This window comes from Massilia sp. 05N420 (genome assembly GCF_056397205.1).
The window spans coordinates 1-111,668 of sequence record NZ_JBFTMX010000013.1; the positions used below are offsets into that span (position 1 = coordinate 1).

General features: G+C 67.1%; 107 protein-coding genes and 1 tRNA gene (1 of these 108 running past the window's edge). 52 read left to right on the top strand and 56 right to left on the bottom strand.

Annotation, left to right across the window (positions count from 1 at the left end; all coding sequences use genetic code 11):
* Positions 1–4: 4 nt before the first annotated feature.
* The 6 genes from AC1DIX_RS09665 (at position 5) to AC1DIX_RS09690 (ending at position 7,112) form a co-directional block, all read left to right on the top strand.
* Positions 5–817, top strand: a complete 813-nt coding sequence (locus AC1DIX_RS09665) for an alpha/beta fold hydrolase (RefSeq protein WP_477324060.1) — start codon at positions 5–7, stop codon at positions 815–817.
* A gap of 101 nt (positions 818–918) precedes the next feature.
* Positions 919–1,545, top strand: coding sequence for a response regulator (locus AC1DIX_RS09670; RefSeq protein ID WP_477323890.1), 627 nt, complete (start codon positions 919–921; stop codon positions 1,543–1,545).
* Between the two features lie 13 nt (positions 1,546–1,558).
* Positions 1,559–3,415 (top strand): amidohydrolase, encoded by a 1,857-nt coding sequence (locus AC1DIX_RS09675; RefSeq protein ID WP_477323892.1) that lies wholly within the window; start codon positions 1,559–1,561, stop codon positions 3,413–3,415.
* 73 nt (positions 3,416–3,488) lie between these two features.
* Positions 3,489–5,504 (top strand): ATP-binding protein, encoded by a 2,016-nt coding sequence (locus AC1DIX_RS09680; RefSeq protein WP_477323894.1) that lies wholly within the window; start codon positions 3,489–3,491, stop codon positions 5,502–5,504.
* Between the two features lie 12 nt (positions 5,505–5,516).
* Positions 5,517–6,152: a response regulator transcription factor gene (locus AC1DIX_RS09685; protein ID WP_441933676.1), complete on the top strand. Its 636-nt coding sequence runs from the start codon at positions 5,517–5,519 to the stop codon at positions 6,150–6,152.
* Positions 6,153–6,272: 120 nt separating this feature from the next.
* Positions 6,273–7,112 (top strand): alpha/beta fold hydrolase, encoded by an 840-nt coding sequence (locus tag AC1DIX_RS09690; protein WP_477323896.1) that lies wholly within the window; start codon positions 6,273–6,275, stop codon positions 7,110–7,112.
* Between the two features lie 15 nt (positions 7,113–7,127).
* Here AC1DIX_RS09690 and AC1DIX_RS09695 read toward each other — a convergent pair whose 3' ends face one another.
* The 4 genes from AC1DIX_RS09695 to AC1DIX_RS09710 form a co-directional block, all read right to left on the bottom strand.
* A complete protein-coding gene (locus AC1DIX_RS09695) occupies positions 7,128–7,568 on the bottom strand; it encodes a DoxX family protein (RefSeq protein ID WP_441933680.1) in 441 nt (146 codons plus the stop codon).
* Positions 7,569–7,675: 107 nt separating this feature from the next.
* Entirely contained in the window at positions 7,676–8,857 is a 1,182-nt protein-coding gene (locus tag AC1DIX_RS09700) for a CynX/NimT family MFS transporter (protein WP_441933888.1), read from the bottom strand.
* 5 nt (positions 8,858–8,862) lie between these two features.
* A complete protein-coding gene (locus AC1DIX_RS09705; protein ID WP_477323898.1) occupies positions 8,863–10,257 on the bottom strand; it encodes an MFS transporter in 1,395 nt (464 codons plus the stop codon).
* 79 nt (positions 10,258–10,336) lie between these two features.
* Entirely contained in the window at positions 10,337–11,503 is a 1,167-nt protein-coding gene (locus AC1DIX_RS09710; protein ID WP_477323900.1) for a 4-hydroxybenzoate 3-monooxygenase, read from the bottom strand.
* A gap of 128 nt (positions 11,504–11,631) precedes the next feature.
* On the opposite strand from AC1DIX_RS09710, the gene AC1DIX_RS09715 reads away from it, so the two are divergent.
* A complete protein-coding gene (locus AC1DIX_RS09715) occupies positions 11,632–12,537 on the top strand; it encodes a helix-turn-helix domain-containing protein (RefSeq protein ID WP_477323902.1) in 906 nt (301 codons plus the stop codon).
* 135 nt (positions 12,538–12,672) lie between these two features.
* Here AC1DIX_RS09715 and AC1DIX_RS09720 read toward each other — a convergent pair whose 3' ends face one another.
* Entirely contained in the window at positions 12,673–13,446 is a 774-nt protein-coding gene (locus AC1DIX_RS09720; protein WP_441933688.1) for an IclR family transcriptional regulator domain-containing protein, read from the bottom strand.
* Positions 13,447–13,585: 139 nt separating this feature from the next.
* Here AC1DIX_RS09720 and pcaH point away from each other — a divergent pair, with 139 nt between their 5' ends.
* Genes pcaH through pcaCD form a run of 4 tightly spaced genes read left to right on the top strand, consistent with a single transcriptional unit; the run spans position 13,586 to position 17,526 of the window.
* On the top strand, positions 13,586–14,278 hold the full coding sequence (gene pcaH / locus AC1DIX_RS09725) for a protocatechuate 3,4-dioxygenase subunit beta (RefSeq protein WP_477323905.1): 693 nt from the start codon (positions 13,586–13,588) through the stop codon (positions 14,276–14,278).
* An 11-nt stretch (positions 14,279–14,289) separates the two neighbouring features.
* Positions 14,290–14,823 carry a peptidase associated/transthyretin-like domain-containing protein gene (locus tag AC1DIX_RS09730; RefSeq protein ID WP_477323907.1) on the top strand — a complete coding sequence of 178 codons (534 nt, stop codon included), beginning with the start codon at positions 14,290–14,292 and terminating at the stop codon, positions 14,821–14,823.
* Positions 14,824–14,859: 36 nt separating this feature from the next.
* Positions 14,860–16,254, top strand: coding sequence for a 3-carboxy-cis,cis-muconate cycloisomerase (pcaB, locus tag AC1DIX_RS09735; RefSeq protein ID WP_477323909.1), 1,395 nt, complete (start codon positions 14,860–14,862; stop codon positions 16,252–16,254).
* A gap of 9 nt (positions 16,255–16,263) precedes the next feature.
* A complete protein-coding gene (pcaCD, locus tag AC1DIX_RS09740; RefSeq protein WP_477323911.1) occupies positions 16,264–17,526 on the top strand; it encodes a bifunctional 4-carboxymuconolactone decarboxylase/3-oxoadipate enol-lactonase PcaCD in 1,263 nt (420 codons plus the stop codon).
* A 39-nt stretch (positions 17,527–17,565) separates the two neighbouring features.
* Here the strand turns inward: pcaCD and AC1DIX_RS09745 are convergent, their stop codons facing one another.
* Together AC1DIX_RS09745 and AC1DIX_RS09750 are read right to left on the bottom strand one after the other, a co-directional pair.
* The gene (locus AC1DIX_RS09745) at positions 17,566–18,522 is read right to left on the bottom strand and encodes a PDR/VanB family oxidoreductase (RefSeq protein ID WP_477323913.1); all 957 of its coding nucleotides are present in this window, start codon (positions 18,520–18,522) and stop codon (positions 17,566–17,568) included.
* Positions 18,519–19,574 (bottom strand): aromatic ring-hydroxylating dioxygenase subunit alpha, encoded by a 1,056-nt coding sequence (locus tag AC1DIX_RS09750; protein ID WP_477323915.1) that lies wholly within the window; start codon positions 19,572–19,574, stop codon positions 18,519–18,521. The genes AC1DIX_RS09745 and AC1DIX_RS09750 overlap by 4 nt, the downstream gene beginning before the upstream one ends.
* Positions 19,575–19,702: 128 nt before the next feature.
* On the opposite strand from AC1DIX_RS09750, the gene AC1DIX_RS09755 reads away from it, so the two are divergent.
* Complete coding sequence (locus tag AC1DIX_RS09755) at positions 19,703–20,215, top strand: MarR family winged helix-turn-helix transcriptional regulator (RefSeq protein WP_477323917.1); 513 nt, start codon at positions 19,703–19,705, stop codon at positions 20,213–20,215.
* A gap of 48 nt (positions 20,216–20,263) precedes the next feature.
* Here the strand turns inward: AC1DIX_RS09755 and AC1DIX_RS09760 are convergent, their stop codons facing one another.
* The 8 genes from AC1DIX_RS09760 to AC1DIX_RS09795 all read right to left on the bottom strand — a co-directional run bounded on the left by AC1DIX_RS09760 (position 20,264) and on the right by AC1DIX_RS09795 (position 27,478).
* Complete coding sequence (locus AC1DIX_RS09760; protein ID WP_477324062.1) at positions 20,264–21,439, bottom strand: ABC transporter substrate-binding protein; 1,176 nt, start codon at positions 21,437–21,439, stop codon at positions 20,264–20,266.
* Between the two features lie 50 nt (positions 21,440–21,489).
* Positions 21,490–22,191, bottom strand: coding sequence for an ABC transporter ATP-binding protein (locus AC1DIX_RS09765; RefSeq protein ID WP_477250412.1), 702 nt, complete (start codon positions 22,189–22,191; stop codon positions 21,490–21,492).
* Positions 22,184–22,945 (bottom strand): ABC transporter ATP-binding protein, encoded by a 762-nt coding sequence (locus AC1DIX_RS09770; protein ID WP_477323919.1) that lies wholly within the window; start codon positions 22,943–22,945, stop codon positions 22,184–22,186. Before AC1DIX_RS09770 ends, AC1DIX_RS09765 begins: the two co-directional genes overlap by 8 nt.
* Positions 22,946–22,950: 5 nt before the next feature.
* A complete protein-coding gene (locus AC1DIX_RS09775; protein ID WP_477323921.1) occupies positions 22,951–24,021 on the bottom strand; it encodes a branched-chain amino acid ABC transporter permease in 1,071 nt (356 codons plus the stop codon).
* Positions 24,018–24,884 (bottom strand): branched-chain amino acid ABC transporter permease, encoded by an 867-nt coding sequence (locus AC1DIX_RS09780; protein WP_441933707.1) that lies wholly within the window; start codon positions 24,882–24,884, stop codon positions 24,018–24,020. Before AC1DIX_RS09780 ends, AC1DIX_RS09775 begins: the two co-directional genes overlap by 4 nt.
* A 70-nt stretch (positions 24,885–24,954) precedes the next feature.
* Entirely contained in the window at positions 24,955–26,157 is a 1,203-nt protein-coding gene (gene pcaF, locus AC1DIX_RS09785; RefSeq protein ID WP_477323923.1) for a 3-oxoadipyl-CoA thiolase, read from the bottom strand.
* Between the two features lie 11 nt (positions 26,158–26,168).
* On the bottom strand, positions 26,169–26,810 hold the full coding sequence (locus AC1DIX_RS09790) for a CoA transferase subunit B (protein WP_477324064.1): 642 nt from the start codon (positions 26,808–26,810) through the stop codon (positions 26,169–26,171).
* Between the two features lie 2 nt (positions 26,811–26,812).
* Entirely contained in the window at positions 26,813–27,478 is a 666-nt protein-coding gene (locus AC1DIX_RS09795; protein WP_441933711.1) for a 3-oxoacid CoA-transferase subunit A, read from the bottom strand.
* A gap of 196 nt (positions 27,479–27,674) precedes the next feature.
* Between AC1DIX_RS09795 and AC1DIX_RS09800 the strand changes: the two genes are divergently transcribed.
* Positions 27,675–28,532, top strand: coding sequence for an IclR family transcriptional regulator domain-containing protein (locus tag AC1DIX_RS09800; protein ID WP_477323925.1), 858 nt, complete (start codon positions 27,675–27,677; stop codon positions 28,530–28,532).
* On the opposite strand, the gene AC1DIX_RS09805 is transcribed toward AC1DIX_RS09800, so the two are convergent.
* Positions 28,533–29,621 carry a porin gene (locus AC1DIX_RS09805; protein ID WP_441933715.1) on the bottom strand — a complete coding sequence of 363 codons (1,089 nt, stop codon included), beginning with the start codon at positions 29,619–29,621 and terminating at the stop codon, positions 28,533–28,535.
* A 142-nt stretch (positions 29,622–29,763) separates the two neighbouring features.
* Here AC1DIX_RS09805 and AC1DIX_RS09810 point away from each other — a divergent pair, with 142 nt between their 5' ends.
* Positions 29,764–30,942: an ABC transporter substrate-binding protein gene (locus AC1DIX_RS09810; RefSeq protein WP_477323928.1), complete on the top strand. Its 1,179-nt coding sequence runs from the start codon at positions 29,764–29,766 to the stop codon at positions 30,940–30,942.
* Between the two features lie 25 nt (positions 30,943–30,967).
* Here AC1DIX_RS09810 and AC1DIX_RS09815 read toward each other — a convergent pair whose 3' ends face one another.
* A complete protein-coding gene (locus tag AC1DIX_RS09815) occupies positions 30,968–31,429 on the bottom strand; it encodes a MarR family winged helix-turn-helix transcriptional regulator (RefSeq protein WP_441933896.1) in 462 nt (153 codons plus the stop codon).
* Between the two features lie 96 nt (positions 31,430–31,525).
* Here AC1DIX_RS09815 and AC1DIX_RS09820 point away from each other — a divergent pair, with 96 nt between their 5' ends.
* From AC1DIX_RS09820 to AC1DIX_RS09850, 7 genes are all read left to right on the top strand, one after another.
* Positions 31,526–32,359: a p-hydroxycinnamoyl CoA hydratase/lyase gene (locus AC1DIX_RS09820; protein ID WP_441933719.1), complete on the top strand. Its 834-nt coding sequence runs from the start codon at positions 31,526–31,528 to the stop codon at positions 32,357–32,359.
* A 62-nt stretch (positions 32,360–32,421) separates the two neighbouring features.
* A complete protein-coding gene (locus tag AC1DIX_RS09825; protein WP_477323930.1) occupies positions 32,422–33,867 on the top strand; it encodes an aldehyde dehydrogenase in 1,446 nt (481 codons plus the stop codon).
* Between the two features lie 10 nt (positions 33,868–33,877).
* Entirely contained in the window at positions 33,878–35,791 is a 1,914-nt protein-coding gene (locus tag AC1DIX_RS09830; RefSeq protein WP_477323932.1) for a feruloyl-CoA synthase, read from the top strand.
* Between the two features lie 56 nt (positions 35,792–35,847).
* A complete protein-coding gene (locus AC1DIX_RS09835) occupies positions 35,848–37,020 on the top strand; it encodes an ABC transporter substrate-binding protein (RefSeq protein WP_477323934.1) in 1,173 nt (390 codons plus the stop codon).
* Between the two features lie 119 nt (positions 37,021–37,139).
* Positions 37,140–38,876 (top strand): tannase/feruloyl esterase family alpha/beta hydrolase, encoded by a 1,737-nt coding sequence (locus AC1DIX_RS09840; protein WP_477324066.1) that lies wholly within the window; start codon positions 37,140–37,142, stop codon positions 38,874–38,876.
* Between the two features lie 253 nt (positions 38,877–39,129).
* Positions 39,130–39,330, top strand: a complete 201-nt coding sequence (locus tag AC1DIX_RS09845) for a DUF4148 domain-containing protein (RefSeq protein WP_441933726.1) — start codon at positions 39,130–39,132, stop codon at positions 39,328–39,330.
* 72 nt (positions 39,331–39,402) lie between these two features.
* Positions 39,403–39,900: a MarR family winged helix-turn-helix transcriptional regulator gene (locus tag AC1DIX_RS09850; RefSeq protein WP_477250427.1), complete on the top strand. Its 498-nt coding sequence runs from the start codon at positions 39,403–39,405 to the stop codon at positions 39,898–39,900.
* A gap of 12 nt (positions 39,901–39,912) precedes the next feature.
* On the opposite strand, the gene AC1DIX_RS09855 is transcribed toward AC1DIX_RS09850, so the two are convergent.
* Together AC1DIX_RS09855 and AC1DIX_RS09860 are read right to left on the bottom strand one after the other, a co-directional pair.
* Positions 39,913–40,926, bottom strand: a complete 1,014-nt coding sequence (locus AC1DIX_RS09855; RefSeq protein WP_477323936.1) for a Rieske 2Fe-2S domain-containing protein — start codon at positions 40,924–40,926, stop codon at positions 39,913–39,915.
* Positions 40,927–40,954: 28 nt separating this feature from the next.
* The gene (locus AC1DIX_RS09860; RefSeq protein WP_477323938.1) at positions 40,955–42,124 is read right to left on the bottom strand and encodes an ABC transporter substrate-binding protein; all 1,170 of its coding nucleotides are present in this window, start codon (positions 42,122–42,124) and stop codon (positions 40,955–40,957) included.
* Positions 42,125–42,218: 94 nt separating this feature from the next.
* On the opposite strand from AC1DIX_RS09860, the gene AC1DIX_RS09865 reads away from it, so the two are divergent.
* The gene (locus AC1DIX_RS09865; RefSeq protein ID WP_477250433.1) at positions 42,219–43,139 is read left to right on the top strand and encodes a LysR family transcriptional regulator; all 921 of its coding nucleotides are present in this window, start codon (positions 42,219–42,221) and stop codon (positions 43,137–43,139) included.
* On the opposite strand, the gene AC1DIX_RS09870 is transcribed toward AC1DIX_RS09865, so the two are convergent.
* Positions 43,136–44,032 (bottom strand): LysR substrate-binding domain-containing protein, encoded by an 897-nt coding sequence (locus AC1DIX_RS09870; RefSeq protein ID WP_477323940.1) that lies wholly within the window; start codon positions 44,030–44,032, stop codon positions 43,136–43,138. The genes AC1DIX_RS09865 and AC1DIX_RS09870 overlap by 4 nt on opposite strands.
* A 97-nt stretch (positions 44,033–44,129) precedes the next feature.
* Here AC1DIX_RS09870 and AC1DIX_RS09875 point away from each other — a divergent pair, with 97 nt between their 5' ends.
* Positions 44,130–45,332, top strand: coding sequence for an MFS transporter (locus tag AC1DIX_RS09875; RefSeq protein ID WP_477323942.1), 1,203 nt, complete (start codon positions 44,130–44,132; stop codon positions 45,330–45,332).
* On the opposite strand, the gene AC1DIX_RS09880 is transcribed toward AC1DIX_RS09875, so the two are convergent.
* Complete coding sequence (locus tag AC1DIX_RS09880) at positions 45,329–46,396, bottom strand: NAD(P)/FAD-dependent oxidoreductase (RefSeq protein WP_477323944.1); 1,068 nt, start codon at positions 46,394–46,396, stop codon at positions 45,329–45,331. The two genes, AC1DIX_RS09875 and AC1DIX_RS09880, sit on opposite strands and share 4 nt — an antisense overlap.
* An 82-nt stretch (positions 46,397–46,478) precedes the next feature.
* On the opposite strand from AC1DIX_RS09880, the gene soxR reads away from it, so the two are divergent.
* Together soxR and AC1DIX_RS09890 are read left to right on the top strand one after the other, a co-directional pair.
* Positions 46,479–46,937: a redox-sensitive transcriptional activator SoxR gene (gene soxR / locus AC1DIX_RS09885; protein WP_441933742.1), complete on the top strand. Its 459-nt coding sequence runs from the start codon at positions 46,479–46,481 to the stop codon at positions 46,935–46,937.
* A gap of 166 nt (positions 46,938–47,103) precedes the next feature.
* The gene (locus AC1DIX_RS09890) at positions 47,104–48,981 is read left to right on the top strand and encodes a glycoside hydrolase family 35 protein (protein ID WP_477323946.1); all 1,878 of its coding nucleotides are present in this window, start codon (positions 47,104–47,106) and stop codon (positions 48,979–48,981) included.
* Here the strand turns inward: AC1DIX_RS09890 and AC1DIX_RS09895 are convergent.
* The 10 genes from AC1DIX_RS09895 to AC1DIX_RS09940 form a co-directional block, all read right to left on the bottom strand.
* Positions 48,905–49,690, bottom strand: coding sequence for an SDR family oxidoreductase (locus AC1DIX_RS09895; RefSeq protein WP_477323948.1), 786 nt, complete (start codon positions 49,688–49,690; stop codon positions 48,905–48,907). The two genes, AC1DIX_RS09890 and AC1DIX_RS09895, sit on opposite strands and share 77 nt — an antisense overlap.
* An 81-nt stretch (positions 49,691–49,771) precedes the next feature.
* Complete coding sequence (locus AC1DIX_RS09900) at positions 49,772–50,881, bottom strand: porin (RefSeq protein WP_477323950.1); 1,110 nt, start codon at positions 50,879–50,881, stop codon at positions 49,772–49,774.
* 76 nt (positions 50,882–50,957) lie between these two features.
* The gene (maiA, locus tag AC1DIX_RS09905; protein WP_477323952.1) at positions 50,958–51,596 is read right to left on the bottom strand and encodes a maleylacetoacetate isomerase; all 639 of its coding nucleotides are present in this window, start codon (positions 51,594–51,596) and stop codon (positions 50,958–50,960) included.
* Between the two features lie 23 nt (positions 51,597–51,619).
* A complete protein-coding gene (locus AC1DIX_RS09910; RefSeq protein ID WP_477323954.1) occupies positions 51,620–53,011 on the bottom strand; it encodes an MFS transporter in 1,392 nt (463 codons plus the stop codon).
* 63 nt (positions 53,012–53,074) lie between these two features.
* Positions 53,075–53,389: a non-heme iron oxygenase ferredoxin subunit gene (locus tag AC1DIX_RS09915; protein WP_477323956.1), complete on the bottom strand. Its 315-nt coding sequence runs from the start codon at positions 53,387–53,389 to the stop codon at positions 53,075–53,077.
* 19 nt (positions 53,390–53,408) lie between these two features.
* Entirely contained in the window at positions 53,409–53,891 is a 483-nt protein-coding gene (locus tag AC1DIX_RS09920) for an aromatic-ring-hydroxylating dioxygenase subunit beta (RefSeq protein ID WP_477323958.1), read from the bottom strand.
* A gap of 3 nt (positions 53,892–53,894) precedes the next feature.
* Positions 53,895–55,130 (bottom strand): aromatic ring-hydroxylating dioxygenase subunit alpha, encoded by a 1,236-nt coding sequence (locus AC1DIX_RS09925; protein ID WP_477323960.1) that lies wholly within the window; start codon positions 55,128–55,130, stop codon positions 53,895–53,897.
* A 13-nt stretch (positions 55,131–55,143) separates the two neighbouring features.
* Positions 55,144–55,842 (bottom strand): fumarylacetoacetate hydrolase family protein, encoded by a 699-nt coding sequence (locus tag AC1DIX_RS09930; RefSeq protein WP_477323962.1) that lies wholly within the window; start codon positions 55,840–55,842, stop codon positions 55,144–55,146.
* A gap of 19 nt (positions 55,843–55,861) precedes the next feature.
* A complete protein-coding gene (gene gtdA, locus AC1DIX_RS09935; protein ID WP_477323964.1) occupies positions 55,862–56,908 on the bottom strand; it encodes a gentisate 1,2-dioxygenase in 1,047 nt (348 codons plus the stop codon).
* 15 nt (positions 56,909–56,923) lie between these two features.
* Positions 56,924–57,889, bottom strand: coding sequence for a 2Fe-2S iron-sulfur cluster-binding protein (locus AC1DIX_RS09940; RefSeq protein ID WP_477323966.1), 966 nt, complete (start codon positions 57,887–57,889; stop codon positions 56,924–56,926).
* A gap of 108 nt (positions 57,890–57,997) precedes the next feature.
* Between AC1DIX_RS09940 and AC1DIX_RS09945 the strand changes: the two genes are divergently transcribed.
* The 3 genes from AC1DIX_RS09945 to AC1DIX_RS09955 all read left to right on the top strand — a co-directional run bounded on the left by AC1DIX_RS09945 (position 57,998) and on the right by AC1DIX_RS09955 (position 61,351).
* Entirely contained in the window at positions 57,998–58,921 is a 924-nt protein-coding gene (locus tag AC1DIX_RS09945; protein ID WP_477323968.1) for a LysR family transcriptional regulator, read from the top strand.
* Positions 58,922–58,998: 77 nt separating this feature from the next.
* On the top strand, positions 58,999–59,805 hold the full coding sequence (locus AC1DIX_RS09950; protein ID WP_477323970.1) for an alpha/beta fold hydrolase: 807 nt from the start codon (positions 58,999–59,001) through the stop codon (positions 59,803–59,805).
* A gap of 4 nt (positions 59,806–59,809) precedes the next feature.
* Positions 59,810–61,351, top strand: coding sequence for a hybrid sensor histidine kinase/response regulator (locus AC1DIX_RS09955; protein ID WP_477323972.1), 1,542 nt, complete (start codon positions 59,810–59,812; stop codon positions 61,349–61,351).
* Here the strand turns inward: AC1DIX_RS09955 and AC1DIX_RS09960 are convergent.
* The 7 genes from AC1DIX_RS09960 to AC1DIX_RS09990 all read right to left on the bottom strand — a co-directional run bounded on the left by AC1DIX_RS09960 (position 61,335) and on the right by AC1DIX_RS09990 (position 69,499).
* The gene (locus tag AC1DIX_RS09960; RefSeq protein ID WP_477323974.1) at positions 61,335–61,772 is read right to left on the bottom strand and encodes a MaoC family dehydratase; all 438 of its coding nucleotides are present in this window, start codon (positions 61,770–61,772) and stop codon (positions 61,335–61,337) included. The genes AC1DIX_RS09955 and AC1DIX_RS09960 overlap by 17 nt on opposite strands.
* Entirely contained in the window at positions 61,769–62,572 is an 804-nt protein-coding gene (locus tag AC1DIX_RS09965; protein WP_477323976.1) for an enoyl-CoA hydratase/isomerase family protein, read from the bottom strand. The genes AC1DIX_RS09960 and AC1DIX_RS09965 overlap by 4 nt, the downstream gene beginning before the upstream one ends.
* Positions 62,569–64,086, bottom strand: coding sequence for a 3-hydroxyacyl-CoA dehydrogenase (locus AC1DIX_RS09970; RefSeq protein ID WP_477323978.1), 1,518 nt, complete (start codon positions 64,084–64,086; stop codon positions 62,569–62,571). Before AC1DIX_RS09970 ends, AC1DIX_RS09965 begins: the two co-directional genes overlap by 4 nt.
* Positions 64,070–65,308: a benzoyl-CoA 2,3-epoxidase subunit BoxA gene (boxA, locus tag AC1DIX_RS09975; RefSeq protein WP_477323980.1), complete on the bottom strand. Its 1,239-nt coding sequence runs from the start codon at positions 65,306–65,308 to the stop codon at positions 64,070–64,072. Before boxA ends, AC1DIX_RS09970 begins: the two co-directional genes overlap by 17 nt.
* A gap of 18 nt (positions 65,309–65,326) precedes the next feature.
* A complete protein-coding gene (gene boxB / locus AC1DIX_RS09980; protein WP_477323982.1) occupies positions 65,327–66,754 on the bottom strand; it encodes a benzoyl-CoA 2,3-epoxidase subunit BoxB in 1,428 nt (475 codons plus the stop codon).
* A 31-nt stretch (positions 66,755–66,785) separates the two neighbouring features.
* Complete coding sequence (boxC, locus tag AC1DIX_RS09985) at positions 66,786–68,444, bottom strand: 2,3-epoxybenzoyl-CoA dihydrolase (RefSeq protein WP_477323984.1); 1,659 nt, start codon at positions 68,442–68,444, stop codon at positions 66,786–66,788.
* Between the two features lie 152 nt (positions 68,445–68,596).
* The gene (locus AC1DIX_RS09990; protein ID WP_477323986.1) at positions 68,597–69,499 is read right to left on the bottom strand and encodes a helix-turn-helix transcriptional regulator; all 903 of its coding nucleotides are present in this window, start codon (positions 69,497–69,499) and stop codon (positions 68,597–68,599) included.
* 196 nt (positions 69,500–69,695) lie between these two features.
* On the opposite strand from AC1DIX_RS09990, the gene AC1DIX_RS09995 reads away from it, so the two are divergent.
* The 9 genes from AC1DIX_RS09995 to AC1DIX_RS10035 are packed head-to-tail and all read left to right on the top strand — an operon-like array spanning position 69,696 to position 78,773.
* A complete protein-coding gene (locus AC1DIX_RS09995; RefSeq protein ID WP_477323988.1) occupies positions 69,696–70,175 on the top strand; it encodes a DUF4863 family protein in 480 nt (159 codons plus the stop codon).
* 24 nt (positions 70,176–70,199) lie between these two features.
* Positions 70,200–71,774 (top strand): 3,4-dehydroadipyl-CoA semialdehyde dehydrogenase, encoded by a 1,575-nt coding sequence (locus AC1DIX_RS10000; RefSeq protein ID WP_477323990.1) that lies wholly within the window; start codon positions 70,200–70,202, stop codon positions 71,772–71,774.
* 54 nt (positions 71,775–71,828) lie between these two features.
* A complete protein-coding gene (locus AC1DIX_RS10005) occupies positions 71,829–73,388 on the top strand; it encodes a benzoate-CoA ligase family protein (RefSeq protein ID WP_477323992.1) in 1,560 nt (519 codons plus the stop codon).
* 7 nt (positions 73,389–73,395) lie between these two features.
* Positions 73,396–74,172 carry an alpha/beta fold hydrolase gene (locus AC1DIX_RS10010; protein ID WP_477323994.1) on the top strand — a complete coding sequence of 259 codons (777 nt, stop codon included), beginning with the start codon at positions 73,396–73,398 and terminating at the stop codon, positions 74,170–74,172.
* Between the two features lie 28 nt (positions 74,173–74,200).
* Positions 74,201–75,376 (top strand): ABC transporter substrate-binding protein, encoded by a 1,176-nt coding sequence (locus AC1DIX_RS10015; protein WP_477323996.1) that lies wholly within the window; start codon positions 74,201–74,203, stop codon positions 75,374–75,376.
* On the top strand, positions 75,376–76,248 hold the full coding sequence (locus tag AC1DIX_RS10020) for a branched-chain amino acid ABC transporter permease (RefSeq protein ID WP_477323998.1): 873 nt from the start codon (positions 75,376–75,378) through the stop codon (positions 76,246–76,248). The genes AC1DIX_RS10015 and AC1DIX_RS10020 overlap by 1 nt, the downstream gene beginning before the upstream one ends.
* Before the next feature lies 1 nt (position 76,249).
* Complete coding sequence (locus AC1DIX_RS10025; protein ID WP_477324000.1) at positions 76,250–77,272, top strand: branched-chain amino acid ABC transporter permease; 1,023 nt, start codon at positions 76,250–76,252, stop codon at positions 77,270–77,272.
* Positions 77,269–78,039, top strand: a complete 771-nt coding sequence (locus tag AC1DIX_RS10030) for an ABC transporter ATP-binding protein (RefSeq protein ID WP_477324002.1) — start codon at positions 77,269–77,271, stop codon at positions 78,037–78,039. The genes AC1DIX_RS10025 and AC1DIX_RS10030 overlap by 4 nt, the downstream gene beginning before the upstream one ends.
* Before the next feature lie 32 nt (positions 78,040–78,071).
* Positions 78,072–78,773 (top strand): ABC transporter ATP-binding protein, encoded by a 702-nt coding sequence (locus AC1DIX_RS10035; RefSeq protein WP_477324004.1) that lies wholly within the window; start codon positions 78,072–78,074, stop codon positions 78,771–78,773.
* A 55-nt stretch (positions 78,774–78,828) separates the two neighbouring features.
* Here AC1DIX_RS10035 and tcuC read toward each other — a convergent pair whose 3' ends face one another.
* The 3 genes from tcuC to AC1DIX_RS10050 all read right to left on the bottom strand — a co-directional run bounded on the left by tcuC (position 78,829) and on the right by AC1DIX_RS10050 (position 82,101).
* A complete protein-coding gene (tcuC, locus tag AC1DIX_RS10040) occupies positions 78,829–80,046 on the bottom strand; it encodes a tricarballylate/proton symporter TcuC (RefSeq protein WP_477324068.1) in 1,218 nt (405 codons plus the stop codon).
* A gap of 139 nt (positions 80,047–80,185) precedes the next feature.
* Positions 80,186–80,983, bottom strand: coding sequence for a substrate-binding domain-containing protein (locus AC1DIX_RS10045; RefSeq protein WP_477324006.1), 798 nt, complete (start codon positions 80,981–80,983; stop codon positions 80,186–80,188).
* Between the two features lie 26 nt (positions 80,984–81,009).
* A complete protein-coding gene (locus tag AC1DIX_RS10050) occupies positions 81,010–82,101 on the bottom strand; it encodes a porin (protein WP_477324008.1) in 1,092 nt (363 codons plus the stop codon).
* 116 nt (positions 82,102–82,217) lie between these two features.
* Between AC1DIX_RS10050 and AC1DIX_RS10055 the strand changes: the two genes are divergently transcribed.
* Positions 82,218–83,129 (top strand): LysR family transcriptional regulator, encoded by a 912-nt coding sequence (locus AC1DIX_RS10055; RefSeq protein ID WP_477324010.1) that lies wholly within the window; start codon positions 82,218–82,220, stop codon positions 83,127–83,129.
* A 1-nt stretch (position 83,130) separates the two neighbouring features.
* On the opposite strand, the gene AC1DIX_RS10060 is transcribed toward AC1DIX_RS10055, so the two are convergent.
* The 3 genes from AC1DIX_RS10060 to AC1DIX_RS10070 form a co-directional block, all read right to left on the bottom strand.
* Positions 83,131–84,777, bottom strand: coding sequence for a hypothetical protein (locus AC1DIX_RS10060; RefSeq protein WP_477324012.1), 1,647 nt, complete (start codon positions 84,775–84,777; stop codon positions 83,131–83,133).
* A gap of 171 nt (positions 84,778–84,948) precedes the next feature.
* Positions 84,949–85,350: a hypothetical protein gene (locus AC1DIX_RS10065; protein ID WP_477324014.1), complete on the bottom strand. Its 402-nt coding sequence runs from the start codon at positions 85,348–85,350 to the stop codon at positions 84,949–84,951.
* The gene (locus tag AC1DIX_RS10070) at positions 85,347–88,643 is read right to left on the bottom strand and encodes an nSTAND1 domain-containing NTPase (RefSeq protein ID WP_477324016.1); all 3,297 of its coding nucleotides are present in this window, start codon (positions 88,641–88,643) and stop codon (positions 85,347–85,349) included. Before AC1DIX_RS10070 ends, AC1DIX_RS10065 begins: the two co-directional genes overlap by 4 nt.
* Positions 88,644–88,825: 182 nt before the next feature.
* Between AC1DIX_RS10070 and nhaA the strand changes: the two genes are divergently transcribed.
* Positions 88,826–90,007 (top strand): Na+/H+ antiporter NhaA, encoded by a 1,182-nt coding sequence (gene nhaA / locus AC1DIX_RS10075; protein WP_477324018.1) that lies wholly within the window; start codon positions 88,826–88,828, stop codon positions 90,005–90,007.
* On the opposite strand, the gene AC1DIX_RS10080 is transcribed toward nhaA, so the two are convergent.
* Positions 89,946–91,535 (bottom strand): methyl-accepting chemotaxis protein, encoded by a 1,590-nt coding sequence (locus AC1DIX_RS10080; RefSeq protein WP_477324020.1) that lies wholly within the window; start codon positions 91,533–91,535, stop codon positions 89,946–89,948. The genes nhaA and AC1DIX_RS10080 overlap by 62 nt on opposite strands.
* Positions 91,536–91,725: 190 nt before the next feature.
* On the opposite strand from AC1DIX_RS10080, the gene sbcB reads away from it, so the two are divergent.
* Positions 91,726–93,321, top strand: a complete 1,596-nt coding sequence (gene sbcB / locus AC1DIX_RS10085; RefSeq protein WP_477324022.1) for an exodeoxyribonuclease I — start codon at positions 91,726–91,728, stop codon at positions 93,319–93,321.
* A gap of 23 nt (positions 93,322–93,344) precedes the next feature.
* On the opposite strand, the gene AC1DIX_RS10090 is transcribed toward sbcB, so the two are convergent.
* Together AC1DIX_RS10090 and AC1DIX_RS10095 are read right to left on the bottom strand one after the other, a co-directional pair.
* Complete coding sequence (locus AC1DIX_RS10090) at positions 93,345–94,139, bottom strand: hypothetical protein (protein WP_477324024.1); 795 nt, start codon at positions 94,137–94,139, stop codon at positions 93,345–93,347.
* A gap of 196 nt (positions 94,140–94,335) precedes the next feature.
* Positions 94,336–94,872, bottom strand: coding sequence for a DUF5335 domain-containing protein (locus AC1DIX_RS10095; RefSeq protein WP_477324026.1), 537 nt, complete (start codon positions 94,870–94,872; stop codon positions 94,336–94,338).
* Here AC1DIX_RS10095 and AC1DIX_RS10100 point away from each other — a divergent pair.
* The 5 genes from AC1DIX_RS10100 to AC1DIX_RS10120 all read left to right on the top strand — a co-directional run bounded on the left by AC1DIX_RS10100 (position 94,862) and on the right by AC1DIX_RS10120 (position 97,776).
* Positions 94,862–95,239 (top strand): (2Fe-2S)-binding protein, encoded by a 378-nt coding sequence (locus AC1DIX_RS10100; protein ID WP_477324028.1) that lies wholly within the window; start codon positions 94,862–94,864, stop codon positions 95,237–95,239. The genes AC1DIX_RS10095 and AC1DIX_RS10100 overlap by 11 nt on opposite strands.
* A gap of 12 nt (positions 95,240–95,251) precedes the next feature.
* Positions 95,252–95,605, top strand: coding sequence for an FAD binding domain-containing protein (locus tag AC1DIX_RS10105; protein WP_477324030.1), 354 nt, complete (start codon positions 95,252–95,254; stop codon positions 95,603–95,605).
* Positions 95,606–95,636: 31 nt separating this feature from the next.
* On the top strand, positions 95,637–95,888 hold the full coding sequence (locus tag AC1DIX_RS10110; protein WP_477324032.1) for a hypothetical protein: 252 nt from the start codon (positions 95,637–95,639) through the stop codon (positions 95,886–95,888).
* 49 nt (positions 95,889–95,937) lie between these two features.
* Positions 95,938–97,092 (top strand): low temperature requirement protein A, encoded by a 1,155-nt coding sequence (locus tag AC1DIX_RS10115; RefSeq protein ID WP_477324034.1) that lies wholly within the window; start codon positions 95,938–95,940, stop codon positions 97,090–97,092.
* Between the two features lie 381 nt (positions 97,093–97,473).
* Positions 97,474–97,776, top strand: a complete 303-nt coding sequence (locus AC1DIX_RS10120; protein WP_477324036.1) for a putative quinol monooxygenase — start codon at positions 97,474–97,476, stop codon at positions 97,774–97,776.
* A gap of 201 nt (positions 97,777–97,977) precedes the next feature.
* On the opposite strand, the gene AC1DIX_RS10125 is transcribed toward AC1DIX_RS10120, so the two are convergent.
* The 6 genes from AC1DIX_RS10125 to cysS form a co-directional block, all read right to left on the bottom strand.
* Positions 97,978–98,071: transfer RNA gene (locus AC1DIX_RS10125), tRNA-Ser, on the bottom strand.
* Between the two features lie 100 nt (positions 98,072–98,171).
* Positions 98,172–99,419, bottom strand: coding sequence for an aspartate kinase (locus AC1DIX_RS10130; protein ID WP_441933823.1), 1,248 nt, complete (start codon positions 99,417–99,419; stop codon positions 98,172–98,174).
* Between the two features lie 148 nt (positions 99,420–99,567).
* Positions 99,568–100,911 carry a tRNA lysidine(34) synthetase TilS gene (tilS, locus tag AC1DIX_RS10135; RefSeq protein WP_477324070.1) on the bottom strand — a complete coding sequence of 448 codons (1,344 nt, stop codon included), beginning with the start codon at positions 100,909–100,911 and terminating at the stop codon, positions 99,568–99,570.
* Between the two features lie 92 nt (positions 100,912–101,003).
* Positions 101,004–101,981 (bottom strand): acetyl-CoA carboxylase carboxyltransferase subunit alpha, encoded by a 978-nt coding sequence (locus tag AC1DIX_RS10140; RefSeq protein ID WP_441933827.1) that lies wholly within the window; start codon positions 101,979–101,981, stop codon positions 101,004–101,006.
* Between the two features lie 77 nt (positions 101,982–102,058).
* On the bottom strand, positions 102,059–102,715 hold the full coding sequence (locus AC1DIX_RS10145; RefSeq protein WP_441933829.1) for a DNA-3-methyladenine glycosylase family protein: 657 nt from the start codon (positions 102,713–102,715) through the stop codon (positions 102,059–102,061).
* 15 nt (positions 102,716–102,730) lie between these two features.
* Complete coding sequence (gene cysS / locus AC1DIX_RS10150; RefSeq protein WP_477324038.1) at positions 102,731–104,128, bottom strand: cysteine--tRNA ligase; 1,398 nt, start codon at positions 104,126–104,128, stop codon at positions 102,731–102,733.
* A gap of 240 nt (positions 104,129–104,368) precedes the next feature.
* Here cysS and AC1DIX_RS10155 point away from each other — a divergent pair, with 240 nt between their 5' ends.
* The 7 genes from AC1DIX_RS10155 to AC1DIX_RS10185 all read left to right on the top strand — a co-directional run bounded on the left by AC1DIX_RS10155 (position 104,369) and on the right by AC1DIX_RS10185 (position 109,527).
* Positions 104,369–104,965, top strand: a complete 597-nt coding sequence (locus AC1DIX_RS10155) for a peptidylprolyl isomerase (protein ID WP_441933833.1) — start codon at positions 104,369–104,371, stop codon at positions 104,963–104,965.
* A 37-nt stretch (positions 104,966–105,002) separates the two neighbouring features.
* Positions 105,003–105,494: a peptidylprolyl isomerase gene (locus AC1DIX_RS10160; RefSeq protein WP_441933835.1), complete on the top strand. Its 492-nt coding sequence runs from the start codon at positions 105,003–105,005 to the stop codon at positions 105,492–105,494.
* 51 nt (positions 105,495–105,545) lie between these two features.
* Entirely contained in the window at positions 105,546–106,310 is a 765-nt protein-coding gene (locus AC1DIX_RS10165; protein ID WP_477324040.1) for a UDP-2,3-diacylglucosamine diphosphatase, read from the top strand.
* A gap of 170 nt (positions 106,311–106,480) precedes the next feature.
* On the top strand, positions 106,481–106,846 hold the full coding sequence (locus AC1DIX_RS10170; protein ID WP_477324072.1) for a GntR family transcriptional regulator: 366 nt from the start codon (positions 106,481–106,483) through the stop codon (positions 106,844–106,846).
* Positions 106,843–107,715: an ABC transporter ATP-binding protein gene (locus AC1DIX_RS10175; protein ID WP_441933839.1), complete on the top strand. Its 873-nt coding sequence runs from the start codon at positions 106,843–106,845 to the stop codon at positions 107,713–107,715. The genes AC1DIX_RS10170 and AC1DIX_RS10175 overlap by 4 nt, the downstream gene beginning before the upstream one ends.
* Positions 107,712–108,704 (top strand): hypothetical protein, encoded by a 993-nt coding sequence (locus tag AC1DIX_RS10180; RefSeq protein ID WP_441933841.1) that lies wholly within the window; start codon positions 107,712–107,714, stop codon positions 108,702–108,704. The genes AC1DIX_RS10175 and AC1DIX_RS10180 overlap by 4 nt, the downstream gene beginning before the upstream one ends.
* Before the next feature lie 4 nt (positions 108,705–108,708).
* Positions 108,709–109,527: a hypothetical protein gene (locus AC1DIX_RS10185; protein WP_477324042.1), complete on the top strand. Its 819-nt coding sequence runs from the start codon at positions 108,709–108,711 to the stop codon at positions 109,525–109,527.
* Between the two features lie 9 nt (positions 109,528–109,536).
* Here AC1DIX_RS10185 and AC1DIX_RS10190 read toward each other — a convergent pair whose 3' ends face one another.
* From AC1DIX_RS10190 to rlmB, 3 genes are all read right to left on the bottom strand, one after another.
* Positions 109,537–110,226 carry a YceH family protein gene (locus AC1DIX_RS10190; RefSeq protein ID WP_477324044.1) on the bottom strand — a complete coding sequence of 230 codons (690 nt, stop codon included), beginning with the start codon at positions 110,224–110,226 and terminating at the stop codon, positions 109,537–109,539.
* A gap of 34 nt (positions 110,227–110,260) precedes the next feature.
* A complete protein-coding gene (gene cysE, locus AC1DIX_RS10195; protein ID WP_441933847.1) occupies positions 110,261–111,001 on the bottom strand; it encodes a serine O-acetyltransferase in 741 nt (246 codons plus the stop codon).
* A 118-nt stretch (positions 111,002–111,119) separates the two neighbouring features.
* Positions 111,120–111,668: the 3' portion of a 23S rRNA (guanosine(2251)-2'-O)-methyltransferase RlmB gene (gene rlmB / locus AC1DIX_RS10200; protein WP_477324046.1), read on the bottom strand. Its footprint extends 201 nt past the window's final position; 549 of the gene's 750 nt are visible here — the last part of the coding sequence; its start codon lies beyond the right edge, outside the window; the stop codon is at positions 111,120–111,122.

A 111,668-nucleotide genomic window follows, 5' to 3' on the forward strand; every position in this document is an offset into this window, starting at 1 on the left:
CTTCCTGACCGTCGCCGACGGCAGCGTGATCCACTACAAGGACTGGGGCAGCGGCCAGCCGGTCGTGTTCAGCCACGGCTGGCCGCTGCAGGGCGACGCCTGGGAAGACCAGATGTTCTTCCTCGCCTCCCACGGCTACCGCGTGATCGCCCACGACCGCCGCGGCCACGGCCTGTCCAGCCAGCCCTGGGGCGGCAACGACATGGACCACTATGCGGACGACCTGGCGGCCCTGCTGAACCACCTCGACCTGAAGAACGCGGTGCTGGTCGGCCACTCGACCGGCGGCGGCGAAGTGACCCGCTACCTTGCCCGCCACGGCAGCAAGCGCGTGGCGAAGGCGGTGCTGGTCGGCGCGGTGCCGCCGCAGATGGTAAAGTCCGCCACCAACCCGAACGGCCTGCCGATGGAAGTATTCGACGGCATCCGCAAGTCGGTGGTGGACGACCGCGCGCAGTTCTTCATGGACCTGACCCTGCCCTTCTACGGCTACAACCGTCCGGGCGCCAAGGTCTCGCAGGGCGTGCGCGACACCTTCCGGGCCCAGGGCATGCAGTGCGGCCTGAAGAATGCCTACGACTGCATCAAGCAGTTCTCGGAGACCGACTTCAGCGCCGACCTGAGGAAGATCGACGTGCCGACCCTGATCGTGCACGGCGACGACGACCAGATCGTGCCGATCGACGCCTCGGCGCGCGCGGCGGCGAAGCTGGTGAAGCGGTCGACCCTGCTGGTCTACGAAGGTGCGCCGCACGGCCTGCCGACCACCCACAAGCATCGCCTCAACGCCGACCTGCTCGCCTTCATCAAGGCCTGACCTATCCTTTGGTATAGCTGGACCGCAGGCCGCCCGCGCCCGAGAATGGGGCGGCCTGCGCCAGCGCGCAGGCACCCGCCTGCCACAGCCGGAGCACCCACATGGACAACTCAACGATCTCCCTGGTCATCGCGGATGACCACCCGCTCATCCTCGCCGGTATCGCCACCCTGATCGAGGCCGAACCGGAACTGGTCCTGCTCGGCCAGGCCACCGACGCCGACGGCGCTGTCGAGCAGTACGAGCGCCTGCGGCCCGACGTGCTGCTGGTCGACCTCAACATGCCGGGCGGCGGCCTGGAGGCGATCGCACGGGTACGTGCCCGCCATCCGGACGCGAAGATCGTGATCCTCACCACCTACGAAGGCGACGAGGACGTGCACCGCGGCCTGGCCGCCGGCGCTTCCGGCTACCTGCTGAAGCAGTCGGGTTTCGAGGAGATCGTCGACTGCGTGCGCCACGTGCTCAGGCAGGGCCGCTACCTGCCGCCGCGCCTGGCCGAAAAGCTGGCCGCGCGCATCCATACCAGCCCGCTGTCGCGGCGCGAACTCGACATCCTGGCCCACCTCAGCGCCGGCAAGAGCAACAAGCTGATCGCCCGCGATGCCGGCATCGGCGTCGGCACCGTGAAGTACCACATCAACAACATCCTGACCAAGCTGAACGTCACCTCGCGCACCGAGGCGGCCAGCGTCGCCCAGCGGCGCGGCCTGCTGCATCCCTTTTAAACACGGAGCATTCATGCAATCAAGCGCCCCCCTCATCCTCTTCAACGGCTGCTTCCACACCGTCGACCGCCAGAATCCCCAGGCCAGCGCGGTCGCGATCCAGGACGGCAAATTCCTCGCCGTCGGCGATACCGACGAAGTGATGCGCCACCGCGCGCCGGACAGCAAGGTGATCGACCTGAACGGCCGCACCGTCATTCCGGGGCTGAACGACTCCCACCTGCACCTGATCCGCGGTGGCCTGAACTACAACCTCGAACTGCGCTGGGAAGGCGTGCCCTCCCTGGCCGACGCCCTGCGCATGCTGAAGGAGCAGGCCGACCGCACCCCGAATCCGCAGTGGGTGCGCGTGGTGGGCGGCTGGAACGAATTCCAGTTCGCCGAAAAGCGCATGCCGACCATCGAGGAGATCAATGCCGCGGCGCCGGACACGCCGGTGTTCGTGCTGCACCTGTACGACCGCGCACTCCTGAACCGCGCGGCCCTGCGCGCGGTCGGCTACGACCGCAACACGCCGAATCCGCCGGGCGGCGAGATCGTGCGAGACGCCCAGGGCAATCCGACCGGCATGCTGATCGCCCGCCCCAACGCCATGATCCTGTACGCGACCCTGGCCAAGGGCCCGGCCCTGCCGCACGACCTGCAGGTGAACTCGACCCGCCAGTTCATGCGCGAACTGAACCGCCTGGGCGTGACCAGCGCCATCGATGCCGGAGGCGGCTTCCAGAACTATCCGGAAGACTATGCCGTCATCGACGAGCTGGCGAAGGAGAACCAGCTGACCATCCGCATCGCCTACAACCTGTTCACCCAGAACAAGGGCAAGGAGCTGCAAGACTTCGAACAATGGACCGGCATGGTCAAGCCGGGCGACGGCAGCGACTTCTACCGCCACAACGGCGCTGGCGAGATGCTGGTGTTCTCGGCCGCCGACTTCGAGGACTTCCTGCAGCCGCGTCCGGACCTGCCGCCGGGCATGGAGGACGAGCTGGAAAAGGTCGTGCGCCACCTGGTGGCCAGCCGCTGGCCCTTCCGCCTGCACGCGACCTACGACGAGTCGATCTCGCGCATGCTGGACGTGTTCGAGAAGGTCGACCGCGAGATCCCCTTCGACGGCCTGTCCTGGTTCTTCGACCATGCCGAGACCATCAGCCCGCGCAACATCGAACGCGTGAAGGCCCTCGGCGGCGGCATCGCGATCCAGCACCGCATGGCTTTCCAGGGCGAGTTCTTCGTCGAACGCTATGGCGCGGAAGCCGCCAAGGCCACGCCGCCGGTGGCGCGCATGCTGGAGATGGGCGTGCCGGTCGGCGCCGGCACCGACGCCACCCGCGTGGCCAGCTACAACCCCTGGACCGCGCTGTACTGGCTGGTGTCCGGCCGCACCGTCGGCGGGCTGCGCCTGTACGACGCCGGCCAGCGCCTGCCGCGCGAGACCGCCCTCGAACTCTGGACCAATGGCAGCGCCTGGTTCTCCAGCGAACAGGGCAAGAAGGGCCGCATCCGCGAGGGCATGCTGGCCGACCTGGCGGTGCTGTCCGGCGACTTCTTCCGCGTGCCTGAAGACGAGATCAAGGGCCTGGAATCGGTGCTGACCATCGTCGGCGGCAAGGTCGTGTTCGGCCAGGCCGAGTTCACGCCGCTGGCGCCGCCGCCGATCCCGGTGCTGCCGGAGTGGTCGCCGGTGAACAAGGTGGCCGGCCACTGGCGCCGCGCGGCGCCCCAGCCGGCGGCCGCGCTGGCCCACCAGTGCCAGGGTCCATGCGGCGTGCACGGCCACGGCCACGACCGGGCGCGCCGCTCGAACGTGCCGGTGTCCGACTTCCAGGGCTTCTGGGGCGCCTTCGGCTGCAGCTGCTTCGCGTTCTGACTACGACTATCGTATGAAGGACTAAGGGCCGACTGGCCGGATAATGGGGCGAACCGCAACAAGGAAAGCTCCCATGAACCTGGCCCAGAAAACCGCCCCGTTCCCTCTATCGTTCGCCGGCCTGTCCCGGCTACGGATGCCGGTCCTGGCGCTGCCGGACAGCGGCACCTCCGGCATCCCCGTTGCGGTGCCGGAACGCAGGCCGCGCGGGGGCAATGTTGGCGAGATCGCCTGCTCCCAGGCCTGGGAGCGGATCCGCCGGCTCACGCCGGCACGCTGGCTCGATCTGCCGGCGGCGCAGCAGCAAGGCGCCCAGGATCCCGCCTTCCTGCTGCAGGCGCTGACGGCGGCCGGCGCGCCCCATCCCGCGATCGCTTCCGAAGTCGAGCATGCGCTGCTGCGCGGCGCCGGCAGCGCCACCGCCTTGGCCATGGTGACGCTCGGCGCCCTCGCCCATGCCCGTTACGGCGGCGGCGAGGCGGCGCTGGAACTGGCCCGCGCCGGCCTCCAGTGCGCCGCACGCAGGGACGACGGCCACGCCGGCCTGGCGCATGCGGTGCATGCGGCGCTGCTGACGCCGGCGAACGAGGGCTTGGCACGCGCCGCCGCTCTGCTCGCCGGGCTTTGCCATGGCCAGTCCCTGGCCGCGGCCGCCGGCAGCTATCTGTACGGCGCCGGGCTCGTTTCCGGCATGCCGGTGCCCGAGCTGGCACACCACCTCGACATGGCCTGCCGCCAGGCGCTGGCCGGCCAGGCCGCCGATGCCGCGGTCCAGGAACTCGAATCCCGCGCCAGCCTGCTGCGCGGCCTCCTGTCGCACCAGGGCGGCGCCATCCTCGAGCGCCTCTGCACGGTGCGCGCACCAAGCCAGGAGGGCCGCTTCGGCCACTGGCTGACCCGGCTCCAGGCGGCGTGGTATGCGGGCGAGCATGCGCTGGCGCTGCGCGCAGTGGAAGAAGCCGGAGCCCTGAGCGGTCCATTGAGCGCGCCCGGAGACCTGCTGGTCTACCACGTGTTCGCCGTCCTTGTCCTGTCCCGCTGCGGCGACCCGTTCACGCTCGACGCGCTGCGCCGCCACGGCGATGCGCTGACGGCGCTCGACACGCGCTGCCGGGCCAGCCATGGTGCGATGGCTGCACTGGCGGATGCCGCCATCGAGCGCCGCCGCAGCCAGCCGCTCGGCGCGCTACGGGGCTTCGAACGGGCCGCGGCACTCGCCACCGGCGCGAAACTGCACTGGCTCGCCGTCCTCGCCAGCGAGCAGGCCGCTGGACTGGCCGAGGACTGCGGCCTGGACTCGGCCGCCCACCAGTATCGCCAGCAGACGCTGCTGGCCTGCCGGCGCTGGGGCGCGCTCGGGCATCTCGAAGCCTTGCGGGCGAAGTGGAACGAAGCCGCGCAGGAAACGGACGGCGGCTGCGATCTGGGCCAGTCGGTCGCGCATGAACTCAACCAGCCGCTGGCGGCCGTCGCCCTGCACGCGGCGGCCGCCGCCAAATGGCTGCGCCGCGCCCAGCCGGACGTCGAGCGGGCCCTCGATTCCCTGGCCCTTATCGGCGCCGCCGGCCGGCAGGCCGGGAATATCGTGCGCGGCCTGCAGCGCCTGGCGGCCGGCATGGACATGGAAACCGACAGCGTGGTGCTCGACCGCGCCGTGCGCGAAACGGCGCAGTTGCTGCGCCGGCTGCTGCGCAAGCACGGCATCGAGCTCGATCTCGTGCTCGGCCTGGGCGAGCGCAGCATCGAGGCCAACCGCGTCCAGCTGCAGCAGGTGCTCACCAACCTGGTCGTCAACGCCGCCGAGGCCCACGCCGCCGCGGGGCTGGATGGAGCGCGCCGCATCCGCATCGAGACCGTCGCCCGCGGCGGCCATGCGGTCGAACTGGCGGTGAGCGACAACGGTCCGGGCATCGCTCCCGCCCACCGCGAGCGCCTGTTCACCAGCATGTTCAGCACCAAGCGCGGCAGCAGCGGCAACGGCATGGGCCTGTCGATCAGCCTGTCGATCGCGCGCGCCCACGGCGGCCATATCTGGTACGAGCCCTGCGCGCCGCGGGGCGCCTGCTTCCGCCTGCGGCTTCCGGTGTAATATCCGAAGGCTATGCACACTCCAGTTACAACACCGATCCGCGTGATGGTGGCCGACGACCATCCGATGATGCGCGAGGGGATCGCCGCCGCCCTGCTGGCCGAGGGCGACATCGAGATCGTCAGCACCGCCGCCAACGGCGCCGAGGCGATCGCCGACTTTGCCCGCCACCGTCCCGACGTCTCCCTGGTCGACCTGCAGATGCCGGTAAAGGACGGGCTCGAAGCCATTATCGGCATCCGCGCCCTGCATCCGGACGCGCGCATCGTCGTGCTGACCACCTTTAGCGGCGACGCGCGCGTGGTGGCGGCGCTGAAGGCCGGCGCCGCCGCCTACCTGCTGAAGGACGCACCCGGCACCGCCCTGGCCCAGGCGGTCCGCAACGTCTACAAGGGCGCCAGCGTGATCGCCCCGCTGGCCCAGCGCGACGTCGACAGCCACCATCGGGCCGACGCGCTGTCGCCGCGCGAGCTCGACGTGCTGCGCCTGGCCGCCGACGGCAACACCAACCGCGTGATCGGAGAAGCGCTCGGCATCAGCGAACCGACGGTGAAGACCCACATGAGCACCATCCTGGTCAAGCTGGGCGCCAGCGACCGCACCCACGCGGTCACGCTCGCCCTCAAGCGCGGCTACATCAGCCTGTGAGAGCGGGCCAAGGAGCGCCGGTGTATCCCTTCGTATAGCTAGGCCGGCGTGGGCGCGCCATCCACAATGCAGGAGGGCCGCACAGCAGCGGCATCATCCACCTCCTGAAAGGAAGCAGACATGAGCGCCAACCGCACCATCGATACCGTCACCGCGCGTGACGGCACCATCATCCACTTCACCGACTGGGGCCACGGTATTCCCGTGGTGTTCAGCCACGGCTGGCCGCTGTCCGGCGATGCCTGGGAAGACCAGATGATGTACCTGGCCGAACACGGCTACCGCGTAATCGCCCACGACCGCCGCGGCCACGGCCGCTCCAGCAAGGCCTGGCACGGCAACGACATGGACACCTATGCCGATGACCTGGCCACCCTGCTGGACACCCTGGACATCACCGGCGCCACCCTGGTCGGCCACTCGACCGGCGGCGGCGAAGTCGCCCGCTACATCGGCCGCCACGGCACCGGCCGCGTCGCCAGGGCGGTGCTGGTCGGCGCCGTCACCCCGCAGATGATGGCTTCGCCGAACAATCCGGACGGCGTGCCGATGTCGGTCTTCGACGGCATCCGCGACGGCGTCAGGAACGACCGCGCCCAGTTCTTCCTCGACCTGACCATGCCCTTCTTCGGCTTCAACCGCCCGGGCGCCAAGGTCTCGGAAGGCATGCGCCAGTCCTTCCTGATCCAGGGCCTGCAGTGCAGCCTGAAGAGCGCCTACGCCTGCATCAAGCAGTTCTCGGAAACCGACTTCACCGAAGACCTGAAAAAGATGACGGTGCCGACCCTGGTGATCCACGGCGACGACGACCAGATCGTGCCGCTGGCCACCACCGCCCGCCGCGCCGTCGAACTGCTGCCGCAGGGCCGCCTGTCGGTCTACGAGGGTGCCGGCCACGGCCTGCCGTCCACCCACAAGGACCGGCTCAACGCCGAGCTGCTGGCCTTCCTGCGCGGCTGATCCCAGCTCCCGGCGTCAACCCCTGGCCGCCGCCTTCCGCTCGCGCACATCGATATACGCGACGATCATGAAGGCGCCGGCCAGGCCGAGGTGTTCGAAGAAGCCGTTCTCGGACATCGTGCGGGCGGCCCCGGCCAGTTCCCAGAATCGGTTGGCCAGCAGGTTGGCCGCCAAGGTGAACAGTGCCAGGTAGGCGGCGCCCAGCCAGCGTCGGAACCCGCAAAGGATCAGCAGCGCCCCGCCAAGCTCACCGAGGATGGTGAGGAAGGCGAGCGGCGCGGCGGGCGACAGGCCGAAGTGATGCATCTCGGCGACCGCCGCCGGAAAATCCAGGGCCTTCTCGATCCCGCCCTGCAGGTAGGCGGAACATAACAACAGCAGAAAACACCAGTAGGCGATGGCGGGACGGCGGTCGGCGCGACCGGTGGGAATGGCGGGTGCGGATTTGGAATACATGGCGGATCCTGAAAGTGTCGTGTGGAGGGAGGTCGGGCGACGGGCCCTGTTTCGATGATAGAAGCCCGCAGCCGCTTGCGCCCCTGTCCTTGGACAGGCCGCTATCCTTACACCCGCGCCGCCCCCACGTGCGCCGCCCGCCCGGCACGCCAGCCGTTGAAGCCGGCGATCGCCCCCAGCACCACGAACAGCAGGGCGCACCAGCCGAAGCCGCCGGTCTGGCCGCGGATCAGCCCCACCACCAGCGGCCCGCTCGCCGCCAGCAGGTAGCCTACGCATTGCGCCATGCTGGACAGCTGCGCCGCCACCTGGGGATCGCCCGAACGCAGCACGATGACGGTCATGGCCGCGGCGATCAGGCCGCCCTGGCCGACGCCCTGCAGCACCGCCCACAGCCAGACCGTGGACAGCGGCGCGAACAGCAGGCCGATCAGCGCGACCACCGCGATCGCGGACAGCGCCAGGTTGATCAGGCGCTGGTCCTTGCCGCGCACGGCGATGTGCGGCACCGCCAGGCAGGACATTGCCTGGACCATGACCGACATCGAGACCACGCTGCCGGCGAGGACGGGATCGAGGCCGCGCTCGCGCAGGATCGGCACGAGCCAGCCGAACACGCTGTAGGCCAGCGCGGACTGGAAGCCCATGAACAGGGTGACGTTCCACGCGAGCCGGTCGCGCCACAGTCCCTTGATGTGGGCGCCGCCGCCCGCCGGCCGCTGCGCCCCCTGCCCGAGCTGCGGCAGCCAGACGAGGGCGACGACGGCCGCCGGCAGCGCCCACGCGGCCAGCGCGCCGTGGATCGAACCGCCCAGCAGCCTTTCGATGGGCAGGGTCAGGCCGGCGGCGCTGGCGGCACCGCCGCACAGCGCCATCGTGTACAGCCCGGTCATCAGCGCGCTCCGGTGCGGGAAGTCGCGCTTCACCAGTCCCGGCAGCAGCACGTTGCCGACCGCGATGCTGGCGCCGGCCAGGGCGGTGCCGAGGAACAGCGCCGGCAGCGGCGCCAGTCCGCGCAGCGCCGTGCCCAGGGCCAGCAGCAGGAGCACGCCCAGCATGGTCCTTTCGGCGCCGATGCGGCGCGCCAGCCGCGGCGCCAAGGGCGAGAACAGCCCCAGGCACACCACCGGAAGCGTGGTCAGCACGCCCGCGCCGAAGGCCGACAGCTGCAGCTCGCTCTTCAGTTCCGGCAGCAGGGCCGAGGCGCTGGAGAACAGCGGGCGCAGGTTGAAGGCGATCAGCACCAGGCTCGCGCCGAGGAAGGCGCGGGCCGCGCGGCTGCGCCCCACGCCGCTCAATGCGCGGCGCCCGCGGAGCTGCGCGCCGCGGCCGATCCGGAAGATTCGGCCGAGCCGGCCGATTCGGGCCGCTGCGGCTCGCCCCAGTGCTTGACCAGCAGCGCCAGCGTGGCCAGCACGCCGGCCACCGCGATCGTCGCGAAGATGCCTTCGAAGCCGACCTGGCGGCGCGACAGTTCGGCCACCAGGAAGGAGCCGGCGACGCCGCCGAAGCGGCCCACGCCCATCATCCAGGCGACGCCGGTGGCCCGGCCCTGGGTAGGATAAAAGGCCACGGCCAGCGCCGGCAGCGAGGACTGGGCCGTATTCATCAGGGTGCCGGCGATGAAGACCACCGCCATCAGCAGGCCGGTGCTGCCGGCCGACAGGCCGATCGCGTAGATGCTCAGCGCGCTCAGGCTGAAGCACAGCGCGATCACGCGGTTGGCGCTGAAGCGGTCCATCAGCCAGCCGAGGAAGATGGCGCCGACGCCGCCGAGCGGGAACAGCGAGGCCGCCAGCGTGGCCGTGCGCGCATCCAGGCCGGCTTCCTTGAACAGGATCGGCATCCAGTTGATGAGGGAATAGAAGATCACCAGGCCCATGAAGTAGGCCAGCCAGATCATCACTGTGCCGACGATGAAGGGACGCGACAGGATGACGCGCAGGCCGCTGCCGGCGACGGACGGCGCTGCCTTCTCGGCCATGCTGAACGAGGCCGCCTGCGCTGCCGCCGGCGAGATGCGCTGCAAGGCGGCGCGGATGCGCGCGGCGGGATGACGCCTTGCGACCATATAGCGCACCGATTCCGGCAGGCGCGCCAGCATGACGGCCGCCAGCACGACCGGCACCGCGCCGCCCAGCAGCAGCACGCTGCGCCAGCCCCACTGCGGAATCATCCAGGCAGCCAGGAAGCCGCCCAGCGCCGCGCCCAGCGGGAAGCCGCAGAACATCGCATTGGTCAGGGTCGCGCGGCGCTGGTCCGGGCAGTACTCGCTCATCAGGGTGACCGCGTTCGGCATCGCGGCGCCCAGCCCGAGGCCGGTCACGAAGCGCAGGATGGTGAGCTGGGTCAGGTCGGCCGAAAAGGCCGCCCAGGTGCAGGCGGCGCCGAACAGGGCCACGGCCGCCACCAGCACGGTCTTGCGGCCGAAACGGTCGGCGCAGGGGCCGGCGGTCAGGCCTCCGGCGGCCAGTCCGAACAGGGCCGCGCTGAGCACCGGCGCCAGCGCCGCCTTGCTGAGGCCCCATTCCTTGAGCAGGGATGGGGCGATGAAGCCGATCGCGGCGGTGTCGAAGCCGTCCAGCAGCACGATCAGGAAGCAGATCGCGAAGATGGTCCACTGGAAGCTCGAGAAACGGTGGCGGTTGAGGAAGTCCTGGACGTCGACCGCTTGGACGTCTTTCTGCATGGTTGTCTCCTTCGGGCGGTCCCGCCGGTGGCCGGCCGCGTTTTATGTCGTATGCCTGACGGCTCTACTTTATAACAGTTCAGAAGGCGCCGACGTAGTTCTCCGCCAGCGCGGTGCTGAGGGCGCGCGAGGCCACCACGTTCTCGAGCTCCGCCAGCTGCACTTCGCGGTCGAAGGGCGAGGCGTCCTCGAAGGTGTGCAGCAGGCGCGTCATCCACCACGAGAAGAACTCGGCGCGCCAGATTCGCTTGAGCGCCTCGCTCGAATAGCGTTCCAGGCCCTCCTCGCTGCCGCCGCGGTAGAAGCTGTCGAGGGCACGCGACAGCAGCTTGACGTCGGAGATCGCCAGGTTCATGCCCTTGGCGCCGGTCGGCGGCACGATGTGGGCGGCGTCGCCGGCCAGGAACAGGCGCCCCGAGCGCATCGGCGCGCACACGAAGCTGCGCATGCCGATGATCCCCTTCTGGAAGATCCTGCCTTCCTTGAGCTTCCAGCCGTCGTCGCTCTCGAGGCGCGCATGCAGCTCGGCCCAGATGCGGTCGTCCGACCAGTTGTCGACGTGGTCGCGCGGATCGCACTGGAAGTACAGGCGCTGCACGGTCGGCGAGCGGGTGCTGACCAGGGCGAAGCCGCGTTCGTGGCGAGCGTAGATCAGTTCTTCCGACGAGGGCGCCGACTCGACCAGGATGCCGAACCAGCCGAAGGGATAGGTGCGCTGGAAATCCTGGCGTACCGTCGCCGGGATCATGGGGCGCGACACGCCGTGGAAGCCGTCGCAGCCGATCACGAAGTCGGCCTCGATGCGGTGCGCCACGCCGCCGTGCATGAAGCCGACCGCCGGCCGCTCGCCGTCGATGCCGGCGATCTCGACCTGGCTGGTCTCGAACAGCAGCTCGCCGCCGGCGGCCAGGCGGGCCGCGACCAGGTCGATGATGACCTCGTGCTGGGGATAGACGGTGATCGACTTGCCGGTCAGGCCGTGCAGGTCGATGCGGTGGCGGCGGCCGCCGAAGGCCAGTTCGATCCCGTGGTGCAGCGCGCCTTCACGGCGCATCCGCTCGCCGACGCCGGCTTCGCTCAGGATGTCCATGCTGCCCTGTTCGAGCACGCCGGCGCGGATGGTGGCTTCGATGTCGGCGCGGCTGCGCGATTCCAGCACGACCGACTCGATGCCGTTCAGGTGCAGCAGGTGGGAAAGCAGAAGGCCGGCGGGGCCGGCGCCGATGATGGCGACCTGGGTACGCATGATGATGTCTCCGTTTATGTGTTCTGGTTGACATCATCCTAGTGCGGCGGCGGCCCGATATGAATGGATGAAAATGGAAAAAACTTGTACTATTTTTTCATTCGACTCCAACCGTCCCGATCTTCGCCATGCCTTCCGCCCTCAAGCTGCCGTCCGCCGCCATCCCCCAGTTCGCCCTTTACGGCGAGCTGACAAGGGGCCTTGACGCTGAGGGCGTGCACGTCGAACTGATCGAGACGCGCAGCCGCGGCTACGACTGGCATATCGGCATCCATACCCACGCCGGTCTGTTCCAGGTACTTTTTTTATTCGGCGGACGCGTAAGGGCCACCCTCGGCGGCGAAGTCTGCGAACTCGACGGCCCGGTCGCGCTCACCATCCATCCTTCGCTGGCCCATGGTTTCGAATTTTCCGAAGAGGCCTACGGCTACGTCCTGACGATCGACCAGAACATGCTGTTCGCCGCCGCCGGCCAGGACGGCAACCTGTTCACCTCATTGTTCGTGGAGCCGCTCGCCATCGGGCTCGGACCGGTGCCGGAAGCGCGCGAGCGCATCGAGGCGCTGCTGCGCAACCTGATCGCGGAAGCGGCCTGGCCGCGCCAGGGCCATACCCTGATGCTCGACTGGCTGTCGCGCTGCGTGCTCTTGACGCTGGCGCGGGTGCAGGCCGAACGGCGCATCGCAGAAAGCTCGGGCCGCAATGACTTCGAGCTGTTCAGCCGCTTCCGCACCGAGATCGAGCGCCGCTACAAGGAGCAGTGGCGGGTGCCGCAATACGCCGACGCGCTGCGCGTGGCGCCGGTGCGCCTGAACCGCCTGTGCCTGAAAATCGCCGGCAAGACGGCCTTCGAGATGACCCAGGAACGCCTGATGCTGGAGGCCTGCCGCAAGCTGACCTATGTGCCGGCGGGCGTGGCCGGCATCGCCTATGAGCTGGGATTCCAGGATCCGGCTTACTTCAGCCGGCTGTTCAAGAAGCTGGTGGGAATGACGCCGAAGGAGTACCGGCAGCGGACGCAGGCGGACGAATGAACCGTCGTCCCCGCGAAGGCGGGGATCCAAGTTTGCGTGAGCACCTGCAAGTTCAAACGCTACAGGTATGCGCCAAACTTGGGTCCCCGCCGGCGCGGGGACGACGTGGAGATCACGCGGGCACGACGGGGTAAGCTACAACATCGCCCCCAACTCCACCTGCGTCTTGATCATCGCCGGCAAACACCGCTCCACCATCTGCTCCACCGGCAGCCGGCCCGCGTGCACGCTCACGTTCATGGCCGCCACAACGTCGCCGCGGAAGTTCCGCAGCGGGACCGAGATCGTGCGCAGGCCCAGCTCCAGCTCCTGGTCGACCAGGGCATAGCCTTGCGCCCGGGCGCGCGCGATCTCGAGCGCCAGGCGTTCCTTGTCGACGATCGTGTGCCGGGTGATCTGCTCGGGCGTGGCCTGGGCCAGGAAACGCTCGATGTCGGCCTGCGGCAGGGAGGCCAGCAGCATGCGCCCGTTGGCCGTGCAATAGGCCGGCACCCGGGTGCCCGGCTGCAGGGTGGCCGAGACCAGGCGTCCGGCGCTGACCGCCGCCACGCAGACCAGCTGGTCGTGGTCGAGCACTCCGACCGAGGCCGCCTCGCCCAGCGAATACGCGAGACGGTACAGCGGCGGCTGGGCGATGCGCGGCAGGCGCGCCGAGTGCAGGTAGGACTGGCCGAGGCGCAGCACCGCCGGGGTCAGCGAGAACAGCTTGTTCTCGTGCCGCATATAGCCCAGGTGGGTGAGCGTGATCAGGTAGCGGCGCGCCGCCGCCCGCGTCAGGCCGGTGGCCTCGGCCACCTCGGCGATCGACAGGCGCGAGCGCTCCTGGTCGAAGGCTTCGATCACCTTCAGGCCTTTTTCGAGGCCGCCGACGAGGTCCCGCTCCAGCGGCGCGTCAGGTTTTTCGCTCATATGCAAATTGGCAGGGGTTTTGTGCGAGTATCGCACAAAGTGCGCGCATAGTGAACGCTGCAGCACTTTGCCGGCTTGTCGCTGCCGCCGTCCTTCCCTACCATCGTTTGCACAACAACCCCTCCCAAGGAGACTCGCTGTGAAATTCGATGCCATCGAGCCGGGCGTCTATCCGGAACTCGTCTATCCCGCCTATAAATCGACCGTCAAGCGCGGCCCGCTCCAGCCCAACCTGCGCATCGAGGCCCCGACGCCCGTCACGCGCAACATCGTCGCCGGTCCCCACATCCTGCTGCCGAACGACACCGACCTGACCGCCCACGGCCAGGGCGAGCCGCTGGGCGAGAAGATCGTCGTCACCGGCCGCGTGGTCGACGAGGACGGCAAGCCGGTGCGCAACTCGCTGGTCGAAGTCTGGCAGGCCAATTCGGCCGGCCGCTACTGGCACAGCAAGGACCAGCACGCGGCGCCGCTGGACCCGAACTTCCACGGCCTGGGCAAGATGCTGACCGACGACGACGGCCGCTACCGCTTCGTCACCATCAAGCCCGGCCCCTACCCCTGGGGCAACCACGACAAGGCCTGGCGTCCGGCCCACATCCACTTCTCGCTGTTCGGGAACGTGTACGCGCAGCGCCTGGTGACCCAGATGTACTTCCCGAGCGACCCGCTGTTCGACTACGACCCGATCTTCCAGAGCGTTCCTGACGAAGCCGCGCGCCAGCGCCTGATCTCGCGCTTCAGCCTCGAGCACACGGTCGGCGCCGAGATGCTCGGCTACGAATTCGATATCGTCCTGCGCGGACGCGACTCTACCCCTATGGGCCTGTAAGGAGAAACCACATGAGCAACAGCGTGAGCAAAATCACGACTTCCCAGACCGTCGGCCCGTTTTCCCACGAAGCCTGGCAGTGGGCCGCCGACGCCTGCACGCCCGCCAACCTGAAAACCAGCGGCCCCACCGTCCTGGTCAGCGGCATCATCTACGACGGCGACGGCAACCCGATCAACGACGCCCAGATCGAGGCCTGGACGCCGGATGCCGCGGCGCGCGAAGCCGCGCACATGATCCCGGGCTTCCGCCGCGTGCCGAGCGGCGCCGACGGCGAGTTCAGCATGCGCATCGCCGCGCCCGAGGATGCCGCGCCGGGCGAGCCGCTGGCCTACATCACCGTGTTCGCGCGCGGCCTGGTCAAGCACCAGTTCACCGCCATCTTCCTCGAGGACGCCGCCGGCCTGTCCAATTCCGCGATCCTGGGCCAGGTGCCGGAAGCGCGCCGCGCCACCCTCCTCGCCCGCAAGACCGGCGACGGCCAGTACCACTGGGACATCTGGATGCAGGGCGAGAAGGAAACCGCCTTCTTCGATTATGTATGATGATGCGGCCATGAAAGCCAAGCGACGGGAGCGCCAGTGAGTGTATCGATCTTCGACAGTTTTCTGACCACGCCCGACATGGAAGCCGCCTTCGACGACGCGGCGGTGGTGCAGGCCATGCTCGACTTCGAGGCCGCGCTGGCGCGCGCCCAGGCGGCGGAGGGCCTGATTCCGCAGGCCGCCGCCAGCGCCATCGGCAGCGTCTGCAAGGCGCAACTCTACGACATCCCGGCCCTGGTCCGCGCCGGCCGCCGCGCCGGCAGCCTGGCGATCCCGCTGGTGAAGGAGCTGCAGAAAACCGTGGCGCTGTACGACGAGGAAGCGGCGCGCCACGTGCACTGGGGCAGCACCAGCCAGGATGTGATCGACACCGGCCTGGTGCTGGTGACGCGCGACGCCCTGCGCCTGCTCGACGAGGGCCTGCACGAGCTCTCCGGCCACCTGCTGAAGCTGGCCGAAGACCACCTGTCCACGCCGGTGCTGGCGCGCACGCTGATGCAGCCGGCCCAGGTGACCAGCCTGGGCTTCAAGGCCACCGGCTGGCTGGCGCCGCTCGTGCGCGCACGCGAGCGGATGCGCGAGGCGGCCGCGCGCGGCCTCCAGCTGCAACTGGGCGGCGCCGTCGGCACCCTGGCCGTGATGGGCGAGCATGGCCCGGCGGTGGCGCTGCGGGTAGCCGCCGACCTGCGCCTGCGGGTGGCGGACGCCGCCTGGCACACCCAGCGCGACGAGTGGGTGCGCCTGGGCCTCGAAGTGGCGGTGCTGGGCGGCAGCCTGGGCAAGCTGGCCACCGACCTCGGCCTGATGGCCCAGGGCGAGGTCGGCGAACTGGCCGAGCCGTCCGGGAATGGCCRCGGCGGCTCCTCGGCCATGCCGCACAAGCGCAATCCGGTGTCCACCATGATCGCGCTGGCGGCCGCGCGCCGCACGCCCCAGCATGCAGCGGCCCTGCTGGCCTGCATGGACCAGCAGCACGAACGGGGCCTCGGCAACTGGCAGGCCGAACTGGCCGAATGGCCGCAGATCTTCCTGTCCGTCCACGGCGCCCTGGGCGCGCTCAACGAAGCCTTTGCCGGCCTGGCGGTCGACCGCGAGCGCATGCTGCACAACATCCACGCCCTGCACGGCCTGGTATTCGCCGAGGCGGTATCGAGCTACCTGGCCAGCGCCATCGGCCGGCCGAAGGCGCATGCGCTGCTCGAAGACCTGAGCAGGCGCGCGGCCGCCGGCCCCCAGGGTCTCGACCAGCTGGTACGCGATGCCGTCGCCGCCGATCCGGCGTTGGCCGCCCACGTCGATGCCGCCCGGCTGGCGCGCCTGTTCGATCCGGTGGCAGCCGCCGAACCGGCACGCCGCCTGGCCGAAACCCAGCTGCACGGCCTGCGCCTGTCCATGGACAGGCTGGCAGCCACCCACCCATTTCATGAATGAGCCACACCGATGAGTTTCGATCCGCTTGACCACGATTTCGAACGCGGCCTGCAGAACCGCCGCAATGTCCTCGGCGACGCCTGGGTCGACCGTTCCCTGAACAACGCGACCAGCTTCAATGCCGAATTCCAGAACCTGATCACGCGCTTCGCCTGGAACGAGATCTGGGGCCGCCCCGGCCTGGACCACAAGACCCGCCGCGCGATCGTCCTGTCGATCACGGTGGCGCTCGGCCGCTGGGAGGAATACGACCTGCACGTGCGCGCCGCCCTGCTGGGCGAGGCAGGCAGCCGCCTGACGCCCGAGGAGATCAAGGAAATCCTGATGCAGTCGGCCATCTACGCCGGCGTCCCCTCCGCCAATACCGGCTTCACGCACGCAATCGCGATCCTGCGCGAAGTGGCGGACCAGATCGGCTACGTGCTGGAGCCATCCGCTCCCGGCGCGGTCTCGCATTCCGGCACCGGCCGCGAAGGCCGCACCACGAGCACGCCCTCCCTCCACTACAGCGTGCGCGAGCCACGCAGCGGCAAGGCGCCGCGCCACACCGTGGTACTGAGCCATGCGCTGGGCTGCGACCTGGACATGTGGGACGGCCTCGCCAACGTCCTCGCGCAGGACTGCCGCGTGATCGCCTACGACCACCGCGGCCACGGCAGCTCGGACGCCATCGACGGCCTGTACTCGATGGCCGAACTGGCCGACGACGCCGCCCGCCTGCTGCGCGAACTCGATACCGGTCCGGTGGTCTGGGTCGGGCTGTCGATGGGCGGCATGGTGGGCCAGGAGCTGGCCCTGCGCCACCCTTCCCTGGTGCGCGCGCTGGTGCTGGCGAACACCACCAGCGGCTATCCGCAAGCCGCGCGCGAAGTCTGGGAACAGCGCATTGTCACCGTGCGCGAACGCGGCATCGAAGCGATCGCCGACGCCGTCATGGCGCGCTACTTCCACGAGGCTTTTCGCGCGCAGAAGGCCGGCACGGTGGCCCGCTTCCACCGCCGCCTGGTGACGACCGATGCGGTGGGCTATGCCGGCTGCTGCGACGCCGTGGGCAAGGTCGACACCAGCGCGCGCCTCGGCCAGATCGGCGTGCCGGCGCTGGTGATCGCCGGTGAGCTGGACCAGGGTACGCCGGTGGCCATGGCGCAGGCTTTGGCGGAAGGGATTCCGGGGGCGTCGCTCACGGTGCTCAAGGAGGCGTCGCATTTGAGTGCGGTGGAGCAGCCGGAGGGGTTCAATCAGGCGGTTGCGGGGTTCATCGGCACGCTCTGATCCGTCATCCCCGCGCAGGCGGGGATGCCGGTAAGCGCTTTACAAATCCAGCACCAACATAGGTGTCTTCGCCCGCGAACAACAAGGCGTGAACTGGTCGTTCGCCGCCTGCTCCTCCTCGGTCAGGTACATGTCGCGGTGCTCCGGCACGCCCTCCAGCACCCGTGTCAGGCAGGTGCCGCACACGCCCTCTTCGCAGGAATACGCGATCTCGATGCCCTCGGCTTCCAACGCCTTCAGCACCGTGGTGCCGGCCGGTACCGTCACGATCCTGCCGTTCGAGGCCAGTTTCACTTCGAAAGCCTGGTCGCCGCCGGTGTCCACCGCTGCCGCGCTGAAGTACTCGACATGCAGCTGGGCCGGCGGCCAGCCGAGGCCGCGGGCAGCGCCCAGCACGTGGTCGATGAAGCCCTGCGGGCCGCACACGTACAGGTGGGTGCCCGCATCCGGATTCGCCAGCAGCGCCGCCAGGTCCAGTTTCTGGGCGTCGTCGCCGCTGTCGTAGTGGAAGTGCACCTGGCCCGCCAGGTGGGATGCCGCGAGGCGCTCCCTGAAGGCGGCGCGTTCCGGCGAGCGCGCGCTGTAGTGCATCTCGAAGGCGGCGCCCTTGACGGCCAGGGCCTCGGCCATCGCCAGGATCGGCGTGATGCCGATCCCGCCCGCGAACAGCAGCGTGCGTCGTGCCTCGACCAGCGGGAAATGGTTCTTCGGCGCGCTGATGGTCAGCTTCGAGCCGGTGTCGATGTGGTCGTGCATGGCCTGGGAGCCGCCGCGCGAATTGGCGTCGCGCAGCACGCCGATCTGGTAGCGGTGGGTCTCGCCGGGCGGATTGCACAGCGAGTACTGGCGCACCAGCTTGTCGCCCAGGTGCACGTCGATGTGGGCGCCAGCCTCGAAGGGCGGCAGCGGCGCGCCGTCCAGGCGCACCAGCTCGTAGCTGCAGATGCCGTCGGCCTCGCTGGCCTTGCGCTCCACGCGCACGTCGAAGGTCGTCATGCCGCCGCCTCCCCTGCCGCCTGGACGGCGTGCTCGCGCGCCAGCCACTGGTCGATGATGCGGCGCGACTGCACGCCGCCGGCGTCGATGTTCAGCATCAGCAGCTTGCGCTCGGGATGGCGCAGGATGTTCTGCTGCTGCAGTTCCAGCATCTCGCGGTCCTCGCCGAAGATCTTGCCCTGGCCTTCGCGGATGGTGCGGGTGAGCTCCTCGTCCTGCGGCTTGAAGTTGCGCGCCATGCCCCAGAAGTACCAGTGGGAGGTCTCGGTTTCCGGGGTGATGAAGTCGACCACGATGCTGGATGCCTTGTGCGCCGCGTCGGCGTGATAGCCGCCCTTGCCCGCGTGCGCGACACCGACCTCGATCATCACGTGGCTGGGCGCGCTGAAGCGGCAGATCTGCCAGCGGTCGACCGGCACGTCGTCGGCCAGGCCGTTGCCGCGCAGGGCCGCCTGCCAGAACGGCGGTGCGATGATGTTCTCCATGAAGCGGCTGGTCACCACCTGCTCGCCCTCGACCTTGGTGTTCACCGGCGCCTCGTCGATTTCCTTCTGGCCGATGCTGGACGCGTGCACATAGGTCTCGTGGGTCAGGTCCATCAGGTTATCGACCATCAGGCGGTAATCGCAGTTGATGTGATACAGGCCGCCGCCGTAGGCCCATTCGGGATTGTCGGCCCATTCCAGGTGGTGGATGGTGGCGGGATCGGCCTTGTCCTTCTCGCCCGGCCAGACCCAGATGAAGCCGTAGCGTTCCTCGACCGCGTAGCTGCGGATGCAGGGGAAGCCGCGCACGCGCTGGCCCGGCATGCTGATCGCCTTGCCTTCGCAGCCCATTTCCAGGCCGTGGTAGCCGCACACCAGGTTGCCGTCGCGGACGAAGCCCAGCGACAGCGGCGCGCCGCGGTGCGGGCAGAAATCCTCGACCGCGGCGACCTTGCCTTCCTTGCCGCGATAAAACACGATTTTCTCGCCGCAGATCTGGCGGCCAAGCGGCTTGCCATCGATTTCATCCGGGGTGCAGGCCACGTACCAGGCGTTTTTCGGGAACATCTTTGTCTCCTATTTGTTGGCAATATTCAGTACACTGAATGTGAGAAAAGTATCACGCGTTTGGACGACGAAGTAAACTACGATGACGAATATTTTGATGGTGCGCCGCACCAATACTGACGGGAAACATGCCGACCAATACCGCACGCGCCATTGACGCCGCACCGCTCGACCTCTACGAACATCCGGGCCACCTGTTGCGGCGCGCCCAGCAGATCGCGGTGTCGATTTTTTACGACGAATTGGGGTCCGAACTGACGCCGGTGCAGTACGCGATCCTGAGCCGACTGGCGGAACACCCGGGCATCGACCAGGTATCGCTGGCCGGACTGGCCGCCATCGACACCTCGACCGGGGCGACGGTCTGCGCCCGGCTCGAAGAGAAAGGCTTGCTGGAGCGCATGGTGATCCCGCACAACCGGCGCCAGCGGGCGCTGACCATCACGCCCGAGGGCGCGCGCCTGCTGGATGCGCTGGAAGCCGGCGCCCTGCGCCTGCGCCAGCGCCTGCTGGCGCCGCTGTCGCCGCCGGAGCAGGCGCAGTTCATGGCGCTGCTGGAAAAGCTGGTGAATGGGAATAATGAGCAGAGCCGGGCGCCCTTGAATACCCTTCGTCCCCGCACAGGCGGGGACGAAGGATAGTGCTTTCGCAAGCGTCAGACCGGGCATTGCCCGGCATGACGGCTGGGGTTAGTCCACGCCCGGATCCTTGAACTTCTCGACCTTGTCGAACTCGACGTTGTACACCCCGCCGTTCACCTGCTCGGCCTTGCGGATGTAGACGGTCTGCACGATGTCGCGGGTGGCCGGGTCGATGCTGACCGGGCCGCGCACGCTGGTCCAGGACATGCCCTTCATCGCTTCCAGCAGCTTGGCGCCGTCGCTGTTGCCGCCGGTTTTCTTCAGGGCCGCGTACAGCAACTGCATGCCGTCGTAGGCGCCGACCGCGTGGAAGTTCGGGCGCATGTCCTTGTTGGCCTTGGTGAAGGCGGCGACGAAGGCCTGGTTTTCCGGCGACGGATGGGCGGCCGAATAGTGGTGGCTGCTGACCACGCCCAGGGCGGCATTGCCGATCGAGGGCATCAGGTCGTCGTCGAGTACGTCGCCGGTGGCGATCAGGCGGATGCCGGCGGCGGCCAGGCCGCGGTCGGTGAACTGCTTCAGCACGGCCGCGCCCTCGCCCGACGGCACGAACACGAACACGGCGTCCGGCCTGGCGTCCTTCACGCGCGCCAGGAAGGGCGCGTAGTCCGGGTTGCGCAGCGGCGCGCGCAGCGAGGCGAGGACCTTGCCGCCGGCCTGGGTGAAGTCCTTGACGAAGACCTTCTCGGCGTCGATGCCGGGGCCGTAGTCGGCCACGAAGGTCACCACCGACTTGATCTTGTTCTTGGCCGCCCACTGGGCCAGCGGCGCGGTCACCTGCGGCAGGGTGAAGCCGGTGCGCACGATGTAGGGCGAGCGCTGCGGGATCACCGAGGTGGCGGCGTTCATGACGATCATCGGCACCTTGGCCTGGGTCGCGATCGGCGCCGCGGCGAAGGCCAGCGGGGTCAGGCCGAAGCCGGCCAGCACCTGCACCTTGTCGCGCGCCACCAGTTCCTGGGCCAGGCGCTTGGTGACGTCGGGCGAGACGCCGCCGTCGTCCTTCAGGATGACTTCGATCTTGCGGCCGGCCACGGTGTCGCCGTTCTGCTGCATGAACAGCTTGACGGCGGCGTCGACCTGGCGGCCGGTGGAGGCGAAGGGACCCGACATCGGCACGATCAGGCCGACCTTCAGCGGCTCGGCGGCGTGGACGCTGCCTGCGGACAGGCCGGCGGCCAGCATGGCGGCGCCGAGGACGATGGTGCGGCGGGTGGGGTTCATTCGATTCATCGGTTTATCTCCTGTTTATATTGTTTGATTGTTTTCTGTACCTAAGCGACGGCCACCAGGCGGTCGAGCTTGTCGCCATCGGCCAGCAGGCTGGCGCTGTCGGATTCGTGGACGATGCGGCCGCGGTCCAGCACCATGGCGCGCTCGGTCAGCGACAGCGCCAGGCGCGCATGCTGCTCGACCACGATCACCGACATGCCTTCGTCGGCGATCAGGCGCCGGATCACGCGCACCAGTTCCTGCACGATGATCGGCGCCAGGCCTTCCATCGGCTCGTCGAGCAGCAGGATGCGCGGGTTGGTCATCAGCGCGCGCGCGATCGCCACCATCTGCTGCTCGCCGCCCGACAGCTGGTTGCCCATATTCGCGCGGCGCTCGCGCAGGCGCGGGAAGATCTCGTAGACGCGCTGCAGGTTCCAGGGACCCGGACGTTCTACCACCGTCAGGTGTTCCTCCACCGTCAGCGACGGGAACATATGGCGCTCCTGCGGCACCCAGCCGAGGCCGGAGCGCGAACGCTGGTGGGTCGGCATGCGCGCCAGGTCCTTGCCGGCCCAGCGCACCGCGCCCTTGTGCATGCGGGTCAGGCCCATCAGCGTGACCAGCAGGCTGGTCTTGCCCACGCCGTTGCGGCCCAGCAGGGCCAGGCTGGCGCCCTCCTCCATCGAGAACGAGACGTCTTCCAGCACGATGGATTCGCCGTAGCCGGCGCTCACCCGGTCGAATGCAAGCAGTTCAGGCATGTTCGGCCTCCCCCAGATAGACTTCCTTGACGCGCGGGTCGGCCGCGATTTCCGCCGGTGTGCCTTCGGTCAGCACGCTGCCGCCCACCAGCACCGTGATGCGCTCGGCGAAGCGGAACACCAGCCCCATATCGTGTTCGATGAACAGGATGGTGACGTCGCGCGGCAGCTGGGCGATCACCTCGAACAGCTCGCGGCTCTCGGCCTGCGGGATGCCGGCCGCCGGTTCGTCCAGCAGCAGGATTGCCGGCTTGGTCGCCAGCGCCAGCGCGATCTCGACCAGGCGCTGCTTGCCGTAGGCCATGCTGCTGGTAATACTGTTGGCTTCGTCGGTCAGCTTCAGCGTGGCCAGCAGGGCCATCGCCTCCTCGACCACGTCGGCATGCTTCTCGACCGTCTTCCACCAGACCTTCTGCAGGCCGCGGCGCTCGCAGATCGCCAGCGCCACCGATTCCAGCACGGTCATGCCGGCGAACAGGGTATTGATCTGGAAGGTGCGGGTCATGCCCAGCTTGACGCGCTCGTGCTGCGGCAGGGTCGTGATGTCGTGCCCGCCCAGCCACACGCGGCCGGCGGTCGGCAGCAGGGCGCCGGTCAGCAGGTTGATGAAGGTGGTCTTGCCGGCACCGTTCGGSCCGATCAGCGCGTGGCGCGCTCCCGGCGCGAAGGTCAGCGAGACGTCGGTATTCGCCTTGAAGGCGCCCCATTGCTTGGACAGCGCTTCGGTGCGCAGGGTGCGGTCGTTATTGCTCATGTCTCTCATGCTTGCTCCTTGCGCGCGCCCGGCTTGAAACGCTGGGCCAGCTTTTCCAGGCCGCCCAGGATGCCGCCGCGTGCGAACAGCACGATCAGCACCAGCAGCAGGCCGATATAGAACTGCCAGTAGGCGGGATCCAGGCCGGAGATGTAGTCCTGCGCGACCATGAACACGGCCGCTCCCACCAGCGCGCCGTACAGGCGGCCGGTACCGCCCAGCACCAGCATGATCAGCAGTTCGGCCGAACGCGGGAAGCCGAGCGAGTCGAGGCCGACGAACTGAGTGGTCTGGGCCAGCAGCGCCCCGGCCACGCCGGCGATCGCGGCGCCGACGGTGAAGGCGACCTTCAGGCGGCGCTCGACGTTGGCGCCGATCGCCGGCATGCGGCGGCCGCCTTCGCGGATGCCGCGCAGCGACAGGCCGAAGGGCGAGTTGACGATCCGGCGCAGCAGCACGAACAGCAAGAACAGCACGCCCAGGCTGTACCAGAAGGCGGTCTTGCCGTAGAGGTCGAACTCGAAGCTGCCGAACAGCGGCTTCACGACCATGCCGGACAGGCCGTCGACGCCGCCGGTGATGAAGGCCGCCTTGTTGGCGGCCTCGAACAGCATCAGGCCGATGCCGAGGGTGACCATCAGGCGCGCCAGGTCCTGGCCGCGCACCACCAGGAAGCTGACGATGAAGCCGGCCACGCCGGCCACCACGGCGGCGGCGAACAGGCCGGACACCGGTTCGCCCCAGCCGTGCACCGACAGCAGGCCGGCGGTGTAGGCGCCGAGGCCGAAGAAGGCCGCATGGCCGAGCGAGACCATGCCCGCATAGCCCAGCACCAGGTCGAGCGAGAGCGCGAACAGGCCGACGATCATGATCTGGCTGACCAGCACCAGGTGGTTCGGGAACAGGAACCAGGACGCCACCGGCAGCAGCCAGAACGCGATCTCGAGCGGCTTCCAGCGGTCGTTGGGCAGGCGCGCCTGGATCGGTGCGGCGGCCGGCGATGCCGGGGCGGCCGGCGATGCCGGGGCGGCCGGCTTGGCGGAAGACGCCAGCTTGGTGTCGATGGGTGCGCTCATGCTTTCCTCCTGACGAGGCCGAAGGGGAAGAGGATCAGCAGCACCACCATCAGCGTGTAGATGACGAAGGCACCGACTTCCGGCACGTAGTACTTGCCGGCGACGTCGAACACGCCGAGGATCAGGGCGGCGATCAGCGGGCCCTTGATCGAACCGGCGCCGCCGACGGCCACCACCAGCAGGAAGTAGACCATGTACTTGACCGGGAAGCTCGGGTCGAGGCCCAGCACGTCGATGCCCAGGCCGCCGCCAAGGCCGGCCAGGCCCGAACCGAGGGCGAAGGTCAGGCTGAACACGCGGCTGACGTTGATGCCCAGGCCCGCCGCGGCGGTCTGGTTGTCGACCGAGGCGCGGATCTGGGCGCCGAAACGGGTGCGCTCGATCAGCAGCACCAGCGCGGTGGTCACCAGCACCACCACGCCGATCAGGAACAGGCGGTAGACGCCGAGGTCGAGGCCCAGCACGTGGACCTGGCCGCGCAGCCAGTCCGGCAGGTTGACCGGCTGCTGGGTCGGGCCGAACAGCCAGGTGGCGCCGGCCACCGCCATGAAGGTCAGGCCGATCGAGAACAGCACCTGGTCGAGGTGGCTGGCCTTGTACAGGCGGCGGTACAGGGTCCGCTCCAGCACCAGGCCGACGATGGCGGCGGCCAGGAAGGCCAGCGGCAGGGTCGCCAGGAAGGGCAGCCCGAGCCGGGACAGCAAGGTCACGCAGACATAGCCGCCGATCATGGCGAAGGCCCCGTGGGCCAGGTTAATGAAGTTCATCATGCCCATCGTCACCGAAAGGCCGACGCTAATCAGGAACAACAGGCTGCCATAGGCTATCCCGTCGAACAGCACGCCGATCATATTCCCGATCATGGCTGCCTCCCGTCTGTCTCGTATCGCTTGTTCATGCTTGTCTCCAGCTACTCTTCTTTTTGATACTCGTTTATACCCGTTCGATCACCATCGCGATACCCTGCCCCACGCCGATGCACATGGTGCACAGCGCATAGCGGCCGCCGGTGCGCTGCAACTGGTAGAGCGCGGTGGTCACCAGGCGCGCGCCGCTCATGCCGAGCGGGTGGCCGAGGGCGATTCCGCCGCCGTAGGGGTTCACGCGCGGGTCGTCGTCGCGCACGCCCAGTTCACGCAGCACCGCCAGCGCCTGCGAGGCGAAGGCTTCGTTCAGTTCGATGATATCGATCTGGTCGATCGTCATGCCGAGGCGCTCCAGCAGCTTCTTCGACGCCGGTGCCGGGCCCATGCCCATCACGCGCGGCGCCACGCCGGCGGTGGCCATGCCGACGATGCGGGCGCGCGGGGTCAGGCCGAATTGCTTGACCGCGTCGGCATTCGCCAGCAGCAGCGCGCAGGCGCCGTCGTTCACGCCCGAGGCATTGCCGGCGGTGACGCTGCCCTCGGCATGCACCACGCCCTTCAGCTTGGCCAGGGCTTCCAGGCTGGTCTCGCGCGGATGCTCGTCGCGGGCGAAGACCACCGGGTCGCCTTTCTTCTGCGGGATCGTCACCGGCACGATCTCTTCGTCGAACAGGCCTTCGCGCTGGGCGCGCGCCACCTTCTGCTGGCTGGCCAGGGCGAAGCGGTCCTGGTCTTCGCGCGACACCTTGTAGTCGACCGCCACGTTCTCGGCCGTCTCCGGCATCGAATCGGTGCCGTACAGCTGCTTCATCAGCTTGTTCGGGAAGCGCCAGCCGATGGTGGTGTCGTAGATCTGGGCGTTGCGCGAGAAGGCGCTGTCGGCCTTGCCCATGACGAAGGGCGCGCGGGTCATCGATTCGACGCCGCCGGCGATCATCAGGCGCGCTTCGCCGGCGCGGATGGCGCGCGCGGCGATGCCCACCGCATCCATTCCGGAGCCGCACAGGCGGTTCACGGTGGTGCCGGGCACCTCCGGGGGCAGGCCGGCCAGCAGCGCCGACATGCGGGCCACGTTGCGGTTGTCCTCGCCGGCCTGGTTGGCGCAGCCGAAGATCACGTCGTCTACCTGGGCCCATTCCACGCCGGGATTGCGCTTCACGAGTTCGCGCAGCGGGATGGCGCCGAGGTCGTCGGCGCGCACGTCCTTCAGCGCGCCGCCGTAGCGGCCGATCGGGGTGCGGATCGCATCGACAATGAATGCATCTTCCATGGTGTTCCTCATTACTTGGGTTGTACGAGCGGGGCCTCGGTGACGGCCTGCAGTTCCTCGAAAGTCAGGCCGGGTGCCATCTCACGCACGGCCAGGCCCTGCGGGGTGACGTCGAGCACGGCGAGGTCGGTATAGATGCGGTTGACGCAGGCCACGCCGGTCAGCGGATAGCTGCAGTTGCGCACGATCTTGCTTTCGCCGGTCTTGGTCTGGTGGTCCATCATGACGAAGACCTGCTTGGCGCCGATCGCCAGGTCCATCGCCCCGCCCACCGCCGGGATCGCGTCCGGCGCGCCGGTATGCCAGTTGGCCAGGTCGCCCTTCTCCGATACCTGGAAGGCGCCCAGCACGCAGATGTCGAGGTGGCCGCCGCGCATCATCGCGAACGAGTCCGCATGGTGGAAGTAGGCGCCACCGGTCAGCAGGGTCACCGGCTGCTTGCCGGCGTTGATCAGGTCTTCGTCTTCCTCGCCGGGCGCCGGGGCCGGACCCATGCCGAGCACGCCGTTCTCGCTGTGCAGCAGCACTTCGCGGTCGGCCGGCAGGTAGTTGGCGACCTTGGTCGGCAGGCCGATGCCGAGGTTGACGTAGGCACCCTCGTGGATGTCCTGGGCCACGCGCGCGGCGATCTGGTCGCGGGTATAACGGTTCATGCTCATGCTGCCTCCTTCACCACGCGCTGGACGAAGATGCCCGGCGTGACGATGACTTCCGGATCGAGTTCGCCGAGTTCGACGATCTCGCTCACCTGGGCGATGGTGGTCTTGGCCGCCATCGCCATGACGGGGCCGAAGTTGCGCGCGGTCTTGCGGTACACCAGGTTGCCCCAGCGGTCGCCGCGCAGCGCCTTGATCAGCGCGAAGTCGGCGTGGATGGGCGACTCCAGCACATAGTTGCGGCCGTCGATGACGCGGGTCTCCTTGCCTTCCGCCAGCAGGGTGCCGTAGCCGGTCGGGGTGAAGAAGCCGCCGATGCCGGCGCCGGCCGCGCGGATGCGCTCGGCCAGGTTGCCCTGGGGCGTCAGTTCGAGCTCGATCTCGCCGGCCCGGTACAGCGCGTCGAAGTGATGCGAGTCGGCCTGGCGCGGGAACGAGCAGATGATCTTGCGTACCCGCCTGGCTTTCAGCAGCGCCGCCAGCCCGGTTTCGCCGTTGCCGGCATTGTTGTTGACGATCGTGAGGTCGCGCGCGCCCTGCGCGATCAGCGCGTCGATCAGGCTGGAGGGCATGCCGGCGTTGCCGAAGCCGCCGATCATCACCGTCGCGCCGTCGTGGATATCGGCGACCGCCCTCTCCAGCGATTCGAATGTTTTATCAATCATGTTTCCACCTTGTCCGTGCGCCGGATCTGCCGACGCACTTGAAATCGTGTACTTGAAATCCCAGCTCCGTTGTTCGATAATCGCACACATGATCGATTACCGTCCAACCAAGTGTATCGGCTGGCCGGCCGGAAGGTCAAGAAAAAACACCAACCGGACGCGAAAACCCACCCGCCCCTGTTTTACAATCGCCGCCATGACAAAAACGACCACCAAGACCACGCAGCCCGCCGAACCGGCAGAACCCGCCGCAGCGCCGGAAGAGCGCGAGCCCACCATTGCCGAGCAGATCGACGCCCTGACCGACCCCAGCTTCATGACCTCGCTGGCGCGCGGCCTGGCGGTGGTGCGCGCCTTCAGCGACTCGCGCAAGCCCCAGACCATCGCCCAGATCAGCCAGAAGACCGGGATCCCGCGCGCCGCCGTGCGCCGCTGCCTGTACACCCTGCAGCAGCTGGGTTACGTGGACGCGGAGCTGAACAACTTCTCGCTGCGCCCCAAGGTGCTCACGCTCGGCTACTCCTACCTGTCGTCGACGCCGCTCACGGTCTCCAGCCAGCCCTACCTGAACAACATCACCCGCGAGCTGGGCGAATCGAGTTCGCTGGCGGTGCTCGAGGATGGCGAAGTGCTGTACGTGGCGCGCTCGGCGGCCTCGCGCGTGATGTCGGTGGCGCTCAACACCGGCAGCCGCCTGCCGGCCTACTGCACCTCGCTGGGACGGGTGATGCTGGCCTACCTGCGGCCGGACGAGCTGGACGCCTACTTCGCGCGCGTCAAGCTGCGCCCGATGACCGAGCACACGGTGGTGAACCAGAAGCGCCTGCGCGAGCTGCTGGCCGGCGTGCGCCAGGACGGTTACGCGCTGATCGACGAGGAGCTCGAACTGGGGCTGCGCTCGATCGCGGTGCCGGTGCGCGGCGCCTCGGGCCAGGTGCTGGCGGCCCTCAACGTCGGCGCCCAGGCCGCGCGCGTCACCGTGGAACGGATGAAGCAGGAGTTCCTGCCGGTGCTCCTGCGCGGCGCGCAGGAGCTGTCGGTGCTCCTGCCCTGATTAGAAAGTATGGCGCAGGCCGGTCATGACACCGTTCTGCCCCAGGCCGGCGCCCACGGTGCCGCCGGCATCCAGCGCCACTGCGGACGTGCCCTTGTTGGCCATGCGTCCGATCGAGGCGTACCAGGCGGTGCGCTTGGAGAGGTTGTAGGTCAGGCGCGCCACCAGCATGTTGACGTCCGAGCTGGAGTTCTTGGTGTCGCGGCGGGCGACCTGGGCGTCGATGACGTAGGCGCCGATCGGGTGGCTGAGGCCGATGTAATAGAGGTCGGACTCGGTGTGGCCGGTGGCGGCGTGGGTGTCGCGGTCGATCAGGCCGGCGCCGATCTTGGTCGCGCCCAGCATCACGTAGCCGTTGAGGGTGGTGCGGACATCGGTGTTGTCGCTGCTGGTCAGGCCGCCGGCGGCGCCGGTATTGCCGTACATGCGGTCGTAGGAAGAATTCACGCCCCAGTCCTTGACCTCGTAGCCCACCAGGGTCGTGTACTGGCGGCAGGCCCTCGAATTGCCYGCGACCTCGCCCGCGCAGTTGGTGGCGGCCGGTCCGCCGGCGGCGGAGGCATCGCGCCCGAAGCTCCAGGTGGCGCCCACCACGAAACCGTTGAAGTTGCCCATGTAGCCGATCGCATTGTCGCTGCGCGCATTCGGCAGGTAGGCGTCGATGCTGCCGACCGCGAACAGGTGCGGTCCCAGCACGTCGGACTTGAGCTGCGAGATATAGGTCATGTTCAGCTGGCGGCCCAGCGTGATGGCGCCCCACGATCCCTTCAGGCCGACGTTGGCCTGGCGGCCGAACAGGCGTCCGCCCTGCTGCTGGGTGCCGGTGTCCATCGCCAGGCCGTTTTCCAGTACGAAGAAGGCCTGCAAGCCGTTGCCGAGGTCTTCGGTGCCACGGAAGCCGATACGCGACGGGAAGGAGCTGGTCAGCGAAGGCATCTTGAACATGTTGTCGCCGGCGGCGTTTACGTTGGTCATGTACGCCACGCCGCTGTCGACGATACCGTAGATCGTGACATTGGTCTGTGCGCCGGCGGCGGAAGCGGCGAGGCCGCAGGTCAGCGCCACTGCGCTGCAGATCGTGTTCTTCATTGTGTCTCCTAGGATTAATTATCTGCGTTCGATTATCGAACAAGTTGTTGCTTATCGAACGCTAAATAAATACTATGTTCGGTAGCCTGATAATGTCAACAAGATACGTGCAACAAGACAACACTACCCAAAGGAGACATGCATGAAGCGCAGGACCCTCGCAACCGCAATCGCCACGCTGGCCGCCATGAGCACCCTGGGTGCCCTGCCCGCGCAAGCCCAGGACACCATCAAGGTGGGCGTGATCGCCGCCTTTTCCGGGCCCTTCGCCGACTACGGCAAACAGATGGAAGGCGGCATCAAGGCCTGGATGGCCCAGCATGGCGACACGGTCGCCGGCAAGAAGATCCAGGTGATCTACAAGGACACCACCGGCCCCTCGCCTGAAATCGCGAAGCGCCTGGCGCAGGAACTGGTGGTCCGCGACAAGGTCGATTTCCTGGCCGGCTTCGGCCTGACGCCGGAAGCGCTGGCGGTGGCGCCGATCGCCCAGCAGGCGAAGAAGCCGATGATCGTCATGAACGCGGCCACGTCCGTCATCACCACCAAGTCGGATTACATCGCGCGCTTCTCGATGACCTTGCCGCAGATCTCGGCGCCGATGGGCGACTGGGCGGTGAAGAACGGCATCAAGAACGTCGCCACCGTGGTGGCCGACTACGGCCCCGGCATCGATGCCGAGAAGGCCTTCAGCGAGCGCCTGCAGAAAAATGGCGGCAAGGTGGTCGAGGCGATCCGCGTGCCGCTGAAGAATCCGGAGTTCGCGCCCTTCATCCAGCGCATCAAGGACGCCAGGCCGGACGCGGTGTTCGTGTTCGTGCCGGCCGGCGAACAGAGCATCGCCTTCATGAAGGGCTACCGCGAGCGCGGCCTGGCGGAAGCTGGCATCAAGGTGATCGCCACCGGCGACCTGACCGACGACCACGTGCTGCCGGCGATCGGCGACGCCACCCTGGGCGTGATCACCACCTTCCACTACTCGGCGGCCCACAAGTCGCCCGAGAACGATGCCTTCCTGAAGAGCTTCGCGCAGGCCAATCCGAACGGCGGCCGCCCCAATTTCATGGCGGTGGGCGCCTATGACGGCATGCATGCGATCTACGAGGTCAGCCAGAAGCTGGGCGGGAAGATCGATGGCGACAAGGCCATGGCGGTGCTGAAGGGGATGAAGTTCGAGAGCCCGCGCGGCCCGATCGCGATCGACCCGGCCACCCGCGACATCGTGCAGAACGTCTACGTGCGCAAGGTCGAGAAGCTGAACGGCCAGCCGTACAACATCGAGTTCGACAAATTCCCGAACCAGAAGGATCCGGGCAAGTGAACCGCCACACGGGGCGGCGAACGAATTAAAGCCCCTGCACGCTGAGCGCGTGCACCGCCGCGCGCAGCTGCGCCTGCAGCTGCGCGCGTTCTTCCTTCCCGAGGCCGGCGGTCATGATGTTTTCCACTTCCACCACCAGCGCGTCGCAGTCGCGCAGGACCTCTTCGCCGGACGCCGTCAGGCTGATCTGGATGATGCGTCCATGGGCCGGGTCCGGCCTGCGCTCGATCCAGCCCTTCCCTTCCATCTGCTTGACCATCTCGTTGGCCGACTGCGGCGAGATCATGGTGCGCGTCGCCAGCTGGGCGTTGGACAGCGAGCCGTACGCGCGGAACACCGACAGCGCGGTGTACTGCGGCACCGACAGGCCGTACGGCGCCAGGCTTTCGCGCAGGCGCTGGTTGAGGACGTGGTCGAGGCGTCCGGCCAGGTAGGCCAGCCCGGTCGGTTTTGCCGGCGTGGCCGCTGGCGAAGATTTTTTTTCGATTGCCATAAAAGATGCTTGTCAGGGAAAAGAGCTGCGTATAGTATAAGGCACATATCAGGTAGCCTGATACTAAACAAACCACTGAGGAGACATTGTATGTCCAAATACGAAGCGCGCTGGCAGACCGTCAAGGTCGACGTCGACAACGGGATCGGCTGGATCACCCTGAACCGCCCGGAAAAGCGCAACGCCATGAGCCCGACCCTGAACCGCGAGATGATCGACGTGCTCGAGACGCTGGAGCTGGACGACGACGCCCAGGTGATCGTGCTGACCGGCGCCGGCGAAGCCTGGACCGCCGGCATGGACCTCAAGGAATACTTCCGCGAGACCGACGGCAAGCCGGAAATCATGCAGGAGCGCATGCGCCGCGATTGCTCGCAGTGGCAGTGGAAACTGCTGCGCATGTACAGCAAGGCGACCATCGCGATGGTCAACGGCTGGTGCTTCGGCGGCGCCTTCTCGCCGCTGGTGGCCTGCGACCTGGCGATCGCCGCCGACGACGCCGTGTTCGGCCTGTCCGAAGTCAACTGGGGCATCCCGCCGGGCAACCTGGTCAGCAAGGCCGTGGCCGACACCATGGGCCACCGCCAGGCCCTCCACTACATCATGACCGGCGACACCTTCACCGGCAAGGAAGCGGCCGCGATGGGCCTGATCAACAAGAGCGTGCCGAAGGAACAGCTGCGCGAAGCCGTGATCGAACTGGCCGGCAAGCTGCTGGAAAAGAACCCGGTGGTGCTGCGCTACGCGAAGATCGGCTTCAAGCGCTGCCGCGAACTGAGCTGGGACCAGAACGAGGACTACCTGTACGCCAAGACCGACCAGTCGAACTACCGCGACCCGGAAAAAGGCCGCAAGGAAGGCCTCAAGCAGTTCCTGGACGATAAGACGATCAAGCCGGGCCTGCAGACTTATAAGCGCAGCTGAGCGAGAATCAGCACAACAACAATAATAATAATTTTCATCCAGTCACAATGAGGAGACCTCATATGTTCAACGCAGATCTGCTGTGCGGCGGCGAAGCCCGCGCCGCGTCCAACGGCGCCACTTTCGAGCGCCATGACCCCGCCACCGGCGAAGTCGCGACCCGCGCCGCCGCCGCCACCCTGGAAGACGCCGACGCCGCCGTCGAGGCCGCGCGCGCGGCCTTCCCGGCCTGGTCGGCGATGGCACCCGGCGCCCGCCGCGCCCTGCTGCTGAAGGCCGCCGACGCCATGGAGGCGCTGCGTGGCCGCTTCGTCGAGACCGCCGTGCTTGAGGCCGGCGGCGCGCCGATGTGGTACCAGTTCAACGTGACCCTGGCCGCCAACATGCTGCGCGAAGCGGCTTCGATGACGACCCAAATCGGCGGCGAAGTCATTCCCTCCGACGTCCCCGGCTCGCTGGCGATGGGCGTGCGCCAGGCCTGCGGCGTGGTGGTCGGCATCGCGCCGTGGAACGCGCCGATCATCCTCGGCACGCGCGCGCTGGCGATGCCCCTCGCCTGCGGCAACACGGTGGTGCTGAAGTCGTCGGAGCTCTGCCCCGCCCTGCACCGCCTGATCGGCCAGGTCTTCACCGACGCCGGTTTCCCGCCGGGCGTCGTCAACGTCATCAGCAATGCGCCCCAGGATGCGCCCCAGGTGGTCGAGCGCCTGATCGCCCATCCGGCCGTGCGCCGCGTGAACTTTACCGGTTCGACCAAGGTCGGCCGCATCATCGCCCAGCAGGCCGCCAAGCACCTCAAGCCGGTGCTGCTGGAACTGGGCGGCAAGAACCCGGTGGTGGTGCTGGACGACGCCGACCTCGACGAAGCAGTCGAGGCGGCCGCCTTCTCCGCCTTCTTCAACCAGGGCCAGATCTGCATGTCGGCCGACCGCATCCTGGTCGACCGCAAGGTGGCCGACCGGTTCGTCGAAAAGCTGGCCGCCAAGACCGCGGGCCTGAAGGCGGCCCGCAGCGACGCCCCGCTGGCCGGCATGATCGACCCAAGCGCCGCGGTGCGCGTGGACGCCATGCTGCAGGATGCGCGCGCACGCGGCGCCAGGGTCACCCAGCTTGCTCCCGGCGTGGACGGCAACATCATGCAGCCGGCCATCGTCGACGGCGTCACGCCCGAGATGCTGGTCTACCAGGAAGAATCCTTCGGCCCGATCGTCTCGGTGCTGCGCTTCGACAGCGACGAGGAAGCGATCCGCCTGGCCAACGACAGCGAATATGGCCTGTCGTCGAGCGTATTCTCGCGCGACATCGGCCGCGCGATGGCGGTGGCCCAGCGCATTGAATCGGGCATCTGCCACATCAACGGCCCGACCGTGCACGACGAAGCCCAGATGCCCTTCGGCGGCGTGAAAGGCAGCGGCTACGGGCGCTTCGGCGGCAAGGCGGCGATCGCCGAGTTCACCGACCTGCGCTGGATCACGGTGCAGACCGGCCACCGCCACTACCCGATCTGAGCGAGCTGCCATGACCCGATCGACGAATGGCTTCAATGGCGGCGGCAGCGAATTGGACCGCGAATTGGGCCGCGAGTTGGGCCGACAAACGGGCGCTGCGAAGCGGCGCGAGATCGAACTCGGCAACCCCGAGATCGGCGCTTACCAGGTGGACGGCATCTGGCACGTCGATGCGATCACGCCGCTGGAGGACTTCCCGCCACGCTTCACCGACCGCCTGGTCGAGGGCGCGCGCCGGCATCCCGAGCGCACCCTGGTGGCGCGCCGCGGCGCGGACGGCGAATGGATCCGCCTGTCCTATGCCGAGGTGCTGCAGCGCGTGCGCCGCATCGGCCAGGCCCTGCTCGACCGCGGCTTGTCGGCGGAACGCCCGCTGGCCATCCTGTCCGGCAACGACCTCGAGCACTTCCAGCTGGCGCTCGGCGCGATGTATGCCGGGATTCCGTATGCGCCGCTGTCGCCGGCCTATTCGCTGGTCGCCACCGACCCGGCCAAGCTGGCAGACCTGATCGCCCAGCTGACGCCGGGCGCCATCTTCGCCTGCAACGGCACGGCCTTCGCGCGCGCCATCCAGGCCGTGATGCCGGCCGACGCGGAACTGATCCTGTGCGACGGCGAGGTGCCGGGCCACGCCGCCACCCGCTTCTCCGCGCTGCTGGAGACGGTACCGACCACCGTCGACGCCCGCAACGAGGAAGTTGGCCCCGGCACCATCGCCAAGTTCCTGTTCACCTCCGGCTCGACCAAGAAGCCGAAGGCCGTGATCACGACCCACGGCATGCTGACCAGTAACCAGCAGATGCTGCTGCAGACCTTCCCCTTCTTCGGCAAGGAGCCGCCGGTGCTGCTCGACTGGCTGCCCTGGAACCACACCTTCGGCGGCAGCCACAACGTCGGCATCGTGCTGTACAACGGCGGCACGCTCTACATCGACGATGCCCGCCCGACCCCGCGCGACTTCGGCGTCACCCTCCGCAACTTGCGCGAGATCGCGCCGACCGTCTATTTCAACATCCCGGCCGGCTGGGAGATGCTGACCGAGGCGCTGGAAACCGATGCCGAGCTGGCCGCCAATTTCTTCTCGCGCGTGAAGCTGTTCTTCTGCGCCGGCGCCGGCCTGTCGCAAGCGGCATGGGAGCGCCTCGACAAGGTGGCGATCGCCTGCTGCGGCGAATCGATCCGCATCATGACCGGCCTGGGCATGACCGAAACCTCGCCCTCCTGCACCTTCGGCACCGGGCCGATCGTGCGCGCCGGCTATGTCGGCGTGCCGGCGCCGGGCTGCAAGGTCAAGCTGGTCCCCGTCGGCGACAAGCTGGAAGCGCGCTTCCACGGCCCGCACGTGACGCCGGGCTACTGGCGCGCGCCCCACCTGACGGCCGAGGCCTTCGACGACGACGGCTACTACTGCACCGGCGACGCCCTGCGCTTCTTCGACGAGAACCGGCCGGAACTCGGCTTCATGTTCGACGGCCGCATCGCCGAAGACTTCAAGCTCAGCACCGGCACCTTCGTGAGCGTCGGGCCGCTGCGGGCCCGCGTGGTCAGCATGGGCGCGCCCTATGTGCAGGACGCGGTGGTGACGGGCCTGAACCGCCCCGTCATCGGCCTGATGGTGTTCCCGCGCCTGGAGCACTGCCGCGAACTGTCCGGCCTCGGGGCGGACGCATCGGCGGCCGAGGTGCTGGCGAGTGCGCCGGTGCGCGGCTTCTTCCAGAAACTGCTGCGCGAGCTGAATCGCGACGCCAGCGGTTCGTCGAAACGGGTCGACCGCCTGCTGCTGCTGGCCGAACCGCCCTCGATCGACCACCGCGAGCAGACCGACAAGGGTTCGATCAACCAGGCCGCCGTCCTGCAGCGCCGCGCCGCCCTGGTGGAGGCGATGTACGACGGCAGCGAGGAGCAGACCATCGTCGCGGAATAAGGTGTACAGCACAAGACTTACAACAACAGGCAACACTCATACAACGAGGAGACAGCATGAAACTGAAGACACTGGCATGCATCGGACTGGCCTTTCTACCCTTCGCCGGCACGTCCGCCTACGCCCAGGAAGGCGACACCATCAAGATCGGCGTGATCGCGGCCCTGACCGGCCCCTTCGTCCAGATCGGCAAGCCCTTCGAGGACGGCATCAAGACCTATATGCAGCAGTACGGCGACAAGGTGGCCGGCAAGAAGATCGAGATCCTCTACCGCGACGACGGCGGCAGCAACGTCGAACTCTCGAAGCGCGCCGCCCAGGAGCTGATCGGCCGCGAGAAGGTCAGCTTCCTGATCGGCTTTTCGCTGACCCCGAGCGCGCTGGCGGTGGCGCCGGTCGCCACCCAGGGCAAGGTGCCGATGATCGTCATGAACGCCGTCACCACCGGCATCACGGCCAAGTCGCCCTATATGCTGCGCACCTCGATGACGATGCAGCAGATGACCGAACCCTTCGGCGACTGGACCGCGAAGAACAAGATCGGCAAGGTGTATTCGCTGGTGAGCGATTACAGCACCGGCGTCGACGCCGAGGCCCGCTTCACCAAGGGCTTCACCGAAGGCGGCGGCAAGATCGTCGGCTCGGCGCGGGTGCCGCTGGCGAATCCGGACTACTCGCCCTTCGTCCAGCGCATCAAGGACCAGAAGCCGGATGCCGTGTTCTTCTTCGCCCCCGGCGTCGAGGACGGCGTCGGCATGCTGAAGGCCTATAGCGACAAGGGCCTGGACAAGGCCGGCATCAAGTTTCTGGGCGTGGGCGACATGACCAGCGACAGTCCGACCCTGGAAGCGCTGGGCGACCGCGCGCTGGGCGCGGTGACGGTGCTGAACTACTCGACGGCGCTCGACAACGAGGCCAACAAGTCCTTCCTGAAGGCCTATGCAGCGGCCAACCCGAACCGCCCGGCGCCGACCTTCGTCACGGTGGCCGCGTATGACACCATGGGCATGATCTACGAGACCATTCGCAGGCTGAACGGAAAGGTGACGGGCGATGCCGCCGTCAAGACCCTGTCCGGCATGAAGTGGAACAGCCCGCGCGGACCGATCAGCATCGATCCGAAAACCCGCGACATCGTGCAGAACATGTACATCCGCGAAGTCAAGAAGGTCAACGGCAAACTGGTCAACGAACCGATCGGCGTCCTCAAGGACGTCATGCCCGACTAAGCAGCACCTCCCGCTATCGCAGTAATCCCCGCGGCCTTCACCAGGGCCGCGCGGGTCCCGTTCGTCCCGACGTTTTGAATTCGATCTGTCACCTTGCAGAGGAGTAGACACGTATGAACATGCGACACACCACCACAACCACAACCCTTGCCGCGGCGCTCGCCGCCCTGCTGCTTGCCGCCTGCAGCGACAACGACAGCCAGCCTGCCGCCGGCGACACTCCGCCGGTCACGCCGCCGGTGCAGAGCCTGCCGCAACTGGGCGCGGCCACCGGCGCCAGCATGGCCGGTTGCGCCGACCTGGCGGCAAAGTTGACCTATCCCGACACCACCATCAGCGCGGTCAATGCGATCGCCGCCGGCACCGTCAGCGTGGGCGGCAAGCCGGTGCCCGCCCACTGCCAGGTGCTTGGCGAGATGCTGCGCCGTACCGGCACGGTCGACGGCAAGAGCTATGCGATCGGCTTCGAGATGCGCCTGCCGCTCAACTGGAACGGCCGCTTCTTCTACCAGGCCAACGGCGGCGTCGACGGCAGCGTCGTCAGCGCGCTCGGACCGGTGGGCGGCGGCGGACCGCTGGACAATGCGCTGAACCAGGGCTTTGCCGTGATCAGCTCGGACGCCGGCCACGGCGCGCCGACGCCCTTCTTCGGCATCGATCCGCAGGCGCGGCTCGACTACGGCTACCAGGCGGTCGGCAAGCTGACGCCGATGGCCAAGGCCGTGATCAAGGCCGCCTACGGCAAGGCGCCGGACCGCTCATACATCGGCGGCTGCTCGAACGGCGGCCGCCATACCATGGTCGCGGCGGCGCGCTATGCCGACCAGTACGACGGCTTCCTGGTCGGCGACCCCGGCTTCCGCCTGCCGCTGGCGGCGATCGCCAACATCGCCGGCGCCAAGACCTATGCCGCGCTGGCCTCCACGCCGGGCGACCTCGGCACCGGCTTCACCCAGGCCGAACGGGCGCTGGTGTCGAATGCGGTGCTGGGCAAGTGCGACGCCCTCGACGGCGCCGCCGACGGCCTGGTGCAGGATACCAAGGCCTGCCAGGCCGCCTTCGACATCAACCGCGACGTCCCGACCTGCGCCGGCGCGCGCGACGGCACCTGCCTCACCACCGCCCAGAAGAGCGGCATCGCCGCCCTGTTCGCCGGCGCCAAGACCGAGAGCGGCAAGCAGATCTACACCAGCTTCCCCTGGGATGCGGGCCTGGCCACGAACGGCTGGGCGAGCTGGAAGTTCAATGCCCCGATCGACCGCGATTCCGGCGCGGTCGGCCTGATCTGGGAGGTGCCGCCGGAAGACCCGGCCACCTTCGACGGCCGCAGCTTCGTGCTGAACGCCAGCCTCGATACGATGCTGGCCAAGGTCAACGCCACCAGCACCGTCTACACGGAGAGCGCGATGTCCTTCATGACGCCGCCGAATCCGTCCAACCTGGCGGCCCTGAAGAACCGCGGCGCCAAGATGCTGGTCTACCACGGCACCAGCGACCCGATCTTCTCGAGCGACGACACCACGGCCTGGTATGAAGCGCTGCGCACAGCCAACGGCGGCGACGCCGCGAACTTCGCGCGCTTCTTCCGGGTGCCGGGCATGAACCACTGCTCCGGCGGCCCGGCCACCGACCAGTTCGACATGCTGACGCCGCTCGTCGCCTGGGTCGAGAAAGGCCAGGCGCCGGACACGGTGGCGGCAGCGGCCCGCGGCAGCGGGAATGCCGGCGGCGCGAATGCCGACCTGCCCGCCAACTGGTCGGCCTCGCGCACCCGTCCGCTGTGCGCCTATCCGAAGGTCGCGCGCTATAAAGGCAGCGGCAGCGTCGACGACGCCGCCAACTTCAGCTGCCAGTAATCCCTCCTCCCTCTCTCATGGCCGCATGTCAATCTTGGCATGCGGCCATGCCCTTCTGCGCTTGCCAGGCAGCCCGCCTCGGCGTAGCGTCTTCATTCAGACCATCTACCCGCTCCGCATGAGCATTCGTGCTCAAGCGGACGCATACGTATTTATACTTACGTCGATTTACTTCACAAATGAACTATCCAGTACTAAAATATGTCCTGTGCCGAAGCTTTTCCACTGGTCCTCCTTCAATAAGGTGAACATCATGAACCTGAAACCCCTGATCCCTGTCGTCCTCCTCGCCGCCCTGACCGGCTGCGCTTCCACCAGCAATGTCGCCGCCAACGATCCGGTCCGCGCCCGCGTGCAGGCCGAGCTGGCACAAGCCAGGGCCGACGGCACTTACCCGCTGACCGAAGCGCAATACGTCTACCCGAATTGGCCCGAACTGCACAAGGCGCCCTGAAGCCTGCCTGAACGCACTCTTTCGGCCGCGTCGGTGCGATAATCGGCACTTTCAAAAGCTGCAAGGAATGCAATGAGCGATTTTGGTCCGACCGAACAGCGCCTGCGGCGAGTCCAGGCCCGCGTCCCGGGATTCCCGTTCGAGAAGATGCTGTTGGTCCGGATGGCCTACCATCTGCAGAAGAACCTGCGCGACAGGAGCAACGCGGCGCTGCGGCAGTACGAGCTGGGCGACACGCACTATATGGTGCTGGCCATCCTCTACGGCAGCGTCGACGAAACCTCGACCGCCTCGGAGCTGAGCGAAGCCTGCAACGAGAAGCCCGCCAACCTGACGCGCGTCTGCGACGAGCTGGCGGCCAAGTCCCTGGTCCGGCGCGGCCCCAAGCCGGGCGACCGCCGCGCGGTGATGATTACGCTGAGCGAGGAAGGCCGCGCGATGATCGAGCGCCTTCTGCCCGAGGTTTCCGCCGCCACCACCGCCGCCTTCGCCGGCTTCACGCCGGCCGAGCTGGAAACGCTGGCCAGCCTCAATGCGCGCGTGCTGCGCAACCTCGACGCAAAAGCCTGAGCAGTTTGCCAGTCAGGCCCGCGCCAGCCGTTCGATGACCCGCCGCGCGCGGTTCGGGCCAACGTCGACGTGGATGTCGACTTGCGGCGCGCCGGGATGGCGCAGCATGTTGCGGTACTGGGCTTCGATCACGACCTTGTCTTCCTCGAAGGTCAGCGCGGTCTGGTCGAACACGACGCCGCTGACGTCCGGCCGCTCCGGATGGCTGTTGGACGCCATGGTCCACATATAGTGGGCCGTGGTATCGGTTTCCGGCGTGATCGCATGGAAGCCGCGCATGTGGAAGCCGCCGCGCTGCGGGTCCCGCATGTCCTCGGTGCCCGCGTCGGCGCCGCCGGTCCAGATGTTCAGGTGGCTCACGTTGAACTCCACTTCCTGCCACCGGTCGATCTTGCCCTTGAAGGGCCAGGCGTCGAGGTAGGTCGGCGGCGGCGCCGACTCCGGCATGTAGCGCAGCACCCTGACCTGGTCGCCGCTGGCCTCCACCTTCAGCTCGGCGTTCATGTGGACGGCCGCGTTGCCGCCGATGGTCTTCAGGTGCACGTAGCCGAGGTGGCTGAGGTCCAGCAGGTTATCGTGGATCAGCTGGTAGGGCGCGTCGTAGTGGAAGACGTCGCCCTTGAAGGTGTAGCGCGGATCGCGGTGCACCCAGTAGTCCGGCGCGTCGATCGTCGGCTGGCCGCCCTCCTCGCGCGGCATCCAGATCCACAGGATGCTGTCCTTCTCGCTCAGCACATACGACTTCACCTTCGCCTTGGTCGGGATGCGCTCTTGGCCGGGCACCTCCAGGCAGGCGCCGTCCGGCGCGAACAGCAGGCCGTGGTAGCCGCAGCGCACGCCGCGCTTCTCGACGGTGCCGCAGGACAGCGGCAGCGACTTGTGGCAGCAGCGGTCCTCCAGCGCGGCGGCCACGCCTTCGCCGGTACGGAACATCACGACGTTCCGGTTCAGCAGGGTCCTGGCCACCGGCCTGTCCTTCAATTCCCAGGAAAACCCGGCGACATACCATTGATCGAGCGGGAACATGGCTAATCTCCTTATTTTTGCGTGAGGCTTACTTGGCCGGGTCCTTGACCGCGTCGAAGCGGTCGATCTCGGTGGCCACCAGCCTGCCGTCGCGCTTGTCGATGCGGCGGATGTAGATGGTCTGGACGATGTCGCGGGTGGCCGGATCGATGGTCACCGTGCCGCGCGGGCTGCTGCTGGTATAGCCCTTGAGCGCCTGCATGAAGGCCGCGCCGCCCGCTTTGCCGCCGGTCCTGGCGAGCGTCTTGGCGATCAGCGCCATGCCGTCGTAGGAAGACGCCGCCAGGAAGCTCGGCTGCATGCGCCCGCCCACGGTCTTGCCGAAAGCGTCGACGAAGCTGGCATTGTCGGCGCCCGGCCGGGTATAGGAATAGAAGCCGGACGAATAGATGCCGACCAGTGAATCGCCGCCCGCCTTCAGCACGTCCTCGTCGCCCCATCCCTCGCCGCCCAGGAAGCGGATGTTCGCCTTGTCCAGGCCCTTCTCGCGGTAGGCCTTGGTGAAGGCCACCATCGGCTGGCCGTTCGGCAGGAAGACGTGGATGGCGTCCGGCTTCTCGTCCTTGACGCGCTGGACGAAGGCGCCGTAGTCGACGCTGCCCAGCGGCATGCGCACCGAGCCGACGATCTTGCCGCCGAGGGCAGTGAAGGTCTTGTTGAACCAGATCTCGGCATCGATGCCCGGCGCGTAGTCGGCCACCACGGTGAACACGCGGCGCGCGCCGGTGCGGTAGGCCCATTCCGCCAGCGGCTTGGCCGACTGCGCGATCGTGTAGGAGACCCGCGTCACGTAGGGCGAGCGCGCGGTCAGGCTCGATGCCGCCGCGTTCATCACCACCATCGGCGTCCTGCTCTGGTCGGCGACGCCGGCGGCGGCCATCGCATTCGGCGTGAACACGAAGCCGGCCAGCACGTCCACGTGGTCGCGCGTGACCAGCTCGTTCGCCAGGCGCTTGGCGATGTCCGGCTGGGTGCCGGTATCGTCCTTGTAGATGACTTCGATGCGCTTGCCGGCCACCTTGTCGCCGTTCAGGCGCAGCCAGGTGTCGATCCCGGCCTTCATCTGCGCGCCGCTCTCGGCGGCCGGACCGCTGAGCGAGGTGATGACGCCGATCCGGATCGTGTCGTCCTGGGCGTGGGCGGCGCCGCCGGCAAGCAATGCCGCGATCAAGCAAAACCCTGGCGTGAACCTGTTCATGCATGTCTCCTGTCGTTGTAGTGCATGCAATCATAGGCCGCTTGTGTTATATCTCAAGACAATTCAGAGAATAACGTTTATTCAATATTTAGATATGAGCACGGACGCCGGATTCGACCTCAACCTGCTGCCGGTGGTGCTGGCCATCGCCGAGGAGCGCAGCGTCAGCCGCGCCGCGCAGCGCCTCGGCTGGAGCCAGCCCAAGGTCAGCATCGCCCTCAACAAGCTGCGCGTGGCGCTCGGCGATCCGCTGTTCGTGCGCGGCTCGCACGGCATGTCGCCGACCCCGCGCGCCACCGCCCTGCTGGGGCCGACGCGCGAGATCCTGGGCAGGGTGAAGACCGAGGTGCTGGCCAGCACCCGCTTCGAGCCGGCCGAAACCACGCGCCGCTTCAACTTTGCATTGTCGGACATCGGCGAGATGACCTTCCTGCCGAAACTGCTGGCCTACCTGCAGGCCCACGCGCCGCATGCCACGGTGCGCTCGGTCACCCTGCCGCCGGAGGAGATCGCGGCGGGGCTGGAATCCGGCGAGATCGACCTCGCGCTCGGCTATTTTCCGGACCTGAAGGCGCGCAACTTCTTCCAGCAGCGCCTGTTCACCCACAACTTCATCAGCCTGCTCAACGCACGGCACAGGATCAAGGGCGAGCGGATCTCGATGGCGGACTTCCTGCGTATCGGCCATGCGGTGATCCGCGCGGAGGGGCGCAGCCAGGAGATCTTCGAGCAGCTGCTGGCCAAGCACAAGATCGAACGGCGGGTGGTCCTGTCGACGCCGCACTTCATGTCGATCCCCTTCATCATCGCCTCCACCGACCTCCTGGTGACGGTGCCGTATGCGGTCGGCGAATCCTTCGCGCGCATCGCCAGCATCCGCCTTATCCAGCCGCCGCTGGAAATCCCGCAGTTCGACCTGAAGCAGTACTGGCACCGCAAATTCCACAAGGACGAGCCGAACGTGTGGATCCGCACGGTGGTGGCCAAGCTGTTCGCGGACCGCGCCGGGCGTTAGTGTTCTTCGGCCGCCGACCGGGCCAGCGCCACGAAGGCTTCCGCCAGCGGTCCGCCGCCCTCGGTGTGGCGGGCCAGCAGCATCGAGGTGGTGGCTTCCGGATCGGCCAGTGGCCGGTAGACCACGCCCTCCATGTGGATGCCTTCGAAGGAACCGGGCAGCACCGAGATGCCGCAGCCGGCCGCCACCAGGCCGATGATGGTCGAGGGCTCGCCCGCCTCCATCGCGATGTGGGGCGTGAAGCCGGCGGCGCGGCACAGCTCGAAGATCTGGTGGTAGATGCCGGTGCCGGCATCCTTGGGGAACACGACGAAGGCCTGGCCGGCCAGGTCCTTCACCGCGATGCTCTTCTGCCGCGCCAGCGGCGAATCGGTCGGCAGCACCAGCCGCAGCGGATCGCTGCGCAGCTTCGTCAGCGCCACCTTGTGCGGCAGCTGCATCGAGGCCGGGCGCACGAAACCGACGTCCAGTTCGCGCGCCTCGATCTTCGCCAGCTGGTGCAGGGTCGTCATCTCCTGGAAGCTCAGCAGCACGCGCGGATAGGCCTGGCGGTAGCGCCGCACGACCTTGGCGAACAGCGGCGTGAACGGCGTCGAGAAGGTGAAGCCGACCCGCAGCTCGCCCGCTTCGCCCATGTGGGCGCGGTGGGCGGTTTCCTTGGCCTGCTCCGCCAGCGCCAGCATGCGCCGCGCGTCCGCCAGGAACAGCCGGCCGGCTTCGGTCAGCAGCACGCGCCGTTTGTTCCGCTCCAGCAGCCTGGCGCCGATCTCGGCTTCCAGCGCCTGGATCTGCTGGCTCAGCGGCGGCTGGCCGATGTGCAGGCGCTCGGCGGCGCGCGTAAAGCTCAGTTCTTCCGCCACGGCGACGAAGTAACGCAGATGCCGAAGTTCCATGTTATCTGTTTAAGCGATAAGTAGAGCCACAAATATATATTGGACAGATGGCCTGCGCAATCCTAGGATGGAGTATCAAAGCCTCACGCCTAGCGCCATGTCCAGCCCCACCGCCGTCCCCGCCTACCGCCGCACCAACCGCGCCCTGTTCTTCGGCGGCTTCTCCTGCTTCGCCCTGCTCTACTGCGTGCAGCCGCTGATGCCGCTGCTGGCCCGCGATTTCGCCCTTACGCCGGCGCAGAGCAGCCTGTCGCTGTCGATGGCGACCGCCGCGCTGGCCTTCTCGCTGCTGTGCTCCTCCGTCATCTCCGACCGCGTCGGGCGCAAGAACCTGATGGTGGTGGCGCTGGTGGTGGCCGCCGCGATGACGGTGCTGTCGGCATTCGCGCGCAGCTATGCCGAGCTGCTGGTGGCGCGCACCCTGCTCGGCCTGGCGCTGGGCGGCATGCCGGCGGTGGCGATGGCCTACCTCAGCGAAGAGATCGAACCGGCCTCGCTGGGCGTTTCGATGGGCCTCCTCATCAGCGGCAATGCCTTCGGCGGCATGCTGGGCCGGATGCTGGCCTCGACCCTGTCCGACTTCCTGTCCTGGCGCGTGGCGCTGGCTACGATGGGCGTGGCCGGCCTGCTGGCGGCCTGGGAATTCTGGCGCAGCCTGCCCGCCTCGCGCAACTTCAAGCCCTCCTCGGGCGGCCTGGCGATGACCCTGCACGGCCTGCGCCGCCATTTCGGCGACGACGGCCTGCCCTGGCTGTTCGGCCTGTCCTTCCTGCTGATGGGCTGCTTCGTGAGCGCCTACAACTTCATCGGCTTCCGCCTGCTGGCCGCGCCCTACGGCCTGCGCCAGAGCGTGGTCGGCGCGGTCTCCCTGCTCTACCTGCTCGGCATCTTCAGCTCGGTCTGGGCCGGCCGCCGCGCCGACCGAATGGGCCGCCGCCACGTGCTGTGGTCCGTAATGGGAACGATGTTCGCCGGCCTGCTGCTGACCCTGTCGCACAATCTGATGCTGATCGTCGCCGGCATGGCCATCTTCACCTTCGGCTTCTTCGCCTCGCACTCGATCGCCAGCAGCTGGGTGGGCCGCCGCGCCCGCACCCAGCAGGCACTGGCCTCGGCGCTCTACCTGTGCTTCTACTACCTCGGCTCCAGCGTGGTCGGCTGGCTGTGCGGCTTCCTGTGGGAACACGGCGGCTGGGGCGGCGTCGTCATGCTGCTCGGCAGCCTGCTGGCGGCGGCGCTGCTGATTTCGCTGCGCCTGCGCCGGCTGGCGCCGCTCGGCCCGACGCTGGCGCCGGCCTAATCCATCACGGGCGTTTCGACGCCCAGCAGCTTGTGGATCTTCGGCGAGGTCGTCGTGTACAGCATGTGCACCTTCTTGTCCGGGAAGATGTAAGGGGCGGCACCGAAAGCCGCCAGCGCGGCCTCATGAAAGCCCGACAGGATCAGCTTCTTCTTGCCCGGATAGGTATTGATGTCGCCGACCGCGAAGATGCCCGGCACGCTGGTCTCGAAGGTCTCGGTGGTCGTCACCGTCAGCTGGCGCATCTCCATGTCCAGCCCCCATTCGGCGATCGGCCCCAGCATGGGCAGCAGGCCGAAGAACACCAGCACCATCTCCGCCGGAATGCGGCGAGTGACACCGTCGCTGCCCAGCACCTTCAGCTCGGTCAGCCTGCCATCTTCTTCGCCGAAGCCCGCCACCTGGCCCGAGACGAACTGCATCTCGTGGGCCTCGCACAGCGCCTTCATCTTCGCGATCGAGGCCGGCGCGGCGCGGAAACTGTCGCGGCGATGCACCAGCACCACCGATTCGGCCTTGCCGACCAGGTCCAGGGCCCAGTCCAGCGCCGAATCCCCGCCGCCGCAGATCACCAGCTGCCTGCCGTGGAAGCGGGCCGGCTCCCGGACGCGGTAGAACAGCTGGCTGTCCTCGAACCTGTCGATGCCGCCGACCTTGAGCTTCCTCGGCTGGAAGGCGCCGACGCCGGCGGCGATGAAGATCGTTTTGGTGACGAAGCGCGTGCCGGCCGAGGTCTCGAGGTCGAAGCGACCCTCCTCGCGCTTGCGGACCAGGCGCACTTCCTGGCCGAGGTGGAAGGCCGGCTCGAAGGGCGCGATCTGCTTCAACAGATTGTCGGTCAGCTCGCGGCCGGTGAGCACGGGCGCGGCCGGGATGTCGTAGATCGGCTTGTCCGGATACAGCTCCATGCACTGGCCGCCGGGATACGGCAGGGAATCGATCACATGGGCCTTCACCTCCAGCAGCCCGAGCTCGAACACCTGGAACAGGCCGACCGGGCCCGCGCCGACGATCACGGCATCGGCGTCGATCGCCCCCGCCATCCATTCTTCTTCACGTTTCATACCTTCTTCTCCCGCCAGACAGCTGGCTTGCGTTGTTCGTATTCGCTTTATAATTCCTCAAGTTACCTTGAGGTCAAGCGCCATGAACAAAGCCATTCCCGCCACCGTCCGCCGGCTGAGCGTCGGCGAAGTCGCCGAGCGCAGCGGCGTCGCCGTCTCCACCCTGCACTTCTACGAAGCCAAGGGCCTGATCAGCAGCGTGCGCAGTTCCGGCAACCAGCGCCGCTACACGCCCGACGTCCTGCGCTACATCGCCATCATCAAGGTGGCCCAGCGCGCCGGCATTCCGCTGGACGAGATCCAGCAGGCGCTGGGGCCCTACCAGCCGGGGCAGAAGATCACTGCCGCGCAATGGAAGAGCGTCGGCTCGAAGTGGCGGGCGGCGCTCGACGAGCGCATCACGCGGCTGCAGCGCCTGCGCAGCGAATTGAACGGCTGTATCGGCTGCGGCTGCCTGTCGCTGAAGGATTGCCCGCTGCGCAATCCGGAAGACGTGCTGGGGCGCGAAGGTCCGGGTCCGCGCATCCTCGAACGGGATTGATGAATCGAAAGTATCTGGCCGAGATTTCGCCCATATCGAAAGATATTTCAGCCAAATGCCGGTGGCCTGCACCAATTTTTCTTTCGTGTTTGTTGACGCGTAAGTTTTTTCACCATACATTTAACGCGCCATAACTTACGAACAGAAAAATACCGGAGACCTCGGCTTGACACTTTCGAAGACACTACAGGCAGCCCTGCTGGCCCTTGCCATGACGAGCACCCTGGCGGCCGCCGCGAGCGCCGCCCCGGCGCGTCCGTCCCATTTCGCCATCGACGGCGCCCAGTTCAAACTCGACGGCAAGCCCTATGTCATCCGCTCCGGCGAGATGCATTACCCGCGCATCCCGCGCGCCGCCTGGCGCGAGCGGCTGCGCATGGCGCGCGCGATGGGGCTGAACACCGTGACGACTTACGCCTTCTGGTCGCAGCACGAGCCGGAGCCGGGGCAATGGGACTTCTCCGGCCAGAACGACCTGCGCACCTTCATCAAGACGGCGGCCGAGGAAGGCCTGAACGTGGTGCTGCGGCCGGGGCCTTACGTGTGCGCCGAGGTGGACTTCGGCGGCTTTCCGGCCTGGCTCCTGCGCACGCCGGGCCTGCGCGTGCGTTCCATGGATGCGCGCTACCTGGCCGCCAGCGCCCGCTACTTCAAGCGCCTCGCCCGGGAAGTGGCCGACCTCCAAAGCAGCCGGGGCGGCCCGATCCTGATGCTGCAACTGGAAAACGAATACGGTTCCTTCGGCCGCGACCACGACTACCTGCGCGCCACCCGGGAACAGATGCGCGCGGCCGGATTCGACGCCCCGCTGTYCACCTCGGACGGCGGCGCCGCCCGCCTGTTCGAGGGCGGCACCCTGCCCGGGGCGGCGGCCGTCGTCAACTTCGGCGGTGGGCTGGACGATGCCAAGGGCTCGATCGAAGCGCTGTCGGCATGGCGACCGGCCGGGCCGCGCATGGCCGGCGAATACTGGGCCGGCTGGTTCGACCACTGGGGCGGACCGCACCACAGCCAGAGCCCGGAAGAAGCCGCGCGCACGGTGGACTGGATGCTGTCGCAGGGGCTATCCTTCAACCTCTACATGTTCCACGGCGGCACCAGCTTCGGCTGGCTGGCCGGCGCCAACTATTCAAGCACCGAGCCCTACCAGCCCGACACCACCAGCTACGACTACGACGCCGCGCTGGACGAAGCCGGCCGCCCGACGCCCAAGTACCAGGCCCTGCGCGAAGTCATCGCCAGGCATGTGAAGGAGACGCTGCCGCCGGTACCGGCGGCACCGGCACCGCAGGCCCTGGCCGCCTTTCCGCTGGCGTCCGCCGGCAGCCTGCTGGACAGCCTGGACACCCTCTCGAAGGGCCAGCCCGCACGCTGGGTGCGGGCGATGGAGGAATTCGGCCAGAACTACGGCTACATCCTCTACCGCAAGCGCCTGGCGGCGCCGATCAAGGGACAGCTGGTGCTGGACGATCTGCGCGACCAGGCCACCGTGCTGGCCGACGGCCGTGTCATCGGCCAGCTCGACCGCCGACGCGGCGACAAGGCGCTGGCGGTGGACCTGCCCGCCGGTACCCGGCTCGACCTGCTGGTCGAGGCGATGGGCCGGGTCGGCTTCGGCGCCAGATTGGTGGACGATAACAAGGGCATCGTCCGCGGCGTGAAGCTGGACAAGGACGAGCTCGAAGGCTGGACCGTCTACCCGCTGCCGATGGACGCCACGGCGCTGCAGCGCCTGGCCGCCGGTGCGCCGGCCAAGGCCGGCGGCGATTCGGCAGGCCCGGGCTTCTGGCGCGGAACGCTCAAGCTCGACAAGCCGGTGGACAGCTTCCTCGACACCCGCGGCTGGGGCAAGGGCCAGGTGTGGGTCAACGGCCACCACCTCGGCCGCTACTGGCATATCGGTCCGCAGCAGACCCTCTACCTGCCGGCCTCCTGGCTGCAGGCGGGCGCCAACGAGGTGCTGGTGTTCAGCACCGAGCCTCCCACCGCGACGACGATGCAGGGACGCGCCGATCCGGTGTACGAGACCCCGCCGCCCCATTGACCGCGATGGCGTGGCGGATGCACAGCCGCTCGACATGGCCGTCCGCGGACTGGCCGACCGCGAAGCGCACGGCGCGGGCAACCGACTGCGCCAGGGCGTATTCCACCTCCGCCGGCTCGCCCGGCGCGGGCAGCAGGGGCGCTTCCGTGCTCACCAGCGTGGCCCGCAAGGGATAGCCATCGCTCCCCTTCTGCAGGCCCTCGGTGATTTCCGCCAGCGCCTGCGCCAGCGAACGGAACACGGTGCCGTGGGCGACGCCATGCAGGCCGTCGAGCCGCGGCACGAAGAGCGGCGCGACGTTGACGATGTGGCCGGCGCCCTGCCGCGCCATCTGCGCATTCGCCGCGACCACAGCGTGCAGCCAGGCCTGGATCTGCTCGTCCGCGACCCGGGTCCAGTCGACGCCAAAACCATCGCCGATGGCCGCTTCGCGCGGGATGTTGATGACCACATCGACCCGGCCGTGCTCGCGCACCGCATGGGCGACCAGGCTTTCCACTTGAACGTAGTCGGCGCCGTCCGCCTGTAATGCCAGGACCGATGCGCCGTCCCAGCGCAGTTCGCCCGCCAGTTCTTCGAGGCGCTCGCGGTCCCGTGCCCCGAGCACCAGCAGCGCGCCCTCCTCCGCCAGGCTGCGTGCGCATGCCGCGCCGGCCTCCCCGTCCGCTTCGGTGATCACGACGACTTTTCCCCGACCCTGCTTTGCCATGTTTCCACTCCATCCCTGTACGACGATGGGACGGAGTGTAGGACCTCAAGCAAAGTCGAGGTCAAGCGTTCATTGCAAGGATCAGAAGACGTGCCGGATCCCGGCCATGAGGCCGTTCTGGGCCTTGCCCGGCGCAACGGTGCCGCCGGCGTCGAGGGCTACCGCAGCCTGTCCGTGGTTGTCCATGCGGCCGGCTCCGGCGTAGACCGCGCTGCGCTTGGACAGCGCGTAGGTCAGGCGCGCGACCACCATCGTGGTGTCGTCCGGCGAACCCTTGACGTTCTTCCTGGCCACCTGGGCGTCGAGGGTCAGTTGCGGGCCGACCGGCTGGCTGAGGCCCAGGTAGTAGAGGTCCGACTCGATGACGCCGGTGGCGGCGAAGGTCTTGCGGTCCAGGACACCGCCGCCCACCTTGGTCTTGCCCAGCATGACGTAGCCGTTGAGCGTCGTGCGGCGGTCGTAGTTGGCGCTGCTGGTGAGGCCGAAGGCCGCGCCCTTGTTCCCGTACAGCTTGTCGTAGGAAGCGGTCAGGCCCCAGGTGTCGGCGTCATAGCCCAGCAGACCGGTATATTGGCGGCAGGCGCGCGCATCGCCGGCCACTTCGCCCGCGCAATTGGTCGCCGCCGGGCCACCCGCGGACGAGGCATCGCGCCCGGTGCTGTAGGTGGCGCCCAGCGTCACGCGCTTGAAAGTGCCCATGTAGGCGACGGCGTTGTCGCTGCGGGCATTCGGGATATACAAGTCGATGCTGCTGATCGAGAACAGGTTCGGGCCCAGCACGTCGCTCTTCACCATCGAATAGAAGCTCATGTTCGGCACCCGCCCGATCTGCACGCTGCCCCAGCTGCCCTTGAGGCCGACCCAGGCCTGGCGCCCGAACAGGCGGCCGCCCTGGCTCGCGGTGCCGACGTCAGGATTCAGGCCGTTCTCGAGGGTGAAGATCGCCGACAGGCCGTTGCCCAGGTCTTCCGAGCCGCGAAAGCCAAGGCGCGAAGGCACGCTGCCGGTCAGGGAAGCCATCTTGGTCATCGAATGGCCGGACGTGTCGACATTGTCGGTACGCGCGAAGGCGGCATCGACGATGCCGTAGACGGTAACGCTGGTCTGGGCGGATGCCGCGCCTGCGCACAGGGCGGCCGCCAGGGCGATGGACGTGATGGCGCCGCGCCGGAAGGCTGCAAATTGGTTCATGCTTGTCTCCTGAGGGTGATGTTATTGCCCGCCACTGCAGGGTGGCGGGCCGGGATTGCCGGATCGTTCGCCCGGCTCAGCCCACGTAGTCAGGCTGGTTCTGCGGCGCCGCCGCGATGAAGGCCGGCTGCCGCATGCAGTGCTCATGGACGGCCAGCACGCGCGTGAAGCGCGACAGGTCGCAGCCCATGCGCAGGGCGTTCGCCACCTGGGGTATCAGGCAGCAGTCGGCCAGGGTTGGCGTGTCGCCGAAGCAGTAGGCGCTCGCCGGCGCCTTCGACAGCAGGCACTCCACCGCACCAAGGCCTTCGTCGACCCAGTGCGCGTACCAGGCCGACTTGGCCTCTTCGCTCACGCCAAGCTTGCCGCTCAGGTACTTCAGCACGCGGATGTTGTCGATCGGGTGGATCTCGCAGGCGATGGTCTGGGCGACTTCCAGCACGCGGGCGCGCAGCACCGGCTCCTCGGGCAGCAGGCGCGGCGCCGGGTAGCGGTGGTCGAGGTAATCGATGATCGCCAGCGACTGGGTCAGCGTGACGTCGCCGTCGACCAGCACCGGCACGATGCCGGCCGGGCTCAGCTCGCGATAGGCCGGCTGGCCCTGCTCGCCGGCGCGCAGGTTGACGCCGGCGTAGTCGTAGGACAGGCCCTTCAGCGCCAGCGCGATGCGCACGCGGAAGGAGGTGGAACTGTTGAAGAAGCTGTAGAGTTTCATGCGAAGCCTATGGGTACGAAAGATCAGGTCGATGCYGGCGTGGATGCCGCAGCGGAGCCCTTGCTGCCCGCCGCCGCCGCGCCGCCGGCACCGGCCAGCGGATAGCGGACGAACATCGCGAACACCGACAGCGATGCCAGCAGCGCCGGGATGGCGAGCAGCAGGATGATGGCCGAGAAGCCGAGGCCCGCGCCAAGCAGCGCGCCGCCCATCAGCGAACCGAGGATGGCGCCGCAGCGGCCCACGCCCAGCGCCCAGCTGACGCCGGTGACGCGGTTGCTGGTGGGGTAGAAGGCGGCGGCCAGGGCATTGGCGCCGATCTGCGAACCGCTGATGCAGAAGCCGACGCCGGCCACGCCGATGTTCAGCAGCACCAGATCGGTGTACTGGAAGCCGATCAGGGCGATGAAGGCAATCGCGCACAGGTAGGACAGGCCGAGCACGCGGTAGGGATTGAAGCGGTCCATCAGGCGGCCGATGACGATGGCGCCGACGGTGCCGCCCACCTGGTACATGGCGGACACCAGGGCCGCCTTGGCGATCGGGAAGCCGGCGTCCTTGAACAGGGTCGGCAGCCAGTTGGTCAGCAGGTAGACGATCAGGAGGCTCATGAAGAAGGCGGCCCACAGCGCCAGGGTGCCGAAGGCCAGCGGCGATGCGAACAGCTGGGCGACCGGCGAACGTCCCTTGGCGGCCGGCGCTTCCGGAATGAAGAAGCGTGCGCCGGCTAGCCTTGCGCCCGGCGCGATGCGGTGCAGGGTCGCGGCGATCTGCGGGCTGCCGGGTTTGCGCAGCACCAGGAAGCGCACCGATTCCGGCAGCAGGAAGTAGAACAGCAGCGCACAGGCGACCGGCACATAGCCGCCCACCAGCAGCACGCTGCGCCATCCGTATTCCGGAATCAGGTGGGCGGCCAGCACGCCGCCCAGGCCAGAGCCGAGGGTGAAGCCGCAGAACATGATGGTGACCACGGTCGACTTGCTGCGCTGCGGCGAGTATTCGGAGGTCAGGGTGATCGCGTTCGGCATGGCGCCGCCCAGTCCCAGTCCGGTCAGGAAGCGGAAGATGGTCAGGGTCAGCAGGGAATCGGTATAGGCCGAGGCCAGGCTCCAGATGCCGAAGAACAGCACCGACAGCACCAGGATGGTCTTGCGGCCGATGCGGTCGCCCAGCGGGCCGGCCAGGAAGGAGCCGAACGCCAGGCCGACCAGGCCGGCGGACAGCAGCGGCGCCAGGTGCTGGGGGGTAAGGTGCCACTCGCCGCGCAGCGACGGGGCGATGAAGCCGATGATCGCCGTATCGAAGCCGTCGATGGCGATGATGATGAAACAGAGGAAGGCGATCAGGAACTGGTAGCGCGTGAAGCGCCCCGTATCGATCAGCTGCTGTACGTCGACTTGCGCGGTACTGGACATGGTGTCTCCTGTTGATTGTCGTGGTTGGCCGCGGTCTGGGCCGCGGTCCGTGGTGTGGTGGCGTCAGCCGAGGTCGACGAACACCCTGCCGTTCTCGATCTTCACCGGGTAGGTGCGCACCGCCTCGGTGACCGGCTGGCAGGTCGGGCTGCCGTTGCGGATGTCGAACTTGCCCTGGTGGAGCGGGCATTCGATCTCGAAGCCGTCGAGGAAGCCGTCGCACAGGCGGGCATGCCCATGGGTGCAGAGGTTGTCGGTCGCGTAGACCTGACCCTCGACCTTGTACAGGGCGACGTCCTTGCCGCCGGTGTCGACGCCCAGCACGTCTTCTTCGGGCACCTCGTCGAGGGCACTGATGTCGAGCCAGTTGTTTGCCATGTTTGCTGCCTTTGCTAATTCAGATTGGATAGATCAGCGAGTTCGGGATCATCTCGCTGTCGTACACGCACACGCGCGATTCGAACTTGAGTCCCTGCGGCGTGGCGCGCACGCGGTCGATATAGCGGCCGACGTTGAACACCGTGGTCTCCTGGCTCAGCTTGGTGCGGAAGACCGCGTAGTTCGCCTCGGCCTCGACCAGGTCGCCGTCCACACGCAGGATGCGCGGCAGGCCGACCGTGTGGCGCTGGTAGTACGGGTCGTGGAACAGGGTCTCGCGGATGCCGTAGACGCGGTCCCTCAGCATCCCCTTGCTCAGCAGGGCCAGGGTGGACAGCGGGAAGCCGCGTTCGAAGTTCTCGCGCGGCTGCACCTTGTATTCGCAGTCGTCGACAAAGAAGTCCACCCAACGCTCCCAGTCGGCGGCGTCGACGGCGGCCGCGTAATCGGCGTTCAGCCGGGCCAGCGCCAGGTAGATCTGCAGGTCATCGTTGCTGTTCATCGTTCAGTCCTCCATCACCGTGCGCCAGTACTCGTACATCCCGCGGATGAGGGTCTCGGTGACCATGTGGTCGGTGTTCTCGACGCCGTAGCCGCCGAGTTCCGCCACCGCGCGGTGGAAGGGCTTCTGCTCGAAGCCGTACTGCGACAGCTCGATGACCTCACCGTCGTCGGCCGAGACGAAGCCGGCCGGCCCGAACAGGTTGGCCTGGACCAGGCGGCGCTCGGTCATCTCCTCGCTGTCGTCCTCGAAGCCGAAGTGGGTCCAGACGAAGTCGAAGGAACCCTTGCCGTCCGGCTGGATGTGGCGGGTGGAGACGCTGTTGACCTGCTGCTGGAAGATCACGCTCGGGAACACCGTCATCATCACCGCCGTCGGACCGCCCCACCATTCCTCGGGGACGATGTCGAGCAGGCGCTTGTCCTCGATCTGCATGCTCTCCTTGAAGCTGGTGATGCCGGAGGTGACGTCGGCCTTGCTGCCGGCGCCGCTGCCGCGGGTCGAGATCATCGCCGCGTGGCGGTGGCGCTCGTCCATCACCAGCTGGGACTTGTTATCCGCCCGCCACAGGCCGTAGGTGACGAACCAGGTGTGCAGCAGGCCAGGATGGTAAGGGTCCTTGATGTTCTCCTGCATCAGCTTCCAGTTACCGGGGATGCGCTGGCGGTTGTAGCCGAGGATCTTCAGCTGGCGGCCGTTGAACAGGCGGTCGAAGTAGCGCGTGATCTCGGGGCCGAGGAAGTCTTCCAGCGATTCCACCTCGTGGTCGAAGGAGGCGAACACCACGCCGCCACGGGTGGCGACCTTCAGCCGGGTCAGGCCGTGTTCCTCGGGCTTGAATTCCTTGGGCATGCCGCCCTGGATCTTGCCTTCCTGCTTGACGCCGCGGCGGAAGGGCACGCCCTGCAGGTCGCCGTTCAGCCGGTAGTTCCACTGGTGGTAGGGACAGACGAACTCCTTCCTGTTGCCGTGGCGCTCGCGGCAGAACTGCATGCCGCGGTGGGCGCACACGTTCTCGACCACGTGGATGCCGTCCTCGCCGCGCACCATGAGCACCGAGCGTTCGCCGATCGCGGTGCGCTTGAAATCGCCCACCTTGGGGATCTCGGCTTCAAGTCCCACGTAGCACCAGTGGCCGCGGTAGAACAGCCTTTCCAGCTCGCGCTGGTAGAGCTGCTCGTCGGTGTACACCGCGAACGGGATCCTGCTGCTGCTTTCCTTCGACTCCCACACTGCCATGACCGCCTCCGTCTCAGCCTGCCACGCGCACGCGGATCTCGCCCAGGCCGGCCACGCTGCCGACCATCAGGTCGCCCTGCTTGACCGCGTTCACGCCTTCCGGGGTACCGGTCATGATGATGTCGCCCGGCTCCAGGGTTTCGTACTCCGACAGGTAGGCGATCGATTCCGCCACCGACCAGATCAGCTTGGACACGTCCGAACGCTGGCGCGATTCGCCGTTCACGGTCAACGCGATCTCGCCTTCGCGCACGTGGCCGACTTCACTGGCCTTGTGGATGGCGCCGATCGGCGCCGATTGCGCGAAGGACTTGCCGAATTCCCAGGGACGGCCCTTGTCGCGCGCTTCCAGCTGGACGTCGCGGCGGGTCATGTCGAGGCCGACGGCATAGCCGTAGACATGGGCCAAAGCCTGCTCGACCGGGATGTTGGCGCCACCCTTGGCGATGGCGACCACCAGCTCGATCTCGTGGTGGAAGTTGGCGGTCTTCGGCGGATACGGGATCGTCACTTCCTCGCTGCCGGCAACCACGGTGGCATTCGCCGGCTTCATGAAGAAGAACGGCGGTTCGCGGTCCGGATCGCGGCCCATCTCGCGCGCATGCGCCGCGTAGTTGCGGCCGACGCAGAAGATGCGGTTGATCGGGAACTGCTCGTCGCTGCCGGCGATCGGCAGGGTGTGGACGGGGGCCGGGGCTACTGCGTATTTCATGGGGTTCTCCTGATAAGGGTTACTGCATTTTTTCTTCGCGCCACAGGCCGATCGCCTGCTGCATCGGACGGTCCGAGAAGCTGAACAGGATGGTCTGTTCGCCGGCTTTCAATGTCAGCGTGTGCCAGGACGGCACCACGAACACATCGTTCGGGCCGAAGGTGTAGGATTCGTCGCCGACCTGCGCGCTGCCCTCGCCTTCCAGGCAGACGTAGACGGTGGCGTCGGTGCTGCGGTAGGGCGCGGTCTCGAAGCCGGCCGGCAGCAGCTGGGCGAAGGCGCCGATGGTCGGCATCGGCGAGGCGCCGGTGGCCGGGTTCACGTAGCGCAGCTTGTGGCCGAAGTGGGCGTCCGGCGCGGTGCGGGCGATGCCTTCCAGCGCCTCCTTCGTCTGGGAGAAGGGATAGACGAAGACCTTGGTCGGATCGGCTGCTTCCTGCTTCAGGTCCAGCGGCAGCATGTTGTGGCCGTAGCGGGCCAGCGCGTCGCCTTCCGGACGCGAAGTCTGCTGGGTGGCCTCGCTGCCGTGCTCGGCGAAGCCGGCGTCGAAGAAGCGCAGGGTCGGGATGTCGAGGCCGTCCAGCCACACCACCGGTTCCGTGCCCAGGTTGCCGTGGTCGTGCCAGGTCCAGGACGGGGTGATGATGAAGTCGCCGCGGCGCATGGTGGTACGCTCGCCGTCGACCGCCGTGTAGGCGCCCTCGCCGTCCAGTACCAGGCGCAGGGCCGACTGGGTGTGGCGGTGGGCCGGCGCCACTTCGCCCGGCATGATCAGCTGCAGGCCGGCGTACAGCGATTGCGTGATCGAGGAATTTCCGCGCATCGCGGGATTCTCGAGGATCAGCACGCGGCGCTCGGCCTCTTCGGCGGTGATCAGGCGGCCGGCTTCCATGACCTGCTCGCGCACCTCGGCATAGCGCCACAGCGCCGGCGCCACCGGGGTCCTGGGCGACTTCGGCACCAGGGCGCCGAGCACTTCCCACAAGGGGGTCAGGTTATGGCCGCTGATGCGGCGGTAGAAGTCGGCGCGTTCCTGCTTCACGCCGGCCTTGGCTTGCATGTCCATATGGTCTCCTCGGATTCAGGCTGCTTTCGCGTAGAACGCGTCGGCGTAGATGTGATCGGTGTCGATGCCGCGTTCGCGCACCACCAGGGTCGCCGCGTCCACCATCGGCGGCGCGCCGCACAGGTAGGCGCGCCAGCCGGACAGCGAAGCCCAGTCGCGGGCCACCGCCTCGGTGACGATGCCGCTGCGCTGGCCGGCGCCGGGCTGGCCTTCCGTGACCACCACGTGCACCTTCAGGTTGCGATGGCGCTCGGCCAGGCCTGAAAGCAGCTCGGTGCAGTAGACGTCGCGGGCGCTGCGCACGCCGAAATACACGTGGATGTCGTTGCGCATGCCCGCTTCGAGGGCGCCGCGCACGATGGCCAGCACTGGCGCCAGGCCGGTACCGCCGGCCACGCACAGCATCGGTCCTTCGTGCTTCCTGCGCAGGTAGGAGGTGCCGAGCGGGCCGCTGACGCGGACGGCGTCGCCGAGCTTCAGCTCGCGGTCGACGTAGCCGCTCACCAGGCCGTCCTTGACCAGTCGGATGTGGAATTCCAGTTCGCCGTCGCCCGGCAGGCCGGCCATCGAATACGGACGCACGTGTTCGGGCGTGAACTGCAGGGTCGCGTACTGGCCCGGCGAGTATTCGAGCGGTTTGCTGCTGCGCAGGCGCAGGCGGACGATGTCGTGGGTCAGGCGGTCCAGCGCCGTCACGGTCGCTTTCAGGACCTTGGCCGGATGCAGGATGATTTCGTCCGGCTCGGGAATCTCGATGCTGCAGTCGCCGTTCACGACGCTGGTGCAGGCCAGCACGGTATGCCCGCCATCGGCATTGGCGCCGCCGATGTCGCCGGCGACCACCTTGCAGCGGCAGGTGCCGCAACGGCCGGCCGTGCAGCTGTAGGAAATCGGTACGCCGTGCTCGCGCAGTGCCGCCAGCAGGTTGGTTCCCGGGGCGACGTCGATGGTCTGGTCGAGCGGCCGGATGTGCAGCTTCATGCAGTCTCCAAAAACTTATATCTCGTTCTTGGGTTTGATTATAGGAATGCCAGTAAAATAAAAATACAAAATCCCGTGAATGCGCAAAATAGATTTGGTGAATATCGCATGCTCAATCTTCATGATGTCGATCTCAACCTGCTGGTGGTTTTCCAGCAGCTCTACAAGGAAAGGCGCGTATCGGTGGTGGCCGACAATCTCGGCCTGACCCAGCCGGCGGTCAGCAACGCGCTGAGCCGGCTGCGCAAGATGATGGGAGACGAGCTATTCCTGCGGACCGCGCGCGGCATGGAGCCGACGCCGTATGCGGTGCAGCTGGCCGAGCCGATCGATTTCGCCCTGACGACGATCCGCGACACGCTGGAGCGCCAGCTGGAATTCGATCCCATGGCCAGCGTGCGCAAGTTCACGCTCGCGATGACGGACCTCGGCGAGATCCACTTCCTGCCGCGCCTGATGCGCAGGCTGGCCGAGATTGCGCCCGGCGTGACCATCAGCACCGTGCGCAACGCCGCCGTCAACCTGAGCGACGAACTGGAGTCGGGCCGGGTCGATATCGCCATCGGCCTGCTGCCGCAGCTGAAGGCAGGCTTCTTCACCCGCCACCTGTTCCGCCAGCGTTACGTGTGCATCTTCAGGGAGGGGCATGCGCTGGACAAGGAAGCCCTGACCCTGCAGGACTTCGAAGAAGCCCAGCACATCGTCGTGGTGGCCGGCGGGACCGGCCACGCGATCGTCGACGAAGTGATAGAGAAGCGCGGCGTGAAGCGCAATGTCCGCCTCAGCGTGCCGCACTTCGTGGCGCTGGGCCACATCCTGTCGAATACCGACCTGATCGCCACCGTGCCCGAGCGTTACGTCCGCGAAGGCATGGCGCCTTTCAAGCTGCGCTATCTGCCGCATCCGGTGCCCTTCCCCGACTTCGATGTCAACCTGTTCTGGCATGCCAAGTATCACAAGGAGCCGGGGAACCAGTGGCTGCGGGGGGTGATTGCGGAGTTGTCGGTGGATCAGGGGGTTGGGCCGGTGTAGCCTGGACACGCGAACGAGGACGGCACATTAAAAAGAGTACAATGCTAATTGTTAATTTTACGAAGGGAAATTAGACAATGTCCTCGGTGCAGGTACGCAACAACCTTCGTATCTCAGGCAATGGCTCGGCCACCATGGTGTTCGCCCACGGTTTTGGCTGCGACCAGACCATGTGGCGTTTCCTCGCTCCCGCCTACGGCGAACGTTTCCGCACTATCTCGTTCGACCTCGTGGGCAGCGGGGGCTCCGATCTGGCGGCCTACTGCCGCGACAAGTACGGCACCCTGCACGGCTATGCCGACGACCTGCTCGAAATCATCGACGAATTCGCCACCGGCCCTGTGGTGTTCGTCGGCCATTCGGTCAGCACGATGATCGGGTTGCTCGCCACGATCAAGGCGCCGCATAAATTCAGCGCCCAGGTCATGGTCGGACCGTCGCCTTGCTATATCGACGACGGCGACTATGTGGGCGGGTTCAGCCGTGAGGATATCGACGAACTCCTGGAAACGATGGAAGCCAACTTCCTCGGCTGGTCGAGCAACCTGGCGCCGGCGATCATGGGCGTGCCCGATCGGCCGGCGCTCCGCGAAGAGCTGACCAACAGCTTCTGCCGCAACGACCCCGAGATCGCCAGGCATTTCGCGGGCGTCACCTTCCTGTCCGATCACCGCAAGGACGTGCCCCTGTCGACGGTGCCGGCGCTGATCCTGCAGTGCAGCGACGACATGGTGGCACCACTCTCGGTGGGTGAGTTCCTGCACCGGAACCTGCCGTCGAGCACCCTGCACATCATCGACAACGTCGGCCATTGTCCGCACATGAGCGCCCCGACCGAAAGTTCGCGGGCGATTGACAACTTCCTCGCGCACGTCCTGCGCTGACGGCGTGGACGACCAGTCTCCCGGCAGCGAAACCTCGTTCGAGCACGCTGCCTGCGCATTGCTGGTGACGGCGGCAGACGGACTGATCCTGAAGGCCAACGGCGCCGCCTGCGCATGGCTGGGCTACGAGCGGGACGAGTTGGTCGGAAAAGTCCGCATGCGCGACCTGTTACCCGTCGGGGCGCGCCTGTTCTTCAACACCCATTGCCAGCCCATCCTGCAGGTGCAGGGTTCGGTTGCCGAGATACAGGTCGACCTGCGCAATCGGCATCAGGAGCGTTTGCCCATGCTGCTCAACATCGTGAGGCAGCAGGACGGCGGCCGGATCGTCGATCATTGGGCCTTGTTCAAGGCATCGGACCGGCGCGCCTATGAGCGCGAGCTTTTATTGGCACGCAAGGCCGCCGAGGCCGCCGAAGCCGAATTGAAGAAGTTGAACGTGCAACTGTCCGCGGCGGACCGCCGCAAGGACGAATTCCTCGCGACCCTGTCGCATGAGCTGCGCAATCCGCTGGCGCCGATGCGCAGCGCCCTCGATGTGCTCAAGCTGAAGCTCGGCCAGGCCGCCGACGACCGGCTGCTGCAGATCTTCGACCGGCAGCTGCGCCATCTGACGCGGCTCGTCGACGACCTGATGGAAATCTCGCGGATCACGCAAGGCCGTATGCAGCTTCGCCGCGCACCGGTCGAAATGTCCGCCCTGGTACGCAGCGCGGCGCAGGACATGAACGAGACCATGCGGACCGCGCGCCATACCCTGCATCTGTTCGTCGATGAGGGGCCGGTCATGATCGACGGCGACGCCACCAGGCTCGCCCAGGTGGTCGTGAACCTGTTGACGAATGCCGCCAAGTATACGCCGGACGGCGGCGATATCGAACTGCACCTGCTCTGCGCCGGCGAAACGGCGGAGATACGCGTGCGCGACAATGGCATCGGCATTCCCTCCCCGGCGCTCGACACCGTGTTCGACATGTTCTCGCAGCTCGAGCCGGCCCTGGAAAGGGCCAAGGGCGGCCTGGGTATCGGCCTGGCCCTGGTGCGCGGCATCGTGGGGCTTCACGGCGGGCGGATTCGCGCCGAGAGCGACGGGCTCGATCGAGGCAGCACCTTCATCGTGTCCCTGCCGCTGGCGGCCGGCATCGCCTGCCTGGACGAAGCGCCTTCCGCCGATGTGCTACCCACGCGGGTGCGCATCATGGTGGTCGACGACAATCAGGACGCCGCCGAGACGCTGGCGATGGCACTCGAGCTGTTCGCCTGCGAAGTCGTGGTCGCGCATTCGGGCGCGCAGGCCCTCGACCTGGTCGGCAGCGCCGATCCGGTACTGGCCCTGCTCGACATCGGCCTGCCCGACATGACCGGGTATGAGCTGGCGCGGCGCTTGCGGCAACTTCCGGGCGGTAGGTCGCGCACGCTCATCGCCACCACCGGCTGGGGGCAGCAAAAAGACCGCGACCGGGCCTTCGAGGCCGGTTTCGACCATCACCTGACAAAGCCGATCGACTTCGAGCTGCTCAAGCCGCTACTCAATCGTCAAGCTTGAACATGCTGGTGGCCTCCAGGTCGAGCACCACCTGGTCGTCGCTATTGCGCATCACCCACTGCCAGCACAGGATGCCCAGCTCCGGCCGCGAAGCCGACCGCCGCGCCTCGATCACGCTCACCTCCAGCATCAGCCGGTCGCCAGGCCGCACCGGATGCGGCCAGCGCAGATAGTTCAGCCCCGGAGAAGCGAAGGACTCGGAACCGGCCAGCAGCTCGCGCGACACCAGGCGCATCGCCAGCCCGCAGGTATGCCAGCCGCTGGCAATCAAACCGCGGAAGGAACCATCGGCCGCGGCCTCCGGGTCGGTATGGAACCACTGGTCGTCGAAGCTGGATGCGAAGTCCACGACCTCGCCGCTGTCGAGCGTGATGGGGCCGAGGACGAAGCGGCCGGCGGCGGCTAGTTCGGCGAATTTCATGCCGGCTCCCCGCCGAACAGCGGCGCACGTTTCTCCTTGATGGCGGCCACGCCCTCGCGCGCGTCGGCGCCGGCAAAGTCCATGAATTCCGCCGCCAGCGACGCTTCGAAGGCCGGCCAGGCCGCGTGCAGCCAGCCGTTCAGCGCGCGCTTGGTGCCGGCCAGGGCCGACGGACTGCCCGCCGCCAGCTTGCGCGCGATCGCGAGCGCTTCTTCGTCGACCAGTTCCGGATCGGTCGCGCGGCTGACCAGGCCGATGCGCTCGGCTTCCTCGCCGCTCAGGGTCTCGCACAGCAGCAGGTAGTACTTGGCCTTCGCCAGGCCGCACAGCAGGGGCCAGATCAGCACCGCGTGGTCGCCGGCGGCGACGCCCAGCTTCGTGTGCCCGTCGATCAGCCTGGCCTTGCGCGATGCGACCGAGATATCGGCCAGCAGCGCCACCGCCAGCCCGGCGCCGACCGCCGCGCCGTTGATGGCCGAGACGATGGGCTTGCCGCAGGCGATCATGCCGCGCACCAGCTCGCGCGCCTCGCGCATCACGCGTGCGCGCACCGCTTCCGATGCCAGCATCCCTTCCACCATCGCCAGCTCGCCGCCGGCGCAGAAGCCCTTGCCTTCGCTGCGCACCAGGATGGCCTTCACGGCCGGATCGGCATCGAGCCCGGCCCAGATGGTGGCCAGGGCCGCATGGCCGGCCGCATCCACGACCGGCATCGCACCTTCGGGGCCGAAGACGAGGTGGGCGACGCCGTCGGGGTCGAGCGTGACGCGGAAGTTATGGGTGCCGATGTCCTGGTTCATGCGGGAATCCTTTGCGTCCAGTAACGCTGCCGCAGCAGGGGGCTCACCCGGTAACGCTCGCTGCGATAGGCCTCGAACAGATGGTCGAGCAGGGTAACGACGTGATCGACGCCAAGGCGCTCCAGCCATTCGAAGGGTCCGGCCGGGTAGTTGGTGCCCAGCTTCATGGCCAGGTCGGCGGAGGCGGCGTCGCAGACACCTTGCCAGACCGCGTCCGCGCCCTCGTTGGCAAGCATGGCGACGCTGCGCGCCACCAGCAGGCCGGGCACGTCGCGCAAGGCGATCGCCTGCCAGCCACAGGCGCCCAGCACGCGGGCGACATCGGCGCGCGCCGCCGGCCCGACACCGGGTGCGAAGGCCAGCGCCAGCGCGCCCTCGCCTTCTCCGGGCATCCAGTCGAGCACCCCGGTTTGGCGGTCGCCGCGCTCGGCCGCCACCTGGGCGGCGCTGCGGCCGTCGGTAATGTGCATGGCGACGCCGCCGATGCGCAAGCCGTTCCAGCCGCTGTCCGGCGTGCGCGTGAAGGCGATGCCGGCCCGGTCAAGGCGCGCCGCCAGGCACTCCACCTGCCCGCCGCGGCCCGCCAGCTCTACCGATTGCGCCGGCGCGACGGTCTCGCGAGGCGCGGGCGGGGGCGCGGCATGATCCGGGACGCCATCGTAGAATCCCTTGCCGCTCTTGCGTCCCAGCCGCCCGCCGTCGACCAGCGCCTTCTGCACCAGCGAAGGCACGTAGCGGCGGTCGCCGTAGTTCGCGTCGAATACCGACAGCGTCACCGCATAGTTGATGTCGTGGCCGATCAGGTCCATCAGCTCGCAGGGCCCCATCCGGAAGCCGGCGCCGCGGGCCAGCAGGTCGATCTCGGCCGGCGTCGCCGCATGCTCCTGCAGCAGGGCCAGCGCTTCCGCATAGTAGGGGCGCGCGATGCGGTTGACGATGAAGCCGGGCGTGGACTTCGCGTGCACCGGCGTCTTGCCCCAGCGCCGGGCGGTCTCGAACACGCTGGCGGCCACGCCGGCGGCGGTTTCCGCGCCGGAGACGACTTCCACCAGCTTCATGGCCGGCACCGGATTGAAGAAATGCATGCCGACCAGCCGCCCGGGATGGCGCAAGCCGTTGGCGAGCGCGGTGATCGACAGCGAGGACGTGTTCGACGCCAGGATCGCATCGGGAGAGACCCGCTGCTCCAGCTCGCGCAACAGCGCCCGTTTCGCGCCCAGGTCTTCGGCGATCGCTTCGATCACCAGCGCTGCCCCATCCAGCTCAGCGCTGCCGGCCACCGGCACGATGCGCGCCAGTAGCATCGTGCGTTCGGCTTCGGACATGCGGCCCTTCGCCACCTGGCCTGCAAGCGAGGCGCCGATCCGCGCCACCGCCTCGGCGGCGGCGCCGGCGCGCAGGTCGAGCAGGCGCACCGGATGGCCGGCGCTTGCTGCCACCTGGGCGATGCCGGCGCCCATGGTGCCGGCGCCGATCACGCCAACCGGCTGCCCTGCCTCAATAGGTCTCGACATGGAAGCGCCCTTCGTTGACCATGCGCGCCTGCAGGCCCGCCCAATCCATGCCGGCCGCCGTGCAGACTTCGCCCAGGGCTTCCAGCACCCCGGTCTCCATGCCTTTCAGGCCGCAGATGTAGAGATAGGTGTCGCCGGCCAGCAGTTCGGCCACCGAGGACCCAGCCGCGCGGATCTTGTCCTGCACATAGGCTTTCGGCTGGTCCGGCAGGCGCGAGAAGGCCAGGTGCATGTCGATGAAGTCGGCCGGCAGTTTCAGGAGCGGGCCAAAATATGGCAGTTCGGCCGGATTGCGGGCGCCGAAGAACAGCATCAGCTTGCCGTCGTGCGGCTTGCCGGCGGCAACCATCCGGCGCCGGTGCTCGGTCATCGCCCGCATCGGCGCGGAGCCGGTGCCGGTGCAGATCATCAGCACGTTCGAACCCGCATGGTTCGGCATCAGGTAGTTCACGCCGAAGGGACCGGCCACCTGCACCGTGGCGCCCTTCGGCAGGTCGCACAGGTAGTTGGAGGCGACCCCGCGCACCGGCTGGCCGGCGTGGTCTTCCACCACCCGCTTCACCGTCAGCGCCAGGTTGTTGTAGCCGTCACGCTCGCCGCCGCGCGGGCTGGCCACCGAATACATGCGCATGTAGTGCGGCTTGCCGTTCTCGTCGAGGCCCGGCGGGATGATACCGATCGACTGGCCCTCGAGGATGGGGAAGGCCTGGGTACCGAAGTCGAGCACGATGTGGTGCACGTCGCTGGCCGCGTCCGGCGCCGTCAGCCGGTAGTTGCCGGCCACCGTCGCCTGCGCCGGGTTCTTGGCCGTGTACAGGTGGGCGTAGGGATGGGCGGCCGACCACGGCGGCATCGGCGAGGACACCGACAGCGCCGCATTGGTCTGCACCGTATCGCCGCCGGCTTCCGGCGACGCGACCGTCTCCTCGATCACGGCCTCGGCATGCTCCTGCTGCGGCGGCAGCTCGTCCCAGCCGAACTGCTCGCTCAGCGGATAAGCGGCGCCGCGCGGCACCATATGCCAGTGGTCGATCGCGCCCGTCGGGCATGGCGAGACGCAGTTGCCGCAATGGTTGCAGATGTCGCCATCGACCACGTAGTTGCGGCTGTCGTGGGTGATGGCGTCGATCGGACAGGTCTCTTCGCAGGTATTGCAGCGAATGCAGACCTCGGGGTCGATCAGGTGCTGGCGCACCAGGAAGATCGGTTCTGGAGCATTCATGGCGGCGGCTTGATTCACTTAGTTGAAACGCACGTACTCGAAGTCGATCGGCTGCTTGTTGATGCCGACCGGCGGCGGCGCGATCCAGTTGGCCATCTTGCCGGGTTCGATCACGCGGCCCATCAACGAGGCCACATAGGCACGGTCTTCCTCGCTCGGCAGCCAGTTGCGTTCGTTGGCGGCCCATTCCACTTCCGACAGCACGCGCCCGTCCGGCGAGATGCGGTGGCCGGCGAAGCCGCCGATGTGGCGGTTGAAGGCCTTGTTCGGCGCGCTCAGGCGGAACGGCAGGCCGGCCTTCTCGATGATGCGGTTCCAGCGGCCGATGCCGGCGACCGAATCGCGGATGAAGTCGTCGCGCAGCACTTCGTTGAGGGAATTCAGCATCGGGACCTCGCGTTCCGCCAGCGCGCCGTTCGCCACTTCGAGGATGCGGTACTGCCGGTTCTTCAGCAGGTGGTCGTCGTCGCGCCTGGTCTCTTCGTAGCGGCCCTTCAGGCCCGAGCTGTAGAAGGTGGCGGCGTTCGAGGACTGGTCGGCGCCGAACAGGTCCACCGTCACGCTGAAGTGGAAGTTCAGGTAGCGCTGGATGGTCTGCAGGTCGATCACGCCCAGCGCGCGCACCTGCTCCGGATCTTCCACGCCGTGCTGGCGCATCAGGTCCACGGTGCGCTGGATCACGCGGGCCACGCCGGACTCGCCCACGAACATGTGGTGGGCCTCTTCCGTCAGCATGAAGCGGCAGGTGCGCGACAGCGGATCGAAGCCGGATTCCGCCAGCGCGTTCRGCTGGAACTTGCCGTCGCGGTCGGTGAAGTAGGTGAACATGTAGAAGGCCAGCCAGTCCGGGGTCTCCTCGTTGAAGGCTTCGAGGATGCGCGGGTTGTCCTGGTCACCCGAATTGCGCTGCAGGAGGGCTTCGGCTTCCTCGCGGCCGTCGCGGCCGAAGTACTTGTGCAGCAGGTAGACCATGGCCCACAGGTGGCGGCCCTCTTCCACGTTAATCTGGAACAGGTTGCGCATGTCGTACTGCGAGGGCGCGGTCAGGCCCAGGTGGCGCTGCTGCTCGACCGAGGCCGGCTCGGTGTCGCCCTGGGTGACGATGATGCGGCGCAGGTTGGCGCGGTGCTCGCCCGGCACGTCCTGCCAGGCGGCGCGGCCCTTCTCTTCGCCGAAGTTGATCTTGCGGTCGTTCTCGGCCTGGGCCAGGAAGATGCCCCAGCGGTAGTCCGGCATCTTGACGTGGCCGAAATGGGCCCAGCCGTCGGGCGTGGTGCTGACCGCGGTGCGCAGGTAGACATCCATGTTGTTCGAACCGTTCGGGCCCATGTCGTTCCACCACTGCAGGTAGTTCGGCTGCCAGTGTTCGAGCGCGCGCTGCAGCGTCTTGTCTTCGGAGAGGTTGACGTTGTTCGGGATCTTGTCGTTGTAGTTAATCGAGCTCACGGTGGTTTCCTTGATAGTGTGGAGAACTGCGTCAGACGCGCTTGAAATCGAACTGGGCCTTGTTGCCCGTACCGTAGACCTTGAGGGCGCCCAGTTCGCCGACGGCATTGGGGCGGATGAAGATCCAGTTCTGCCATGCGCTCAGGCGCCCGAACACGCGGGTCTCCATGGTCTCGCGGCCGTTGAAGCGCAGGTTGGCCTCCATGCCGGTGAGGGCGTCCGGCGACATGCTGGCGCGCTCTTCCAGCGCCAGGCGCGTCTCGTCCGGCCAGTCGATATCGTCGGTGTCGAAGGTCACCAGGCCGAGGCTCGCGGCCTCGCCGGCATCGAGCAGGCGGCCGCCGGTGGCGCGCACGGCCTCGATCGCGGCCGCGTCTTCATAGAAGCGGCGGGCGACCCGCGATTGCGCAGTAACCATCGGCAGGCGGCCGAAGTTCATCTCGCTGACGGCGATCTTCGGCGCGCGTTCGGGATCGTCCGGCAGCGCCAGCATGTAGATGCGGTCGGCCGCCAGCGCCAGTTCCAGCAGCGAGCCGGCAAAGCAGGAGCCTTCCTCGATGAAGGCGAACAGGGAACGCGAGGACACGTCCAGGCGGGCGAAGGTGCGGCGCATCAGGCCGACCGTCTCGCGTACCAGCCAGTGACCGGCCTGGGCGGCCAGGGTGGCGTCGATCGACAGCACCGTCTGCGCGTCGCCGGCGGTCTTCAGGATCCAGGTACCGACGTCCAGTTCATTGGTGCGCAGGTGCAGGATGGCATCGTCGAGTTCGCGCGCCATGCGCAGCGGCCACCAGTTGACGCCGGCCGCCTCGATGCCGGCGGCATCCTCGGGCTGGGCCGCCTGGGGTGCGCGCACCGTCAAGGTGGCGTTGCGGGCGGCGCGGTCGATCCTGATGCTTACATAGGCATAGTCGACACTGTCCGGACCGGCCGTCTTCTCGAGCGGGACCAGCTTGACGCCGGTGGCCTGGGCCGGACGCAGGCTGCCCTCGGCCAGTGCCAGCGCGCGGCGGCGCACGGTGTCGGCGAACTGCGCCGGCTTGGCCACCTCGTCGACCAGCTTCCAGTCCTTGGCCTTCTGGCCGCGCACGCCTTCCGAGGTGGTGCAGAAGATGTCGGCCAGGTCGTGCCTCACCTTGCGCTTGTCGGTCAGGCGGGTCAGGCCGCCGGTACCGGGCAGCACGCCGAGCAGCGGCACTTCCGGCAGGCTCACCGAGGACGAGCGGTCGTCCACCAGGATGATCTCGTCGCAGGCCGCCGCCAGTTCGTAGCCGCCGCCCGCGCAGGCGCCGTTCACCGCCGCCACGAACTTCAGGCCGTCGTGGCGGCTGGAGTCTTCGAGGCCGTTGCGGGTCTCGTTGGTGAATTTGCAGAAGTTGACCTTCCAGGGATGACTCGACTTGCCGAGCATGAAGATGTTGGCGCCCGAGCAGAAGATGCGGTCGCGGCCGCTCGTCACCACCACCGTGCGCACCGTCGGGTGTTCGAAGCGGATCCGCTGCACCGCGTCGTGCAGTTCGATGTCGACCCCGAGGTCATAGGAATTGAGCTTGAGTTTATAGCCTTCCTTCAGGCCGCCGTCCTCGTCGATGAGCATGGTCAGCGTGGCGATCTCGCCATCGACTGCCAGGCTCCAGTGCTTGTAGCGGTCCGGCGAGGTTGAGTAATCGATCTGCGGTGCGGTGCTCATGAGATGGTCCCCTGGTGAAATATGGTGCATTCATCTTCCGTTGAAAGCACTATATTGCATCTCGATTTGGGCGTCAAGAAAAAAACTGCATCCGAAAGTGCAAAAAAAAGCGCCGGCATCGTGCCGGCGCCCGTTTTCAGAAGAGAAGCGCCCTACAGCGCCACGTTGTCGCGCAGCTGCTCCAGCAGGCCCACGTAGGCGGTCTCGAGGGTCATGTCGCTGGTGTCGAAGCTGAAGTCGGCCTTGGAATAGAAGGCGGCGCGGCTCTCGAGGATGCTTTTGAGGTCGTCCATGGCTTCGCGGTTGCCGCTCATCGGCCGGGTGTCGCCCTGGGCCAGCACGCGCGCCATGTGGTCCTTCGGCGCCGCCTTCACCCACACCGTATAGCAGTGCGACAGCAGCAGCTTGTAGGTGGCCGGGTCGGACACGATCCCGCCCGGGGTGGCGATCACGGCGCGCGGGTGGCGCTGGATGATGTCTTCGAGGGCGCGGCGCTCGTAACGGCGGTAGGCGCTGGGTCCATACAGCGCATGGATCTCGGCGATGCCGCAGCCGGCCAGCAGCTCGACTTCGCGCCCCAGTTCCACGAAGGGCACCATCCAGTAGTCGGCCAGCATGCGGCCCAGGCTGGACTTGCCCGCCCCGCGCAGGCCGATCAGGGCGATCCGCTGCCGGCGCACCGTTTCGCTGGTGGGAGCATCGAACAAGCCGGCCAGCGCGGCGCGCGCCCTGGCCAGCTCCTCGTCGGTTCGGCCACGCAGGATCTCGCGGATCATCAGCCATTCGGGCGAGGTCGCGGTCTCGTCGCCGATCATTTCGGCCAGCGTGCAATTGAGGACGGAGGTGATCTGGCGCAGGAACTGGATCGAGGCGTTGCCGACGCCCGACTCGACGTTCGCCAGGTGGCGCTCGGACACGTCGGCCAGCCGGGCCAGCGCCTTGCGCGTAAGGCCGCGGCGCGAGCGCAGGGCGCGCACCCGCTCGCCGAGCGCGATCAGGAATGGGTCTTTTTCTTCTTGGGATAAACCGTCTGTGCTGAGCTGCGGTGCTGTCATTCTGAATTCCATCAAAAGTACTGCCCCTTCGGGACTATCCGCCAATTATCTCACCACTGCATGCGGCAAGACGGCACATGAAATATATCTCAAACAAGTCTTGACTCATGCAACATAATACACCTACACTCTTTTCGAACGCACTATATCTCCGATCTTTCGCGCTTGATTCGCAATATCAGCTCAGGGGTTTTGAATGGACGTTTCCGCTTTCCAGCAATTGATCACCCGGGTGACCGAGGAAATCGACGGTATCCCGCTCGGTTCCGCACTCGAATCCCATCTCAACGCCCAGCACGGCGCCGGCAGCGAGCTCTATGAAAAGATCGCCGACGCCTGCATGACCGGCGTGCGCGAAGGCTGGCTGTGCAAGCGCGAAGGCGGCGGCATCCGCTACGGCCGCGTGCTGAAGGCGACGCCGGCCACCCACGGCTTCAGCGTCGACGTGGTCGACATGCAGGACATCGCCGGCCCGCATCACGTGCATCCGAACGGCGAGATCGACCTGATCATGCCGCTCACTACGGACGCCTGCTTCGACGGCCGCCCCGCCGGCTGGTGCGTGTACGAAGCCGGCAGCGCGCACGCGCCGACGGTCACGCAAGGCCGCGCCCTCGTCCTTTACCTGCTGCCGCAGGGCGCGATCGAATTCACGCCCGCCTCTACCACTGCTTAAGTAACGACACCAGGCACAGACATCATGACCATTTTCCTGCACAACTACCTGGGCGGTGTACGCCAGGATGCGGCCGACGCCGTCCACCTGCTCCGCGATCCGGTCACCGGCGAAGCGCTGGCCGCCACCGGCGGCCGCGCCGAAGGACTCGAACAGGGCTTCGCCTTCGCCCGTGACAGCGGACGCGCGGCGCTGCAGGCGATGAGCTACGGCCAGCGCGCCGCCATGCTGGGCGATGTGCTCAAGGTGCTGCAGGCGAACCGCGACGAGTATTATGCGATCGCCCAGGCCAATTCCGGCACCACCCAGGCCGATTCCGCGGTCGACATCGAAGGCGCGGCCTTCACCCTGAACTACTACGCCAAGCTGGGCACCTCGCTGGGCGAAGCCCGCCTGCTGCTCGACGGCTCGGCCGCCGCCCTCGCCCGCGACGGCTCCTTCCAGTCCCAGCACATCCTGGCGCCCGTGCGCGGCCTGGCCCTGTTCATCAATGCCTTCAATTTCCCGGCCTGGGGCTTGTGGGAAAAGGCGGCGCCGGCCTTGCTGTCCGGCGTGCCGGTGGTGATCAAGCCGGCCACCGTCACCGCCTGGCTGACCCAGCGCATGGTGGCGGACGTGATCGAGGCCGGCGTGCTGCCGCCGGGCGCGCTGTCGATCGTGTGCGGTTCATCAAGCGGCCTGCTGGACGCACTCGAAGCCTTCGACGTGCTGTCCTTCACGGGCTCCGCCGACACCGCCGCCTTGATCCGTTCCCACGCCGGCGTGGTGCGCCACTCGATACGCCTGAACATCGAGGCCGACAGCCTGAATTCCTCCATCCTGGCCGAGAGCGCCCAGCCAGGCTCGCCCGCCTTCGAACTCTACGTCAAGGAACTGGTGCGCGAGATGACGACCAAGAGCGGCCAGCGCTGCACCGCGATCCGCCGCGCGCTGGTGCCGGTCCGCCTGTTCGACGCCGTGGCCGAGGCGGTGGGCGCGGGCCTGGCCCAGGTCAGCGTGGGCAATCCGCGCAATCCCGAAGTAAGGATGGGCTCCCTGGTCAGCCGCGAACAGTTCGACAGCGTCCGGAACGGGATCGCCACCCTCGCCGGCGAGGCGCGGGTGCTGCACGACGGCCGCAATCGAGTCCTGGTCGACGCCGACCCGGCGGTGGCCGCCTGCGTGGCGCCGACCCTGCTCGGCCTGCCGGACGGCGATGCCGCGCGCCTGGTGCACGAACACGAAGTCTTCGGCCCGGTCTCGACCCTGCTGGGCTACCGCGACGCCGCGCATGCGCTGGCGCTCAGCCACCGCGGCCTGGGTTCGCTGGTGACCTCCGTGTTCGGCGAGGACGAATCCTGGCTGGCCGCGGCCGCGCCGCTGCTGGCGGCTTCCCACGGCCGGGTGCACCTGGTGACGCCGGACGTGGGCAAGACCCAGACCGGCCACGGCAACGTGATGCCGGCCTCGATCCACGGCGGTCCCGGCCGGGCCGGCGGCGGCGAGGAACTGGGCGGCCTGCGCGGCCTGGCCTTCTACCACCGCCGCAGCGCCGTGCAGGGTTCGCCCTCGGCCCTGGCCTTGACGACGCGCGAGGCGGTCCAGCTTCGTCTGGACTAGGCGGCGCATATATAAAACGGGACGCGTGGACGGCGCGATCCCGGCAAAGGAGACATGATGGACCATCACAGCATCACCTTGCCGAAGCAGTTCAACTTCGCACGGCACATCCTGGCCCTCAACGCCGACCGCGCCGAAAAGACCGCCTTCATCGACGACCGCGGCAGCCTCAGTTACGGCGAACTCGACCGCCGCGTAAGGAGCTTCGCAGCAGGCCTGCTGGCGCGCGGCATCCAGCCGGAGCAGCGCGTGCTGCTGGTGATGCAGGACACGGTGGACCTGCCGGTGGCGCTGCTGGGCGCCATGTTCGCCGGCGTGATCCCGGTGCCGGTCAACACCCTGCTGCCGGCCGCCGACTATGCCTATATGATCGACCACAGCCGCGCCAAGGCCATCGTCGCCAGCGCGGCCCTGCTGCCCTGCGTGCGCGAAGCCCTCGCCGCGGCCCGCGGCAAGCCCGAACTGATCGCCGCCGGCGACGTCGTCGACGCCTCCCTGCCGCACATGGACGCCCTGCTCGACATTGCCCCGCTGGCGGCCGACGCCCACGCCGACACCTGCGCCGACGACTTCGCCTTCTGGCTGTACTCGTCCGGCTCGACCGGCCGCCCGAAAGGCGCGGTGCATTCGCACGCCAACCTGTTCTGGACCGCGGAGCTGTACGCCAAGCCCATCCTCGGCATCAACAGCGAGGACATCGTCTTTTCCGCCGCCAAGCTGTTCTTCGCCTATGGCCTCGGCAACGCCCTGACCTTCCCGCTCAGCGTCGGCGCCACCGTGGTGCTGATGGCGGAGCGCCCGACCCCGCAGGCCGTGTTCGCGCGCCTGACTCGCCACCGCGCGACCATCTTCGGCGGCGTGCCGACCCTGTACGTGGCGATGCTGGCTTCGGCCGCCCCGCCGCCGCGCGAACAGGTGGCGCTGCGGGTCTGCACCTCGGCCGGCGAGGCGCTGCCGCGCGAAGTCGGCCAGGCCTTCCGCGACCACTTCGGCTGCGACATCCTGGATGGCCTGGGATCGACCGAGATGCTGCACATCTTCGTCTCGAACCGCGCCGGCGACGTCCGCTACGGCAGCTCCGGATTCCCGGTGCCCGGCTACGAGGTCGAGCTGCGCGGCGACGACGACCGCCCGGTGGCGTCGGGCGAGATCGGCGACCTGTACGTGCGCGGCCCCAGCGCCGCCCTGCTCTACTGGTCGAACCGCGAAAAGAGCCGCGCCACCTTCCAGGGCGAATGGCTCAAGAGCGGCGACAAGTACATCATGGAGTCCGACGGCCGCCTGGTGTATGCGGGCCGCAGCGACGACATGCTGAAGGTCAGCGGCCAGTACGTGTCGCCGATCGAGGTCGAGGCCGCGCTCACGGCCCACCCGGCGGTGCTCGAGTGCGCCGTGGTCGGCAAGCAGGATGCCGACGGCCTGACCAAGACCGCCGCCTACGTCGTGCTGGGCAAGGACCGCCAGCCCGACGATCTGCTGGCCGACGAGCTGAAGGCCTTCGTCAAGGGACGGCTGGCGCCGCACAAGTATCCGCGCGAGCTGGTGTTCGTGGCCGACCTGCCGAAGACGGCGACCGGCAAGATCCAGCGCTACCGCCTGCGCAGCGCGGTCTGAGGCTGCCATGTCCGCATTCGCCAGGCTGGACCTGGACGGCATCCCGCTGAGCCTCGAATACCAGTGGGTCGGCGCGGCCGAATCGGCGCACCCGACGGTCGTGTTCCTGCACGAGGGCCTGGGCTCGATCGCGCTGTGGAAGGATTTTCCGGAGCGCTTCTGTGCTGCCTGCGGCCTGCGCGGCCTGGTGTACTCGCGCAAGGGCTACGGCCGCTCGACGCCGCGCCCGCACGAGGAGCGCTGGACTGTCGACTTCATGCACCGCCAGGCCTGGCAGGTATTGCCCGCGCTGCTGGCCGAACTGGGCATCGAGCGCCCATGGCTGTTCGGCCACAGCGACGGCGGCTCGATCGCCCTGCTGCATGCGGCGCGCTTCCCGGTCAGCGGCCTGGTGGTGGCCGCGCCCCACATCATGGTCGAGGAGCTGTCGGTGGCATCCATCGCCGAGGCCCGCGCGGCCTACCTGGAAGGCGGCCTGCGCGAGCGCCTGGCGCGCTACCACGACGACATCGACTCGGCCTTCTGGGGCTGGAACGACATCTGGCTGGACCCGGCCTTCCGCGCCTGGGACATCCGCGAACACCTGGCTGCCATCGACGCGCCCATCCTTGCGGTCCAGGGCGAGGACGACGAGTACGGCACGCTGGAACAGATCCACGGCATCGCGAGACTGGCGCCGCAGACGCACCTGCTCGTGCTGCCGGATTGCGGTCACTCGCCTCATCGTGACCAACCCGGGAAGCTCATCGACGAAGCCACCCGGTTCATGATCGGCACCGCCTGATCGCCCCATAACAACGAGGAGACACTTCATGCACCTTCCAGCCACTCTGCGCACCACCGCCGCCGCGGTTGCCCTGTTCGCCGCCGGTCTCGCCGGCGCCCAGAACAATGCCCCGATCAAGGTCGGCTTCATGCTGCCGGCCACCGGCACCTACGCCAATCTCGGCACCATGATCGAGAACGGATTCAAGCTGCACGTCGCCGAACAGGGCGGCAAGCTGGGAGGCCGCGAAGTCCAGTACTTCAAGGTCGACGACGAGTCGGATCCGGCCAAGGCCAGCGACAACGTCAACAAGCTGATCAAGCGCGACAAGGTCGACGTGCTGGTCGGCACCGTGCACTCGGGCGTGGCGGCGACGATGGCCAAGGCGGCCAAGGAAAGCAAGACCATCCTGATCGTGCCGAACGCCGGCGCCGACGTGATCACCGGGCCGATGTGCGGTCCGAACATCTTCCGCACCTCGTTCAGCAACTGGCAGCCGGCTTTCGCGATGGGCAAGGTGGCGGCCGAGCGCGGGCACAAGAAGGTCGTCACCGTCACCTGGAACTACGCGGCCGGCCAGGAATCCGTGAAGGGCTTCACCGAAGCCTTCGAAAAAGGCGGCGGCAAGGTGACCGGCAACCTGACCCTGCCCTTCCCGAACGTCGAGTTCCAGGCCCTGCTGACCCAGATCGCCGCCGACAAGCCGGACGCCGTCTATGTGTTCTTCGCCGGCGGCGGTGCCGTGAAATTCGTGAAGGACTACGTGGCCGCGAGCCTGAACAAGACCATTCCGCTGTACGGCGCCGGCTTCCTGACCGATGGCACCCTCGAAGCCCAGGGCGCCGCCGCCCAGGGCCTGTACACGACCCTGCACTATGCGGACAAGCTGAACACGCCGCGCGACAACGCCTTCCGCGCCGCCTTCACCAAGGCCTATAACCTCGACGCCGACGTCTATGCGGTGCAGGGCTACGACGCCGCCCAGCTGCTGGCGACGGGCCTGAAGAGCGTCGGCGGCGACATCGACGGCAAGCGCGATGCCCTGCTGAAGGCCATGCACACCGCCACGATCGACAGCCCGCGCGGCAAGTTCACGCTGTCGGCGGCCAACAACCCGGTCCAGGACATCTACCTGCGCCAGGTGGTCGGCGGCGACAACGTGGTCAAGGGCGTGGCCATCAAGGCCCTGGCCGACCCGGCGCGCGGCTGCCGTCCGTTCTGATGGATTTCCCGACCTTCCTGGTCCAGTGCCTGAACGCGATCCAGTACGGCTTGCTGCTGTTCCTGGTCGCGAGCGGCCTGACCCTGATCTTCGGCATCATGGGCGTGATCAATCTCGCCCATGGCAGCTTCTACATGACCGGGGCCTACCTGGCCTACCTGCTGGCGCCCATGTTCGGCGACCACTTCATCACCATGCTGGTGGCGGGCATGCTGATGGCGGCCGTCTTCGGCTTCGTGCTCGAATGGGTCTTCTTCAGCTTCCTGTACGGACGCGACCACCTGCAGCAGGTCCTGATGACCTATGCCCTGATCCTGGTGTTCGAAGAGTTGCGCAGCATCCTGGTCGGCAACGAGGTGCACGGGGTGCAGGCGCCAGGCTGGCTGGCCGGCGGCATCTCGCTGGGCGGCATGATGACTTATCCGGCCTATAACCTGTTCGCCTCGGCGGCCTGCCTGGTGGTCGCTTTCGCCCTGTACTGGGTGGTCAACCGCACGCGCCTGGGCATGATGGTGCGCGCCGGCGCCAGCAACCGCGACATGAGCCGCGGCCTGGGCATCAATATCCGCCTGCTGTACCGCGCGGTGTTCGCCGGCGGCGTGGCGCTGGCCGCCCTGGCCGGCATGATCGCGGCGCCCGCCGCCTCGGTCTATCCAGGCATGGGCGGCGGCGTGCTGATCATGTGCTTCGTGGTGGTGGTCATCGGCGGCATCGGCTCGATTTCCGGCGCCCTGCTGGCGGCGCTGCTGGTCGGCTTCGTCGATACCTTCGGCAAGGTCTTCTTCGCGCAACTGTCGGGCATCGGCGTCTATGTGCTGATGGCGGTCATCCTGATCTGGCGCCCCCAGGGCCTGAGAAACAAAGGATTTTGAGATGCATTCTTCCGTCCCCCTTGCGGCAGGCGCCGTCGCACCGCGTGCGCGCTGGCGCGGCGACTGGCTGGCGCCGGCCGCCGTCGCCGTGGTCCTGGCCTTCGCGCCGCTGGTGCTCGAGACCTATTACCAGGAACTGGTGATGAAGATCGTCATCTACGCGATCTTCGCCCTCAGCCTCGAACTGCTGGCCGGCACCACCGGCCTGGTCAGCCTCGGCCACGCGGCCTTCTTCGGCATCGGCGCCTACGCCACCGCGCTGGCCGCGCCCCAGTACGAGGCCGGCTCGCCGCTGCTGCTGCTCGGGCTGTCGATGCTGGCGGCGGCCGCGTATGCGCTGCTGGTCGGCGCGCTCAGCCTGCGCACGCGCGAAGTCTATTTCATCATGGTAACCCTGGCCTTCGCCCAGATGGCCTACTTCGTGTTCCACGACACCCCGATCGGCGGCGGCAGCGACGGCATGTACCTGATGATGCGCCCGGTGCTCAAGGCCGGCGACACGGTGCTGGCCGACTTCGAACAGCCGCTCCACCTCTACTTCGCCGCCCTCGGCCTGCTGGTGCTGTGCTACGCCTTCCTCGCGCTGGTGCTGCGCTCGCGCTTCGGGCATGCGCTGGCGGGCATCCGCATCAACGAGCAGCGCATGCGCGCGGCCGGCTTCCAGACCTACCGCTACAAGCTGGCCGCCTTCGTGCTGGCGGGCGCGCTGGCGGGCGTGGCGGGCTTCCTCTACGTCTCGAAGAACGGCGTGGTCAACCCGGAACTGCTGTCCTGGCACGAATCCGGCGCGGTGCTGATGATGATCATCCTCGGCGGCCTGGGCTCGCTGCGCGGGGCCGTGATCGGCGCCGCCGCCTTCGTGCTGCTCAAGGAATTCTATTCGTCCGAAGCGCTGCTCGGCCCGGCCATCGCCGGGCGCTGGCAACTGACCCTCGGCCTGACCATGATCGCCTTCGTCGCCCTGCTGCCGAAGGGGCTGGTCGGCATCGGCCGGCGCTTCTCCCTCAAGCGGAGCCGCCCATGAGCGACCAGACCAGGAGCGCCACTCCCCTGATGCAGGCCAGCGGCCTGACGCGCCGCTTCGGCGGCCTGGTCGCCGTCGACGGCGTCTCGATCGACCTGCACCGCGGGCAGGTGCACGCGGTGATCGGCACCAACGGCGCCGGCAAGTCGACCCTGATCAACCTGCTGTCCGGCGAGATCCCGCTGTCCTCCGGCGAGATCCGCCTCGACGGCAGGGACATCACCGGGCTGTCGCAGCCGCGCCGCGCGCGCTCGGGCGTCGGGCGCAGCTACCAGCGCACCACGATCTTCCCGGCCCTGTCTGTGCTGGAGAACTGCCGGCTCGCGGCCCAGGCCGCGCGCCAGAAGCCCTGGAGCCTGTGGCAGGGCGCCCAGTCCTGCCGCGCCAGCCTCGAGGCGGCGCGCGCCGCGCTGGACGCCACCGGCCTGGCCGACGCCCTCCACCTGAACGCCGGCAGCATGAGCCACGGGAAGAAGCGCCAGCTCGAAATCGCCATGTGCCTCGCCACCACGCCCCAGGTGCTGCTGCTCGACGAGCCGCTGGCCGGCATGGGCGCCGAGGAGAGCGAACGCATGCTGGCCATGCTGGAGCGCCTGCGCCCCGGCCATGCCATCCTGCTGGTCGAGCACGACATGGATGCGGTATTCCGCGTGGCCGACCGCATCACGGTGATGGTCAACGGCGCCGTGATCGCCAGCGGCTCGCCCGCCGACGTGCGCTCCAGCCCCGAGGTGCAGCGCGCCTACCTGGGCGACGCCCATGCCTGAACCGTCCACGCCCCGACACCGAGAGGTTTGCCTTGCTCCAGATTAGCGCACTGAACACCTATTACGGCGACAGCCACATCCTGCAGGGGGTCGATCTCGAGATCGCGCCGGGCACCGCGGTCGGCCTGCTCGGCCGCAACGGCATGGGCAAGACCACCCTGATCCGCTCGCTGATGGGCTATGTGCCGGCGGCGTCCGGCACGGTGAGCTGGCGCGGGCGCGAGGTAACGGGCAATGCGCCCGAACGCATGGCGCGGCTCGGCATCGGCTACGTGCCCGAAGGGCGCGGCATCTTCCCCAACCTGTCGGTGCGCGAGAACCTGGTGATGACGGCGCGCCGCGGCCCCGGCGGGCGCAATGACTGGACTTACGAGCGCGTGCTGGACACCTTCCCCCGCCTGGCCGAGCGTCTCGGCCACGGCGGCCACCAGCTGTCCGGCGGCGAGCAGCAGATGCTGTCGATCGGCCGCGCGCTGATGACGAATCCGGACCTGATGATCCTCGACGAGGCGACCGAAGGCCTGGCCCCGCTGATCGTGGCGGAGATCTGGCGCGTGATCGCGGAGATCGGCAAGACCGGCATCGGCACACTGATCGTCGACCGCAACTACCATGCGGTGCTCTCGCATACCGATTCCGCGGTGGTGCTGGAAAAGGGCCAGGTGGTGGCGCGCGGCGGCTCGGCCGGGCTGCTGGCCGAACCGGACACGCTGGCGCGCTATCTGGGGGTGTGATCGCTTCAGGGCTGCGCGGGTCCGACGGCGCCGCCAGCAAGGAGTCAGGCGCGGATCAGGAGCGAGGCAGGGCCCGCTCCTTGATGATGCCGCGGTACACGAGGAAGGTGGCGACCAGGCTGATCGCGCCGGCGAGCGCCATCCAGTAGCCGGGTGCCGCCTTGTCGCCGGTGGCTTCGATCAGCCAGGTCGACACCAGCGGCGTCAGGCCGCCGAACAGCGCCGTCGCCAGGCTGTAGGCCAGCGAGAAGCCGGTGGTGCGCACCTGGACCGGGATGATCTCGGTGAGCGCGGCGATGGTGGCGCCGTTATAGCTGCCGTACAGGAAGGACAGCCACAGCTCGATCATGACCATGTTGCCGAAGCTCGGATGGGCGATCAGCCAGGACAGCGCGGGATAGGCCGTCAGCGCCGCCAGCGCCGAGCAGACCGCCATCACCGGCCAGCGGCCGATACGGTCCGAGAGCGCGCCCATGACCGGCAGCCAGATGAAATTCGACAGGCCGACGCACAGGGTCACCAGCAGGCTGTCCGTGGTGCTCAGGTGGAGCACGCTCTTGCCGAAGGTCGGGGTGTACACCGTGATCAGGTAGAAGGCGACGGTCGTCATCACCACCAGCATGGTGCCGGCCGCGACCAGCGGCCAGTTCCAGGCGATGGTGCGCATCATCTGGCGGAAGGTGGGGTGCGACTTTTGCGCCAGGTAGGCTTCGGTCTCCTGCAACGAACGGCGGATGTAGAACACCACCGGAATGATCGAGCAGCCGATGAAGAAGGGAATCCTCCAGCCCCAGTCGGCGATGACGTCCTTCGGCATGGCGTTGTTGAGGCCATAGCCCAGCGCGGCGGCGAAGATCACGGCCACCTGCTGGCTGGCCGACTGCCAGCTGACGTAGAAGCCCTTGTTGCCGGGCGTCGCCATCTCGGACAGGTAGACCGAGACGCCACCCAGTTCCACGCCCGCCGAAAAGCCCTGCAGCAGGCGGCCGATCAGCACCAGCAGCGGCGCCAGCAGGCCGATGGTGGCATAGCCGGGCACGAAGGCGATCAGCGCCGTGCCGGACGCCATGATCCCGAGCGTCAGCACCAGGCCCTTGCGGCGGCCGATGCGGTCGATATAGCTGCCCAGGACGATGGCGCCCAGCGGACGCATGAAGAAGCCGGCGCCGAAGGTGGCGAAGGTCATCATCAGCGCGGCGTACTCGCTGGTGCTCGGGAAGAAGGCCTTGGCGATCTGGTGCGCGTAGAAGCCGAACAGGAAGAAATCGTACATTTCGATGAAGTTCCCGCTCGTGACCCGGATGACGGCGCCCAGCCTGGACGGGGCGCGCGCCGGCGGGGACACGGCCGGCGCCGCATGGTTCGCGTTGACGGTGGATTCGATGGACATGATGAGCTCCGCGGAAGGTTGATCAGTGGGCCGCGGCGGCCGGTTCCAGCCCGGTCGCCTCGATGGCGCCGGCGTTCGACGGCGCGGCGAGGAAGCGCAGCAGGGCCCGGGCGGCGTCCGGATGGCGGCTGCCGCGCACCACGGCGCCGGAGAATTCCGTCTTCAGCTGCACTTCCTGCGGCAGCAGGCCGACGATGTCGATGCCCTGCACGGGTTTCAGTTCGCTGCGCTGCTGGCAGCCGAAATCGGCCTCGCCGTGGGCGATGATCTCGCCGACCGGGGTCGCCGGAATCTGGGCCGCCCGGCCTTCCATCTGCTTGCGGATGCCGAGCTTGTCCAGCAGCTGGCGCCGGATGTATTCGCCGCTCGCGCTGTCCGAATAGGCCACGCGCGGCGCGGCCAGGAAGGCGGCGCGCAGGGCGTCGACGGTGCCGATGTCCGGCCTGGCGGCGCCATGGCGGACCGCGCAGGCGATCGGCGAATTGGCGAGGACCACCTTGCTGCCCGGTTCGAGGCGGCCTTCGGCCATCAGCTTGTCGAGGGCGTCGCCGACCATGATGACGACGTCGATCGGCTCGCCGCGCTCCAGCCGCGCCGGGATCGCGTTCTTCGTCGCGCCCATCGAAGGGCCCCATGCGGAGACCAGGTGGTCGCCGCTGGCGCGCTCGTAAGGCGCGGCCAGGTCCTTGTAGGCCTGGGCGAAACCGCCCGAGCTGACGACGTAGAGATCGGTGGCGTGGGCGGCATGAGTGGAAGCGGTAGCCAGTGCAAGCGCGGCCAGCGCCGTCATCGCGGTGTTTTTCAGGTAGTGTGAACGCATGGCGGTCTCCTTGTATCGGTTATTGGTTAAAACTTCTGCATGAGGCCCAGCGTCAGGCCGGTGCCGTGGCGGTCGTTGGGACGGGAAGCGGTCAGGCCCGCGGCGTCGCCGCGCCAGACCGTGTAATCGGCTTCGAGGTAGGCGGTGGTGCGCGGCGCCAGCGTCTCTTCGACGAACAGGAAGCCGCGGTCGAAGCCGTCGTCGGGCAGGCCGGTGGCTTCGCGCCGCACCGCGTACCAGGCGGTGGTCACGAGCAGGCTCTGTCCCAGGGCGCGGCTCAGGCCCGCGGACAGCACGCGCTGGTGCACGCTTTTATCCGTTCCCGTCACGGCCACGTTGCGCGCGGCGTTGGCCTTGAACTGCCAGGCGCCCTGCTTGAGCGCCGCGCCGATGGTCCAGGCGTCGAGCGGCATGCCCTCGCGGCTGCGGAATTGCGTGGTCGCCCCGGAGACCGTCCAGTCCGGGCGCTGGTAGGCCAGGGCCACGCCGTGGCTCGACGATGCCGCCGCGTCGCCCGGCACCTCGCCGAAGGAATAGGCGGCGCGTGCCTGCCAGGGGCCGAGGTTGCCGATGTACTTGACCGTGTTGTCGAGGCGGTAGAAGTTGTCCGCGTAGCCGCTCGGCCCGTACTGGCGCCCGAATGCGTGCGTACCGAAGGCGGTGTTGCTCAGGCCCGCGATATTGATGTTCGGGTTGAAGGAGGCGTCGCGTTTGCCGAGCGGATCGACGGGGATGAGCGCGTCGGACAGGAGGTTGGGCTGGCGTCCCAGGGCCAGCGTGCCGTAGGGGGAGTCGAGCCCGGCCCAGGCCAGGCGGTCGAACATGCGGTCGCTCTTGGCCGAGGTGCCGGTATCGGCATTGATGCCGCCTTCGAGCCGGAACAGGGCTTTCCAGCCGCCGCCCAGCGATTCCTGGCCCTTGAAGCCCCAGCGGCTGGTGTTGTCGACGCCGCTGCTGACGGCGGTCGCCGTGCCCGGCGTGGCGGGCGTGTTCTTGGCGCTCAGGCCGCTGGTGGCGCGCAGGCCGAGGTCGGCGATGYCGTACAGCTCGACGCTGCTCTGGGCCAGGCAGGCGCCGCTCGACACGAGCAGGGCCGCAAGGATGCATGATTGACGCACTTTGTCTCCGTATGAAAAGCCTTCTTGGCGAGGCTGGTTGCTTATTGCTTATTGCGCCAATCATGCTTCATACGGGTTCATTTGATAATTGCAATTTCCCAGCGTATTCTTGCGCCATGCGCATCAATTACGATATCCACGACTTGCAGGCCTTCGTTGCCGTGGCCGAGCGCGGCAGCTTTCGCCAGGCCGCGGACGACCTGTTCCTGTCGCAATCGGCGCTCAGCCGCCGCATCGACAAGCTGGAGGACAGCCTGGGCGTGAAGCTGTTCGAGCGCACCACCCGCCGCGTGCGCCTGACCAATGTGGGCCAGACCTTCCTCGTGAACGTGCGCACCGCGCTCGACGACCTCGAAGACGCGGTGCTGGGCGTCGCCGACCTCGCGGCCCACCGCACCGGCACCGTTACCCTCGCCTGCGTGCCGACCGCCGTCTGGCATTTCCTGCCGGAGGTACTGAAACGCTTCAGCGCGCGCTTCCCGCGCATCCGCGTGCGCGTGCACGACGAGAGCGCGCAGGACGTGCTGAACCTGGTGCTGAACGGTGAGGCCGACTTCGGCATCAACTTCGCCGGCGCCGAGAACCCGGAGATCGTGTTCGAAGCGATCTATGTGGAGAGCTATGTGCTGGCGATGCGGCGCGACCATCCGCTGGCGGCGCGCAAGGTGCTGAGCTGGAAGGAGACGGTCGACGAACGCTATATCTCGGTCGCCAAGTCGAGCGGCAACCGCAGCGTGATCGACGCCGCGCTGGCCGGCGTGGAAAAGCATCCCCTCATCTTCTGCGAGGTCAACCACGTGTCCGGCGTGCTGGCCCTGGTCGAAGCGGGCATGGGCGTGGCCGCGGTGCCCGGCCTGTCCGTGCTGCCGGAGCGGCTGGAGGGCATCGTCGGCGTGCCGCTGGTGAATCCGGAAATCAAGCGCACCCTGGGCCTGATCAGCAAGCGCAATCACAGCATGGCGCCGGCGGCGCGCACCCTGTTCGAGATGCTGTCCGAAGCGCTGCTGAAGCGCCCGGCCGCAAGCTGATTCAGCCCGCCTCCACCGGCGCCGAAGCAGCCAGTGGATCGAGCGTGGAACCGTCCGCCGCCCGCACGTTGCTCACCTCGAGCGTGTACTCGCCGGGCGCGAGGTCGACCACGAGGGCGACCGCCGCCGGGCGCCGCGGATGGACCTGCACCGCCCGCACCGCCGCCGCCGGATGGATGCGGTAGTTGTGCGGATTGCCGGCACCGTGCGGATGCACCGCGTCGCTGAAGGAGATGTTCAGCTGTCCGCTAGCTCCGTCGTAGCTGGCCGACACCACCTGCAGGCCGCCGGGCGTCGGCCCGCCGACGCAGCGCGGCAGTTCCTCGCCCTCGACGGCGGCGCGCATCGCCTCCAGCAGGCATTCCAGTGACTCGACGTCGGCCGGCCGGTCCTGCTTGCCAATCAGCGCCGCGACCAGTTCGCCCAGCTGGCGCGTCCCGGCCTGCATGGTCTCGCGCCAGGCGTTGCCGCCCTGGAGCGCACTGCCGGCGACCACGGCGATGCCTTCGTACAGTGCGCGCCCGGTTCCCGGCGGTTTATCGAGCGGCCGCGAGCCGCCCTGGTCCGCCAGACAGGCGGCGCCGAAGGCCAGCGCCACCGCCATCGCGCCGTCGTACAGGGCTTCCAGGCGCAGGAGTCCACCGCCAATGACGACGGTCTTCTGGCCGTATTCGGTGAACGCGAACACGTTCGGACGCTGGCTGGTCCAGTCGACGTGAAAGCGGATGCCGGGACAGAAGGTCGCGTAAAGACGCGAGTAGTAGGCCGCCATCCAGCGGTTGGTGGCGTCCGACATCGGCCGCGCCGGCACGTCCGGCTCGAGCAGCCGCGCCTCCTGCCTGGGCGTGAACAGCGTCGCCGCGCGCGGCGGGATGACGGTGGCCGACTCGATGTCGGGCACGAACTCCGGATGCACGACCGGACCGGCGTCCAGGTCGACGGCGGCGCCGAAAGCCGAGCGGCACACCGTGGCGTGGCGGGATCGGTAGGCCGCGGTGCCGACCGCCGGATGGTCGGCGCCGGACGCCAGGTGAGGCTGCATCGACTCGGCATGCTGGTAGCGCTGGAGCGCGAAGTCGCCGCAGACGACGCCGTTGACGATGATGAAGTGCTTGTCCAGGCTGCCGAGGAATTCCCCATAGTCCGGCACCACGGTCGCGATATGGTGCACGGCGCCGAAATAGCTGCCGCTGTGAATGCGCGCGACCGGCACCGCCCGCCCTTGCGGATCGACCAGGCAGTCGGTCCCCGGCACCAGCTGGTCCGCGCGTTTCAGGATGCCGCCGTCGGCCAGCAGGAACAGCTGGTTGGGCGAAGCCACCATGGCCTGGCGACGCCCGCCCGGCTGCTGGCCGCCGTACTCGATATAGAACATCACGTTGCCGATACCCGTGGTGTTCGGCGGTGAACCGGCACTGAACTGCACTTCGCGGGCCGACCATTCCCATTCCACGCCATGGCGGACGGCGGTCAGCACCTGGTTGCCGATCGCGATCTCGTCCATCGGCCGGTTGCCGCCCGGGACCGCGACCAGTGCGGTGGAAGCGAAGTAAGGCCAGCCGCCCTCGGCGGATTTCAGGCTCCAGGCCTGGCGATGGCGCTTGCACTCGTCCCCGCTGTGCGGCGGCCGGTCGGTGGTCGATGTCATGCTGTTTCCCCTTGCTTGATTGACGGCGGACGAACTGTAGGGGAATCGCCGTGTAGTTACCTTCCGGTTTCCTTCCGGATGTTAAGTTTCTGATTTTAAAGAATAAAAAGAAACGGGCCGCGACAGTGCGCGGCCCGCTTTTTCATGCAGGAAGAATCGAAAGTCCGTGCATCACGGCGGGACCGGGGTGTTGTCTTCCTGCGGATCGAAGCGGACCACCGCGCCCGTCAGGGTGTTCGTGTACACGATGAAGAACTTGAAGGTCTCGGCGACGGGCAGGTTCGGGAACAGCGTCATCACCGACTGCCCGGCCGGGCCGGGGATGGTTTCCAGCGCCGGTGCGCCGGCCGGATTCGGCTCGACGCCGGTGATCGTCCAGCCGTTCAGGCTGGACTGGTAATCCAGCAGGAACAGCGTGTTGGTCGCGCGCGTCTGGTCCAGGTGGCACCTCGACGTGGCGGTGCGCGTGACGCCGTCGACCGGCGACCAGTAGCTGTACCTGACCTGGGCGTCGTCCGCGCTGCGGCCGCAGATCGCGATCGTGACGCTGCGTTGTGGTGTAGCCGTCTTCATGACTTCCCTTTCGTTTTGCTTTGTAAAGACAGGAATTGCAGATAGCCGCGGTCGGCGAAGCCGAAGCTCTTCAGGCGCCCGGCCGCCTGCCCGGCGGGACCGTCCTGGCCGAGACAGAAGTTGGCCCTGACCCAGGGCTCGAGCACATAGTAGTCGCGCGAGGACGGCGCGTCCGGCCCCAGCATGTCGACGACGCCACGGCAGGCCGTGCGCGCCGCGGCGCCGTCGCCCGCGGCATTGTCGACGTCGGCCGACACCAGCAAGGCCCGGATCAGGGCCTGTGCCAGGGTCTTGTTGGCCTTGTTGGCGGCGTGGAGTTCACGCAGCCGCGCCACCGCAGCCTGGATTTCTTCGCGTGCGGGCCCGGCCCGGCCGTCCTGCAGCAGCAGTTCCGCCAGCCAGGCCTGGGTCAGGCCCGCCGTGCGCGCCCAGGTGGCGTTTTTCGGATCCCTTGCCGCCAGGCCGGCCATGCGCGCATGCAGGTCCCGCATCGCGGCGACGGCGCGGGCGCTGCCTTCGGTGCGCGCCATGATGACCAGCTCCTGCAGTTCCAGCCCACCGGCTTCGGCCTGCCAGCCGAGGTTCTTCTCGTCCGCCTTCGCAAGGCCTGCCATCAGCAGGCGGGCGGCCCGGTAGTCCTGCAGCGCCGCCTCGTCCTGACCCTGTGCCAGGCGGTTGGCGGCCCGGTGCTGGAGCGCCCAGGCCTCGCTCCTGGTCCACCGCGCCTCGTCCGGCGCGGCCGCCCGCAAGCGCTGGACGATCGCCATCTCCTGCTGGTACAGCGCGCCCGAGGCGCTCAGTTCACCGAGCGCCTGCCTGGCGGCGCCCAGCCAGGAATAGCTGTCGCCCAGCTCGTTCAGCAGCATCCTGTCATCCGGCTGGCGCTCGAGCACACGGCGCTTGAGGGCGATCGACTGTTCGAATTCACGCGCCGCGGTCTGGGGATCGCCACCCGAAACGGCCAGCGAGCCGAGATTGTTGCGGGCGTAGGACTGCTCCATCCACCACGTCACGTTGTCTGGCTCGAGGCGGTTCAGGTCGTCGCTGAAGCGGCGATAGTCCTGCCAGTGCGCGGCAGCCTTGCCGAAGTCGCTGCGGTCCTTCGCCACCTGCCCAAGCCAATACGCATTCACACCCAGGTTCTTGAGCACCTCGACGTTCGCCGGCGCGCGGCCATGCTGTTCCATGAGAATGCGCTGGCCCGCGTCCAGCGCCTGCACCGCGCCTTTGGAATCGCCGCGCGCGCGGCGCACTTCGGCGATGACCTGCAGCGCCTGCGCGCGCTGCGCCAGCGCGGTCATGCTCGACTCCTGTTCGCCCCTGGCGCCGAGGTAGTCGAGGGCCTTGGTGCTGACGCCGTCGAGCAGGTCGAGGCGGCCGAGAGGGCGCAGCTTGTCCGCGAAGTCGCCCAGCATATAGCCCATCAGGCCTTCGGCCTCGAGGCGGCGCTGCTCGGCCAGCTTGCGCGAGGCGGTGGCGCTGATGCCCAGCGCCAGCGCCAGCAGCGCGAGCACGACGATGCTGCCCATGGCAATCAGTCGCAGGCGCTCGCCGCTGCGCGCGCGGTGCAGCGACAGGCGGATCAGCTGCGCCTGGTCTTGGCTCAGGGCGAACTGGCCGGAGTCCTGCAGCGCCCGCGCCGCTTCCAGCTGTTTACCGCGCGGCAGCAGCAGCTCGGCGCTGCGCCCTTCGCGCACCCAGCGCGCGGTCTGGTTGGCCAGCCGCGCATGCTCCAGCAAGGCGCTCTTGTGGACCTCGATCCATTCGCGCATGCGCGGCCAGCGCCGCAGGATGGCTTCGTGGGCGATGCCGAAACCGGGCACCTCGCCCAGCAGCTCGCTGACGAACAGGCGCGATTCGACCAGGGCGTCGACCACCCGGCGCTCGGCCTCGCCGCGCAGCGCCGACCACCGCGCCCGGCGGCTGGTCACGGTCTCCTCGTTGGCGGCGATGACCACCACCAGCGACATGACGCGCTCCAGCGCGGCCTTTTGCGCCTCGTCGAAGCGGGCGACCACCTGCTCGGCGCGCTGGGCGATCGCGCCCTCGACGCCGCCGAGCTGGCGGAAGGCGTCGAAACCCAGCTCGCCGCTGTCGCTGCGCAGGGCATACAGCTCCTGCAGGCAGTACTGCAGAAGCGGCAAGGCGTCCGGGCTGGCGGCGCTTTCGCACAGCACGTCGTCCAGGCGCGCCTGGGTCTGCGGATCGGTACCGAAGGAGAGCCCGGCGGCGGCCACCGGCAGCCGGATGATCTGGGCGATCTCGGCGAAGGTGGGCGGCGCCAGGTCGAAGTGGGCGCCATTCGGCTTCCCGTCCATCAGCAGCGGGTGGCGGGCGATGTGCGGATAAAAATCGTTGCGGCAGCCGATCACCAGCAGGGCCGCGCCGCTGCGCGCCAGGGCCTCGATGGTCCCCAGCAGCGCGTCGCGTTCCGCGTCAAGACAGCGGCCCGGCGCGAACAGGGCCTCGGCGTGGTCGATGAAGATGCCGAAGCGCAGCTGGCCGTAGTCGCCCTGCCCCGCGGCCAGGGCTTGCGCCAGCTGGCGCAGCACGCCTTCGCGGTCCCGCTCCAGTCGGCTGGCGAGGGACATCGCGCTGTCGCCGGGGAACACGCCGTCATCGCCGGCCTGCAGGTCGAGCATGGCGCCGGCCAGGGCGACCAGCAGGCTCTGCTCGCCCTGCTCGGCGAGATCGAAGACGGTGGTGGACAGCAGGGCCGCTTCGCCGCCGCGCAGCGCCGGCGCCAGCGCCGGGAACAGGCCGGCGCGGACCAGCGAGGACTTGCCCGAGCCGCTGGGCCCGAGCACGAGTTGCAGCGCCAGCCCCGCCCCGATCTGGGCCTCCACCGACTTCAGGAGCCGGCGGATGGCCTCGTCGCGGCCGAAGAAGACCTGGGCATGCGTTTCATCGAAGGCGGCCAGCCCGCGGAACGGGGTCCGGTCCGCCCACCTGCCGGCCRTCCCCTGCCCCGATTTGCCGAAGCTGACCGGGGCCAGGGTGCGGTAGCCGCGCTTGCGCACGGTTTCGATGTAGCTGGGCGCACTGGCGGTGTCGCCGAGCAGGCGCCGCAGCTGGGCGAGGATCTTGTGGACGGGATTGTCGCCGTAGACGTCGGTGCGCCAGCATTGCGCCAGCAGCTCATCGGCGCTGACGATCTTGCCGGCCGCCTTGCACAGCACCACGAGCACTTCCATGGCCCGCGGCTCCATCTGCCGGCGTTCCCCCGATTGGTGAATGCTGTTGGTCGAGGGGTCGACCACCCATTCGCCAAAGAGAAATTGCTGTGATTCCATTACGGGGGACAGATGCAAAAAACAAAATAATGATTCTGAGCATCATATCATCCCGACATGCAAAATGGGAAAGGCAGCGTCGCACATCCCACACCCGGCTATAATAGCGGCTGGGTGATCGTACCGCCCGGTACGACAGGATTCGCGCTGGTCGGGCCGCCACGCGGTCAAATCACGCCCATATGACCCGCTTCCTCTCGAATACTTTCCAAGAATTTGCCGCATCCGGAAAAGCCGGCGGCACCGTCCTGATCCTCTGCACCCTCGTCTCCCTCCTGCTTGCGAACTCGCCGCTGGGCGGGCAATACCTGCATTTCTGGCACCGGCCCTTGGCCGGCCTGACGGTGGAAAACTGGATCAACGACGCCTTGATGGCGGTGTTCTTCCTGCTGATCGGGCTCGAACTGGAACGCGAGCTGTACAACGGCGAACTGTCCGAGCTGAAGAACGCCCTGCTCCCCATCGTGGCGGCGGCCGGCGGGATCGTCGTCCCGGCGCTCATCCATTTCAGCCTGAACCACGGCACGCCGACGCAGGCGGGGCTCGGCATCCCGATGGCCACCGACATCGCCTTCGCCCTCGGCGTGCTGGCCCTGCTGGGCAGCCGCGTGCCGGCCCCGCTGAAGATCTTCCTTACGGCCCTGGCGGTCATGGACGACCTCGGGGCCATCGTCGTCATCGCCCTCTTCTATACGGCGGAAGTCTCGCTCGGCTGGCTGGCCGCGGCGCTGGCGGTGTTCGTCCTGCTGGTGCTGCTGAACCGGATGGGGCGCGTGATGGCCCTGGCGCCCTATCTGCTGGGCGGTGTCCTGATGTGGTTCTGCATGCTGAAGTCCGGCGTGCACGCGACCATCGCCGGCGTCCTGCTGGCCTTTGCGATCCCGTATTCCGCCAGGAGCGACGACGATACTTCGCCATCGCACCGGCTCGAACACCTGCTGCACAAGCCGGTGGCCTTCCTGATCCTGCCGCTCTTCGCCCTGGCAAACACGGGCGTGACGATCGGCGCGGACTGGGCGCAGGGACTGATGACGTCCAACAGCCTGGGCATCGTCCTCGGCCTGAGCGCCGGAAAACCGGTCGGGATCGTGCTGGCGAGCTTCGCCGCCGTGTCGCTCGGGCTGTGCCGCCTGCCGCCCGGCCTGGCCTGGCGCCACGTGCTCGGCGCCGGCCTGCTGGGCGGGATCGGCTTCACCATGTCGATCTTCATCACCAATCTCGCCTTCACGGGCGAGGCCGGCATCGTCAACGGGTCGAAGATGGCGATCCTGGTCGCCTCGCTGGTTTCCGGCGTGGCCGGCTTCACATGCTTAAGGCTGGCCGGCGCGGCGGCAGGCGATCCAACGACGCCGCGTGCAGTTTGAACACGCCGACTGCGTCCGACAGGTGATGCGCCTCCTCTTCCAGGCTCGCCGCCGCCGCCGCGGCCTCCTCGACCAGCGCGGCGTTCTGCTGGGTGGATTGATCCATCTCGACGATGGCAATGTTGACCTGCTCGATGCCCGTGCTCTGCTCCGCGCTGGCGGCGGCGAATTCGTTCATCAGCGCGGCCACCTTGTTAACCGAGCCGACGATGTCGCTCATCGTGCTGCCGGCCTGGTCGACCAGGCGGCCGCCGGCGTCGACCTTGGCGACCGAGTCCTCGATCAGCGCCTTGATCTCCTTGGCCGCGCCGGCCGAGCGCTGCGCCAGGTTGCGGACCTCGGCCGCCACCACGGCGAAGCCGCGGCCCTGTTCGCCGGCACGCGCCGCTTCCACCGCGGCGTTGAGCGCGAGGATATTGGTCTGGAAGGCGATGCTGTCGATCACGCCGATGATCTCGACGATCTTGGCCGAGCTTTGCTTGATCGCCCCCATGGTTGAGACCACCTCGGTGACCATCTCGCCGCCCCGGCTGGCGTGGTCGGCGGCCGAGACGACGAACTGTCTTGCCTGGCGCGCGTTGTCGGCGTTGGTCTTGACGATCGAGGTCAATTCTTCCATCGACGAGGCGGTTTCTTCGAGGCTGCCGGCCTGCGCTTCGGTTCGCGAGGACAGGTTCAGGTTGCCGGCGGCGATCTGCGCCGAAGCCGTCGCGATGGTGTCGGTGCTCGAACGGACCGCGCTCACGGTATGCGTGAGACTGGCCACCATGGTCTTGAGCGCCTCCATCAGGCGTCCGGTTTCGTCGCCGCGCGTGACCTCGATCCTCATCGTCAGGTCGCCCTGCGCGACGGTTTCGGCGAGCGCCACCGCTTCGCCGATCGGCCTGGTGACCGACTTCGTGATCAGGTAGCCGGCAAGGGCCGAGACGACCGTCGCCAGGGCCAGCAGCGCCAGCATGAGAACTGTGGCGTCGTGCGAGGCTTCGGCGGCCTCCTCGCCCAGCCGGTCCACGCGCTCGGTTTCGTGCTTGAGCAAGGCGTCGAGACGGCCGAAATAGGCGTTTTGCAGCGGGATCACGGTGGCGAACAGGAAGTCGATGGCGGCCGCGCGATCGCCCTTGTTGAACTGTTCGATGGCTAGTGCGCGCTTGGCGGTGAAGGCCGCGAAGGCACTGCCCTGGTCGCCGAGCAGCTTCCTTTCTTCGTCCGAACTCATCAGCTGGCCGAGCTTGCCGGCGGCTTCGCTGCCGATGCGGTCGGCATCGAGCACGGCGTCGAAGAACTTGGCCGATTGCGCCGGGTCGGTTGCCAGCATGGCATTGCGCAAGGCCTGCGCGCCGCGGTTGGCGTAGCTGCGCATGACGTTGGTCTGCTCAACCGCCACATAGCGCTGCTTGACGATCTGGTCGGTGAGCGCGCTGGTGTGACGGATGCGGTTAATGCCGATCAGCGACATCAGCAACATGATGGCGATCGTGATGCTGAAGCCGATCGCCAGGCGCGAACCGATACGGAAATTCGAAAGCATAGGGTCTTTCTTGAGGGGCTGATCGCTTTTATGCTAGCTCAAAATTTCCCGGTGGAAATCGCCAATGAAGCAGTTCGGGACAAAATGCAACACTTGCCCCGTTGCCGGTACGCGCGGATTTGTCATGATGCTCACATTTTTGCATCGCGCGTATCATGTTGGCATGGTGTCCACTTCCATGAGAGGCCCAATGAACAGTTTGCTGGTCTTCGATTACGAAACGACGGGCCTGGATCCGAGCCGTGACCGGCCGATGCAGTTCGCCTGCGTGCGCACCGATATGGAACTGAAGCTCATCGGCAAGCCGATGACCCTGTACTGCAAGCCTTATCCGGACCTGCTGCCCGACCCCGATGCCTGCGTCATCACCGGCATCACGCCGCAGTTGTGCGAGGAAGCGGGCCTCCCGGAACTGCAGTTCGTCGCGGAAGTCCGCCGCCAGATGACGATGCCGGGAACGATTTCTTTCGGCTACAACTCGATCGCCTTCGACGACGAGATCACGCGCTTCATGTTCTGGCGGAACCTCATCGATCCCTATGCCCGCGAATGGAAGGATGGATGCGGCAGGTGGGACCTGATCGGGCTGGTGCGCGCCGTCCACGCCCTGCGCCCCGACACGCTGGAGTGGCCGCGCGACGACCAGGGCAAGCCGTCGTTCAAGCTGGCGCGCCTCAGCAAGGCGAACGGCCTGCCGCACGAACTGGCGCACGATGCGCTGTCCGACGTCGGCGCCACCATCGGGCTCGCACGGCTGATCCGGCAGCGGCAGCCGGCGCTGTACGCGCATTGCTTCTCGATGCGCGACAAGGCCCTGGCGCTACAGGAAATGGACCCGGAGCGGCAGGCGCCCTTCCTCCATGTCGGACGCGGCTCGCCGGAAACCGCCGGGGTCAGGATCATGATGCCGGTCGCGGCCCACCCCACCAACAGGAACGAAGTCATCGCCTGGGACCTGGCCGGGGATCCGCGCCAGCTGCTCGACATCGACGCCGAGACCCTGCGCAGGCGCCTGTTCACCAGGCAGGAGGACCAGCCCGAGGGCTTCAGCCGCATGCCCATCCACTGCATCGCCGCGAACAAGTCGCCGGCCGTGTTCAGGAAGCTGGATCTCCTGTCGCCGGAGCGGGCGGCCGAGCTGGGCATCGATCTCGATGCGGCGCTGGCGAACGTCCCCGACATGCGGGAGGTGCTGCAGGCGGTCGACCTGCCCCGGCTGCTGCAGGTGGCGTTTACGCCGCCATCCTTCGACGGCGATCCCGAAGAGGCCCTGTACGCGGGCTTCATCGGCAACGACCGCCGCACCCTCGACCAGCTGTTGACCCTGGACCCGGCCAACCTGGCGTCGGTCAGGCCGGAGTTCGGCGATCCCAGGCTGACCGCCCTCTTTCTGCGCTACAAGGCGCGCCACTATCCCGCCTTCCTGTCCCAGCGGGAGCAGGACAAGTGGGAAGAGCACCGCTTCGACAAGCTGATCTCGGGCTATCCCGGCAGCCGCACGGTCTCGATGGTCCGGGCCGCAGTCGCCGATTGCCGGCGCAGGCTGGGCCAGTCGGCGGATCCCCTCGATGCCGCCAAGTATGACATCCTCGACCAGGTGCTGGCGTATGCGAACGGGCTGGCGGCAGAGATCGATCCTTTCGATACCGCCGGGCCGGCCGAGCTTCCGTCCCCTGCTCCGCCGGCGCCCGCCGCGCCCGTACCGTCCGCGACGCCGGTCCAGCCCGACCTGTTTGGCGGCGCGGATGCGACGCCGTCCGCGGGCCGGACCAGGAAACGTCGATAAGCGGACGGCGCCGGCCCATTCGCTCAGGTATTGCGCAGGCGGGCGAGCTCCGGGCTGGCGGCGTAGGCCGATGCGAGTTGTTCGGTCAGCCGCTGGACGTCGAAGCGGCCCGCGTAGCGGCTGCCCTCCCGCAGCTGGTAGCGGATGGTGAGGCGCCCCTGGTCGTCGGCCTCGAGAAGGTAATGGTCGGCCAGCCCTTCGGGCGGCGGCGGAAGCGGCATGCCGATGCGCTCCATGAAGCTCGTCAGCTCGCCCGTCGCCCGCACGCGCACGGAGAAGGCTTTTGCGCGCACCATGGGATCGTCGGGATCGAGTGCGGCAAGGGCAAGCGCCTGCGCGCGCACTGCCGCGCCGAGGCGCAAGCTCAGTTCGTCGTGGGCATGCGCCGGTTGTCCGGTGGCGTAGCGGACCGCGCCCGGGCCTGCGTTGCCTGGCAGTGTGATGGTGTCGAAGAGTGTGGCGACATCTTCGTCCTGCAGGGTTTCGCGGTAGCCTGGATACAGCGCCGATATGCTTACTTCAGCGTGGGGATCGTCGGCCAGGCAGCGCTCGCGCAGGGCCTGGTAGGCGGGGTCGGTTTCGAGTGCCGGGCCGGGAAAACGCAGCTCGCGCTCGAGCCGCGTGCCGTCGTACTCCGGCACGCGCGCGGCGCGGAATTCCTCGCGGGTGGACCCGGGGATGGGCCAGCGCTTGTGGTAGGCGGCGAAGGCCTTGCAGATGCCGAGGTAATAGCCCAGGTTGCGCAGGGTGTCCGGCTGGACGAAGGGCAGGTCCAGTTGGGATGTTGAGGCCTTGGCCCGTTTTGGTTTCGGTGTCATGGCGGCGCGTTTTCGAGAATTGATTGAATATTACAAATCATTCTCTCGATTGGGCACACGGCACAGCTGCGCACGCCCTGCTCGCCTTTCCTGCTACACACCGAACGTCAGCCGATCTGGCGCGAACATGCGCCGAAAGCCTTAGGTATCGCCTCGCCTGGCCGTCCGCTTAACAGTCAACATGTCTTCCAGGACCTTACCCCGGAGGCGCAGAGTAAGGCAGCATGATCGGATCACGCAGTCGGATAATCTGCCGCACGTCATCGGTGTCGATTACCTCCATGCTCGTCAATCCGGCTGGCCCATGGTCCACGTAGATGTGGCGCGGGTGCCGGATAAGGTGGTCGAGCCCCTCAAGCAGCACCTCCACCAGATCGTTTTTGGGATCGTAGGTAATACCCAGCAGCGGCACCCACTCGGCTTGGATCTGGTCGCCAAGGTTCAGCGACGCGACCTCGATCTCGGCCTGCTTACCTAACACCATCTTCGAAATTCGGTCAAAGTAGGTGTGCCACGCCTCTTTGTCGAGCTTGACTGTAGCCATCAGGTCTACCTCCGTGTCTTGATGTTCTCGAAACGCCGGCAGCGCCTGCCCGGCACGCCCGCAAAACCGCACATCTGCGTCGCAGCAGGCAAGCGGTCTTGCTTGGACCGCGTGCCGGCCCTTGAATTCGCTGTGCGAATATTGCGGCGCCCACTTATGAAAGCTTAGCCTGACACCGTTGAAAATCAATGACGCATCACGCTGCGCCGCCGGTGGCTTCGCGGCAGAAGACACGCGAACGAGCAAGGATGGAAACAGTTGCCTGAAGCTGGCCGTGAGCGCGGACGGCGCCCACATCACCACCATCGAAGGGCTTGCTGCCGCCGGCCGGCTCGGCGCACTGCAGCGTGCCTTCATCGAGCATGACTTCCAGTTCGGGTATTGCACACCGGGGCAGGTCTGCTCGGCCACGGCCCCGGTCGCCGAGGGCGTCGCGTTCACGCGCGATGAAGTGCGCGAATACCTGAGCGGCAACCTGTGCCGCTGCGGGGCCCATCCCAACATTACGGATGCGGTGATGAACGTGCTGCGCCAGCATCCAGGGCCGGACGCATGAACTGTTTCGACGATGAGCGCGCTACCGATGTGGCGCAGGCCGTCCGTCAGCCTGGCCGGCTGCACCAAGCTGGTCGACCCGATGAAGGAAGACGTGGAATGGCCGCGTACGCTGACCGACGTGAACCGCCTGCCGCTGCACGCGATCGAGGAACTGGCCGCCAGCGGCCTGCGGCTCGGGGCGCTGGCGACGAATTCGGAAACGGCCGGCCATTCGGTCGTGCGGGCCCGCTATCCGGTGCTGTTATTTCTACGACACGGCCCCCCGTGCAACAAACACGCGCCCGGGGCCGCTTCGCTCGACGACCTCGTGTTTGGCGACGGCCACATGATGGTCGGAACCGACCCGCACGCCGTGTGTCGCTGACCGATCCGGCGCGTGTCAGCGGCAAGGATTGATGGAACACCGGTTCGGCCGCTTCATGACCCACAACTTTACCGATTACCACATCCCGGTGAATGCGGACATCCCGGAGATCGAAGTGATTCTTGTGAATGAACATGGCACGGAAGTGCCACCGCCAGGCGTCAAGGGCGTGGGCGAGATCGGGGTGGTCGGCACGGCTGCGGCGGTGGCCAACGCAATTCATCACGCCACCGGCAAGCGGGTGCGCTCGCAGCCGGTTACGGTGGACAAGCTGCCTGGGTAGGCGCAGAGTCTGGATGGCGCACCAGGCGCAGGTTCGACCCCGAGGCGTTATGCACAATACAAAGTATTTCGATCCCAACCGCCATTCAACCTGGCTCGAGTGCTTTTTCGACCTGATCTTTGTGGTGACGATCGATGACGTAACGCATCTCCTGAGCCACACGCACGAGGGTCACCTCGACCCGCTCCAGTTCTGGAAATTCGTTCTGATTTTCATACCCCTGTGGTGGATCTGGGCCAGCCACACGATGTATGCCAACCGGTTCGACACGGATGACCGGAAGCATCGGCTGGCGACCCTGCTCATCATGTTCCTGCTGATCGTCATTTCAGGCTTGATCGGACAACGATTCCTGTTCAGCGTCGAGGCCATCATCATCTGCTACGCCGGTTCGAAATACATCATTGCGGCGATGTATTTCGTGTCGCAACACCGGCACAAGGAAAGCGTGGAACTGACAAGGGCAGTCAGCTGGGTGATCGTCGCCGGCACCACCATCAGCCTCGCGTCGATCCTGTTTCCGGCGCCTCGGCAATATGTCGTGTTTTACCTTGGAATACTGTTCGATCTGCTTGCGTTCATCTTTTTTCTGCAGCGCCGGCTCCAGGTCATCCCGGTACATACCGAACACCTGATCGAGCGGGTGGGCCTGCTCACGATCATCATACTGGGAGAGTCCGTCAGCAGCCTGTCCATCGGGCTCGCCAACATCAGCTGGACTGCGGAGAGACTGCTGAGCGCAGCCACCGGCTTCGTGATGATATCGAGTATCTGGTGGGTCTATTTCGACAGTTTTCACCTGCTGACCAAGCAAAAGCTCACGACCGGCCATTCGGTCCTGTACTCGCACTTTTTCGTCTTCATCGGCCTGTCGATCCTGGCCAGCCTGATCCGCCACGCGATCCTCGACGATATGGCGCTATCCGATTTCCGGGTACTGTCGGTCATCGGCGCCGTCTGCTTTTTCATCGGCAAGCAGTATGCCTATTTCATGGAGCGGCCCGAGCTGCGTCCCCAGCTGGTCGTCAACACCTTGGTCGTCTTCGTGTTGTCCGGGTTTGCCCTGCTATTGCCTGGAACCGGCTACGTCCTGCTCGGCCTGACCTGCGCAGTGATCTGTTACGCCTTCCTCAGCCTCAAATACCTGACCCTCTCCCACGCGCCTCACCCTCGTATGCGCGGCGACGCCCGGTCCTCCAGGTAGGGGAAGCACGACAGGCGATCGCCGGCGTCGCAAATCCAAGGCATGTGGTGGCAGCACTTCTTGTCAGGAAGCAATCGTTGCCGTCGGGCGCCGATCTTGGCAGATCGCAGTAAGGACATACAGTACCGTGAATGCAAATGTCCCGGCCATTCCACAGTCCTCTACCTGCAAGCTGTCCGATAGCTCGGAATGATCCGCGCGTTATCAAACATCTGATTGACCCGAAGCGCTTCGGGTCGGTATCGGTCCTTCGCTGGTAGACTGCTTTCGGCCACGTGAAGAAGACGGCTTCGCCGCAAGTGGCGGCGGTCCGGTCATCATTGCATTGGGCTCGCTGGAAAATGAGTGAGTGAGCTCTGTTTAACAACGGGAGATATTGTCATGGTCAAACTCGCGTTATTCGTTCGTCTGGAAGTCAAGCCGGGTAAGGAGAAAGACGTAGAGAGCTTTCTGTTAAGTGGTCTTCCCCTCGTTCAGGCAGAGCCAGCTACTACAGCTTGGTTCGGCATCCGCCTAGGGCCATCGACCTTCGGCATCTTTGACGCGTTTCCAGATGAGGCCGGGCGGCAAGCTCATCTTTCCGGCAAAGTCGCAGCCGCGCTCATGGAAAAAGCGGGTGAGTTATTTGCCAAGCCGCCGTCAATCGAAAAGGTTGACGTTCTTGCGGCAAAGCTGCCGGGCTGAGCAGGCCCGACAAGTCGCTCAAACCGGCGGCTCGCTGGAGGCCCCAGCGAGCTACAGCTTAACGCGGGCGTTGAACAACCGCTTTCTGGAACCGGCAAGGACTGCTCCGGGGTCTTGACGCTCAGAAAACAAAAAACCCGCAAGCCTCATAGTACTTGCGGGTTCTCTGAATGTTAAAGGTTTCCCTAAAACAGATGTTCCTGGCGGAGGCGGTGGGATTCGAACCCACGATACAGGTTTAAGCCCGTATGCTTCCTTAGCAGGGAAGTGCCTTCGGCCACTCGGCCACGCCTCCAGTCAGCTCTTAACAGTGTTGCTCGTTGTCGCTGAGTGCACGCATATTAATGGCCACACTTCATTTGGTCAAGGAAGCACGGCCAATTTTTTTGAAAAAGTTAAGCTTTCTCCAAGTCAAACGCTTTATGCAGGGCGCGTACCGCCAGCTCCATGTATTTTTCGTCGATCAGGACCGAAATCTTGATCTCGGAGGTCGAGATCATCATGATGTTGATGCCCTCTTCCGCCAGGGTGCGGAACATCTGCGAGGCGACGCCGACGTGGCTGCGCATGCCGACGCCGACCGCCGAGACCTTCGACACTTTCGCATCGCCCAGCAGGCGGGTGAAGCCCAGTTCTTCCTTGTTCGCTTCAAGGACGCCCAGGGCGCGCTGGTAGTCGTTGCGCGAGACCGTGAAGGTGAAGTCCGTTTTACCGTCTACCGACACGTTCTGTATGATCATGTCGACCTCGATGTTCGCGTCCGAGACGGGTCCGAGGATGTGGTAAGCGACGCCCGGCTTGTCCGGGACGCCCAGGACGGTGATTTTGGCTTCATCGCGGTGGAAGGCGATGCCGGAGATGACGGCTTGTTCCATGTTGTTTTCTTCCTCAAACGAAATCAGGGTGCCCGAGATGGCTTCTTCTTCGAGCGGCATCAGGGGATCGGTCAGCGACGACAGCACGCGGGTCGGGACGCGGTAGTTGCCGGCGAATTCCACGGAGCGGGTCTGCAGCACTTTCGAGCCCAGCGAGGCCAGTTCCAGCATCTCCTCGAAGGTGATCTTGTGCAGGCGGCGCGCCTCGTCCACCACGCGCGGGTCGGTGGTGTAGACGCCGTCGACGTCGGTGTAGATCAGGCACTCGTCGGCCTTCATCGCGGCCGCGATCGCCACCGCCGAGGTGTCCGAGCCGCCGCGGCCCAGGGTCGAGATATTGCCTTCGTCGTCCACACCCTGGAAGCCGGTGATGATCACGATCTTGCCGGCCTCGAGGTCGCCGCGCACGCGCGAATCGTCGATCGACTGGATGCGCGCCTTGGTGAAGGCGGAGTCGGTCTTGATGCCCACCTGCCAGCCGGTGTACGAGACCGCATCCTTGCCGCGTGCCAGCAGTGCCATCGCCAGCAGGCCGACGGACACTTGCTCGCCGGTCGAGGCGATCATGTCCAGCTCGCGCGGATCCGGCTGCGCCATGATCTCTTTTGCCAGGCCGATCAGGCGATTGGTTTCGCCCGACATGGCGGAGGGGACGACGACGATCTGGTGGCCGGCGTCGTGCCATTTGGCGACGCGCGCAGCGACGTTCTTGATGCGGTCCGTCGATCCCATCGACGTGCCGCCGTATTTGTGGACTATTAAAGCCATGACAGTGGGGATTTCCGCTTGTAAAAATAGAAGGGGTCTTAAACTCTACATGCTGCGGTGCAGAATCACAATACGTGGTAATGCGAAATCTATACCTTATTGGAATAAGGTAATGCAAAAAGTGCATATTAGCGCTTTCCGGCCACCTTCACAGGGCTTGCCAGCGCAGGGCGATGCGCCCTTCCCCTTGTTCGACGTGCCGGCAATCCATCCCCAGCCCGGCGGCGAACAGCAGGTCGAAGCCGGTGCTGACGATCGGCAGGCGCGAACGCTCCCACACCGGCACATTGGCCGCCTGGAACAGTTGCTTCAGGCCGCGGGTCGGACGGTTCGGCGCCAGCTTCAGGCGCTCGCCGCCCTTGCGGAAGTCGATCTCCAGCGGGCGGCCGCGCAGCCAGTCCGGCTGGAGCCCGGTATCGGCCACATCGAAATGCAGCACCCCGCCGTAGTCCGGGAAGGCGATGCTGGGCTCGCCGTTCCAGCGGAAGGCCTGGGCATGCTTGACGATGATGCCTTCGTCGTCGGGATCGCGCAGGCCGGCCAGATCCTTCTGCTTCGGCACCAGGTAGAGACGGTCGCGGTAGCGGCGCGCATCGACTTCCGGATGCGACACCAGCGGTTGGGCATCCTCGCGCGCCGACAGCAGCTGCCCCACCATCTGCTCCAGCCAGGCGGTCGAGGGCATGCCCAGGCGGCGCACCGAGAACCAGTGGCGCAGCAGGTTGTTGACGCGGTCGCGGCTGAAGTTGCGCAGGCGCGCCAGGTCGAGGCCCTCGCCCACCAGGCAGGCCGCCAGGTCCTGCCCGGCCAGCTCGTCCAGCAGGCGCTGGGCGGACTGCGCATGGGCGCCGCTGCGGGCGATGCGGCGCTGGAAGCCCGGGAAGGCCTGGGCCAGCACCGGCATCACCTGGTGGCGCAGCGCGTTGCGGGCGTAGCGCGGATCGCTGTTGGATTCGTCCTCGACCCAGGCGATCTGCTGCGCCGCGGCAAACGCTTCCAGTTCGGCGCGCGCCACCGCCAGCAGCGGACGCGCCATCACCAGCCGCTCGTCGCCGAGCAGGCCTGGTGCGCGGTTGGATGCATCCATGCCGGACAGGCCGGCCGGCCCGGAGCCGCGCATCAATTGCAGCAGCACGGTCTCGGCCTGGTCGTCGAGATGGTGGGCGGTCAGCAGCAGGTCGACGCCATGGGCGCGGCACATCTCGCCCAGCGCCGCGTAGCGCCGTTTGCGGGCCGCTGCTTCCAGCCCGCTCCTGCCCTTCTCTACCATGACGTCGCGATGGTCGAAAGGCACGCCCAGCGCTGCCGCCGCGTCCGCGCAATGCGCGCGCCAGGCATCGGCGTTCGGACTCAGGCCGTGGTGGACATGGAAGGCGAACAGCGGCAGGCCGGCGGCACTGGCGGCTTGGTGCGCCAGATGCAGCAGGACCATGGAATCGAGGCCGCCGCTGAGGGCGACCGCGATGGAGGATGGGGAATGTTCTGCACGCAGCTCATCGCGTAACTGAGCGAAAGCCTGCGCAAAGGATGCCGCGGCAAGGGCGGCCGGACCGGCGTCGTCATCCGGTCCGTTCTTACGGGAGCTCACTCTTCGCGCGGCAGGGTTTCCTTGAATTTACCGTAAGCCATCAGCTTCGCGTGACGGGCTTCCAGCAGATCCTTGGTCTTCATGCCCTGGAACTGGCGCAGGGTGTCGGCCAGCGCGCGCTTCAGGCCCTGGGCCATGGCGGCCGGGTCGCGATGGGCGCCGCCCAGCGGTTCGCTGACGATCTTGTCGATCAGGCCGATGGCCTTCAGGCGGTGGGCGGTCAGACCGAGGGCGTCGGCGGCGTCGGCCGCGCGCTCCGAGGTCTTCCACAGGATCGAGGCGCAGCCTTCCGGCGAGATCACCGAATAGGTCGCGTACTGCAGCATCAGCACGGCGTCGCCGACGGCGATCGCCAGCGCGCCGCCCGAACCGCCTTCGCCGATGATGGTGGCGATCAGCGGCACTTTCAGCTCGGCCATGACGTACAGGTTATGGCCGATCGCTTCGGACTGGCCGCGCTCTTCGGCGTCGATGCCCGGGAAGGCGCCCGGCGTGTCGACGAAGGTGAAGATCGGCAGGTTGAATTTCTCGGCCAGCTTCATCAGGCGCATCGCCTTGCGATAGCCTTCCGGACGCGGCATGCCGAAGTTGCGCATCGCGCGTTCCTTGGTGTCGCGGCCCTTCTGGTGGCCGATCACCATGCAGGCCTGGCCGTTGAAACGGGCCAGGCCGCCGATGATGGACTGGTCGTCCGCGAAGGTACGGTCGCCGTGCAGCTCATGGAAATCGGTGAAGATCGCGTTCACGTAGTCCATCGTATACGGACGTTGCGGGTGGCGCGCGATCTGGGAAACCTGCCATGGCGTCAGCTTGGCGTAGATGTCTTTCGTCAGTTGCTGGCTCTTCTTGGCCAGGCGGTCGATCTCTTCCGAGATGTCGACAGCCGAATCGTCCTGCACGAAACGCAGCTCTTCAATTTTGGAATCGAGCTCGGCGATCGGCTGTTCAAAACTGAGGAAAGTTGTTTTACTCATTGTACCTCCGGGTTGTTCGTGGCCGCGACCGGGATCGACCGGTGCTGCGGCGGCAAGGGCGCTATTCTAACCGGAAATTATCCGGAAATCGGGTCCAAACTGCGCCATAAATACCAAGTGGCAACGGTCCGCCAGGGTTCCCAGTTGGCCGCCACTTCGCGCGCATCGCTGCGCGATACGGGTTCGCCCGAAAAATAATTCTGGCTGATGCCCTGGATCAGGCCGGCGTCGTCGAGCGGGAGGACGTTCGGCCTGAGCAGATTAAATATCAAAAACATCTCCGCTGTCCAGCGGGTGATGCCGCGGATACGGACCAGCTCGGCGATCACCGCCTCGTCATCCATCTGCGACCACAGGTCGGCATGGACCCGCTTGGCCTTGAAATGGTCGGCCAGGTCGAGGATATATTCGGTCTTGCGTTTCGAGAGTCCGCAGGCGGACAAGGGATCAAAGCCGGCCTTGATCACCTGGGCGGGCGTCATCTTCGGACACAGTTCGCGCAGCTTGAGCCAGGCGCCTTCCGCCGCCTTGACCGTGACCTGCTGGCCGACGATCGAGCGGGCCAGGGTCGTGAACGGGTCCGGATGGCCGCGCAGGTGCATGTCGCCGAACTGCGGGATCAGCTTGTTCATGATGCGGTCCCGCTGCATGAGCTCGGCCTTCGCCTCCGCCCAGTAAGGCGGGACGTCGGGCAATGTCGATGCCGAGCCCATGAGGTCCTTGGAAAGTGCCATTCCGGATCGTGCCGCTCAGGCGCGGCGCCAGTTGGTCGTGCCGTCGGGCTTGTCTTCGAGCACGATGCCGGCGGCCGTCAGCTCGGCGCGGATGGCGTCGGCATCAAGGAAGTTGCGCGCCTTCTTGGCGGCGGCGCGGCGGGCGATGGCCTCCATGATCGCGGCTTCATCCATGCCGCCTTCGCCCGGGGTGCCGGCGCGCAGGAATTCCTGGGGCGAGCGTTCGAGCAGACCGAGCACGGCGGCGAGTGCCTTCAGCTGGCGCGCATCCTTGACCGATTTGCTGCGATTCACTTCCGAAGCCAGGTCGAACAGCTCGGCTACCGCCAGCGGGGTATTGAAATCGTCGTCCATCGCTTCGCGGAAACGGAGCGCATGCGCCTCTTCCCAGTCGACCTCGACCTTCTCGCCGCCGAGGTCCACGTCCGCCAGGGCCGTGTACAGGCGGGTCAGCGCGCCCCTGGCATCGTCGATGTGGACGTCCGAGTAATTCAGCGGGCTGCGGTAGTGGGCGCGCAGGATGAAGAAGCGGATCACTTCGGCATCGTATTTCTTGAGCACGTCGCGGATCGTGAAGAAATTGCCCAGCGACTTGGACATCTTCTCGTTATCGACGCGCACGAAGCCGTTGTGGACCCAGTAGTTCGCCATCGGCGGGCCGAAAGCGCCTTCCGACTGGGCGATCTCGTTCTCGTGGTGCGGGAATTGCAGGTCGGCGCCGCCGCCGTGGATGTCGAAATGTTCGCCCAGCAGCGCGCAGGACATGGCCGAGCATTCGATGTGCCAGCCCGGGCGGCCGATGCCCCATTTGGAATCCCACTTGGCTTCCGCCGGTTCGGATTCCTTGCCGGCCTTCCACAGCACGAAGTCGAGCGGATCGCGCTTGCCGGTATTGACGTCGACGCGCTCGCCGGCGCGCAGGTCGTCCAGCGACTTGCCGGACAGCTTGCCGTAGCCGGGGAATTCGCGCACGGCGTAGTTGACGTCGCCGTCCTCGCCCTGGTAGGCCAGGCCCTTTTCTTCCAGCTTCTCGATAATCGCCAGCATGTGCGGCACGTGCTCGGTGGCGCGCGGCGCGAAGTCCGGCGGCAGGATGCCGAGGGCGGCGGTGTCCTCGTCCATCGCCTTGATGAAGCGGGTGGTCAGCTGGGACATGGTTTCGCCGTTGTCGACGGCGCGCCTGATGATCTTGTCGTCGATGTCGGTGATGTTGCGGACATACCTGACCTCGTAGCCCGAGGCCTTGAACCAGCGGTAGATGACGTCGAAAGCCATCATCATCCGGGCGTGACCGACGTGGCAGTAATCGTAGACCGTCATCCCGCACACGTACATGTTGATCTTGCCGGGTTGCTTGGGAACGAATATCTGCTTGTCACGCGCGAGCGTGTTGTAAATCTTTAGTTGGCTCATCGGATGGTGTTCTGGATGGTTGGAGCTTGACGCTCGGACGCACTTGCAGCTAGGCAACGTGCCGGGGATGACCCAAGTCGCGACCGTCAGGACTTGATTTCGCTGTTACTTTGATAAAATCAACAGTCCATCGCAAAGTATAGCATTGATAAAATCCTGTCTGGCCGCATATGCCACAGGTTTATTTTTCTGCAAAAGTCTTGACATCACTTTGCGTTTGCCCACAGAGAGGAAGCCACGATGCACATCATGAAACCGTCCCCTACCCGCCTCCTGGCCCGCATGGCGGCCGCCGCTGCCGGCGCCCTGCTGCTGTCGACGGCGGCCTGGGCGGCCGACCCGCAGGTCTCGCTGAAAACCACGATGGGCGAGATCGTGCTGGAGCTGAACCAGGAAAAAGCGCCGAAGACGGTCGACAACTTCCTCAAGTACGTCAAGGCGGGATTCTACAAGGACCTGATCTTCCACCGCGTGATCGACGGCTTCATGATCCAGACCGGCGGCATGGACGCCAAGCTGAACGGCCGCAAGACCCGTCCGCCGGTCAAGAACGAATCGGACAATGGCTTGTCGAACGCTGCCTATACCGTCGCGATGGCGCGCGAATCGAACCCGGACACCGCCACCTCGCAGTTCTTCATCAACGTGGTCGACAACCCCGGCCTCGACTATCCGAACATGAACGGCTCCGGCTATACGGTGTTCGGCAAGGTCGTGAAGGGACAGGAAGTCGTCGACAAGATCAAGGGCGTGCTGGTCGACGACGTGCGCGGCATGGAGAACGTGCCGGTGACACCGGTCGTGATCAAGTCCGCGACCATCCTCAAAGCGCAGTAAAATACGGAACTCTTAACAATAAGGCACAGGACAAACCATGACCACCGTACTCATGACCACCAACAAGGGCAACATCAAGATCGAACTCGACGACGCCAAAGCGCCGAAGACCGTTGCCAACTTCGTCGAATACGTCAACCAGGGTCACTTCACCAACACGATCTTCCACCGCGTGATCAAGGACTTCATGATCCAGGGCGGCGGTTTCGAGCCGAACATGAGCCAGAAGCCGGCCGACAAGACCGTCGAGAACGAAGCCAAGAACGGCCTGAAGAACGACAAGTACACCATCGCGATGGCCCGCACTATGGCCCCGCACTCGGCCTCGGCCCAGTTCTTCATCAACACCAAGAACAACGACTTCCTGAACTACCCGGGCCAGGACGGCTGGGGCTATGCCGTGTTCGGCAAGGTCGTCGAAGGCCAGGACGTGGTTGACCAGATCAACACCGTCAAGACCGGCCGCTCGGGCATGCACTCGGACGTGCCGGCCGAAGCCGTGATCATCGAGAAAGCCGAAATCGTTTAATCAAGTAGTCTATTCAAGCAAGGCGCGTGGGGCACGTCCACCGTTAATCCGATGAACAGTCCCGCGCGCACGCTTGCGCTCTTCATTTCCGACCTGCACCTGCAGGAATCGCATCCGCACACGCTTGCGGCCTTCTTCCGCTTCCTGGCCGAGCACGCGTCTCATGCCGAATCGCTCTACCTGCTCGGCGACATCTTCGAATACTGGGCCGGCGACGACGATATCTCCACGCCCTTCCACCAGCGCGTCGCCGACGCGCTGCGCGCCCTGTCCGACGCCGGCGTGGCCGTGTACTGGATGGCCGGCAACCGCGACTTCCTGGCCGGCCGGGACTTCGCCCGCGCCGCCGGCCTGAGCCTGCTGGCCGAACCCCATGTGGCCAGCTTCAAGGGCGAGAAAGTTGCCCTGGTCCACGGCGATGCGCAGTGCACCGGCGACCTCGAATACATGGCTTTCCGCGCCCAGGTGCGCGACCCGGCCTGGCAGCAGCAGTTCCTGGCCATGCCGCTGGCGCAGCGCAAGGCCATCATCGCCGGCCTGCGCGAAGGCAGCCGCCAGGCCCATGGCGAGAAGTCCTACGAGACCATGGACGTGACACCAGATGCGGTGTCCGCCCTGCACGACGCCACCGGCGCCGACATCATCATCCACGGCCATACCCACCGCCCCGCCCTGCATACAGACCCGGCGACCGGCCGGCGCCGCTACGTGCTGCCCGACTGGGAACTGGATGCCGAACCGGCGCGCGGCGGCTGGATCGCGATCGATGCGCACGGCCGCATCACCCGCTACGGCCTCGACGGCCAGCCCATCTAAACTCCCCCGATCCGGACTGAACGACATCGTTCAAATTCCGTCTTGACGCGTTGCGAACTGGTGTTATACTTCACTACAACACCACTTCAATACCTCACCGAAGTAGTGCCCCATCAACGAGGAGGCAGGCATGGATGTCCAGGCTGCACCGCAAGAACAAGGAGCCGGCAATGACAATCGGCTGGAATGACAACGCGCCGATTTATCGGCAATTGAAGGACCGGGTGATCGGGATGATGCTCGACGGCGTGCTGAAGGCCGGCGACCCGCTGCCCTCGGTACGGCAGATCGCCGCCGAGTACCAGCTGAACCCGATCACGGTCTCGAAGGCTTACCAGGAACTGGTCGACGATAACTTAGTAGAAAAAAGAAGGGGGATCGGCATGTATGTCACTGAAGGCGCCAGCGAAAAACTGCTGGCAAGCGAAAGGGAGCGCTTCCTGCGCGAGGAATGGCCGGCGATGCTGGAGCGCATCCGCCTGCTCGGCCTGAACGTGGATGAGCTGCTGAGCAGCGAACTCGGAGGCCGGGCATGAACGCCGTCCTCTCCGCCCGCGGCCTGTCCAAGCGCTACGGCAAGCGCGTCGCCGTCGACGGCATCGACTTCGAGATCCCCGCCGGCCGCATCGTCGGCCTGATCGGCCCGAACGGTTCGGGCAAGACCACCACCCTGAAGGCCGCCCTGGGCCTGATCCCCTTCGACGGCGAACTGTCGGTGCTGGGCTTCGACCCGCGCACCCAGCGCGACGACCTGATGCAGGACGTCTGCTTCATCGCCGACGTCGCCATCCTGCCGCGCTGGATGCGCGTGAAGGATGCGATCGACTTCGTGCAAGGCGTGCACCCGCGCTTCAACCGCGCCAAGGCCGAACGCTACATCGCCGCGACTTCCCTGAAGCCGTCGATGAAAGTCAAGGAGATGTCGAAGGGCATGATCGTGCAGCTGCACCTGGCCCTGGTGATGGCGATCGAGGCCAAGCTGCTGGTGCTGGACGAGCCGACCCTGGGCCTGGATATTCTCTACCGCAAGCAGTTCTACCAGAACCTGCTGGAAGATTATTTTGACGAGCACAAGACCATCGTCATCACCACCCACCAGGTCGAGGAAGTCGAGCACATCCTGACCGACCTGATGTTCATCCGCGAAGGCAGGATCGTGCTGGCCGCCTCGATGGAAGAGATCGGCGAGCGCTATGTCGAGGTGATGGTCTCGCACGACAAGATCAGCGCCGCCAACGCCCTGTCGCCGATCGACCGCCGCACCGTGTTCGGCAAGGCCGTGATGCTGTTCGATTCGGCCGCGCCGGGCAGCGCCTCGCGCCAGCAGCTCGCCGCCCTCGGCGAAACCCGCAATCCCAGCGTCGCCGACCTGTTCGTCGCGACCATGAAAGGAAGCTACGCATGAACACCATGACCATGAAATGGCTGCTCCGCCGCGAGTTCTGGGAGCACAAGGGCTCGATGTTCTGGGCGCCTGCAATCGTCTCCGCGCTGCTGGTGCTGCTGGTCGGCGGCACCATGGTCTACGGGATGGCCGTGCACGGCGCGCCCGGCATCGTCCACGTCAACGGCCAGGCCGTGAGCAGCGGCGCCTTCGCCGCGGCAATGCCGGCCGAGTCGCGCGCGATGGTCGCGAAAGTCGCGAGCGGCATGTACATCGCCGCCGGCTCGCCGCTGTTCCTGATCCTGACCTTCGTCGTGTTCTTCTACTGCCTGGGCGCGCTGTACGACGAGCGCCGCGACCGCAGCATCCTGTTCTGGAAGTCGCTGCCGGTATCGGACGGCATGACGGTGCTGTCGAAGGCCATCACCGCACTGTGCGTGGCGCCGGTGATCTCGATCGCCTTCGCCGTGGTCGCCTCGCTGGCCCTGCTCCTGATCGGCTGCGTCGCCATGGCGATCGGCGGCGTCCACCTGGGCGGCACCATCCTCACCCAGCCGGACCTCTACCTGCAGCCGCTGCGCCTGGCCGCCCTGCTGCCGGTCTACGTGGTGTGGGCACTGCCGACCATCGGCTGGCTGCTGCTGGTGTCGTGCTGGGCCAGGACCAAGCCCTTCCTGTGGGCCGTGGGCGTACCGCTGATCGCCCTGCTGCTGGTGAAGTGGATCAGCTACACGCTGGAGAACTTCTCGGGCTCGCCGCTGAACATCATGCCGCTGGCCCAGGAAATCGTCGCCCGCCTGCTGACCGGCATCGTGCCCGGCATCTGGTTCAGCTTCACCGGCGGCATCCCGCCCGGCATGCACCAGAACGCCCAGGGTCCGGACGTGCAGGTCCTGTTCGAAGCCTCGTGGATGACCCTCGCCACCGCCCAGGCCTGGATCGGTGCGCTGTGCGGCGCGGTCATGATCTTCGGTGCGATCCGCCTGCGCCGCTGGCGCGACGAGGGCTGAGGCGATGATGCGTTCCGCCATCCTCCTGCTGCCCGCCATGCTGGTCTGCGCCGCCGTCCCCGCCGGGGCGGCGGAACCGGACAAGGACGAAACGCGCACCGTCCACGTCAACGCCATCAGGAACCCCGAGCTGCACAGCTACCGCGCCGTGGTGGCCGGACTGGACAAGTTCGACGAACTGCACGCGCTGGCGCCGAACGTGCCGCAGCTGCGCTTCCAGGTCGAGGCGCGCAGCGGCAAGGTGCTGGGCGACGAACCGCTGGTGGCGCGCATCGCCGCCGACGAGTTCTCGATTCCGCTGAGCCTCGACCAGGACCTGCGCTTTACGGTGCCGCGCAGCGAGGCGGCGTATGACGCCAAGGCCGAGATGGTCCTCAACCGGAAGAAGCGCCAGGCCCGCTTCCAGACCTGGGTGCGCAGCCCGGGACTGGCCGACAACCGGTACCGGATGGGCGACGTCCGCCTCGATTGCCAGGTCAAGATCGCGATCGCCAAGGAAGAGATTCCGTTCTGGGTGAACGGCTTGATCAACGGCTTCATGCTGACCACCGACTGGTGCTCGTGGTTCAAGGGCGAAACGCCGAAGGGCGGCGACCGCACCTGGTCGCACGACGCGCCGGCAAAGCTGAGCGCGGCCACCCTGCGCGACGGCGAGCGCAGCATGGCGCTGAAGATCGAAGGCAAGCGCTTCAAGCTGCCGATCGGCGACACCAGCTGGAGCAATGACGCGCTCGTCGAGCTGGAATTCGCGCCACCGGCGGAACCCGCGCAGCTGGCCCAGGCGGCGGAGCCGGCGCCGGCCGCGAAGGAAACGGCGCCGTAAGGTCCGGCCTTACTCGAACTGCTGGCGGAAGGCGGCGAACTGCGCCTTGAGTTCGTCGATCTCGCCGCGCAGCGCCGCCACTTCCTGCTCCAGCTGGCCGATGCGGCCGCCGGACGCCGCGCTGGAGGAGGCCGGGGCGCCGCCCGCATCCGCTTGCGCGACGTCGATCTCGCCGCCCAGCAGCTGGCCGTAGCGCGGTTCCTTGGTGCCGGGCGCACGCTCCAGGCGCGCCACCAGCGGCGGGTATTTATCGATCAGGAACTGCAGCGCGCTCTCCGCCTCGGGCACCGACTTGAACTCGTGCAGGCGGCCGCTGCGGGTGCGGATTTCGCCGGCGGTCTGCAGGCCGCGCAGCATCAGCACGGTCAGCACGGCCAGCTTGTCCTGCTCCAGCGACCACTTGACGCGCATGCGGTGCTCGTACTTGACCACGCGCGCGCCGGCCTGGGACATGCTGCCCACCAGCTTGCGCTGCATGAGGCGCTGCAGGGTGTCGTGGACCACGTCCTCGGACAGCTGCATGACCGGATCGCGGCTGGACAGCTGGTTACAGCCGTTCATCACCGCGTTCAGCGACATCGGGTAGTTGTCGGGCGTGAGCGCTTCTTTCTCGGCAAGCACGGCCAGTACGCGGATTTCGTTGGGGTCCAGGTCGGATGCGGGGTCGAAGCTGCCGGGGATGTCGCTGTTTTCGCTCATCTGCTCATCTGCTCATTCGAGTAGTTTCAGTTGCTCATTCGACCAGGCGATTCAACTGCGCCTGGTCGAGCTTGTCGTTCTCTGCAATGCCGGCGCAGGAAATGCCGGCCGCCTTGATGGTCGAGCACAGGCGCTCGATCTGTTCGTCCTGCTGGGCCACGTGGTTGATCAGGTTGCGCAGGGCCTTCGACAGCGGATCGTCGCCGTTCGGGGTGACGCCATAGGCCGCGAACATCTGCGCGCTCCTTACCTGATCTTCCTTGCGCACGATGTGGGCCGGGTTGCCGACCGCGGTGGCGCCGCCGGGCACCGGCTTGACCACCACCGCGTTCGAGCCGATCTTCGCGTACTCGCCCACCGTGAAGGCACCCAGCACCTGGGCGCCGGCGCCGACGATCACCCCGCGCTCGAGCGTCGGGTGGCGCTTGGTGCCGGCCACCAGGGTGGTGCCGCCGAGCGTGACGCCCTGGTAGATGGTGCAGTCGTCGCCGACCACGGCGGTTTCGCCGATCACCACGCCGAAGCCGTGGTCGATGAAGACCCGGCGGCCGATGGTTGCGCCGGGGTGGATCTCGATACCGGTAATGATGCGGGCGATGTAGGAGATGAAACGGCCGAGCCACTTCAGGCCGGCCTGCCAGCAGGCATGCGCCCAGCGGTGCATGACGACCGCATGCAGGCCGGGGTAGCAGGTGAGCACCTCCCAGCCGTTGCGGGCGGCCGGGTCACGTTCGATGATGCTCTGGATGTCTTCGCGCAGCTTTGAAAAAAACATAGGCCGAATGGTAGCCTATCCAGGCGGTGTTTGCTGATGGCGGGGTGATTCCAGCCGCCTCGTCGTTCCCGGCATTGCCGGAAACGACTTCCCGCGAAAGCGGGAACGACGGGTGCGCTTATTGCTTGGCTTCCAGCGCCAGGCGCTGGCGGCGCGCCTCGTACAGGCAGACGCCCGAGGCGACCGAGACGTTCAGGCTCTCGACCGAGCCGAACATCGGGATGCTGACCAGCACGTCGCAGGTTTCGCGGGTCAGGCGGCGCATGCCCTCGCCTTCCGAACCCATGACCAGCGCGGTCGGGCCGGTGAAGTCGCCTTCGTACAGACCCTTGTCGGCGTCGTCCGAGGTACCGATCATCCAGACGCCGCGGTCCTTCAGGTCGCGCATGGTGCGCGCCAGGTTGGTCACGGTGATGTAAGGCACGGTTTCGGCGGCGCCGCTGGCGACCTTGGCCGCGGTGGCGTTCAGGCCCACCGAGCGGTCCTTCGGCGCGATCACGGCATGCGCACCGACGCCGTCGGCCACGCGCAGGCAGGCGCCCAGGTTGTGCGGGTCGGTGATGCCGTCCAGGATCAGCAGCAGCGGCGGGCCTTCCACCGCATCCAGCAGCTCGTCCAGGTTGCGCGCCAGCGAGAGCTGGCTGGCGAAGGCGATCACGCCCTGGTG

What these genes read in the sequence shown, in the direction of transcription:
- AC1DIX_RS09810 (WP_477323928.1), top strand. Translation starts at nt 29,764, where the DNA reads ATGAAGCGCAGGACCCTCGCAACCGCAATCGCCACGCTGGCCGCCATG.
- AC1DIX_RS09945 (WP_477323968.1), top strand. Translation starts at nt 57,998, where the DNA reads ATGCTCAATCTTCATGATGTCGATCTCAACCTGCTGGTGGTTTTCCAG.
- AC1DIX_RS09765 (WP_477250412.1), bottom strand. Translation starts at nt 22,191, where the DNA reads ATGCCTGAACTGCTTGCATTCGACCGGGTGAGCGCCGGCTACGGCGAA.
- AC1DIX_RS10010 (WP_477323994.1), top strand. Translation starts at nt 73,396, where the DNA reads ATGTCCGCATTCGCCAGGCTGGACCTGGACGGCATCCCGCTGAGCCTC.
- AC1DIX_RS09800 (WP_477323925.1), top strand. Translation starts at nt 27,675, where the DNA reads ATGACAAAAACGACCACCAAGACCACGCAGCCCGCCGAACCGGCAGAA.
- AC1DIX_RS09940 (WP_477323966.1), bottom strand. Translation starts at nt 57,889, where the DNA reads ATGAAGCTGCACATCCGGCCGCTCGACCAGACCATCGACGTCGCCCCG.
- AC1DIX_RS09675 (WP_477323892.1), top strand. Translation starts at nt 1,559, where the DNA reads ATGCAATCAAGCGCCCCCCTCATCCTCTTCAACGGCTGCTTCCACACC.
- AC1DIX_RS10065 (WP_477324014.1), bottom strand. Translation starts at nt 85,350, where the DNA reads ATGAAGACGGCTACACCACAACGCAGCGTCACGATCGCGATCTGCGGC.
- AC1DIX_RS09695 (WP_441933680.1), bottom strand. Translation starts at nt 7,568, where the DNA reads ATGTATTCCAAATCCGCACCCGCCATTCCCACCGGTCGCGCCGACCGC.
- AC1DIX_RS10000 (WP_477323990.1), top strand. Translation starts at nt 70,200, where the DNA reads ATGACCATTTTCCTGCACAACTACCTGGGCGGTGTACGCCAGGATGCG.
- AC1DIX_RS10025 (WP_477324000.1), top strand. Translation starts at nt 76,250, where the DNA reads ATGCATTCTTCCGTCCCCCTTGCGGCAGGCGCCGTCGCACCGCGTGCG.
- AC1DIX_RS09705 (WP_477323898.1), bottom strand. Translation starts at nt 10,257, where the DNA reads ATGCAGAAAGACGTCCAAGCGGTCGACGTCCAGGACTTCCTCAACCGC.
- maiA (WP_477323952.1), bottom strand. Translation starts at nt 51,596, where the DNA reads ATGAAACTCTACAGCTTCTTCAACAGTTCCACCTCCTTCCGCGTGCGC.
- AC1DIX_RS09760 (WP_477324062.1), bottom strand. Translation starts at nt 21,439, where the DNA reads ATGAACCCCACCCGCCGCACCATCGTCCTCGGCGCCGCCATGCTGGCC.
- AC1DIX_RS10090 (WP_477324024.1), bottom strand. Translation starts at nt 94,139, where the DNA reads ATGACACCGAAACCAAAACGGGCCAAGGCCTCAACATCCCAACTGGAC.
- AC1DIX_RS09835 (WP_477323934.1), top strand. Translation starts at nt 35,848, where the DNA reads ATGAAACTGAAGACACTGGCATGCATCGGACTGGCCTTTCTACCCTTC.
- pcaF (WP_477323923.1), bottom strand. Translation starts at nt 26,157, where the DNA reads ATGGAAGATGCATTCATTGTCGATGCGATCCGCACCCCGATCGGCCGC.
- AC1DIX_RS09900 (WP_477323950.1), bottom strand. Translation starts at nt 50,881, where the DNA reads ATGAACCAATTTGCAGCCTTCCGGCGCGGCGCCATCACGTCCATCGCC.
- AC1DIX_RS10120 (WP_477324036.1), top strand. Translation starts at nt 97,474, where the DNA reads ATGGTCAAACTCGCGTTATTCGTTCGTCTGGAAGTCAAGCCGGGTAAG.
- AC1DIX_RS10115 (WP_477324034.1), top strand. Translation starts at nt 95,938, where the DNA reads ATGCACAATACAAAGTATTTCGATCCCAACCGCCATTCAACCTGGCTC.
- soxR (WP_441933742.1), top strand. Translation starts at nt 46,479, where the DNA reads ATGAACAAAGCCATTCCCGCCACCGTCCGCCGGCTGAGCGTCGGCGAA.
- AC1DIX_RS09730 (WP_477323907.1), top strand. Translation starts at nt 14,290, where the DNA reads ATGAGCAACAGCGTGAGCAAAATCACGACTTCCCAGACCGTCGGCCCG.
- AC1DIX_RS10015 (WP_477323996.1), top strand. Translation starts at nt 74,201, where the DNA reads ATGCACCTTCCAGCCACTCTGCGCACCACCGCCGCCGCGGTTGCCCTG.
- AC1DIX_RS10055 (WP_477324010.1), top strand. Translation starts at nt 82,218, where the DNA reads ATGCGCATCAATTACGATATCCACGACTTGCAGGCCTTCGTTGCCGTG.
- AC1DIX_RS09880 (WP_477323944.1), bottom strand. Translation starts at nt 46,396, where the DNA reads ATGAAACGTGAAGAAGAATGGATGGCGGGGGCGATCGACGCCGATGCC.
- AC1DIX_RS09925 (WP_477323960.1), bottom strand. Translation starts at nt 55,130, where the DNA reads ATGGCAGTGTGGGAGTCGAAGGAAAGCAGCAGCAGGATCCCGTTCGCG.
- AC1DIX_RS10030 (WP_477324002.1), top strand. Translation starts at nt 77,269, where the DNA reads ATGAGCGACCAGACCAGGAGCGCCACTCCCCTGATGCAGGCCAGCGGC.
- AC1DIX_RS09670 (WP_477323890.1), top strand. Translation starts at nt 919, where the DNA reads ATGGACAACTCAACGATCTCCCTGGTCATCGCGGATGACCACCCGCTC.
- AC1DIX_RS10160 (WP_441933835.1), top strand. Translation starts at nt 105,003, where the DNA reads ATGACCACCGTACTCATGACCACCAACAAGGGCAACATCAAGATCGAA.
- AC1DIX_RS10180 (WP_441933841.1), top strand. Translation starts at nt 107,712, where the DNA reads ATGAACACCATGACCATGAAATGGCTGCTCCGCCGCGAGTTCTGGGAG.
- AC1DIX_RS09970 (WP_477323978.1), bottom strand. Translation starts at nt 64,086, where the DNA reads ATGTCGAGACCTATTGAGGCAGGGCAGCCGGTTGGCGTGATCGGCGCC.
- AC1DIX_RS09965 (WP_477323976.1), bottom strand. Translation starts at nt 62,572, where the DNA reads ATGAACCAGGACATCGGCACCCATAACTTCCGCGTCACGCTCGACCCC.
- AC1DIX_RS09990 (WP_477323986.1), bottom strand. Translation starts at nt 69,499, where the DNA reads ATGACAGCACCGCAGCTCAGCACAGACGGTTTATCCCAAGAAGAAAAA.
- AC1DIX_RS09790 (WP_477324064.1), bottom strand. Translation starts at nt 26,810, where the DNA reads ATGAACCGTTATACCCGCGACCAGATCGCCGCGCGCGTGGCCCAGGAC.
- AC1DIX_RS10170 (WP_477324072.1), top strand. Translation starts at nt 106,481, where the DNA reads ATGACAATCGGCTGGAATGACAACGCGCCGATTTATCGGCAATTGAAG.
- AC1DIX_RS09840 (WP_477324066.1), top strand. Translation starts at nt 37,140, where the DNA reads ATGCGACACACCACCACAACCACAACCCTTGCCGCGGCGCTCGCCGCC.
- AC1DIX_RS09995 (WP_477323988.1), top strand. Translation starts at nt 69,696, where the DNA reads ATGGACGTTTCCGCTTTCCAGCAATTGATCACCCGGGTGACCGAGGAA.
- AC1DIX_RS09830 (WP_477323932.1), top strand. Translation starts at nt 33,878, where the DNA reads ATGACCCGATCGACGAATGGCTTCAATGGCGGCGGCAGCGAATTGGAC.
- AC1DIX_RS09715 (WP_477323902.1), top strand. Translation starts at nt 11,632, where the DNA reads ATGCCTTCCGCCCTCAAGCTGCCGTCCGCCGCCATCCCCCAGTTCGCC.
- AC1DIX_RS09685 (WP_441933676.1), top strand. Translation starts at nt 5,517, where the DNA reads ATGCACACTCCAGTTACAACACCGATCCGCGTGATGGTGGCCGACGAC.
- AC1DIX_RS09820 (WP_441933719.1), top strand. Translation starts at nt 31,526, where the DNA reads ATGTCCAAATACGAAGCGCGCTGGCAGACCGTCAAGGTCGACGTCGAC.
- AC1DIX_RS10105 (WP_477324030.1), top strand. Translation starts at nt 95,252, where the DNA reads ATGAGCGCGCTACCGATGTGGCGCAGGCCGTCCGTCAGCCTGGCCGGC.
- AC1DIX_RS10140 (WP_441933827.1), bottom strand. Translation starts at nt 101,981, where the DNA reads ATGAGTAAAACAACTTTCCTCAGTTTTGAACAGCCGATCGCCGAGCTC.
- nhaA (WP_477324018.1), top strand. Translation starts at nt 88,826, where the DNA reads ATGACCCGCTTCCTCTCGAATACTTTCCAAGAATTTGCCGCATCCGGA.
- AC1DIX_RS10175 (WP_441933839.1), top strand. Translation starts at nt 106,843, where the DNA reads ATGAACGCCGTCCTCTCCGCCCGCGGCCTGTCCAAGCGCTACGGCAAG.
- AC1DIX_RS09865 (WP_477250433.1), top strand. Translation starts at nt 42,219, where the DNA reads ATGAGCACGGACGCCGGATTCGACCTCAACCTGCTGCCGGTGGTGCTG.
- AC1DIX_RS09720 (WP_441933688.1), bottom strand. Translation starts at nt 13,446, where the DNA reads ATGAGCGAAAAACCTGACGCGCCGCTGGAGCGGGACCTCGTCGGCGGC.
- AC1DIX_RS09870 (WP_477323940.1), bottom strand. Translation starts at nt 44,032, where the DNA reads ATGGAACTTCGGCATCTGCGTTACTTCGTCGCCGTGGCGGAAGAACTG.
- AC1DIX_RS09825 (WP_477323930.1), top strand. Translation starts at nt 32,422, where the DNA reads ATGTTCAACGCAGATCTGCTGTGCGGCGGCGAAGCCCGCGCCGCGTCC.
- cysS (WP_477324038.1), bottom strand. Translation starts at nt 104,128, where the DNA reads ATGAGCCAACTAAAGATTTACAACACGCTCGCGCGTGACAAGCAGATA.
- AC1DIX_RS09745 (WP_477323913.1), bottom strand. Translation starts at nt 18,522, where the DNA reads ATGACGACCTTCGACGTGCGCGTGGAGCGCAAGGCCAGCGAGGCCGAC.
- AC1DIX_RS10060 (WP_477324012.1), bottom strand. Translation starts at nt 84,777, where the DNA reads ATGACATCGACCACCGACCGGCCGCCGCACAGCGGGGACGAGTGCAAG.
- AC1DIX_RS09915 (WP_477323956.1), bottom strand. Translation starts at nt 53,389, where the DNA reads ATGGCAAACAACTGGCTCGACATCAGTGCCCTCGACGAGGTGCCCGAA.
- AC1DIX_RS10130 (WP_441933823.1), bottom strand. Translation starts at nt 99,419, where the DNA reads ATGGCTTTAATAGTCCACAAATACGGCGGCACGTCGATGGGATCGACG.
- AC1DIX_RS10190 (WP_477324044.1), bottom strand. Translation starts at nt 110,226, where the DNA reads ATGAGCGAAAACAGCGACATCCCCGGCAGCTTCGACCCCGCATCCGAC.
- AC1DIX_RS10110 (WP_477324032.1), top strand. Translation starts at nt 95,637, where the DNA reads ATGGAACACCGGTTCGGCCGCTTCATGACCCACAACTTTACCGATTAC.
- AC1DIX_RS10020 (WP_477323998.1), top strand. Translation starts at nt 75,376, where the DNA reads ATGGATTTCCCGACCTTCCTGGTCCAGTGCCTGAACGCGATCCAGTAC.
- AC1DIX_RS09960 (WP_477323974.1), bottom strand. Translation starts at nt 61,772, where the DNA reads ATGAAATTCGCCGAACTAGCCGCCGCCGGCCGCTTCGTCCTCGGCCCC.
- AC1DIX_RS10045 (WP_477324006.1), bottom strand. Translation starts at nt 80,983, where the DNA reads ATGCGTTCACACTACCTGAAAAACACCGCGATGACGGCGCTGGCCGCG.
- sbcB (WP_477324022.1), top strand. Translation starts at nt 91,726, where the DNA reads ATGAACAGTTTGCTGGTCTTCGATTACGAAACGACGGGCCTGGATCCG.
- AC1DIX_RS09775 (WP_477323921.1), bottom strand. Translation starts at nt 24,021, where the DNA reads ATGAGCGCACCCATCGACACCAAGCTGGCGTCTTCCGCCAAGCCGGCC.
- AC1DIX_RS09875 (WP_477323942.1), top strand. Translation starts at nt 44,130, where the DNA reads ATGTCCAGCCCCACCGCCGTCCCCGCCTACCGCCGCACCAACCGCGCC.
- AC1DIX_RS09750 (WP_477323915.1), bottom strand. Translation starts at nt 19,574, where the DNA reads ATGTTCCCGAAAAACGCCTGGTACGTGGCCTGCACCCCGGATGAAATC.
- AC1DIX_RS09950 (WP_477323970.1), top strand. Translation starts at nt 58,999, where the DNA reads ATGTCCTCGGTGCAGGTACGCAACAACCTTCGTATCTCAGGCAATGGC.
- pcaCD (WP_477323911.1), top strand. Translation starts at nt 16,264, where the DNA reads ATGAGTTTCGATCCGCTTGACCACGATTTCGAACGCGGCCTGCAGAAC.
- AC1DIX_RS09690 (WP_477323896.1), top strand. Translation starts at nt 6,273, where the DNA reads ATGAGCGCCAACCGCACCATCGATACCGTCACCGCGCGTGACGGCACC.
- tcuC (WP_477324068.1), bottom strand. Translation starts at nt 80,046, where the DNA reads ATGTACGATTTCTTCCTGTTCGGCTTCTACGCGCACCAGATCGCCAAG.
- AC1DIX_RS09795 (WP_441933711.1), bottom strand. Translation starts at nt 27,478, where the DNA reads ATGATTGATAAAACATTCGAATCGCTGGAGAGGGCGGTCGCCGATATC.
- AC1DIX_RS09855 (WP_477323936.1), bottom strand. Translation starts at nt 40,926, where the DNA reads ATGTTCCCGCTCGATCAATGGTATGTCGCCGGGTTTTCCTGGGAATTG.
- AC1DIX_RS09780 (WP_441933707.1), bottom strand. Translation starts at nt 24,884, where the DNA reads ATGATCGGGAATATGATCGGCGTGCTGTTCGACGGGATAGCCTATGGC.
- AC1DIX_RS10145 (WP_441933829.1), bottom strand. Translation starts at nt 102,715, where the DNA reads ATGGCACTTTCCAAGGACCTCATGGGCTCGGCATCGACATTGCCCGAC.
- AC1DIX_RS09895 (WP_477323948.1), bottom strand. Translation starts at nt 49,690, where the DNA reads ATGGCAAAGCAGGGTCGGGGAAAAGTCGTCGTGATCACCGAAGCGGAC.
- AC1DIX_RS10165 (WP_477324040.1), top strand. Translation starts at nt 105,546, where the DNA reads ATGAACAGTCCCGCGCGCACGCTTGCGCTCTTCATTTCCGACCTGCAC.
- AC1DIX_RS10155 (WP_441933833.1), top strand. Translation starts at nt 104,369, where the DNA reads ATGCACATCATGAAACCGTCCCCTACCCGCCTCCTGGCCCGCATGGCG.
- cysE (WP_441933847.1), bottom strand. Translation starts at nt 111,001, where the DNA reads ATGTTTTTTTCAAAGCTGCGCGAAGACATCCAGAGCATCATCGAACGT.
- boxA (WP_477323980.1), bottom strand. Translation starts at nt 65,308, where the DNA reads ATGAATGCTCCAGAACCGATCTTCCTGGTGCGCCAGCACCTGATCGAC.
- boxC (WP_477323984.1), bottom strand. Translation starts at nt 68,444, where the DNA reads ATGAGCACCGCACCGCAGATCGATTACTCAACCTCGCCGGACCGCTAC.
- AC1DIX_RS09920 (WP_477323958.1), bottom strand. Translation starts at nt 53,891, where the DNA reads ATGAACAGCAACGATGACCTGCAGATCTACCTGGCGCTGGCCCGGCTG.
- AC1DIX_RS09850 (WP_477250427.1), top strand. Translation starts at nt 39,403, where the DNA reads ATGAGCGATTTTGGTCCGACCGAACAGCGCCTGCGGCGAGTCCAGGCC.
- AC1DIX_RS09680 (WP_477323894.1), top strand. Translation starts at nt 3,489, where the DNA reads ATGAACCTGGCCCAGAAAACCGCCCCGTTCCCTCTATCGTTCGCCGGC.
- gtdA (WP_477323964.1), bottom strand. Translation starts at nt 56,908, where the DNA reads ATGGACATGCAAGCCAAGGCCGGCGTGAAGCAGGAACGCGCCGACTTC.
- AC1DIX_RS09755 (WP_477323917.1), top strand. Translation starts at nt 19,703, where the DNA reads ATGCCGACCAATACCGCACGCGCCATTGACGCCGCACCGCTCGACCTC.
- AC1DIX_RS10185 (WP_477324042.1), top strand. Translation starts at nt 108,709, where the DNA reads ATGATGCGTTCCGCCATCCTCCTGCTGCCCGCCATGCTGGTCTGCGCC.
- AC1DIX_RS10080 (WP_477324020.1), bottom strand. Translation starts at nt 91,535, where the DNA reads ATGCTTTCGAATTTCCGTATCGGTTCGCGCCTGGCGATCGGCTTCAGC.
- AC1DIX_RS09845 (WP_441933726.1), top strand. Translation starts at nt 39,130, where the DNA reads ATGAACCTGAAACCCCTGATCCCTGTCGTCCTCCTCGCCGCCCTGACC.
- AC1DIX_RS09930 (WP_477323962.1), bottom strand. Translation starts at nt 55,842, where the DNA reads ATGAAATACGCAGTAGCCCCGGCCCCCGTCCACACCCTGCCGATCGCC.
- AC1DIX_RS09710 (WP_477323900.1), bottom strand. Translation starts at nt 11,503, where the DNA reads ATGCGTACCCAGGTCGCCATCATCGGCGCCGGCCCCGCCGGCCTTCTG.
- AC1DIX_RS09860 (WP_477323938.1), bottom strand. Translation starts at nt 42,124, where the DNA reads ATGAACAGGTTCACGCCAGGGTTTTGCTTGATCGCGGCATTGCTTGCC.
- AC1DIX_RS10005 (WP_477323992.1), top strand. Translation starts at nt 71,829, where the DNA reads ATGATGGACCATCACAGCATCACCTTGCCGAAGCAGTTCAACTTCGCA.